The organism is Spongiivirga citrea (genome assembly GCF_010671565.1).
GTDB classification, from domain to species: Bacteria; Bacteroidota; Bacteroidia; order Flavobacteriales; family Flavobacteriaceae; genus Spongiivirga; species Spongiivirga citrea.
Map to the genome: position 1 here is coordinate 519,042 of NZ_JAABOQ010000004.1, position 80,833 is coordinate 599,874.

An 80,833-nucleotide genomic window follows, 5' to 3' on the forward strand; every position below is an offset into this window, starting at 1 on the left:
TCTCTGGAATCCGTTAATCTTAAAATTATACCCCAATTGTATATTTCTAAGTCTTAGATAAGATGCATCCTCAATAAAAAGATCCGAAGGTCTCAAGTAATTTCCATTAGGGTCAAGTTCTGTCAATCTTGGGAAGCTTGCTCCTGTATTATCTGGGGACCATACTGTATTTACTGCTCCCCGTGCAACATTTACATTTTGTATTCCAGAGTATAAAAATGTAGAAGGATAATTAAATACATCATTCCCATAGGTGCCATACCATTGCATGGATAAATCTATATTCTTGTACTGAAAATTTGCTGTAAGTCCACCATAGAAATCTGCAAAGGGATCACCAATTGTTTGAAGGTCGTCGTCGTTGATCACACCATCTCCATTAAGGTCTTCATATCGTAAATCTCCAACTTGGGCGTTTGGTTGAATTATAGTACCATCATCTGATGTATGCGAATTTAATTCTGTTTGGCTTTGGAAAATACCATCGGTCTTAAACCCATAAAAAAGGCCTACTCTACCACCTTCTTCAGTTATTTTTATAAACCTATTACCTAAGTCTTCTCTTTTCTGTCCGAACAACTGCTCGTTACCCACGGCTAAATCCTTGGCTTTACTTTCATTGGTTGAAAGATTTAAATTGAGTCCAATGGAGAAATCACCTACTTGTTTATTATATCCTAATTGAAAATCTATTCCTTTGGATTCAAAACTGCCCACATTTTGTGCAACAAGACCTGGTATACCAGTATAATTAGGTAATTCCACATTAAACAATAGATCTTCTGAGGTTTTATTATAATACTCCACAGAAAAGGTAAGTGCATTATCAAAAATCGCAGCTTCAAGACCTATGTTGGTATCCTTTACTGTCTCCCATTTAAGTCGAGGATTCCCAAATTGAGACAAAAAATTGGTTACTACTCTTGTACCGTCAAACACATAATTACCTGAACCTACCGAAAAAAACTGGCCATTTCTATTAATATTTTGATTTCCCACCTGTCCAACACCAACCTTTAAACGAAGATTACTGATTAGACTACTATTAAAAAAATCTTCTGAATCGATATCCCATGCAAACGAGGTACTTGGAAAGATTCCAGTTCTATTGTCTTCCGGGAATCGTGAAGATTGATCTACTCTTACGGTACTGGTTAAAAAATATTTGTTGTCATAACTATAAATCGCCCTGAATATTCCTGAAAAAATATTGTCCTCGGCTTCATTACCCGCTACTTGTATATTATCTCCAACTGCTGCATCCAGATATCTTAAGTCAGGATTATCGTTACTTGGTACTCCATCTCTAAATGCTTGTACATAATTAAAGTTTTGGGAATCATATAAAACTCCTACTAACAGATTTACATAATGCTTTTCGTGAAAGGTATTTCTATAATTAAGAGTATTGTTTAAAACGTAATCTAAACTTTGTCTCGACCTCCGAAAAATATCATTGATTTCTCTTTGTTGATTGGGGGTTGTGAAATATTGTGGCCTAAATATATCTGTTCTGTCATTTGTTATATTAAGCCCAATCTGCGAGCTAAAGGTAAGTTGGGGGGTTATTTTAAAATCTAACTGCGTATTAGAGAAAAAACCAAAAAAAGTAGTTTCATTAAACAATCTAGCTATACCGCCAACAGGATTAGGCACATTGTTGTTACTAGGTGCAAATATGCTAAACTGATTTCGCCCCTCACGCTCATTTTGAGGTAGATAAACATCCGTTAGAGGGTCTATTCTCAATATACTAAAAAGCGAACCTGGTGTATTTTCAAAGCGCTCTATTCTTGGGCTTAAATCCTGTTTCAGGCTAACCTTATCAGATATTTTAAAATCTACATTAAACCTACCGGTAATCTTTTGATACCAACCTTTGGTATAATTTGATTGTTGATCAAAGAAGCTTACACTACCTGCATATTTTATGTTTTCAGATCCACCAGATGCTCTAACGTTTGCATTGGCTATGGGTGCATAATTTTCAATAGTTTCGTCCCACCAATCGGTATCTGCTGTAAAATCTAAGGGATCGAATAGCGGTTGGTTACCATCATTAGTTCTTCTTAAATTCATTACTTGAATATATTCATCAGCCCCAGCCATTTCAATTTTCTCCAGCTGCTGAACTCCGTAGGATAAATCAACATCTATTGTAGTTTTCCCTTCTTTACCTCTTTTAGTTGTTATAAGGACAACCCCATTTGAGGCTCGAGAACCATAAATTGCCGATGCTGACGCATCTTTTAATATCTGAAAGTTTTCAATATCCATTGGATTCAAAAAATTGAGGGATGTACCATTGGGTAATAAAACACCATCGATTACAATTAGGGGTTGACTATTGTTATTAGTGGTAATACCCCGAATAAGAATTTGGGGTGAAGCACCAGGGTTTCCTCCAGAAGAAAGTACTTGTACACCAGCTGCTCTGCCCTGAAGAGCTTCGGCTGGGTTACTGGCCACAATTTTAGCAAGTTCAGCGCCCTCTACTGTAGAAATGGAACTGGATATTTTATCTTTTTCTACTGTACCGTATCCAATAACAACAACCTCGTCTAATTGTTGATTAGATGCTAGTAAAGTAATGTCTATCTTACTGCTACCGTTTACAACAACTTCTTGCGTAACATAACCAATATAACTAAAGACTAATGTGGCATTTTCATTAACTGTTATAGTATAATTACCATCAAAATCTGATACTGCACCATTAAGTGTACCTTTTTCCAGAATATTGGCTCCAAGGATTGGTTCACCATTTTCGCTAGATATATTCCCGGAGACTGTAACTTGGCCAAATACCGAGAAACTAAGCAGCATAAACCCTATTAAAATTGAATTTTTCATATAAATGATTAAATATTGGGATGTTTTTTGATTAACGCGGTAGTGCTGCTATACGATTTAAATGAGTATCGAACACAAATCTATATTCCTTATCTAAGGCTGAATCGGGAAAAACATAATTTACCCCACCACCAGGAACAGTTGCTTCTGGATCATTGGGATTATCAATCCTCCAAAATGGAGACCACCCATTAGGATTGGCATTTAGAATAAATCCATTTGCCCCGTTGTTTAGAGGCTCATCTTTAAGAGATACATCTATAGTCCACAGGTAGGGGTTATTTCCATCTTTCTGAAAAGGCTTTCCAGATGCAAAATTCCAACATTGCAAGCTGCCATCTGTGTTATTGGTGCAAGTAGACTCCGTTTCATTAATATAAATACCAGTTCCAATAATATATACCTGTTCAAAAGTATCATCAGAAGGTGTATACGGAGTTATTGAGTAGGTCAAATCACGTAGGTCCATTTTAATTTCATAATACCCGACTTCTGATAATACAATTGGAGCCACATCCGAGCTTGAACCAATTGCAAGTCTTCCAGAATCGGCCCCTGCACCAAAGGCATAAGGTGAAAATGATCCTTTCTGTGCTAAAAAGCGTACCTCAAAATTTGGTGTTGGGGCGTAATATCTAGCAGTAAAAACGTATCCCGTTTCATTAGTTTCGCTACTCGCGGATGTTTTGTATGGTACTCCAAAAATATCCGAAACCAATTCAGTATCCGAGGTCATATCTGTAACATACATATTGGTAAACTCAAGCTCATCAACAACATTTACCGCGAACGTTTCGGTAGAAACATTGCCCGAGACATCAGTCGCCGTAATGGTAAAAAAATACTTGTCTGGAATCGCTACATCCAAACTGTTTGTATAATTATAACTTGTTCCTGAAATTGGAAGAACCTCATTGAGAAGGTCACTTTCTATTTTTAACTCTGCCAATTCTGCATCCGTAACCGTTACATCAAAACTAATTTCATCTCCATCTCCAATTGGTAATGTCGCTTCATTGATCGGTTGCGCTATCTGTATCTGTGGACCATCAATATCCTGATCAAGCGTCACAGTAACTTCTTCAACAGAACTTTTACCGCCAATATTGGTAATTGTCAAAGGAATAACGTGAACACTGTTTTCTATAGCATCATCGGGTACTTTAAACTTGTATGATAACTCATAGGTTTCCGTAATTGAATCCCTAATTATAGTTTTATTTAAAAACCAAGGCTCGTATTTAAGATTTACCGATCTTACTCCAGCTTCGTCGGATACTACTCCTTCAAATAAGAAAGTTTGACCTGGTAATGAGGAAACAGTGCTAACTAAAGATGTGAATTCTGGAGTTGAATCAACATTTAAAGATTCATCATCATTACAGCTCTGAATCAAAGAACATAAAAGAAGAAAAATAGTGGTCAAGGTTAATGCTTTTTTAATCACGATATAGACATTTAAAGATTATTTTTATCTTTTGTAGACTTTTAGTAAATTGACAATTAACACATGAAATAATATGATTTAACTAATTATTTACATTATAAATAGTCAAAATATCAATTTTATATATAAATCATTGCAATATAATCACATGAATAATGAAAAAATATAGATAAAATTTTATTAAACATGGACTATTCTATTTAAAAATAGTCTTTACAAAAAATGCAAGGAAAATTTAACACAAGACATCGAAAAACAATACATGAATTAACCGCTAGTCCTTTTACAAATTGACACCCTAGGTGATACATATCTAACCTAAAGAGCACTTAAAAGAACGCAACGGTAGTTAAAAGCAGGTAAAAAATTGACTAATTAGTCTTTTGTGATTTCACTGCCCCACCAATCTTCATTGGGTGAAAAATTTGGAGCTAAGAATTCTTTTCTTTCAGTTTCTAAAGTGGGTAACAATACTTCTATTTTTTGCTGATGCATTTTTGCTGCGAGTTCATCATCAAACTCCAAGTCGGGTTTAGGGAATTTGGCATCAACATTTTCGAGAAAGGCCATTAATTTTTGCAGAAGTTTTGAGCTAATATTGCTGTATTCCAAAGAAACATCTTTTTGCTCACCAGCGTCTGTTGTTAAATTGTAAAGTTCACCATGGCCATCTTCCCAATAATGAATAAACTTCCAATCTCCTTCGCGGACTATAGAAACTGGCTCACCACCTTGATTCCCATAATGTGGGTAGTGCCAATATAATGGTCTTTCAACTAATGTGTTTCCTTCCAGAAGAGGTTTTAGACTTAGTCCATCAACATGTTGATTTGGCAATTTTTCAGCACCAATCAAATCTAAAATGGTAGGAAAAAAATCACTTCCAGTAGCTGGATAATCTATTTTTAAGCCATTATGGTTCAACCACGGCACCTTTATAAAATAGGGCTCTCTAATCCCACCTTCCCATTGATAACCTTTTCCTCCACGAAGAGGTAGATTTGTTGTAGAAAAAGCATCTCCAGATGCAACGCCGCCATTATCAGATGTAAAAATGACAATAGTATTTTCGTCCAGCCCCATGGCCTTCAGGTTTCCCAAAACATACCCCACTGCATCATCCATGCTTTCCACAAGACCAGCATAGATAGGGTTATCCTGCACTGTCCTTATCGGCAAGACTCGTTCCATTTCATAGCCATTTTTGACCAGTCCTATGCTATCTGCCTTATCCCTATATTTCCTCCATTTTTCTTTAGTAGTTTGTATGGGTCCGTGCACGGCATAAAAAGAAAGAAATGCGAAAAATGGCTGATCCTTATTTTTCCTTATAAAATTGCTAGTCTCTTTCGCCAAGCGCATAGATAGATTCTCGCCGCTAATTTGGTTACTTAAATAAGGGTTTTTCCAAGGAGCGTAATACCCTCCCTTGGGACTACCAACCTCCCAGCCTCCTTTATTGATTTCAAAACCATGATCTTCAGGATATGACCCCTTATCACCCAAATGCCATTTTCCAGCAAAAAAAGTTTTATAACCTATAACCTTCATGGCTTCTGCCAATGTAATATTAGATTTTGGTATAGCACGAACATATGCTGCTGGAAGTAACTTATTGTTCCTCTTCTTTTCTCGCCAGTCTTCGCCTGACGCAGCTCCTATCCAATCCGTAATTCCATGACGCGCAGTGAATTGACCTAGCATAATACTCGCCCTAGACGGACTGCAAACTTGAGCTGCTGCATAACCGTTTGTAAACACTGCTCCAGATTCTGCAATAGCATCAATATTAGGTGTTTCATAAAAATTGCTTCCAGTATAACTCAAGTCATAGACACCAAGATCATCAGCAAGTATAAAGATTACATTGGGCCTTTTTGGAGGCTGAGATGAAGATGTGCTTCTATCTTGACATGACATTAAACATATTACCAGTATCAATAAGCACTTCAACGGTGATGCAAAAGATGTATTTGAAAACATACAAATAATTTTACTCTTAAAATGACATGTTTACTAGTTAAATAACAATTCACAACATGGACAAAAAAACTTAATCTCACTAATCATAAGCAGTAAGGCTTTTCTAAAAAAATCATGTTTTTCAATCTGAAAACGGAGTTATTATATAACTTAACTACCAAATTAAGAACAAAATACTATTTTTTGACCCTTAAAAACATAGATTCTAATTCTATAAATATGGATAATTTAACTTTAAAGGAGGGTTTCGTCGGACAAAAGATGATAGTTCTGCCTAATGATATTAAAAAAAGGTTAAAAGAAAATCATGTTACCTCGGCCTTTTATATAACTGACATCGGTTTTTACCCAATGGCAAGTCATCATCACAGGACCAGAAAAAAGGGCGCTAAAGAATATATTTTTATATACTGTACTGAAGGCGAAGGAACTTTGAAAGTTAGATCAGAAATAAAAAAGATAAAACCAAATAACTTTTTTATTGTTCCTAAAAAGACACCTCACGAATACTGGGCAAATGAACAGAATCCATGGAGTATTTATTGGATTCATTTTGATGGTAGTTCTTCAAAACACATATTTAAGAGATATTCTCAGTTTATGCATGAATCTTCCATCATTCCATTTGAAAACGATAGAATAAAAACTTTTAATCAAATATTTAATATTTTTTTAAGCGACTATGTTGAACCAAGACTAGAATATGCAAATGTATTAGGGCTTAATTTCATATCTTCTTTTGTTTATTATAAAGTTGAAAGATCTTTTGAATTGGATACTAAGAATATCTTGGTTGAAAAAATAATTGAATTCTTGAATCAAAATTTACACAGATCTATCAAGTCAGAAGAAATTGCGAAAGAATTCAATCGTTCACCTTCGCATATTTTTAATTTATTCAAAAAGAAGACTGGGTATTCATTAATACATTTCTTCAATTTAAAGAAAATGCAAAAAGCATGTGAATACATTAATTATACTGATTTTACGGCTAAGGAAATAAGCTACAGAGTAGGCTTTCAGGACCCCTTATATTTTTCAAGAATGTTTAAAAAGTATATGGGCGTTTCACCAAGACTATATAAGAAAGAGCAGAAAAACTAGTTGATATGAGCTCAATTAAATTATAGAAATTGAAAAGATTATAGGAAGATGGACATTAGTAGTACCTAGCCTTTAAATTTTTAAAAATACATCAGCTATTATTAGAACAAGAATGAATAAATACAATCAAGAATGCCAATTCATTCCTTCTGCCTGTTTTTCAAAGACTCTTGTGATTATAACACCTTCTGTTAATGAGGTTACAACAATATAATTGCAGTTGATATATGCTTGAGAATCTAGACTATTATCGTTTGGCCCAATGCGGGCAAAAACCCCGAAATCACGTTCAACAATATCCATGGTATGAATAGTAAGATTATAGAAAGTTTCAAAACCATTGACTGGAGTAATTGAGAAATCTCCGATCGCAATTAACCCAACCTGAGAAAATGAATAACCCGGTCTTTCTATGCAAAAATCGGAATTATCGTAGTTAAAATTATTGATTGAACGTTCCAGTTGATATATGTATTCATCTTCAAATAATTTGATGAATTCTTCATCTGTCAAACTATAATCATTGTCAACTATAACCCTCGCATTAGGTGTTCTACCCAAGCAGGGAACAGATGTGGGATTATCATCAACTGTGCAACACCCTAGCACTTCGTAACTAATGCCTGTTCGCGGATAACCAGGAGCATCTTCAAATTCTCCTCCAACAGTTGTATAAATCCAAAAATAAGGCGTAGCCATCTTTGGAGCACATGAACCAACATCAGTTCCATCAGGACCTGCTCCTACATTTTCATCAAAAGGAGGGTCTATATGAATTGGGAGTTCAAACTCATCAATTACATCTCCATTGGGATCTATAGGTGATATCGTTATATCGCCATCATGTGGCAAATCCAACCCTTCCGGGTCTAAGTCGACATAAAAAATAGAAATAGAATCTATACTCTCTTCTTCATTAAGAGTTAATTCGTGATAACCCGCTGCGCCAGTAATTTGTACCAATACCCCATTTAGCGGAACCTCATCTCGATTAAGTATTCTAATACGTCCTTTTATACCTGGCCATAAATTAATGGTATCCTTATCAATTTTTAGGTCCGATAGGTTTTTGTTAGTAGGAGTACTATCGCTTTTAAATTGGCTATTGGTAAATAACAAGGCTTGGTTAATATCATCAGGTTTGTTATTTGGTTGCTCTTCTTCCGGATTAGTCGAATCCTCAAACGGCAAGTCATTATTAGTCTCGTTCTTTTCGCAGCTTAAGATTGCCAATAACATAATACAGCTTAAAAAAAGGCAAAATCTAGAATTCAATAAATTTTTCATCGCAAATTCTTTTAGATTGTTTCTTAACTAAAACTAGCTAGAATTCATTCCAAAAATTAACCAGATTAAGCAAGTGGTGGATACTGTTTAGTAGGTGGTATGTATACTTCTGTAATTGCGAATAGCCGGAAAATGGTGAGATCGTTAAAAAACAAAAGCAAGCTAAATGAATAGCTTGCTTTTGTTTCATTCGTGACCTCGGCAGGATTCAAACCTGCAACCTTCTGAGCCGTAATCAGATGCGCTATTCAGTTGCGCCACGAGGCCATTATATTTCGCATTAATATTTCTACTTTTGCGGGTGCAAATATACTATTTTAATAAAACACTTTCCAAACAAAACTCAAACAATTATAAAGCTTAATTTTATAGCATGATCAAAGAAGCGTCCATAACAGGATTTGAAGGTATTTTTGAACCAGCCTTACTAGCAGAGATTCAAGAAGTAGGTGTCGAAAAATCATTCGAAAAGAATGACATAATCATCGATTTTGGTGAACGTATGACCAATATACCATTGGTTATAAAAGGTTCGATTAAAATAGTAAGAGAGGATGATAACGGTAATGAATTATTACTCTATTTCCTTGAAAAAGGAGACAGTTGTGCGATGTCATTAACATGTTGTTTTGGTGATTCGAAAAGTAAAATTAGAGCTACTGCAGAAACCGATACCACGATAATTACGATTCCAAAAGATAAAATGGAGTGGTTTATGAGCAAGTACGACAGCTGGCGGTTTTATATCCTCAGAAGTTATCAAGACCGTTTTGATGAAATGCTGGAAACGATAGACACCCTTGCCTTTATGAATATGGAAGAGCGTTTGTATCGTTATCTATCTGATAAAACCATAATTGCGGATAGTAATGAGATAATTATAAAACATCATGAGATTGCAGAGGACCTAAACACTTCTCGAACGGTAATTTCTAGGCTTCTCAAAAAACTTGAAATAGAAGGAAAAATTAAACTCGGAAGAAATAAGATTGTTGTTTTGAAAAGTTAAGTGACTTTTATCACACACGTCTATATTGTCTCACATTAAATTTGCATAAAAAATTATATGGAAATACTATTATCTCCTTGGCCATGGTATGTATCAGGTCCTCTTATTGCGCTAGTAATGGCACTCCTAATATACTTCAGCAAAACTTTTGGAATGTCGTCAAACCTACGTACACTTTGTGCTATTGGTGGGGCGGGCAAAAAAGTGCCTTTTTTCAAATTTGATTGGAGATCACAATGGTGGAATTTAATCGTGGTCACCGGTGCTGTTATTGGTGGGTACATAGCCCACTTTTTACTTTCAAATCCTACTGATATTGATTTAAGCACTAGTACAGCCGTAGCGCTTAACGAAATGGGATTCCAAGATATTGGTAAATCACTTTTACCCAATGAAATCTACGGATGGGATGCAGTTTTAAGTGTAAAAGGACTTTCCATTTTAATTATAGGTGGCTTTCTAGTAGGTTTTGGAACGCGTTACGGAGGAGGTTGCACTTCTGGACATGCCATAACAGGTTTAAGTAGTCTACAAAGACCATCTTTAATCGCTGTAATTGGATTTTTCATTGGTGGACTAATCATGACACATTTCATTTTACCTCTAATTTTTTAATTCCCCATACAGATGAAATACATTAAATTTTTAGCAGTCGGAATCTTTTTCGGAATCGTGTTAGTAAAATCAGAAGCTGTTTCTTGGTATCGCATTTTTGAAATGTTCCGTTTTGAATCATTCCATATGTATGGTATTATAGGAACCGCTGTTTTAAGTGGAATTCTATTCTTGCAAATTGGAAAGAAAATGGGATTGAAAAACACAGAGGGCTCCATAATTTCTGTTCCCAAAAAGGAACGAAGTTTAATCCGCTATATTTTAGGTGGAATCATTTTTGGTCTAGGTTGGGCTTTAGCTGGGGCTTGTCCAGGGCCTATGTATATTTTAGTCGGAACCGGTGTATTTTCAATGTTAATTGTTATAGCTGCGGCGATATTTGGCACTTATATATATGGTGTCCTAAAAGATAAACTACCTCATTAATGGAAACTGTTGAAATAATTGGATATATCGCAGCACTTCTAATAGGTGTTATTTTGGGCTTATTAGGTGGTGGTGGATCTATTCTTACGGTACCTCTATTGGTATATGTAATGGGGTATAACCCTGTAATCGCTACGGCCTATTCCTTATTTGTGGTTGGAACTTCGTCCATTGCCGGAGTAGCACAAAAACTTCGTATGGGTCTGGTTGATCTAAAAACAGGTTTTTCATTTGTCTTTCCATCCTTCATTGCCGTTTACCTATCTAGAAGATACTTAGTTCCGGCATTGCCTGAAACTTTTTTTACCATTGGAGATTTTGAGTTTACTCAGAGCATGGGCTTAATGCTATTTTTTGCATTTGTTATGCTATACTCAGCTTTTGCCATGATCCGATCTAAAAATAGTGATAAAGAAACCTCTAAAAAAATACCTTACTATATGATATTCATTCAAGGTATTGCCATTGGTTTTATAACAGGAATGATTGGCGCCGGGGGTGGATTTTTATACGTTCCAGCTTTGGTACTTTGGTCGGGTTTACCAATGAAAAAAGCCGTTGGCACCTCATTGGTTATCATCGCGGTAAACTCACTTATCGGTTTTAGTGGAGATTTACAGAATCTTGAAATTGAATGGGTCTTTTTGCTAATATTCTCTCTCTTAACCCTAATTGGTGTACTTATTGGAGGAAAACTCTCTAAATACGTACCTAATAAGAAACTAAAGAAGAGCTTTGGTTACTTTATTTTAGTGATGAGCTTTTATATAATTTATAAGGAGTTGTTATGAGAAAATGTGATGATTGTCACATATAAAAAATCAATTCTTAATACCTTTGAAAAAAATTAATGAAGATGAAGATCGAACAAATTTATACAGGTTGTTTAGCACAAGGTGCTTATTATATAGAATCGAATGGCGAAGCTGCAATTATAGACCCACTTCGTGAAACACAACAATATATCGACAAGGCAAAGGCAGAAAATGCAACGATCAAATATGTATTTGAAACGCACTTTCACGCCGATTTTGTTTCTGGTCACGTAGATCTTGCAAAGAAAACAGGCGCTACCATTGTTTATGGCCCTTATGCAAGTACAGAATATGATATTCACTCAGCTAAAGATGGAGAGATTTTTAACATCGGAGCTATCAAAATTAAAGTACTTCATACTCCAGGTCACACACCTGAGTCGTCAACCTATTTGTTGATTGATGAAAATGGGAAAGAACATGCTATCTTTTCCGGGGACACCCTGTTTCTTGGTGATGTAGGTCGACCTGATCTCGCTATTAAAAGTGATGTTACAAAAGAAGATCTCGCTGCCATGCTATATGATTCTTTACGAGAAAAAATCATGACTTTGCCAGATGATGTTATTGTATATCCTGCTCATGGCGCAGGTTCAGCCTGTGGTAAAAACTTAAGCAAAGAAACAGTTGGTTTATTAGGTGATCAAAAGAAGACAAATTATGCACTTCGTGCCGATATGACCAAAGAAGAGTTTGTAAAAGAAGTGCTAGATGGAATTCCACCACCGCCGCAGTATTTTTCTAAAAATGCGATGCTAAATAAAACTGGATATTCAGAATTTGAAGAAGTTTTGAAAAAAGGAGATTCGCCACTTGATGCTGAAACTTTTGAGGCAATGGCAAATCATGAAGGCGCTTTAGTTTTAGATGTTAGAACGGAACAAGATTTTGTAAAGGCACATATACCAAATTCCATTTTTATTGGGCTTAACGGAAGCTTTGCTCCCTGGGTTGGCGCTTTAATAAGTGATTTGCGTCAGCCAATCTTATTAGTCGTTCCTGAAGGCAAATCTGCTGAAGCGGTAACGCGACTTTCCCGAGTTGGTTATGATAATACTCTAGGGTATTTAGAAGGCGGGCTTGACACATGGAAAGCAGCAGGAAAAGATATTGAAACACTGAAATCTATTAAAGCAGAAGAGTTTTCTAAAGACTTCAAAAACAAAGAGATTAATGTGTTAGACGTTCGAAAAGATGGTGAGTTTAATGCAGCCCATATTGAAAATGTACAGCATTTTGCACTGGACTTTATTAATGAACATATGAGTGAAGTCGATCGGGATAAAGAATATTATGTTCACTGTGCTGGAGGTTATCGATCGGTAATAGCAGCGTCTATTTTAAAAGCAAGAGGATTTAATAAGTTGATTGACGTTGCCGGTGGATTCGGTGCAATAAAACAGACAGATTTGCCGATTGTAGAAACGGCTTGTTCTTCTGGGATGTAGCTTTACAAATAATATAATCGCTTTGAAAACGAGGGAACTATTTTTCTTTGTTCTTCAAACCATAAATAGTGGTGTGCATTCCAGCAATTTTCCATTGAGAATCTATCTTTTCCATCAAGCGTGTTTCTCGTTTTAATCCGCGAATAGGATCTTCTTGTTCGTAGGTTACCCAAGCACCATTACCATATAACCTGACCTCAATATCTTTTAATGGTTTAGGTAGTGGATCTGGTTCAGGATGTTCTTCAAAATAAGCCTTTACAAATTCATTTATTTCCTTCCACCCTAAAGTTTCTGTAATTATACTGTCAGGGAATTGCATATACGTTTTGGTAACAAAATCTTCATGCACCCAATTATCCTTCCAAGATTCATAATTACGGCTAAATGCGGTCTTGGTTTCATTATTCAACACCGCTAATATGGCAGTCTTTTCTTGATTGAAGTTTTCTATCTCTACATCTTCCTTTTGCACTTTTTCCTTCTTGCAACTAATAGCGCACAAGAAAACTGTAGTAAGAATAACTAACTTTTTCATTTTCATCAATATTTTGAGAATTAAGGGTTCTTTTGAAAATTGAAGAACTCTTTTAAAAATTAAACTATCTCGGCACTAAGCCCAGCTTGAAGTAATTTTGAGCAACGCGGCTTGAGATCATCATAACTCCCAGTTTTTACAGTACATTTACCTTTGTAATGAACAATAATTGAACATTGTTCAGCCTGCTCGGGAGTATGTTCGCAAGCTTGCATAAGCATTTCGATAACATGATCGAACGTATTGACGTCATCATTGTACAAAACGATCTCATTTTGCTTGATGACCTCTTCATCTAGTAAGACTTTTTCTAATATTTCCGTTTGCCCACTCATTTCAAAAGCAATTTAGTGAATGTCAGTCAATTCAAAAAATATTCAATATTAAGTTTTGTTAATGAATAGGCAGGCTACCCACTCATTCTTCTCTAAATTTTTAACGAACTCTAGTCCAAGCGACTCACATTTTTTTCGAACTTCTGGAATATCATCATGATAAAAACCACTTAGAAAAAGTAACCCATCTTTATCCAATACCTGGGTATATTTCGGCAAATCGACCAATAATATATTGCGATTAATATTGGCAATTACTCTTTGATAGGATTGGTTGTCTAACAAACTTGCATCTCCTAAAAAGGCTTTGATATTAGGACAGTTATTCCGACCTATATTTTCAACAGTATTTTCATAACACCACTCATCTATGTCGATCGCATCTATTGACTTAGCTTTCATTTTTGAAGCTAAAATTGCCAAAACACCAGTCCCACATCCCATATCGAGTACATGATCATTTTCGAAACTTTGTTCCATCATTAAAGCCAACATCATATGAGTGGTTTCATGATGGCCCGTACCAAATGACATTTTTGGTTCGATAATGATATCAAATTCCGTATTTGGAATATCGTGAAAAGGTGCTCGAACGGTACACTTTCGATTGACTACAATAGGATCGAAATTGCGTTCCCATTCTGCATTCCAATTTACCTGCTCGATCTTTTCTGAAGTATAAATAATCTCAAATTCATTTGAACTCAAGACAAAAATGTCTTCAAGCATAGTTTCATCGAAATCACCCTCTTGAATATAGGCGGTAACTCCGGTCTCGGATTCGACAAAACTCTCAAAACCGGCTGCACCTAATTCTGCAATAAGAATTTCAGTAGCCGGCTTTAATGGTTTTATTGTAAAATGATATGCTATATAGTTTGACATCCGTGAGTTTCAGAAACCTCTCGACTGGGCTCGAGGAGACATTAAGATTAATCGCTTTACATGGCATCAATGATTGCAAAGAAATCATCTGCCTTAAGTGATGCTCCGCCAATTAGGCCACCATCAACATCAGGTTTTGAAAAGATTTCTTTCGCATTTGCTGGCTTAACACTACCACCATAAAGAATGGAAACCTCATCTGCTACCTCAGCGCTGTAAGCTTCAGCAATAGTCTTTCTGATAAATTCATGCATTTCCTGAGCTTGCTCTGGAGATGCAGTCTCACCTGTCCCGATTGCCCAAACAGGTTCGTAGGCCAGAACAATATCATCCCAGGCACTCGCAGGCAATTGGAATAATGCATTTTTAAGCTGACTTTCTACTACATCAAAATGCTTGTTCGACTTTCTATCTTCTAGTTCTTCACCAAAACAGAAAATAACTTGCATATTATGCTCGAGAGCAACTTCTACTTTTTCAGCAAGAAGCGCATCGGTTTCGCCAAAATAGGCTCTTCTTTCTGAGTGACCTAATATCACATTAGGTACACCTATGGTTTGCAACATATTTGCCGCTATTTCGCCTGTAAAAGCTCCGCTTGAAGCCTGATGCATATTTTGTGCTGCTACTTCAATCATAGCATTGCGATCGTCACAAGCAACCACAGGAACTAAATTCACAAATGTGGGAGCAACGATTATTCGCTTCCCGTTGTTATTGAAATTTTCTAGCTTTTCACTAAGTACTGCTACTAGATCTTCTGATTGTACGCTGGTAAGATTCATCTTCCAATTTCCTGCTACAATTTTCTTTCTCATTTTTAAGTTTTTGGTTGTTTATTTGGCTTTATTGCCTAATGACTTTGGGGTCTAGCCATCCATAAATTAAGTCAACAAAAATATTGATTAAAACGAACATAGTTGCTATAACTAACACAGAACCTGTTACAACAGGTAAATCTTTGAAATTCAAGGCCTCAACTAATTGTTTGCCGAGTCCGTTCCAACCAAAAATATACTCAACGAAAACCGCTCCCGCTAACATAGAGGCAAACCATCCTGAAATTGCTGTTACAACGGGGTTTAATGCATTTTTAAGTGCATGTCTCCAAATAACTTGAAAGCCGCTAAGTCCTTTTGCCCGTGCAGTACGAATATATTCTTGTTGTAGTACCTCTAGTAAAGAATTGCGCATTAATTGAATTACAACAGCTAAAGGTCGAATACCTAAAACAACGGCCGGTAATATCAAGTTTTTCCATTGAATGAAAGTACCTTCTCCAAAATCATCAACCTCATACAAGCTTCCGGTCATATTAAGATTGGTATATTTTCTAAGCACAAAGCCAAATAGCCAAGCAAATAAAATTGCACTAAAAAAAGAGGGCACACTCATACCGAGAGTACTAAATACTTGAATGGTTTTGTCAAGCCATTGGTCCTTATACAATGCCGATACAATGCCCAGTAAAATGCCAATTATGATGGCAATAATAACTGCCGCAACCGCCAAAATAAATGTGTTAGGTAAGGTTTCTGCTATGATCTCAGTCACCTTTTTATCCGTTTTTTGATAAGATTCTCTTAGGTAAGGCCATTTTAAAACTAGTGTATTGTTACCGACATCAAACAATATGGTTGCGCTGTATTTCCCTTTTTTCAAATAGGTGAAATCATCAGGTTTTTTTGAGTGTCCCGAAATAAAAGAAAGATCATTTAAGAAATACCCGTATTGAGCAAATAGTGATTTATCAAGTCCGTATTTAGCACGAACAGCGGCTATCTGATCTTCACTTTCTGCTTGCCCTAAGATCATTTGGGCAGCATCACCGGGTAGTTTATTGAGTAATAGAAATATCACGGTTATAACTCCAAAAAGGGTTATAACTGCATAGAGAAGTTTATTTAAAAAGTATCTAATCAATTGCTATTATTTCTAGCTTGATTTTGCAAACGTTTTGCGTCTTCTAAAGTCAATTCCATATATACAAATGCATCTCCATATAGCGCAAGGGCATATTCTTCGATAGTAGTATCAAATCCCATTTCCTTTCTTCTCTCATTTACATTTTTAGGATCCTTGATCGGCCAAATAAACTCCTGACCCGGACTATATGACATTCCTTGAGTACCGTATATTTGTGGCTCGCCATTATGCATTAATAGTCTATCTTCCATCGTAGCAACCAGAGTTTTTTCAATTTCTCCAGCTGCTCCTGCTTTTTTTATAACTTCAATATACTCGCCTATCTTATCCATATTATGTTGAATGACATACCATATTGCGTTATTGGTAGGTTCACCAACCATTGATTTTCCAGGATATCCATATTCCGTTAAAATCTTTTCTGCGAAAATGAGATTGGTGGAATCAATTTTCCTATAAAGATCAAAATACTTTGGCGTTTCGGCTTGAACAGGAATTCCATATACTGTGGCAACAGAATCCTTATCTTTCTTTTCTTGTTGCATTAATACAAATCGAATACCTTGATCGAGATTGCTAATACTATCAAGCTGTTTTTTCAATTTCAAATTTAAACCAATAAGTTTAGGCCCTACCTTTTCCAGCTCCAACTCATCAATATCATTATAGTGTAGTTTTTGAAGAATGGTGCCTTTAGATAACTTCATAACAGCAGGATTCGATCGAATCATGGTCTTCAACGTAGTCTCGTCACAGAAATAAAAATCAAAATTAAAACCAAATTCTTGTTTAAGTTCATCGATTTCTGAAGCCGATGAAGCGGTCATTCCTATTACTTTGTATCCAGAATCAATAGCTTCTTCAATCTTACTTTTGACGGCTTCAAAACCTTTTTTATCAGATCGTCTTAAGCTAAATGCATGTAGAATAATCAGGTTTTCTTCTTGCATTAACTGTTCTGTATAATCCACACCGTCCAATTCCATGATATAGTCATGAATTGGAGCTTCGTAACCCGGCGTTACCATTTTTGTATCAACAGAGACGAATGTACCTTCAGAAGAAGGATACTCGCCAGTAGTTTTAATGATTTCCTCTTTTCCGTTTACATCAAACTTCCAATAATAGTCGAAAACAGCTTTAGGAGCGTCTTCGGGTACCGTCATATTTTCAATGATGTTGGCATTTATCTTATAAGGTCTAAAATCGATCGCTGGTAAATGATTAAACATATACATTGTGTAAACCGTACTGGCTACTAATGCTAAAACAGACCCAATAGTCGCGATTCGTTTTGTAAATAATGGTTTTATCTTATTTCGATTAAAGAAAATAATGAGAATAAGGACTAGTAACACCAGATCTTTTATAAATGATTGTACCGGAGTCAGTTTCATTGCATCACCAAAACAACCGCAATCAGTTACTTTTCCAGTTATAGCCGAATATCCGGTAAGTCCTGTAAAGAAAACTATAAGCAAAAGTAAACTCCATGATGTAAACTTAGGTTTATCTCCCAAAATCAGCATTACACCTAAAATGCACTCAAAAATCACAATACTCATTGCGATGGTTAGCGCATGTGGTGCTAGGAAATCTAAGCCTAGTACTTCTGGACTAAAATATTCTTCTAATTTATAGGAGAAGCCTAAAGGATCTGTCAGTTTTACAAAACCAGAAATGATAAATAAAACACCGACGATCATTCGGCATACTTGGGTGATTATATTCATTTTTTATAATTCTGAATTCTGAATCTAAAATTCAGAATTGGTTTTTATCTAGCTCAAATGCTGTTTCAAATGTATCATAGCAAACACGGCATAATTAATCATATCCTGATAATTCGCATCGATTCCTTCAGATACCAAGGTCTTTCCTTTATTGTCTTCAATTTGCTTTACACGTAATAATTTTTGCAGTATTAAGTCAGTCAGCGAAGCAACACGCATATCACGCCAAGCCTCGCCGTAGTCATGGTTTTTATCTAACATTAATTGCTTGGTTATACCTATGTGCTTGTCGTATAATTCGGTTGCTTTTTTAAGATCGATATCTGGTTGTTCGGCAATACCCATTTCAATTTGAACAAGTGCCATAATGGAATAGTTGATGATACCAATAAACTCAGAAACCTCCCCTTCAGCTACCTTTTGTGTTTCATTTTCCTGCAAACTACGAATACGCTGTGCCTTGATGAAAATTTGATCGGTTAAGGAAGGTAATCTTAGAATTCGCCAAGCACTACCGTAGTCTTTCATCTTTTTTGTAAAAAGATCTCTACACTTTTTTATTACGGCATCATACTGTTCAGAGGTTTGCTGCATGTGATCGTTGTAAATTTGCGTAAATTTCGCTTAAATATTTTAATTAACATAGAAATCAATATAAAGTAAAGGGTGTCAGTTCGAGTGGCCCGATATTTCATCGGGGTGTATCGAGAACAACCATTTACGGCTTATAATTATCGCTTCTCGATACATTCTCCTATCGTCGAATACTCGAAGTGACAATTATTAAAACCACAGGCTCTTAAACTATGACCATAAACTGCAAAGGCACACTCATCGATCTATCATTACCCAGAGTGATGGGTATTCTGAATATGACACCCGACTCATTTCATGACGGCGGGGCCTATAAAAATGAGAAAGAGGTGCTAGCCAAAGTCGAGAGTATGCTTGAAGAAGGTGCTACTTTTATTGATATTGGTGGTTACAGCTCTAGGCCAGGAGCAGATCATGTTTCTGAAGATGAAGAATTGAAAAGAGTTCTCCCTGTTGTTGAATTATTGATAAAACAATTTCCAGATATTCTTATTTCCATCGATACTTTTAGAAGTAATGTTGCATCAAAATGCATACAAGCTGAAGCTGCAATAATCAACGATATATCAGCTGGAAACTTAGATGCTGAAATGTTTAAGGTGATTGCCGCGCATCAAGTTCCATATATAATGATGCATATGCAAGGTAGACCGAAGGATATGCAGCATAATCCAAGTTATGATGATGTCATTAAAGAAATGGTCCTCTTTTTTTCTGAAAAAATCAAACAGACAAGAGATCATAAAATAAATGATTTGATTATAGATCCAGGATTCGGTTTCGGGAAAACTATTGATCATAATTATGAGATATTGAATAGCCTTGAGTTTTTCAAACATCTAGACATGCCCATTTTAGTTGGTGTTTCCAGAAAATCGATGATTTATAAGCTGCTGGACACTACCCCTGAACATGCTCTTAACGGAACAACCGCACTACACAGTATCTCGCTCATAAAAGGAGCTAATATTCTAAGAGTTCATGACGTAAAGGAAGCGGTAGAATGCGTGAGACTATTTAACACTATGGACAAGTTCAATTGAATTTATCAATCAAGAGATGTAACTGACTTCATATTACCGTATGAAAAATGTTAACTACCCTGTTAAGTCATATTTTAAATAGGCTCAGGCTATCACACTTATTTTGCTATTTTTACAGTAACACTGACTTTGGGCAAGCCAAAGAGGTTTAGGTTGGAAAACAATTTTGATTGCGTTGTCAACCTTGAAGTAATTAAATCTCGATTATCGAGCAAACACTAATCATTGGGCAATTTCAAATTTCTTGATTTTGGTATTATCGATGTCATTGACATCATTCTAGTTGCGCTGCTACTCTATTATGTGTATAAATTAGTAAAAGGTACTGTAGCAATCAATATTTTTATCGGGATTGTAATTGTCACTTTAATTTGGCAATTGACCAAAGCGCTAGATATGCTGTTGCTAAGTAATATTCTAGGCGCTTTTATTAGTGTTGGGGTTATTGCCCTAATTGTAGTTTTCCAGCAAGAAATCAGAAAATTCTTATTGATGATTGGTTCTACAAACTTTGCCTCTCGTGGCGGCGGCATTGCAAAACGGCTTCGTTTTTTAAAGGAAAATCAACTAGTCACAGAAACTGATGTAGATGCCATAGTAAACGCATGTGCAAAAATGGCGAAAACGAGAACAGGGGTTTTACTTGTTATCGAGCGAAACAATAAGCTTGACTTTCTCAGAAACACGGGGGATATGATGAATGCTGAAGTCAATCAACCCATTTTAGAAAGTATCTTCTTTAAAAATAGCCCACTTCATGACGGCGCTGCACTTATTGCGGGAAACTATGTGGTCGCAACTCGAGTTATTTTACCTGTTTCTAATTCTAGAACAATTCCTTCCCGTTTTGGATTACGACATCGTGCCGCAGTTGGCATTTCAGAAAAGACTGACGCCCTAGTACTTGTGGTTTCCGAAGAAACAGGACAAGTTAGTTACGTAAAAGATGGTGAATTCATGTTGTTTAGCGATATGGAAGAACTAGCATTAACGCTTAAAAAAGATTTAGCTTAATGTATTGTAAAAATTGCGAAGAGTATTTGAGATATGACAATGATTTTTGTGGAGGTTGTGGGGCAAAAATTATTAGAAATAGACTTACAGTAAAGGGTGTTTTTGCTGAAGTCAAAGAAGAGTATTTAGTTTCTGACAACAAGTTATTTCTCACCTTTTGGCATTTGCTTGTAAAACCAGAAGCTGTAATTCAAGGATACATTGATGGCCGTAGAAAAAGATATTTGAATGTTATAGCCTATGTTGCCTTGTCACTTACTGTCTTGGGTATTTACCTTTTTTTATTAAGAAATTTTTTTCCAGATGATCCATTTGCAGCCGAATTCAATAGAAATCTGTTAGATGGAAGAAAACTAGCAGATTTAACCCCCGAACAACAAGAAAAATTTTTAGAATCTAGTAAGAAGTTTTCTAACTTTATGAATAGTTTTTCGGATTTACTCGGCCTGATAATCATTATAACCACCCCGATCAATGCACTCGCTAGTTATATTATTTTTATTACCAAGCGAAAACACAATTACGCAGAACATATTGTGCTAAACTACTATATGGCGGCTCAAACTTCTATTCTATCCTCAGTTATTTCTATTGGCGCTCTACCTTTTGTTGGTAATTCGGTAACTACAGCTCTTATAATTACTCTTATAAGCTTAATTTATATTGGATATGTCTTTAAACGTATTTATGGGATCTCTGTTTTTGAAAGCTTTTATAAGACCATTCTGTTTTATATTTTACAAACAACTATTGTATTTTTCTTGATGATTTTTTTGGGAGGTATAGGTGCTGGCATTTATTTCTGGCTTTTTAAATAAGTAAACTATGAACTGCAAAAACTGTGAAGAACAACTTAATGAAAATGCCACTTACTGCTTAAATTGTGGTGCTCGAGTTATTAAGAATAGGTTGACAATTAAAAATTTATTTGGGCATGCCTTGGAGCAGTATTTTAATGTGGATAATAGGTTTTTAATGACTTTTTTACATCTATTAATAAAACCGCATATTGTAATCGATAGTTATATTCAAGGAATGCGTAAGCGATATGTGAATCCATTAAGCTATATAGCTATAGCGTTAACATTGTCGGGCGTCATAGTTTTTCTTTTAAAAAAATTCAATACCATGGATTTGATCTTTGATGTTATTCCGCAGCAAGCGGGGCAACAGCTTTTTCAACAAAAGGTAAATGAGTTTACTTTAGAATATAGCAGTCTCTTGTTTATATTTTACATACCTGCTTTGGCAATTCCATCTTTAATTATATTTCTGGACAAGAGATATAATCTAACTGAGCATTTAGTGGCATATGTTTATATTTTCGCTCAATATAGTTTATTCACTTTCCCGTTTAGTCTATTAATTATCCTATTCGCTCCTAAATGGTATATCTGGTTTGGCTTGGTGGTTTTGATATTCATTCCTTTTTACTCCATGATAATTTTCAAAAAAATCTTTAAAATATCATTGTCCAACTTAATACCGCGTTTCCTAGGATTCTGTTTTTTAGGCCTGATTGCATATTTTGCAATCAGCTTAATACCAATCATATTTCTATTTGCTACAGGTGAAATTAGCATTCAGGATTTAGTACCTAAGGTCCCTAAATAAGATAATTTAAGCCACTTCCTCATTCATAAACTGCACTTCGTATAGATTTCGGTAGTAACCGTTTTCGATAGTGAGCAATTCGTCATGCGTGCCTTCCTCAACAATATGACCTTTATCCATGACAATGATCTTATCGGCTTTTTTAATAGTCGCTAATCGGTGAGCGATGACGATGGATGTCCGGCCTTCGGTTATTTTATCAGTCGCATCTTGTATAAGTTGTTCTGAATTAGAATCGATCGAAGACGTTGCTTCGTCTAGTATCAATACACTCGGATTACTTACATAGGCACGTAGAAAAGACAATAACTGACGCTGACCTGAAGATAACATAACACCACGCTCTTTTACATTGTATTGATATCCTCCAGGTAAAGAAGCAATAAAATCGTGAATACCAATTTGTTTTGCAGCTGCTATGACCTGCTCTTCGGTAATATTTCCGTCTTTTAAAGTGATGTTGTTTAAAATAGTATCTGCAAACAAGAAAACATCTTGCAATACCACCGCAATCTGATCTCTGAGTGCTGCAAGCTTGATATCTTTCACATCGATACCATCAACCAATATACGTCCATTATCGATCTCGTAAAATCGACTTAGTAAGTTAATAATAGTCGACTTACCAGCTCCGGTAGAACCAACGATCGCAATAGTCTGACCGGCTTTTACATCTAAAGATATACCATGTAGTACTTCTTCGTCTGGGATATATGAGAAATGGACCTTGTCAAAGACAATATCACCTTTTAAGTCTATATTTTCAATGGTTCCAGTATCCTCAATTTGAGAATCAGTATCCAGTATTTTAAACACTCGTTTGGCTGATACCATTCCCATTTGCAACGTATTAAACTTATCAGCTAATTGGCGTAATGGCCTAAATAACATTGGAATGTACATGATAAAAGCGAATAACTCTCCTGAAGTAGATTGCGTTTCTAATACAACCATTAATCCGCCATACCAAGCGACTAAACCAATCGCAATCGACGAGGATAATTCTGCTATTGGAAAAAAGATCGAGTTATACCAAATCGTTTTTAACCAACCTTGTTTGTGGCGCTCATTAATCGCCTTAAACTTTTCGAATTCCCGATCTTCACGTGTAAACAACTGTAATATTTTCATACCTGTTACACGTTCCTGAACAAAGGTATTTAGGTTGGTAATTTCTGTTCGCACTTCTTCAAAAGCCTTCTTCATATTACGTTGAAAAACCCTCGTCGCATATACGATAAATGGCAAAACCGTGAATACGGTTAATGCCAGTTTCCAATTCATATACAGCATAAAGCCTGCAACCACGGTCATTTTAAGTAAATCACTAAAAATAGTAAACAGGCCTTGTCCAAAAATATCTGCAATACGTTCCATATCGGTAACGGCACGCGTGACCAACATTCCTACAGGACTGTTGTCGTAATACTTCTTTTTAAAACCGAGCATTCTGGAAAACAACTTGATTCTTACATCACGCACGACCGACTGCCCTAACCAACTTGCATAAAAAATAAATAGTAGTTGAAATAATACCTCGGCCAGCAGTAATCCGCCCATTAGCAGTATGTAAAACAAGAAACCATTTTCATCCTTTACAGCCACATTTTCATCAATAGCATACTTAAGGACTCCCGGTCGCAATGCACTTGAGGCTGACAAGAAGATAGCAGAAAATAGCACGATAGTAAATATCAAACGGTAGGGTCTCGCAAAACCAAATAAGCGTTTGAATAATTTAAAATCGAATGAGTTGTCCTTTTTAACTGGCATTAATAATTCTATTTTTTAATCGTTTCAGGATATTCAATTTTTGACAAATAGAGTGCATGTCCTGGCACTGAAGCCCCCGCTTGTTGGCGATCTCTGCTTTCGATTACAGAAACCAAACTAGACACATCTTTCTCAACTAGACCAATAGGTAACAAGGTCCCAACAATTGCTCTAACCATGTTGCGCAAAAAACGATCGGCTGTAATGGTAAAGATCAGCATATTATCTCGTTTCTGCCAACTAGCTTGTGTTATTTTACAGTTATAGGTTTTTACATCAGTATTCGATCTAGAAAAGCATTTAAAATCAGTATGCTCTAGTAAAATTGCCGAAGCTTTATTTAATAAATCGACATCCAATACTCGGTTTATTTGGTAAGCGGTATCCGATAAAAAAGGATTTTTATTTAAAGTTATCCAATATTCATACGTCCGACTTGTTGCGTGAAATCGAGCGTGCGCATCATCCTTGACTTGAAAGAGATTATAAATTGCCACATCATGTGGCAAGAAAGAATTTAGCTTACGAATCAAACTAAGTTCATCTATAGGCGACTCTAAATCAAAATGTAGAAAGTATTGTTTGGCATGAACACCAGTATCTGTCCTACCACAACCAACCACTTTTATAGCCTCTCTAAGCAAGGTAGAAAGTGCTTTTTCAATTACTTCTTGTACAGTTATTGCATTAGGCTGTAATTGCCAGCCATGATAGTTTTTTCCGTTATAAGCGAGTTCTAGAAAGTACCTCAATGAAATGGCTTTGATTCAAACAACAAATATACCTCTATTATGAATATTTAATTTGATGTATTAACTTTTGATTGTGATATTCGCATTTCAAAATTGATCTTATATTGAAAAAGATACTGCTGCTCTCCGATACGCATAGTTATATCGACGATCAAATACTAAAATATGTCGATCAGGCCGATGAAGTGTGGCATGCGGGCGATATTGGGCATTTAAAGGTTACTGACGCGATTCAAAAAAAGAAGCCCCTTATTGCAGTGCATGGAAATATTGACGACGCAAAAATAAGACAAGAATTCCCTGAACATCAGCGATTTTTTTGTGAAGGTGTTGATGTTTGGATTACCCATATTGGAGGTTATCCACCCAAGTACAATATTCGAGTAAAAGATGAAATAAAGGTAAATCCTCCTAAATTATTTATTTGCGGTCATAGCCATATTTTAAAAGTAATGCCCGACAAAAAATTGGGTGTTTTACATATGAATCCTGGCGCGATAGGCAAACATGGATTCCATACAGTTCGCACCATGTTGCGATTTACAATTGACGGAAATGACATTAAGGATTTGGAAGTTGTGGAGATGAAAAGGTAACTTAAGTATTCAGTTGGCAGTTAGCAGTTCTGCCGACTGAATACTGAACACTAAATACTAGATTCACCAGCCTTCTCGTTGGATCAAATTAGCAATATGTGCGTAGTGATGTCGACTGTGCCAAGCGTAAATTCCGGTTTGTTTTTTAAGATTGACCTCAACATCTCCTTCAGGATGAATGTAACTTCTGTTTAGCTGATCATTCGATAAGCTTTTAATTGTCGCAACTAGTTTAGCATGGATAGCTTTTAGATAATCTAACGAAATTTGAATCGGTAGGTTTCTGGCATCTTCTAACTCAGCCCAATCTTGCTCAAAATATGCCTTTATCCTTGGCTTATCTTCTGTTAATGTCCATTTAAAACGTGTATAGCTATGGTGATGACTATCCGCTAAATGATGAACTGTTTGACGTACCGTCCAACCACCAGGTCGATAAGGTGTATTTAATTGTTTGTCTGACAAATCAGCTACTAATGCAGTTAGTTTTTCTGGAAACGCTTCTAAAACTTGAACCCAAGTATCTATTTGCTCCTGAGTGTATCGTTCTGGTGCCTCAAATTGCCCTATTGGATATCGCAGTTTATCGAGTTGGTTGGTCATTATTTATGGTTTAATTCGAGCTTAAAAATACTTTATTTTTCATGTACATATGCCATCCTTTTAAACAATAACAAAACCATAACACAATATTCTATTAAATAAGTAGATTAATCGATAATTTTGTAAAATAACTCATAAAAATAAAACCATGTCTACATTAAGATTAGGAGATATAGCTCCAGATTTTACAGCAGAAAGCTCAGAAGGAACTATTAGCTTTCATGAATACTTAGGAGATAGTTGGGGAGTACTTTTTTCGCATCCAGCTGATTACACTCCAGTATGCACAACCGAATTAGGGACTGTTTCAAAATACAAATCTGAATTTTTGAAAAGAAATACGAAGGTCATTGCATTAAGTGTTGACGGATTAGAATCGCATAAAGGTTGGATTCAAGATATCAATGAAACTCAAAATACGACAGTTAACTTTCCGATTATTGCAGACGAAGATCGAAACGTTTCTGAACTGTATGATATGATCCATCCAAATGCAGATAGCAAGCTTACCGTACGATCGGTATTTGTGATTGCACCGGACAAAACCATTAAATTGATTATCACCTATCCAGCATCTACTGGACGAAATTTTGATGAATTACTGCGCGTTATTGATTCTTTACAACTAACAGCTTATCATAAAGTAGCAACACCAGCGAATTGGGAACATGGTCAAGAGGTAGTGATTAGTCCCTCAGTGAGCAACGAAGAAGCAGCTGAGCTATTTCCAAAAGGATTTAAAGAAGTAAAGCCGTATTTAAGATTGACGGAGCAGCCGAATTTGAATTAAGGTAACAATATAAACGAGTGCAGTTGAATCGAAAAAATAGGTTTCGACTGCGCTCAACCTGACATTACTAAATGTTCGTTATTTAAAAAATGAATCGACGAATTCGTATTTATTAAATACCTGAAGATCTTCCATACCCTCTCCTACGCCGATATACTTTACAGGAATTTGAAACTGATCAGAAATCCCGATCACAACACCACCTTTTGCGGTACCATCTAATTTTGTAACAGCTAGGCTAGTCACTTCGGTAGCTGCAGTAAATTGTTTTGCTTGTTCAAATGCGTTTTGACCTGTTGAACCATCTAGTACTAATAATACATCATGTGGAGCATCACCTACTACTTTCTGCATTACGCGCTTTACTTTAGTAAGCTCGTTCATTAAGTTGACCTTATTATGAAGTCGGCCAGCTGTATCAATAATAATCACATCAGCATCTTGAGCAACACCAGATTGTAAAGTGTCAAAGGCTACGGAGGCAGGATCACTTCCCATATCTTGTTTTACGATAGGTACTCCTACCCGATCTGCCCATACTTGTAATTGATCGATCGCTGCAGCACGAAACGTATCTGCTGCGCCAAGCACGACCTTAAGTCCCTTGGCATTAAATTGATGTGCTAACTTTCCAATAGTTGTGGTTTTACCAACTCCATTTACGCCAACAACCATTAATACATACGGTTTTTTATCGGTTGGAATAGAAAATTCTGTTTCCTCTCCTACATTGGTTTCTGATAACAAACCAGCTATTTCTTCACGTAGTATTACGTTAAGCTCATCGGTACCTAGATACTTGTCATTTGAGACACGTTCCTCGATACGTTCAATAATTTTTAAAGTAGTGTTTACCCCAACATCAGATGTTACCAGAATTTCTTCTAGATTATCTAATACGTCATCATCTACCTTCGATTTTCCAGCGACAGCCTTACTAAGCTTGTTAAAGAAACTGGTTTTTGATTTCTCAAGTCCCTTATCTAAGGTTTCCTTTTTATCAGAAGAGAATATTTTTTTGAAAAAACTCATGTGCTGAGCTGTGGTTTTAGTTATTGGTTGTGCTTTAAAACCTGGTTCTTACAATACGGTTTTATCAGGAAAAGCATCAAAAATTTAAGTTGCCAAATATACAAAAAGAAAAAGCTACCTGTAGACTACAGATAGCTTTGTATTATTATGAAAAATAATGTCTTACTTTTTCAAAAAGTCGTTTACCAATTCAGGAGACATTACTGCCTCTACAAATGTGTAAGCTCCAGTTTTTGGGGATTTTACCATTTTGATAGCTTTTGTAAGTCTTTTTGAACCTGTCTGTAACGTTGCTACTGATTTCTTTGCCATGGCTTATATGCTTTTGGATTTTTCTTAGAAGAAAATTCCCTAATTATTTAATCTCTTTATGAACAGTCATCTTCTTCAAGATAGGATTGAATTTTTTGATCTCAATTCTATCTGGAGTATTTTTCTTATTCTTAGTAGTAATGTAACGAGAAGTTCCTGGCTTACCAGATCCTTTGTGCTCAGTACACTCTAATATAACTTGAATTCTATTTCCTTTCTTTGCCATTGTACTCCTACTTTATTATTTGATAAAGCCTTTGGCTTTAGCTTCTTTTAAAACTGCTGAAATTCCTTTTCTATTAATATTCTTCAAAGCTGAAGCAGAAACTTTCAACGTGATCCATTTATCTTCTTCAGGAATGTAAAAACGCTTTTTCATTAAGTTCGCATGGAACTTTCTTTTCGTCTTGTTCATTGCGTGCGAAACGTTGTTTCCAACCATCGCTTTTTTTCCTGTAAGTTCACAAACTCTAGACATTATTCTTAACTTTTAAATAGTTATCTTAAAACAGGGTGCAAAATAACGAATAATTAATGGTTCTGACAAATAAAAAAATCTAGTTTTTTGAAATTTCTCGAAGCAACATTTCCATTGCTTTATTCACCGCTTTTTGTGTCACCCGAACGCGGTGATTTCCTAGATTAAATTTTTCAGAATATACTCCTTCCGGAGTTGCTAAACCAATAAAAACAGTTCCAATTTCAGCATCAGAATCTCCTTTGGTTGGCCCTGCATTTCCAGTAGTGGCAATAGCGTAGTCTGCATTCATCACTTTTTGAACTCCTAGTGCCATTTGTTCAGCAACCTCTGCACTTACAACAGAATGCTGATTGATTACAGTTTCATCAACACCTAACATTTCCGTTTTAGATTGGGTTGCATAAGTCACTACTCCTCCCTTAAAATATTTTGAAGCTCCAGGAACAGAAGTCAAATGTTCGGCTAGTTTTCCGCCAGTACAGCTTTCTGCCAAGGCTAAAGTGACTTGTTTTTCTATTAATTTTCTACCAACAACAACCTCGATGGCATCGGTCTCTTCTAAACCAACTATGATGTCTCCTATTAATGGGTATAGTTTTTCAATAAACCCATCTATCTGCTTATCTAAAACCTCCTTATCCCATCCTTTGGTAGATAAACGAAGTCGTACGCGCCCTAAATTTGGTAAGTATGCCAACTTTATATGTACAGGCAAACTATCTTCCCATGCTTCTATTTTTTCTGCGATAGCACTTTCCCCAAGCCCATATGTCATTACTGTTTTGTGCAGAATAAATGGCAGTTTGAATTCTTTTTGAATACGCGGAAGCACTTCCAACTGCATTAATTGCTGCATTTCAAAAGGAACTCCAGGCATAGATATGACAACTTTCCCGTTACGCTCAATCCACATTCCAGGGGCTGTGCCATAGTTGTTGTTTAAAACAGTAGCCGATGTTAAGACTAACGCTTGCTGCCTGTTAAGATCAGATATCGGAGTCGTTATATACTTTCGGAAAATAGCTTCAATGTGCTCTAATACAGCATCATCTTGAACTAAGGTGTCATCGAAATATTCGCAAAGTGTGTGTTTGGTAACATCGTCCTTGGTAGGACCTAAACCACCCGTTATGATAAGAATGTCAGCGCGCTCTTCTGCCTCCTTTAAGGCCGTTAAAATATGCTGACGAGAATCGGAAATAGAACTAATTTGCGCGACCTCAACACCTATTTTATTGAGTTCTTTACTAATAAATGCAGAATTAGTATCTACAATTTGACCGATGAGTATTTCATCACCAATCGTAATAATTTCGGCTTTCATTACAAGTCAAAGTCCGACTTTAATTCAGCTATAGCACTATCAATCACAGCAACAACCTTTTCGAAAATAGAATCGATATTATCAGGGTCTTTACCTCCATACTTACCCCAGTCTTGTACTACGATTAAGTCCTCGAGAATACCAACCTTAAACATATCAATAGTCGACTTCATTTTGTGCGCAGTTTGATGAGTTTGAGTATAATTCTTGCTTGCTACGGCTTCTTTTAAAACCTCAAGATCAGCTGGCATTTCTTCGACAAAGCTTTGCGCTACCGCTTTTACGAATCCTTCATCACCGCCAGCAATTTCATGTATGTTGTCTAGCTTATAATTTACTTCCATTGTTATTTTACTTTGATTGAAAAAAGTTGCTGGCCTTCTATTGAGCCCACCAATTGATCGTTTATTGACACCCTACCTACCCCGGCCGGTGTTCCTGTAAATATAATATCTCCTATCTTTAATGTAAAATATTTTGAGACATATTCAATTAACTCATCTATTTTCCACAGCATATGACTCGTATTACCTATTTGAACCTTTTCACCATTTTGCTCTAGTTCGAAATTGATATCATCAACATTCTTAAAGTTAGATTTTGGTAGCCATTCACCAATAACAGCTGAACCATCAAAACCTTTGGCCTTTTCCCATGGCAAACCCTTTGCTTTCAATTTTGATTGCAAATCTCGAGCCGTAAAATCAATTCCTAAGCCAATTTCATCGTAATATTTGTGGGCGAATTTTTTATCTATGTGTTTTCCCAATTTATTAATTCGTACCAAGATTTCAACTTCATAATGAATATCATCAGAAAAATCAGGAATAAAAAAGGGTTGTTTTTTAATTAAAATGGCAGTGTCAGGCTTTAAGAAGACTACCGGATCGGTAGGCCTTTCATTCGCTAACTCCTTTATATGTTCAGTATAGTTTCTGCCAATACAAATAATTTTCACTAGGCTGGTACTATATTAATTTATTTTATTGATTACAAGATAGTTAATTTTCACTTTGTCAAATCCACAAGAATTAATTAACTATTATGATAGTTTATTATTCAATCGTCGCAACTTAATCGCCGTTAATACTTTTTTGGTATATAAAGGAAAATCTGCATTTAGCAACCAACCAAAATAACCAGGTTCTTTGTCCATAACCTCTGTTACTAGTTTCCCTTTATGCTTACCAAATGAAAAACATTCTTCATTATCTTCATTATATACGATAAAACCGGCAAAATCGACGCTATTTTTTCTAGTTGTGAATTCGCTTAACTTTTTTACATCATTTTCCAAGTCTTCATATCGATCTAGCTGAGATTTTAAAACTGCATAGGTAGCATTTGTATCGGCAGCCGCACTATGAGCATCTTTTAAGTCCTCATCGCAATAAAACTTATAGGCCGCTTCTAGTGTGCGCTTTTCCATTTTATGAAAAATAGTTTGCACATCGACAGATACGCGATTTTTCATATCAAAATCAATATCTGCTCGCAATAGTTCTTCTGCTAATAAAGGAATGTCAAAACGATCAGAATTAAATCCAGCTAAATCTGAATCTTTGATCATGTTGTATACTTCTTTAGAAAGCTCCTTAAAGGTCGGTTCATTCGCCACCTTATCATCGCTAATACCATGTATAGCTGTAGATTGAGAGGGAATTGGCATTTCTGGATTGACCAGCCATGTTTTACTTTCTTTATTTCCGTTGGGATGAACTTTTAAAATGGCGATCTCGACAATACGATCTTTGGTAATGTCAATACCCGTTGTTTCTAGGTCAAAAAAACAGATGGGCTTGTTTAATTTTAATTCCATTAGGTTATTGGCTATTCGCGCTGGTTTTTATTGTGCCCGAATGTGTATAATTCATTGTTATTAATGTAAAGATACGTATTGAAAGCTGAAGTTATTTGATATTTATTATCATTGTTCAATACAATATGATAACCCTCTCATTCAGGGAATGCTAGGTTCTAATCTCAATTGTCAATTGGGGATAAAATCATATTAAAGCACGATTATTAGGCTTTCTTCTCTTTTGAAAAACCCATTTTTAATACCTTGCGAACAAACAAGCTATAAAAACATGCTAAAACAAATTGCTTTTTTAACCCTATTCTGCGTTTTTCAATTACAAGCACAAGAGGAACCGATTGAAATCAAAGAGGAGAAATCTGCAAACCGAATTTCATTCTACGCAATCAACAAAAATCGACAGGATTTTGACGTTCTTTTTAAAGTGATTGGCACTGATTTTAGGCAAAGTAAAGCAAGAGCCAGATGGGTGCGTCTTCCAGCGACCTCAAAAGTACAGTTGCACAACATTATCGTTTTACGAGGAAAAACACCAAAATATACTCATAATCTTGAAGTTCGTGATAGTTTATCTAGAAGAGCTTTAAAAAGGCCAGCTACCAAGATCGTGGTTCCGCCTAAAAAGATAAAACCTAGCAAATACATTATTGTATATAAGACAAAAAATTGTATTAACTGTGATGATATTGTCAATGAACTAGAAAGCAATAATTACGACTACAGAACAGTTGATCTAGCTGAAAAACCTAGTTTGCAAGAACAGCTTTCAAAATCATTTGGTTCTGCTACGCAATTAGATTCTATATCAACACCAATTATAAATTTAGGCGGTAAATTATACAGCTGGATTGATAGTTATGATCAGCTAATTGACGAACTGAATCCCGACGCTAAAAAATCAAATAAAAATGGCATGGAAACAACTACTGCAGTATTGGAGAGTTTTCAAGTAATTGGAATTAAAGTTCGAACCATTAATAAAGATGGGCAGTCAGGAAAAGATATTAAGGCATTATGGGATCGTTTTTTTACAGATAGCATACTCCAAAAAATCCCAAATAAGCTTGGTGGCGAACTTTATAATATTTATACCAATTATGAAAGCGATTATTTGGGTGACTATGATTGCATACTCGGCTGCAAAGTCTCTTCTTTAGATGAAATTCCTGAAGGTATGACCGGAATAACGATAAGAAAAGATACCTACGAAACCTTTACTTCTAAAGGCGAATTACCAAAATCGGTACTAGATACATGGCAATATATCTGGAAAAACAAGACGAACAGAAGTTATGGCGCAGATTTTGATGTTTATGGACCAGATGCATTTAATAGTACTAATGCAACTGTAAAAACATATGTATCGATTAAGTAAAATGCGAGTAGTTTTTTTTATTTTTTGTTTGTCACTATTTACGTTGGCAAAAGCTCAGGATACGACCAAGGTTAAGATCATTGAAGAGAAAACTAAAAAGCGTATTATGTTGTCTGCTGAGAATGTTACAGACAAATCTCACGATGTCTTTTTCATGGTTAATGCCACAGGCTTTAGACGAAGTGCTTCGCGACCCATGATTAAAACCATTCCTGCAAAAACTAAAATACATCTGATCACACTTATTCCATTAGCAAATGTTGAAAGTAAGTACGACTACCGGCTAATTGTTCAAGACAAAACCACTAATATCGGGATTCGGAAAGATCATAATCCTATTAAATTAAAACTCCCTGAGGAGCTATTGGTTTTTACTAGAAAAAATCATATTCCATCTCAAGAACTGATTGCCCAGTTAAAGGTTGAAAAAATCACTTATGAAGAAGTGGACTTTGACGAGACCAGCGTTCATAGAGAATTACTAAACAATCATTTTATTGCAAAAAACATCAATAAGGATAGTGTTAAGCTACCTATTGTCAGTTTTAAAAAGGATATTCATTTAGAGGTGAAAACTATTGATGCTGTGCGAAAGCTATTGAATTAACATATCATTTTTTCCGCTTAGAAAACAACCAATCCATAAAATCAGGTTCGGCGAATGCGCTAGTCCAACTATCATGACCGTCTTCCGGGTAAATTGTCAATTTCACATTGGCTCCGGCATTTTTCAAAGCGGTATTCATTGCCTGAGATAATTCAACAGGAACTACCTGGTCTTTTGCTCCATGAAAGATCCACCAATCGGTATTAGTTAGTTTGGGCGCCGTTTCAACATTAGCACCACCACAAATTGCGAAAGCAGCTGCAAAGGTATTTGGTATTCGTCTTACCAGCTCAAAAGTTCCCATTCCGCCCATTGAAAGTCCACCCACATACACCTGATCCTTTTTAATAGGGTAATTTTTCAAGGTCTGCTCTATTAATCCAATAACCATATGCAGCGCATCGGTTGGAGGGCCTTCTTTTTTAAACTGAAAATCGCGTTTACCAGCTTGATCTGTTACTACATTAACATTGGACCAATAATCTGTCGCCGGACACTGAGGTAAAACTACAATTGCCGGATACTTGGTATGAATTTCTTTTTTAATGAATAATGAAGCACCATGAACTAATTGTGATTCGTTATTATTTCCTCGTTCTCCAGCGCCATGTAAAAAGAACAAAATGGGATATTCTTTTGTTGCATCGAAATTATCAGGAAAGAAAATACGGTAAGGCAATATACCTTTATCCGATTTGAATTCGTTTCGTTGATACACACCGAAATCTTGAGCAAAGCAAGAACCAATAATTAAGAATATTGCTGCGAATGATAATACTTTTTTCATTGAGAAAATGGGATTTTGATCCTACTCAAAGGTAGCAATAATGAATAAGATGCACCAAGTCCCTAAAATGAGAACTTAAATGTTCGTCTGTAGTTTAAATCTCCCTATTTACATTCCAGTTCTCAAGGTAATCAGCTACATATTTAACGAACATACCACCTAAAGCTCCATTTACCACTCGATGGTCATAACTGTGAGACAGGAACATTTTATAACGTATACCAATAAAATCACCTTCAGGTGTTTCGATAACTGCAGGAACTTTTCTAATTGCTCCTAAAGCCAGTATTCCTACTTGTGGTTGATTGATAATAGGTGTTCCCATGATACTACCAAAGGTCCCCACGTTGGTTACGGTATATGTGCCTCCTTGAATATCGTCTGGTTTTAGTTTGTTATTTCTTGCTCGATCTGCAAGATCATTTACTTGCTTAGCCATACCTACAAGATTTAATTGGTCGGCATTTTTAATTACGGGTACTATTAAATTACCATCGGGTAAAGCAGCCGCCATACCAAGATTGATATTTTTCTTTTTGATGATCTTATCGCCATCAACCGAAATATTTATAAGAGGATATTCCTTCAATGCCTTGGCAACAGCCTCCATAAAAATTGGAGTGAAGGTTAACTTCTCTCCTTCGCGCTGCTCAAATGCTGTTTTATTCTTTTTTCTCCAGTTCCAGATATTGGTTACATCCGCCTCACAAAAACTTTGAACATGGGCAGAAGTTTGAACACTCTCAACCATATGATGCGCAACAAGTTTGCCCATTCTGGTCATTTCAATAATTTCATCTTCACCGCTTACAACAACAGGAGTTGCTGGTTTCACTTGAGCTACTTTTTCTTGCTTCGGAGCTTCCTTAACAGCTTGAACGGGCGGAGTAACCGCACCATTACTTCCGCGACTGTCTACATATGCTAAGATGTCAGTTTTAGTAACACGTCCATCTTTTCCGGTACCAGTTAGGTTTTCAAGTTCAGAGATAGAAACACCTTCTTGTTTGGCGATATTTTTAACCAGTGGAGAATAGAAACGGTCTGAAGATGAAAAATCAGCTTCAGCCATAACGGGTTTAGTAACCTCAACGGCCCTTTCAACACTTGCTTCTACTGCGGCAACAGCGGCGGCTGGTGCACTTGTTTGTTCAGTAGCAGTATCTCCAGAATCATCTCCTTCACCTTCGATTTCTATTACAGCTAGTACCTGTCCCACTTGAACGACATCATCAACTTCAAAAAACTTCTCCACCAAAACTCCTTCAACCTCACTAGGCACTTCTGAATCAACCTTATCAGTAGCAATCTCGACAATAGCTTCATCCATTTCAATCGTATCGCCAACATCCTTTAGCCATGCGGTTATGGTTGCTTCTGCAACACTTTCACCCATTTTTGGAAGTTTCAATTCGAATTTACCCATCTTGTTGATCGTGTTTTATTGTTTTGGTTTTGCAAAAATAACAAATAAAATACCCTTTTATTGCGTTTATCTTAATAAAAATAGAATAAATAGCTCTATTTTAAGAATTCAATAACTATTATTCGGTATTTATAAAAATTCAATAACCAATTAAGAGGTCTTCAATGAGTTTTCAAATGGAACTCGATTGATAATACTTCTTCCCAAAGTTACCTCATCAGCATATTCCAACTCATCGCCTACAGCAATTCCTCTTGCAATAGTCGATGTTTTCACATCAGTTCCTTCTAATTGTTTATAGATGTAAAAGTTGGTTGTATCTCCTTCAATGGTAGAACTTAAGGCAAAAATCAATTCTTTTACCTCCCCTTCTTTCACTTTTCTTACCAAACTTTCTATGGTCAAGTCATGAGGCCCAATACCGTCCATAGGTGATATTTTTCCCCCTAATACATGATATAAACCTCTAAACTGTGCCGTGCTTTCTATTGCCATTACGTCGCGAACGTCTTCTACAACACAAATGATTGTTCCATCTCGATTGGTATTCGCGCAAATCTCGCACAAGGCAACGTCTGATATATTATGACAACTTTGACACAATTTTATCTCATTTCGAAATTTCATCAAAGCTTCAGCCAACTGCTCTGTTTGCGTATCCGGTTGTCGTAATAAATGCAACACTAATCTGAGTGCGGTCCGCTTTCCAATACCAGGCAGCATCGACACCTCATTAACGGCATTTTCTAATAGTTTTGATGAAAACTCCATTAGGTAAAATTACAAATTACCACGTTCGATTGCTCGTTTTTTATTCAGAAGATGTTAAGCGCTCAATCTTAAAAACCCTTTTTGCTATATTTGAACAGGTCGGAAACAATCTCAGACCATTCTACAGTATGCAACCAAGCTATATTATTGCCCTTATCGCTATTTACTTTGGCGTTTTGTTATTCATCTCATATTTAACAGGAAAAAACGATAGTAATACCGATTTTTTTAAAGCTGGAAAGCAATCCCCTTGGTTTGTTGTTGCCTTTGGTATGATTGGCGCTTCTTTGAGTGGTGTGACCTTTATATCTGTTCCTGGCTGGGTTGATGCATCTCAGTTTAGCTATATGCAGGTGGTGTTTGGATACCTAGCTGGTTATTTCGTGATTGCCTATGTCCTTATGCCGATATATTATCGGATGAATGTTACATCGATTTACCAATATTTAGAAGATCGATTTGGAACCGTTAGCCACAAGACGGGAGCATTTTTCTTTTTTATATCCAGAGTACTAGGGGCATCATTTCGATTGTTTTTAGTTGCTATTGTCCTACAGAAATTTGTTTTTGACGCTTGGAATGTCCCATTTCCATTAACTGTAACGCTTTCTATTTTACTAATATGGATCTATACTTTCAGGGGCGGAATCAAAACCATTGTTTGGACGGATACACTTCAAACATTATTCATGCTCATCGCTGTTGGAATGGCTATATATTATATAAATGATAAACTTGACTGGACATTTAGTGAATTCTTAGCTTCGTCTGAATTGGCAGAATACAATAAAATGATCTTTACTGATAGTATTCTCAATAAGACTCATTTTCTAAAATCGTTTATTGGAGGAATGTTTGTTACCATCTGTATGACGGGGCTTGACCAGGATATGATGCAGAAAAACCTTACTTGCAAAAACACCAAAGAAGCCCAAAAGAATATGATTTCGTTTAGCATCGTATTGGTTGTAATCAACTTTATATTTCTTTTGCTAGGCGCACTTCTATTTATTTATGCCGACAGATTTGATATCGCAACACCAATGATGGATGGAAAAACGAGAACAGACTTATTATTCCCTGAAATTGCTTTAAATACTGGACTGGGACTACCAATTGCAATTTTCTTTATGCTCGGTTTAATCGCTGCCGCCTACTCTAGTGCCGATAGTGCGTTGACATCACTCACCACCTCTTTTTCAGTAGACTTTTTAAATATTGAAAAACAGGAGGAATCAAAACAAAAATCGATTCGGAAAAAGGTACACCTAGGTATGAGTGCGTTTTTGGTGGTCGTGATTATTGCATTTAAATACCTGCTAGACACTAATGTTATTGATGGACTTTTAAAAGCAGCTGGATACACCTACGGGCCTTTGTTAGGTTTATTTGCTTTTGGAATCTTTACCAAACAACAGGTTAAAGATCAATGGGTTGCTTTGGTAGCGTTAGTCTCGGTAGTATTGACTTTTATTATTGGAAGTTTACCACCAGAAAAGTTAGGTGGTTATGTATTTGGCTATGAATTATTGCTTGTAAATGGTCTATTTACATTTATTGGTTTAATACTGATTCGTAGAAAGTAACACCAAGGTACAAGCCACCTCAAAATCGATATTATTTTCTTTTAAAAACTGATACAATTCTGGGTTTTCTGTTCCTGGATTGAAAATGATCCGTTTTGGTTTTAACCCAATAAAATGATCATAATACTCCTCTTGTCTCTTTGGACTTAGATATAAAGTGATAGTATCTAGATCATCGTATTGAATCAGTTCTGTATCTATATCTACACCGGCAATAACACCTTTTCTCACCCCATATGCTACTACCGGTTGTCCGGCATTTACCAATCGGTTTACCGCTATATTAGAGTATCGTATTGGTTTTAACGATACTCCGAAAACTAAGGTTTTTTTCATGAAGTGTTGAGTCGTTATAATTGGAGAATCCTGACAGGATTTACTCTTGACGGTATTGTTACACAAAAATGAACGTCGGAGTTCGTTTTAATTTGGGTACTTGTCTTCTTAAAAGAAAATATTGCGAACAATATGCTACTTAACTTTCACCTCTTTTTAGCGGTTTATCACCTAATAAACCCATTATGAATAGACCTATACCAACAAATATCCCAATACTCCCATAAGTAAGGTCAAAAAACATTCCTACGATTCCTATGATAATGATTCCACCAGAAGCAATCATTAAGCCTATATCTTTCTTTGGTCTGTTATTTACGGCCATTCTTTAAAACTAAATTGAATTTACAAGTTAGCTAGCCCTACCACTTAATAATAGCACTTCCCCATGTAAATCCGCTGCCGAAAGCGGCAAGAACTACTGTATCACCTTCTTTGATCTTCCCTTTCTCCCAAGCTTCAGTTAGCGCTATAGGAATAGAAGCAGCTGTAGTATTACCATATTTCATGATATTATTGTAGACTTGATCATCACTAAGTCCAAATTTCTTCTGTACAAATTGAGAAATACGAAGGTTTGCTTGATGAGGAATTAACATATCTATATCATCTGGACCCAGACCGTTTGTTTGTAGACCTTCCATAATCACTTCACTGAAACGAACTACAGCATTCTTAAATACGAATTGTCCGTTCATATAAGGGAAATACGAAGTATCATCTTTATCATCATCCTCCAAAATATCGGTCACCCATCGTTTACCCATTCCAGGTGCAATTACAGAAAGTTCCTCAGCATGCTGTCCTTCACTATGCATATGCGTTGACAAAATTCCTTTGGTATTATCTTCTTCCCGACTAATAATTGCTGCACCAGCACCATCACCAAAAATAACAGAAACACCTCGACCTCGAGTGGTCATATCCAATCCACGCGAGTGTACTTCTGAACCAATTACCAAAACGTTTTTATACATACCAGTTTTCACATACTGATCAGCAATTGAGATAGCGTATACAAAACCAGAACACTGATTTCTGATATCTAAAGCCCCGATTGTAGGCAACCCTAGATCACGTTGTACAAGAACGCCTGGGCCAGGGAAATAATAATCTGGACTTAAAGTGGCGAAAATTAAAAAGTCGACTTCGTTTTTATGAATTCCAGCTCGTTCAATTGCAATTTTTGCAGCTTCCACTCCCATACTTGAAGTGGTATCAGTTCCATTTTTTGCTACATGGCGACGTTCCTTTATTCCAGTTCTTTCTTGAATCCACTCATCAGAAGTGTCAATAATCTTAGATAGATCATCGTTTGTTACCACATTTTCAGGTACATAATATCCCAGCCCTGCAATTTTCGAATTATACATATACTAAATCAATTTTTGTATGACGGGCAATTTAGGTAATCTGAGTTTTCTTATAAAATAAATGCCACCCTTATTGTATGCATGCATAGTAGTTTAGTCAGTAGTATTCAGTTTGCAATACGGCAGTTTTGGGTTTGATTAATTATTGGAAAACTGGCGTTGTTATCTATAAGATTTACTCCCAGTTCCAAGAACATGAAGAAATAGCGTTTTAACTTAAAAACTGAGTAGATCATTCCCTATAAGTCGTGAGGAAATTAACCTGCTGCAGACTGAGGGCTGAATACTGCTAACTGAAATCACTCTTCCTCTTCAACGATTTGCTCAATAGCGACCATTAAATCCAAATCTTTCTGTGTCACTCCACCGGCATCGTGAGTAGTAAGGGTAATAGAGAGTTTATTGTAAGAATTCGACCAATCGGGGTGATGGTTATGCGCTTCACACTCAAATGCGATTCGAGTCATTGCGCCAAAAGCATCTTTAAAATTTTCAAACTCGAATAAGGTGGTTAAACAATCGTCTCTATATTCCCAGTCTGGGTATCCTAGCAATTGTTTTTCAATAGCATCGAAACTAAGCTTTTTCATAGTTAGTGGTTTTAGTTATTTAAAAATACAAAAAAATCACTATCATTTATAGATCTACCACATACAACATCGCTACTTAACTAAAACAGAATCAATTACTTGCTGATTATTTATTTGCAGATTCTTGGGTAATAAGTTATCTTTTGGTAGTACTGCTAAATAACGTTCATTATTTGTGGTATACACCCGTTTAAATATTGGATGATGATTTCCCAGCTTTTTAATTATTTCAGCTATCAATTCATCATGATGCATCAGATCAGTACTTCCTAAATGAAAAATTCCTGATTTATTTCTATTTACGATATAATGAACTTGTTGGGTAAGCTTATCATCAGTAGTCGTGTTCAAAACCAGATTAGGAAAAACTTCAATCGGTTCTTTTAAATGTAACTGCTGTCTTATCTTTTTTATGCGAGGTGACTGACCTCCAAATACCATTGGTACCCTTAATATAGCCATTTTGCTTTTTGGCATTCGCATAAGCATGTTCTCTATCTTAATTTTTAAACGGCCGTAAACACTTTCGGATAAGGTTTTATCTAATTCATAAGAAGGATACTGGCTATAGGCATCAAATACATTAGCTGATGATAGAAAAATAAGCTTACAACGATGTTGCATCACATAATCAGCCAAATGCATATGAGCAGTTATTAGTCCTGCAAAGCTGCCTCTAAGGCAAGAAATAATGACATCAGGTTTTACTTGAGATACAATCTCTATAACATCATCCTCCGCTAGATCATAATGGAAAAACTGCTTGTTATTCTCAAAGCTTTTTCTAGCCGAGAAATAAGTAGCGTAGGTATCAAAGTAGTTACACAACTCCTTATAGATAGCATTTCCTAAAAAGCCACTGCCCCCTAAAATGAGAATTTTCTTTTTTTGAGCTGGTTGCCGTTTTCTTGTTGCCAAATACTACTTTTTATAAAATGGAAGTTTTACCACGGTCGCAGGAACTGCATTTTTTCTTATTTGAATATGAATTTGTGATCCGACATCGGTAAAGACAGATGGCACATAACCAAGACCAATTCCGGTTCCCATCGAAGGGCTCATTGTACCTGATGTTACGTTTCCAATTTTTCTGCCTTGACTATCGACAATATCATATCCTTGACGCGGAATTCCACGATCATTTAATTCAAAAGCAACTAGTTTTCTTTCAGTACCGCGCTCCTTTTGCTTTAAAATCTCTTCGTCATTAATAAAGGATTTTGTGCTTTTGGTAATCCAACCTAATCCGGCCTCTATAGGTGAGGTCGTATCGTCAATATCATTACCGTATAAACAATATCCCATTTCTAAGCGCAATGTATCTCTAGCTGCAAGTCCGATTGGTTTGATTCCAAAGTCAGCACCTGCTTCAAAAACCTTGTCCCATACTTGCTGTACTTCGCTATTCTTACAATAAATTTCAAAACCGCCACTACCTGTATATCCCGTTGCCGAAATAATTACATGATCGATTCCCGCAAAATCTGCCACCTCAAACGAATAGAATTTTATAGCTGAAAGATCTACTGATGTTAGCGAATGCATTGCCTCAACGGCTTTAGGGCCTTGTATTGCCAATAAAGAATAATCCTCCGATAAATCTTTCATTGTAGCTCCCATTGTATTGTGCTGAGATATCCAATTCCAATCTTTTTCAATATTTGACGCATTCACTACTAACAAATAGGTTTCCTCTTTAACTCTATATACAATCAAATCGTCAACAATGCCACCTTTATCGTTTGGCAGGCAGCTATATTGTGCTTTGCCTACTGTTAGCTTAGATGCATCATTTGTCGTCACTTTTTGAATTAGATTCAACGCTTCAGGGCCTTCAATTAAAAACTCGCCCATATGAGAGACATCAAACACTCCAACACCATTGCGAACTGTTTCATGCTCGACATTGACACCTTCGTATGAAACAGGCATATTGAACCCTGCGAAAGGAACCATCTTGGCGTTTAATTTAACATGCGTATCGTTTAATGCAATATTCTTCATTTGTACCTTGGTTGTGTGATTAGAATTTGACGCAAAAATATTGAAATTTAATGTGCTTCTTTTTTTATTCTACACCACATTTTAATAATTATATGTTAACCCTTTATTAAAGTACTACCATAATTGTATTTTTGGATATCAACTTAATAAATAAATTACTTTACTAATGCGCACCATTTTAAGCATCTTTTGTCTAATTCTAACCTTTAATCTAGGCACAGCTCAGGACAAATTACCAACCGACTATCTAAAAAAGGAATTTCACAAAGAAAGACGTGAAGCCTTTAGAAAATTAATGCCCAAAAATAGTGTTGCTGTTGTTTTTGCTAATGCTGTACGTAACCGGTCTAACGATGTGGACTATGTTTATCATCAAGATCCTAATTTTTTCTATCTAACGGGATATAACGAACCGCATTCTGTTTTACTAATTTTTTCTGAAGACCAAGAAACAGAAAATGGGACCGTAAACGAAATGATTTTCGCTCGTGAACGCAATGCTGCAAGAGAGCAATGGGATGGCAGACGTTTAGGTGTCGACGGAGTTAAAAATAAGTTAGGTTTTGATAATGTGGCGAGCGGTAGTTCGTTTAAAAATTTACCAGTTGACCTCACGAAATTTGATAAAATCTTAATGCCCACTCTTCAAAATGACGTTCGAGATGCACGCGGTAGTGCGGATCTTTTTGACTTGATTACACAGTTTAAGGAGCAGTCGGGGTATTCAAGTGCTAATCAAATGAGTTCAATGAGTAAGCGTATTTATAGCACCATAGACGCTACACCTATTGAAAATAGTTCAAACCTAGTTCCTAGACTAAAAGCTGCAATGGAACAAATGGCAGAACTAAAGGACGATCAATTATTAGTCGATTTTACAAACGCAAAAGACGATGCAGCAAGAAAAGAGCTTCAACAAAAAATGAAGTTACAACTTGCTTCTGACAAGTTCGATACAGATACCTTCAATAGTATTGCTGGCCAACTTCGTGAAGTGAAAACTCCGGAAGAAATGGTATTGCTTAAAAAAGCAATCGAAATTTCTGCAGTAGGACAAATAGAAATTATGAAAGCCATGCACCCGAATATGAGTGAAACAGAAATTCAGGGTGTTCACGAATTCATTTACAAAAAATACGGCGCGGAATATGAGGGCTATCCTTCTATTGTAGGTGGAGGTAATAATGGCTGTATTTTACATTATATCGAAAATAACAAAACCGAAGTGGGGCAAGATCTAGTACTCATGGACCTTGGCGCAGAATATCACGGTTATACAGCCGATGTTACGAGAACAATTCCGGCAAATGGAAAGTTTACTGAAGAACAGAAAGCCATTTACGATCTTGTTTATGATGCGCAAGAAGCAGGTATCAAGGTAAGTGTTGTAGGTGGTTCATTCAGCGCTCCAGGTAAAGTTGCTCGAGACGTTATAAACGAAGGATTGGCCAAATTAGGTATCATAGCTTCTGCCGATGCAAAACACCGTTATTTTCCTCATGGCACTTCACATTATCTTGGCTTAGATGTACACGATCCCGGAACATATGGAGCATTCAAGGCAAATACCGTTATTACAGTAGAACCAGGAATTTATATTCCCGATGGTAGTCCTTGTGATAAAAAATGGTGGGGCATTGCAGTACGTATTGAAGATGATATTTTGATTACTGACAACGGACCAGTCAACCTATCAGCAATGGCGCCTAGAAAGTCGGAGGAGATTGAGAAATTAATGAAGCAAAAAAGTGTACTTAGTAAGTTGGAGTTACCGAGTTTGGATTAAGCTGGTAATAAAATTGCAATTTTCGAAATTCCAAATTCCAAAAAAATAAAAGAAATTCCTTCCCTTCTCAAAGGAAGGTGCCTGTAGGGCGGAAGGGTTCAAGCCAGCTTATTCATTCCAAAAACACCTTCAACCGATCTCGCTTGTATAGTGGTAATGCATCATTTTCGATAGCAATCTTAATCAATTCTTGATCTTTGGGAGCTTTAAAAAGCAAACTAAAAAACTGTCTTGTGGTAATTGGGTGTTTTGAGCGTTCTACTAATGTCATTTCGTCGTTTGGTTTTACTTCGCCTTCTTCTAAAACCCGCACATAGGTCCCTGGATAACCGTGATCGACAAATTCTTGTAGCACCTTTTGGTCCCCAAACTTAATTCCGAACTTATAGCAAGGTTCACGAGGTTGTGTTATTTGTACAAGTGCATCTCCTATTTTGTATATATCACCGATTAAAATTTCATTTTCGTCAAGACCTTCAATAGTAAGATTCTCACCAAACATGCCCCACTCCCAATCTAAATCACGGTAACGTTCTTTCCAGTATTGATAATGTTTAGACGAGAACAAATAGCAGGCTTTGAACTCACCACCGTGCACCTTTCTATTGCTTATCTCATCTCCTTTGACTGCTTCCTTTTCTAAGAAAATAGAGGATACAGGCTTTTTATAAATCCCCGTTTTTTCTTGTTTTCCACGCCAAGAAATAAGCGTTGGTTTGGCAATATTGGTTGAGATGACTTTCATATTTTAAAAATACGAAAATCAGTTGCTAACCGGGATAATACCAGAATGGGATTGCGGTTAGGTTTTTATTTATGATACTATCTTTACTTCTAACTTCTGGGTCTGTGCGCTTTTCTTTTGGTATTCTGACTATTTTAATCGCCTTACGTGATACTCTTAAAACATGTTTGCCCCTAGACAGACTTTGTAGATCTAGCACAGTTTCAAAACCGAGCTGTTTCTTTTTGTTTTTTGAAATAACAAACTCCGGCTTGTATCGCACACTATCAATCTCAATTTTATAAAACTCCTGCAGTTTTTCTAGATACATTGGCAATTTCGATTTCGTAATACTATCAGCTGATTGGCCTATAGAAACCAAACCTTCAAATGCAATTCCACGGATATCGTTTTCTAGTTCGAGTTCAGTAAAAACCTTTACTAAATCATCTTCTACTTCTTCCTTAAACAAAATAAACAAAGGCATTGCATTTTCCTTTATCTGTTTCGAAGGTATAGATACATTTCTGACCAATTCATCCTCTTCAAGGAGTTGATCTTCATAATTATGGGTAGTCGCAAAAAAAGCTGATCTCATGCTGACATTATCCTCATCAATGGTATTGAAATATCTAGACCCTTGGTAATCGATAGATGAAAGAAACATCAAAATAATATAAACTGGTAATAGCATTCTGAAAATTCGTCTGCTGAACTTGCTATCCAAAAAATTATAAACTAAAGCGCGATATAAAAAAGAAAATGAAATAACACTATACAACCTATACATTGGGTAATACCAAACAGCGATCCATTTTTTGCGTTTAAAGAAACCCAGCGTTAGGAAATCAAGAAATGTAAAAAACATCGAAAGACCAATAATCCACATAACCCCAATACCTGTCCACTCGATCCATTCTGGAAAGTCGTTCTTTCCAATAGCCGTTCCTACTATGAACATTAGCGCAAGAACGAAAAAGAAGGAAATCACAAAAAATATGGATAAAAATGCAACCGCAAACATTATACTACAATAGTCTTCAAGTCGGCTTATAAAATGATCAAACGATCTGATTTTTTTTCTCAAGAATCGATCAAACCATTTGTGGTAGTTTAATTCATCGAACTCTATATCTCCCGAAACATAGCGCAAACCTAAAGCTCCGACCCATAGACCTCTTAAAATTACATGAATACATAAATTGATAATGCAAATCCATATTGCAGAAAATACGCCACCAATTAAAAATATTAGGAACATCTTATCTTCACTCGCTGCTAAGGCTCCGGTTTTTGAAACCGGATCTATAAGCTGAAAAAGACCAAAAATGGAAAAACCAGAAATTAGAAGCTCTAACTGCCAGCTTTCCTGCTGTAGTAAATCAAGCCATTTTTTAAAAGCATTACTAGAAGGTTCTTTAGATGTCATAGTTAGTTATAAAGGGCTGCAATATAAGTATTGCGTCGAAAAGTTTTGCTACAAAAAAAACCGTTTCAGATTAAATTCTAAAACGGTTTTTATATTCTAGTACTAGCGAAAATGATAAAACAGTTGACTATTTTATCATCTCATAGCTACGTTTTACAAATTCAGTAAGCTCTTCTCCTTTCAATAAACCTTGACTTAAACGTGCCAAGTCTAGGGACTGCTTTACCAATCGCTCTTGCTTTTTCTTGGTTTTGGTGTTTAGTATTTCGCCTACTAATACATGATTACTGTTCACGACCAAGTTATACATTTCTGGCATATTTCCCATACCAAACATACCACCGCCACCAGTTTGTTGCATTTCTTTCATACGACGCATAAACTCTGGCTGGGTGATAATAAATGGTGCTGCTTCGCTATCCATTGCCTCGACTTGCACAGTGTAAGTTTCTTTTGCGACTACCTCTTCAACAAGTCCTTTTACCTTATCTTTTTCTTCATCAGAAAGCTTGGAGATGACAGTTTCATCTTTCTTAATTAAGTTGTCAACATGGTCGGCGTCTACACGAGCAAATGAGATATTCTCCTTACTAGTTTCCAGTTTTTGAAGCAGGTGACTTACAATCGGTGAATCTAACAACAATACTTCGTATCCTTTTGCTTTTGCAGCTTCAATATATTGGTGTTGTTCATCTTTGTTAGATGCATATAAAATAACGGTTTTACCGTCTTTGTCAGTCTGCGCATCTTTAATTTTTTCTTGTAATTCTTCAAAAGTGAAATAATTACCATCTACTGTTGGATACAATGCAAACTTGTCAGCTTTTTCGAAGAATTTTTCTTCAGATAGCATTCCATATTCAATTACAACCTTAATGTCATTCCATTTTTGTTCGAAATCCTCACGATTGTTTTTGAATAGTGAATTCAATTTGTCAGCCACTTTTCGTGTGATGTAGCTTGATATTTTCTTTACCGCACCATCAGCTTGTAAATATGATCTTGAAACATTCAAAGGAATGTCGGGAGAATCGATAACTCCGCGAAGCATTGTCAAGAACTCGGGAACAATACCTTCTACATTATCAGTCACGAACACTTGGTTTTGATACAACTGAATACGATCTTTTTGAATATTCATATCGTTACCCAACTTCGGGAAGTATAAAATACCCGTTAGATTAAACGGATAATCGACATTTAAATGAATATTAAAAAGCGGCTCTTCAAATTGCATCGGATACAACTCGCGGTAAAACGATTTGTAATCCTCCTCTTTTAGATCTGCTGGTTGCTTTGTCCATGCAGGATTCGGGTTATTGATAATATTATCAACCTCCTGAGTAGGTGCCGGATCTTCTTCTTTAGCGTCTTCTGGCTTTGGTAGTGTTTCCGTCTTCATCCCAAATTTAATTGGGATTGGCATAAACTTGTTGTACTTATTTAGTAGGGTAGTAATTCGAGCATCTTCTAAAAACTCAGTAGAATCTTCAGCAATATGCAAGATAATTTCTGTACCTCTATCTTTTTTATCTGTTGTTTCTAAAGTGTACTGTGGCGAACCATCACAGGTCCAATGTGCAGCTGGTTCATCTTTAAACGATTTGGTGATGATTTCTACTTTTTCTGCCACCATAAAAGCAGAGTAAAAACCAAGGCCAAAATGACCTATGATACCTGCATCATCAACTTTATCCTTATACTTATCCAAAAACTCTTCGGCTCCTGAAAATGCAACTTCATTGATGTACTTCTGCACTTCGTCTTCGGTCATTCCTAAACCTTGATCAATAATGTGAAGTTTTTTACCTTCTTTATCTACTTTGATCTCTATGTAAGGGTTGCCGTATTCAACCTTCGCCTCACCCATATTTGTAAGGTGTTTAAGCTTCAAAGTTGCGTCAGTTGCATTGGATATTAATTCACGTAAAAATATCTCGTGATCACTGTATAAAAACTTCTTTATTAACGGAAAAATGTTTTCAACCGCTACATTAATATTTCCTGTTGCCATGGATGTAATTTTCTTTTTTAACTTGATTTATGTCTTCCAATAGTCAAAAAAAGTACCATTCTGTTTAATGTGACAAACTGACATCTTTTTTGTCAATTTCAAAAAACCTCTAAAAAGCCTGTCGATAAAGGGTTTTAGTCAGATCAATTTAGGTCTATAAACTTTAACATATTATTTGTTTAAACATTTACTGAAAAACTTAAACAATTTGCTAACTTTGAGTGAAACCGTTATTTATGGCCACAAGGAAAGCAAATAAGACTAACACAGAAGATAACATCATAACGATGTACATGGAGTTTGTTTTGGAGAATGAACATGCTCCAAAATCCATTTATAAATTTTGCAAAGAGCAGAAGATAAATGAAGCCGATTTTTATAAAAAATTTGGGTCATTTGAGTCTTTAAAAAGTAGAATATGGGAGCGTTTTTATGATGTGACTTTAGATTTAGCTCACAAGGATTCGAACTACGAGAGTATGAGCAATAAAGATAAAATGCTCACATTCTATTATACCTTCTTTGAGATGTTGACTGCCAATAGGAGTTATGTTCTTTTTGAGCTTTCCCCAATTAAGGAAATGCTCAAAAATGCTAAGCAATTAAGTACTCTTCGAAAAAAGGTAAAAGAATTCGCTGGCGAATTGATCGAAAGTGCAAATGATGAGAAGCAATTACGCATAACAAAACAACCGGTTAGTTTGTTTTCCGAAGGCGCTTGGGTTCAATTATTATTCTTATTACAGTTTTGGATAAATGATAGTTCAGCAGGTTTCGAAAAAACGGATGCGGCTATTGAAAAATCTGTTAGAACGGTTTTTGATCTTTTTGATACCAGTACAATCGATTCAGTTATTGATCTCGGAAAGTTTTTGTGGAAAGAACGCATGATCTAATAGTTACAAATGAAAACAATAGATAAAATACCTACTTCTAAAATTGGTCGTACTACTGAGCTAGTAAAGACGGGAATAAAAGTGGGCGGTAACTATTTGAAATATTACGGAAATAAGGTTGTAAAGCCTTCCCTAGATAAGGAACAATTAAATCAGGACAATGCTGAGGACATTTACAATGGTTTAAAAAACCTAAAAGGTAGTGCACTTAAAGTAGCGCAAATGTTGAGTATGGAAAAAAACATACTTCCGGAAGCATATGTTGAGCGCTTTTCGCTTTCCCAATTTTCTGTACCACCTTTATCTGCACCCTTAGTGCGTAAGACATTTAAAAAATATTTCGGTGATTACCCGGAAAACTTATACGATACTTTTGCCACTCAATCTATTAATGCTGCTAGCATCGGACAGGTGCACCAAGCATTTAAGAATGGGAAAAAACTTGCTGTGAAAATTCAATATCCCGGAGTGGCACAAAGTATCAGTTCTGATCTGGCAATGGTAAAACCTGTTGCCAAAAAGATGTTTAATATCAAGGGAAAGGAATCGGATAAATACTTCGGTGAAGTCGAACAAAAGCTTTTAGAAGAAACTGACTATGTTTTGGAGCTAAGGCAGAGTCAACAAATGGCAGAAGATTGTTCGATTATAGATAATATTAAATTTCCATCTTACTATCCTGAATTAAGTAACCACAGAATCTTAACAATGGATTGGATGAATGGCGAACACTTATCAGAGTTCTGTTCAAAAAACGAGGACCAAGAAGCTGCGAACAAAATTGGCCAGACACTATGGGACTATTATATGTTTCAAATGCATGGCTTGAAGGCCGTAAATGCCGATCCGCACCCAGGAAACTTTTTGGTGAACGATACTCATGAATTAATAGCAATTGATTTTGGTTGTATTAAACAGATACCAGAAGATTTTTATGAGCCCTACTTTGAGTTATCATCACCCGAAAATATTAATAACAAGGAGTTGTTTAACAAAAACATGTTCAAGTTGGAGATCCTCCGGAAAGAAGACACGTCCGCAGAATTAGCTTTCTTTTCGGAGATTTTCAACGAAATGATTAGCTTATTCACCTCCCCATTTGCTCATGAAACCTTCGACTTTGGAGATGAAACATTTTGGAATCGAATTGCAAGTTTAAGTGACAAGTTTCAAAACGATGCTAAGTTGAGAAAAATGGATGCTGGACGAGGTTCTAAGCACTTTTTGTATATGAATAGAACGTTTTTTGGTTTATTCAATTTACTGCATGACTTGAAGGCAGAAGTACAAGTAAACGATTTTAGAAAATATTTAAAAAATACGCCTAAGGCTAAAGTAGCCTAGGAAGAAGAGTACCTTAATTGGTTTGTTTATTTATTGGTTAGGTTGTAGAGCGCATCGTGGTTGGTGCGCTCTCTTTTTGCTCATAATAAAAAGCTATCCTCTGCTTAGAAAATGGCTTTTACTATAATGCTTATTCGCTACTTTTCTTTAGTAGGTTTCATCTCCAATTCATTCTTTAGTTTACCAGCATTTTTAACGTATTTCTCCAACCACTGATCTTGCTCCCAAAGCATATGAAGTATACTCTCTTTAGCACGATACCCATGGCTTTCTTTAGGCAACATTACTAACCTCGCTGTCGCTCCTAATCCTTTTAATGCGTTAAAATAGCGCTCACTTTGCAGTGGATAAGTCCCAGAATTATTATCGGCTTGACCATGAATTAACAGTAGCGGGGTTTTCATCTTATCGGCATGCATAAAAGGGGACATCGTATTATAAACATCAGGTGCCTCCCAATAACTGCGCTCTTCACTTTGGAATCCAAATGGAGTTAGCGTACGATTATAGGCCCCACTTCGTGCAATTCCCGCAGCATAATCATTAGAATGTGATAATAAATTTGCCACCATAAATGCGCCATAGCTATGGCCGCCGACCCCTACTTTATTCCTGTCGATATATCCTAAGGCTTCAACTGCGTCAATTGCTGCACGGCCATTTGCAACCAACTGCTTTCTAAAGGTATCGTTAGGCTGTTCATCACCTTCACCGATAATTGGAAATGCGGCATCATCTAATACCACATAGCCTTTTGTCAACCAGTATAAAGGCGATCCCCAGTATGGATATGTAAATTCATTTGGGTTTTGAGTAGTCTGCGAAGCACTGCTCTTGTCTTTGTATTCCCGAGGATATGCCCATAAAATCATTGGCATTTTCTCTTTTTTACCCTTATCATATCCCACAGGTAAATATAATGTGCCAGTTAGTTCAAGTCCATCATCCCTTTTATAAGTGATAACTTCTTTATGCACATTCTGCATGCTTTTAAAGGGATTCTCAAAATCCGTTATTTGCTTTAGTTTTTTCTTTTTTACATCTCTGAAAAAGTAGTTCGGATATTCATTTTTTGACTCTATCCGAACTAATAATCGGTTCTTATCTACATCATAATTATTAATATTTTCAATCTTATCGGTATATGTAGATTGATAAAGTCTTTTGGTTTTATTGGTAGTTAAATCCATTTGATCTACAAACGGGAATTGTCCCTTATCGGAATAGCCATCGCCCAAAAGAAAAGCTGAATTACCTTTTAGTGCTAGAGAGTATGAACCGTATTTGTTTTTCTTTGAAACAAAATTTCCAGGATTGCTATAAACATCTTGGTAATTTCTATCCGAAATAATCTTGGCTTTCTTTGAAGCATCAGAAGGGTTGAAAACATAGGTTTTTGTATTTCTTGTGTTCCACCAATAATCATAGGCTACAGCCACTTGATCATTTCCCCATTGAATTCCGCTAAATCGACCAACTGTTTTTAAAAGACTCTTTGGGTTTCCATTAAAAGGTGCGTCTAATTGAAATACCTCATCGCGAAACGGCACTTCATTTTTAGGGTCTCCACCATCCAAAACTTCTGCAAAAACAAGCGAAGCCGGTTTATCCGATCGCCATGATAAATTACGTCTACCTTTTCTACTTGCCATAAAGCCTTTAGGAAGATCTTCAATTAAAGGAACTTCTGAAACCGTTTGTATCTTATCTCCTTTACTTGAATAAATGGTTGTCTCTGATGGAAACCGGCGATAAGGAACGAGATATGAAAACGGTTTTTTAACCATAGAAATCATTACATAATTTCCGTCTGGTGAAAAACTGATGTTCCCATACATATTACTCCCCATCCATTTTTTTGCATTTCCATTTAAATCAACTTTATAGAGTTCTGACAATGCTAACTGTTCGAAGTTATGCTCATCATTTGGGTTTTTTAATAGATCTTGATAGGTTCTATTCTGTGCTTTTTTTCCATCATTTACTGATATAGTCGGCCCAGAGGGAATAGTTTGTGCTGTATTGATTAATGCTTTTCGTTCTGAAGACAACATTTTTACAAGAACCGCTTGGCTATCATCAAACCAGTTAATCACATCACGTAAATTCGCATTTACTTTAGCTTCCGTTAACTTCTTTACAGAGGCAGTTTTAATATCTAATACCCAAACTTCAACTCCGTAAGAAGTAGTGTTCGTAAGTGCAATTTTCGTTTCATCAGGGGACCAGCTAAAATTGGCCAATCTCGGATTTTGAGGTAAACCCGTTATTTGAATGGCGTTTTTTGCATTCACAGGTTTTACCTTAACATTATTTGAATAGGTGGTCCTGCTGCCGATATTTGTTGTAGGGTTAATTCGCAATCCACCTAAGCGCATTTCGGTTTCAGAAAGTTCATCAATACTTTTATAGGCATCTCGATACAACAATATCATATTCTCACTCTTGGTATCGAGTAAAACACGGGGTGCCAAAGGAGAATCAACAAGGTCTAAGATTTCTTTGGAAGGTTTTTGATAGTTCAGGTTTTCTTGGCCGAAAACAAAAGAAATGAATCCTAAGAACAGGATAAATAAGATGGTTTTTTTCATGGTATTTTAGGTTGATTAATTAATTGCCCAGATACATTTTAGCAATATTTGGTTAACTAACTTGCTACTAGGAACGTACCTACTCAAAGAAAGTGAAAATTCACCTAAAAGACTGTGAACATACTGTTAAACGCAGCCAACATTAACATTGATTGCTTCTGGTATTCGTTTTAATATCAATTTGTCAAATACCAACGGATTTCTATTTTTGTAGATAGTTGAAATTACTTGATTATGGGAAGAGCATTTGAATTTAGAAAAGCACGTAAAATGAAACGTTGGTCTGCAATGTCCAAAGCCTTTACTCGTATCGGCAAGGATATTGTGATCGCAGTAAAAGAAGGAGGACCTGATCCTGATTCTAATTCTCGTTTACGCGCTGTAATTCAAAATGCCAAGTCAGTAAATATGCCTAAAGATAATATCGAACGTGCTATTAAACGTGCGAGCGATAAAAGTCAGGGTGATTTTAAAGAAGTGGTTTTTGAAGGCTATGCACCACATGGTATTGCTGTATTGGTAGAGACTGCTACCGATAATAACACAAGAACTGTAGCCAATGTTAGAAGTTATTTTAATAAGTGTAATGGTAGTTTAGGTACATCAGGATCAGTAGAATTTATGTTCGATCGTACATGCAACTTCCGTATTAACGCTGAAGGTCTTGATGCAGAGGAAGTAGAATTAGAGTTTATTGATTTTGGTGCCGAAGAAGTTTTTGAAGATGAAGACGGAATTCTAATCTACGGATCATTCGAAAGCTTTGGTGCAATTCAAAAAGAATTAGAATCTAGAGAGATTGAAATTCTATCTTCTGGATTTGAGCGTATTCCCCAAGTCACTAAAAAACTTACTGAAGAGCAAAAGGAAGATGTTGAAAAACTGCTAGAAAAGATTGAAGAAGATGATGATGTGCAGAATGTATATCATACGATGGAGGAACTTTAATTCAGTAATCAGTTGACAATAGCAGTCGGTAGTCTAACCTTTCCAAAATAAGATTACATCTTAAAGCGGCCCCTTCACCTGAAGATTAAAAAATAACTACGTCCCTGTTTGTTTTACTACCTTACTGCGACTTATAGCTAAAACAAACAATTATGGCTCGTAGCGTTTTTTCTTTTCTATTTCTATTTGTAACCGTTTTTGCATCTGCACAAATGGATAATACCAAACTCGATATTATTCTGAAACGAGAATCTGATAGTTTACAATCCAATGGTAATCAATGGCAAATGCTTTACAAAGATCGTTTGCTAATTTGCGTAACTGATGAAAACGCAAACAGAATGCGAATCATCTCCCCGATTGCGGAAATAGGAAAACTGGAGGAAACGGAACTTAAAAACGCCCTTGTTGCCAATTATCATACTGCACTTGATGTAAAATATGCGATTTCTGATGAATATATGTGGTCGGTTTTTATTCATCCTTTAAAAGAACTCACTGAAGAACAAGTGGTGGATGCACTTAGCCAAGTATACTATGCCAACTTAACTTTCGGTGGATCTTACAGTAGTACAACCTTAGTCTTTCCTGGTAATACCAAGAAGAAAGAGGATCCGGAAACGAAGGTGAAAAAAATCTGATTAACACACTATTACATATATCCAGCGATCTTATCTTCGGTAGGAAAATAAGCGTACATAATAACCAATATAAATCCGGTAAGTATCAATAAAAATTGACTGTTTGTCATCATACAAACTACGACAGAGAAGAGTGCCGGACCTTCTAAAAATGCCATTCGTATTATATGGGCAGTCATAAAACGTTCAAAAAAAACATCGATATCTGTTGTTCTTTCCATAGTTGAAAGCGCTTTATTGAATAGGGTGACTCCCATAAAATAGCCGACAACCGCCAAAAACACAGCAACCCAATTGAAGGGTTCATGCAAATCAAAATCAAATGTAAATTCCTCAGAAGTGTAGATTACGAAACCAGTAAAAAGCACTACCCCAGCCATTAAAGAGACATGTATGAGCTGCAAAACTTTTAGCTTATTGGGGTCTAGTTTTTTACGCATAGCGTCTGATTATTAGTTTCATTACTAATTTAAAACAAAAATCACACATATACCTTCTAATCAATTTAATAACATTACTTTTGCGCCTTGAAATAATAGCCGCTGGTATAGCATGTGCTAAAAAGGACTCCCTTCTGAAATTGTTTTACGTGGTCCTACAGGCACTCTTATTTGCGTAAAGCATTTTTTATGATAACATTTAAAGAGCTTGGCCTTAATAATGATTTATTAAGAGCCATTGATGACATGGGATTTATTAATCCCTCAGAAGTACAAGAAAAAGCAATTCCCGTTTTACTGGAAAAAGATACCGATATGGTCGCCCTTGCCCAGACAGGTACTGGTAAAACCGCGGCATTTGGTTTCCCTATGCTTCACCGAATTGATGTAGATAGTCGAACTACGCAAGGTTTGATACTTTCTCCTACAAGAGAACTATGTTTACAGATTACCCAAGAAATGAAGACTTATGGTCAACACCTAAAAGGCCTAAACGTGACTGCTGTTTATGGTGGTGCAAGCATTACTGATCAAGCAAGATCAGCTAAAAAAGGAGCACAAATTATTGTGGCAACTCCAGGCCGTATGAAAGATATGATCAGTCGTCGTTTAGTTGATATTTCTAAAATTGAATATTGCGTTTTAGACGAGGCAGATGAGATGCTGAATATGGGGTTTTATGAAGATATTACTTCTATCCTATCGCATACACCTGATGATAAAAGCACTTGGTTGTTTTCTGCAACAATGCCAAAAGAGGTTTCTACTATTGCCAAAAAGTTCATGTATGATCCTTTTGAAATTACAGTAGGAACTAAAAACGAAGGAAGCAAAAACGTATCTCACGAGTATTACTTGGTGAATTCAAGAGATCGATATTCTGCCTTAAAAAGATTAGCGGATGGAAATCCCGATATATTTTCAGTAATATTTTGTCGTACAAAGCGTGATACACAAAAAGTTGCCGAAAAATTAATTGAAGACGGATACAACGCTGGTGCTTTACATGGTGATTTAAGTCAAAATCAGCGTGATATCGTGATGAAGTCATTCCGTACTAGACAAATACAAATGCTAGTAGCAACCGATGTTGCCGCTCGTGGTATCGATGTTGACGACATTACACACGTAATTAACTACCAACTGCCTGATGAAATAGAAACCTACACCCATCGAAGTGGCCGTACCGGTCGTGCTGGTAAAAACGGTGTATCGATGGTGATCGTTTCTAAAAGTGAATTAAGAAAGATTAAAACGGTAGAACGAATTATCCAGAAGAAGTTTACCGCTCAGGAAATCCCTACTGCAGAGAAGATTTGCGAGGTACAGTTATTCCACCTTGCAAACAAAATAAAGAATACAGAGGTTAATCACGATGTTGATCCTTATCTACCGGCAATACACGAGGTGTTAGAAGGTCTTGATCGCGATGAATTAATTAAAAAATTGGTTTCTGTTGAGTTTACACGATTCATTAGCTACTACAAAAACTCGAAAAACCTCAACTTAAATGCCAAAGCAGATGCAATGGAGGAAAGCGGAGAATCTACACGCTACTTCATTAATATAGGTACGAAGGATGGTTACAACTGGATGAGCTTAAAAGATTTCTTAAAAGAAAAACTTGGGCTAGGAAAAGATGCTGTTTACAAGGTTGATGTAAAAGAGAAATTTTCATTTTTTAATACGGATACCGAGCATAAAGACAAAGTACTTGCTGAATTCAATGACTTTAAAGTAGATGGCCGTTTTGTAAATGTTGAAGTTTCAAGTTCTGGCGGCGGCGGAAGACGTAGAGACCGAGATCGAAGTCGGTCTAAAGGTCGAAGAGATGGAGATTTTAAAGGTAAAAAAGATTTTAGAGGTAAACGTAGATCATCAAGTAGTAACAAAGGTGGATTTAAAGGAAGGTCTCGTCGTTAGTTTTTCTAAATAAACTCTTAAATACCCAATAAACTCGCTACCTTTACCTATTGTTTGTTATTTTTAGCAACAAATAGCCGTGAAGAGTAAAAGTTTTCTTCCGGTTTACGACTAAGTTGACAAATGAAGCAATTTTTACTCTTTTTTAGCTGTTTTTTGATAAGTATTGTAAGCTTCGCTCAAGAAGGCGATGTAAAAGCAAATATTATCAATGCAGAGGATGATTCTCCTTTGCAAAACGTGCACGTACTAAATCTAAATCGTGTTATTGGTACTATTACTAATGATAAAGGAGATTTTAGTATTCCGGCAGCTGTTAATGACACTTTGTTTTTCTCTTATCTTGGTTTTAAATCGATTAAAATTCGGGTGACAAATGATCTACTTAAAAATCCTGGCACTAAAATTCAACTTACTGAACTTGCTTATACACTAGAAGAAGTTATCCTTCAGCCTTTTGAATTAACAGGGTATCTAGAAATTGACAATAAATATGTTCCGGTAGAGCGCAATTATCGATATAGTATTTCTGGTTTACCTACAGGATACGAAGCTGGCAGTTATTCGCCAGGAGCTATTACACGAGTCCTTGGTGCAATTTTTAATCCGGCGGATTTACTTCATAATATGTTTGGTAAAAAACCCAAGCAATTACGAAAACTTCGTAAAATGCAAGAGGAGGATCAAATACGGAATCTCCTTACAACCAAATTTGATCGTGAAGTTTTGTTAGAGATCTTAGAGCTCGAACGCAATGATCTTGATGAGATTTTACAACATTGCAACTATTCAAAATCATTCATCTCCACTGCAAACGATTTACAAATATTGGATGCCTTGTCGGAATGTTATGAAGAGTTCAAAGTATTGAACAGAAAGTAAATTTCTAGAATAATTCGCCCAGTTTTTTCGTTCTAACTCACAACTGTTTTTCAATTTAACCTACCCTGATTCACCATCTCAAACGTTGTAGTACTAGGGTCGCCTTTCCTTTTATTTCATTTAAAACAAAGTGCTTGAATATGCTGCGCTTTTTCTAACTTTAAAGCTCATATTCAAACAACTCAAGACATGTTTAAAAAACCTCTGGTAATTCTGGCCTCAGCACTGCTATTAATGGCTTGCGATCAAAAAAAATCAACTGCAAAAAACGAAACCATTACTGTTAAAGATATGACGGGTAAGTCTGTCAATCCGATTCCAGATTTTTGGAAAGGCGCCAATATTTACTTCCTTTTAACGGATCGTTTTAACAATGGAAATACTAAAAATGACATCAATTTTGATCGAACGAAAGAAACAGCCACCCTACGCGGATTTATGGGAGGTGACATTGTTGGGATCACAAAAAAAATCGAAGAAGGTTATTTTAATGATCTTGGCATTAATGCCATTTGGTTTACACCTGTTGTAGAGCAGGTACATAGTTCTGTTGATGAAGGAACAGGCAACACCTATGGCTTTCATGGATATTGGACTAAAGATTGGACAAAATTAGACCCTAATTTTGGAACTGATGAAGAGTTACATCAATTGGTTGAAACGGCCCATGCAAACGGAATTCGCATTTTAATGGATGCAGTTATTAACCATACAGGACCAGCTACCACTATTGATCCTGCATGGTCTGAAGCTTGGGTTCGCACCAATGAAAAATGTGGTTTTACCACCTATGAAAACACCATTACATGTCAACTAGTAGACAATTTACCTGATATCAAAACCGAAAGTAATGAAGCAGTAGAACTGCCTCCACAATTAGTGGCAAAATGGAAAAAAGAAGGTCGTTATGATTCCGAAGTTGCCGAATTAGATGCATTTTTTGAGCGCACAGGTTACCCTAGAGCGGCACGTTTTTACATTATGAAATGGTTGGCAGATTTTGTTACCGATCACGGCATTGATGGTTATCGGGTAGATACCGTAAAACATACTGAAGAATATGTTTGGAGCGAATTTAGAGAAGTATGCGATGCTAGTTTTGCGCAGTGGAAAAAAGACAATCCATCAAAAGTGCTAGACGATATGCCATTTTATATGGTAGGAGAAGTATATAATTACGGAGCTAGTGCGGGAAGGGCTTTCGATTTTGGGGACAAAAAAGTTGACTTTTTTGCAAACGGATTCAATAGCCTGATCAATTTTGAATTTAAGTACGATGCACAAAATGATTACGAAACCATTTTTTCAAAATATGATACAATGTTAAAAGGCACTCTTAATCAGTTTGGTGTACTACACTATTTAACAAGTCATGATGATGGACAACCCTATGATGCGGATAGAAGTAGAACATTTGAAGCGGCAACTAAACTCCTATTAAGTCCCGGTGCAAGTCAAGTATATTACGGTGATGAATCGGCCAGAACCTTAATTGTTGAAGGTGCGCAAGGCGATGCAACCCTACGTTCGTTTATGAATTGGGAAGATATCGAAAGTAATTCCGATACGAAAAAACTATTAACGCACTACCAAAAATTAGGGCAATTCAGAAGAAAGCATATTGCTATTGGTGCTGGAGATCATAGCATGATTAGCCAAGCTCCATATACCTTTAAGCGAATACTAAAAAAAGACGGATTTGAAGACAAAGTAGTGATTAGCTTAGACAATAAAGCATCTCAAAAAACCATTGATCTCGGCGGCGTTTTTGAAGATGGAACTGTTTTAAAAGATCATTATTCAGGTGCGGATGTTACTGTAGCAAATGGTAAAGCAAGCTTCAAAAGCCCATTTGAGGTTGTACTTTTGGAGGCTAAAGAATAAAAAGATATTGTCGGTTCGAGCGCAGTAGAGAACACTTGAAAAAGGTCTCAACCTTGTTTGACGGGATAGTCTTAATACAAAAAAACGCAATCGTCTAAGATTGCGTTTTTTATTTAGCACAGGAAATAAGATTTCAATTACTTATCTCTTAACCATGTATTGAAAAGACGCATTAGGTCTTCCAACATAGCCTACTCCATTAAACTTGTACTTTTTAATAATACAAAGTGCTTCTTCTGCTTCTTTCTTACTTTTTCCGAAATCAAAAATGTAGTGATTCCCTTCAACAATTTTCCAACGGTTTCTCACAAACGAAACTTTTACTTTAGAAGGGTCGAATGCGATAATATCTTCGCTTTTAAGAGGTTTTACATTCGATGCTCTTTTGTTACAGAGTTGATATGTAAAACTAGGATCAGGTCGACCAACAAAACCACTGCTATTAAAACCATAGCGTCTTACAATTTTAATAATCTGATTAGCTTCCTTTACATTTGGAGCTGAGAATAGATATCTACTTCCTTGCACTACAGAATAGGTTCCTTTTGAGTTCTTTTTCACCTTTAAACTTCCTTTTGGGTTCAGGCTTAAAAGATCTTCCTTTGCACAAGTAGTAATTGTAGGACTTGGCAATTTAATTCGAGGAGCTTTTTTAAACTTTTCAGTTGTTGCATAATTAGACCTTCTATCTCCATTCTTAAAAGTAGTAAAAGTTGTAACAACCATTGTAGAACCGGACATCTTAACTAATACCTTACGATTAGCAAAACCTTGAGAAAAATCGGCAGAAAGATACTCTGAGTTGCTCCGAACATTGCCGTTTACTGAATTTGAATAAGCAGTTGATTTTTTCCTTCCCCAATCACAATCTTTTGGACTACAACTACCAAATATCTGTAAATAAGGCGAAGCGCCATTACCAGAGATAATTACTTTAGTAATTCCTCTAGTGCGAGCATTCACATTTTTCCATGTTCCATTAAAATTGTTTAATGGAGTTCCTGCAGTGGCAAATAAAAAGCCAAAAACCATTAAAGCAATTGATAAAAATTTAGTTTTCATAATATGTATGTTTTTATGTTATACTCTTTAATGGTTCACTTTTTAAGAAGGTTAACAGAAATTCTCACCTATTTTATAGATAGGGGAAAAATACCCCTAGAAACCAATTCGTTCAATTAGAAAAGATCCAATTCAAACTTTTTGATTCGTTGTCAACAACTCTTTTTATTTCGTACTTTTAAATCAATAACCAAAAACCAACAAATGAAACTTAAAAGTATTCTAGCAGTTTGTTTATTGATAAGTGTGTGCACTACCACTTTCGCACAAAAATGGACAAAGAATAAAAAAGCGATCAAGCAATCGGTTGAAAACCATAAAGCTGAGTTAATCTCAATAAGTGATCAAATTTGGGAGGCTGCAGAAATCGCATTTCAAGAAGATAAATCATCTAAATTACTAGCTGATTTTGCAGAAAAAAACGGATTTACGGTCGAACGAGGTGTCGCTGAAATGCCTACTGCATTTGTGGCGACCTATGGCAGCGGCAGTCCTGTCATTGGTATTTTAGGGGAATTTGATGCCCTACCAGGAATTTCTCAAAAAGCGAAACCAACCAAAGATCCACTAGTCAAGGGCGGAAATGGTCACGGTTGCGGTCATAACTTATTTGGAACGGGAAGTCTTGGTGCAGCAATTGCTGTAAAAGAATTGATCGAACAAGGAAAATTAAAAGGAACCGTCAAGTTTTATGGCACTCCAGCTGAAGAAAAATTCTTTGGAAAAATATGGATGGTAAAAGCGGGACTTTTTGATGGCGTAGATGCTGTTATGGATTGGCATCCATCAGCTACTACAAAAGCTGATGTGCAAAGTACGCTGGCACTTGTTGATTTTGTAGTAGAATTCAACGGACAGGCTGCACATGCCTCTGCCGATCCTTGGAATGGTCGCAGTGCGTCGGATGCCTTAGAACTATACACTACAGGAATTAACTACTATCGCGAGCATATTAAACCAACAGTTCGTATTCATTATCACATTCAAGATGGTGGGCAAGTAGTTAATGTTGTACCGGATTATTCAAAAATTTGGGTTCGAGTACGAGATACAAAAAGAGAAGGAATGATGCCGGTGTATGAACGTGTGCAAAAAATGGCCGAAGGTGCTGCAATTATGGCAAATACAGATTATAAAATTTCATTGGTATCTGGTATTTATGAGATTTTAGTGAATCGTTCAGGTGGCGAGGCCATGCAAAAAAACCTTGAAATGCTAGGCGCCATTAGCTATACACCAGAAGAAGAAGCCTTCGGAAAGAAAATTCAAGAAATGACCGGTAAAAAACAAGTAGGTATGGACAGTGCTATCAATCCGCTAGAAGAAACCTTAGAAAACCCAGGTGGAGGGTCTACGGATGTAGGCGATGTTAGCTGGGTTGTTCCAGTAGTACGAATGGGAGCCACTGTCGCCCCTAAAGATACACCTTGGCATAGTTGGGCGGTTGTAGCATGTGGTGGAATGTCAATTGGACATAAAGGCATGGTGCAAGCAAGTAATGCACTAGGAATGACAATGGTCGATTTGTTTGAAAATCCTAAACTCCTAAAACGAGTGAAAGATGAATTCAAAAAAAGAAAAGGAAATACTGTTTATAAAAGCATCATTCCTGAAGGACCACCACCAGTTGGTTCCAACTAATTTTGGAGCGTTATCTCGATGTGATTTTTAAAAAAGCACTAAGGCAGCTAAAAATTGTATCGAGATATTATTTATAAAGGCTACTATTATTGAGATCGGGCGTTTTAAACTAAATAGACTTAAAATCTCATTAATTCACAAGCCTTAGGGCCTAAAACACTGCTGATAAAAGCAATAACATATCTGTTAGACGATTATTTTTTGTGGTATTTCTAGTTGATAAGTACTTGTAGTACCCTTAAATCTAATGCCTATGAAAAAAGAAGCCAGTAATACCCCTGGTAAAGCCGAGCCTATCGACAAATTCTTTTATTTAAAGGAAACAGCAGAACTTACCAAAACAGGTTCTTGGTACATTGATACGCAAAAGTTTGAGGCTTTTTGGAATAATATTACCTATGAAATTCTTGAAGCTCCACTCGATTTTATCCCTGCTGTGGAAAGTGGACTTTCTCATTATGCTGAGGAGCATCGCGACTATGCCGCCAAACTGTTTTTTGATTGCTACAAAAAAGGAAAAGAGTTTGATGTCGAGATTAAAATGGTCACCTTCAAAGGCACCGAGTTTTGGGCAAGAGCCATTGGAAAACCAGTTTTAAATGGAGATAATGAACAAATTGGAGTACAGGGCGTGTTTCAAAATATTGATGACGTCAAGCAAAAAGAGTTTGCCCTTCAAAATTCTGTAGAAACAATAACGTCTCAAAACAGTAGACTGCTAAACTTTGCCTACATCGTATCGCATAATCTTCGCAGTCAAACGAGCAATTTACAGCTAATTACGCATTTATTGGACAGCCTAAATACGGTGGAGGAGAAAATGGAAATGTTAAGCAACATTAAGGGGGTTTCCGACAGTCTTAATAAAACGATTGAACATTTAAACGAAGTAGCTACCATTCAAACCAACAGCAAACAGGAAAAAAGAGTAGTTCGTTTTGAAGACACATATCTGCTAGTTGTAACCTCAATACAACAAATAATTGCCAACCAAAAAGCAGAAATCATTACCGACTTTTCTGGTTTAGATAGCATTAATTATGTACCCGCCTATATGGAGAGTATTATGCTAAATTTGTTGACGAATGCAGTGAAATATAAACATCCAGACAGAAAACCCGAGGTACACATTAAAACATTTACCCAAAACGAACAATCCTTTATGGTTGTAAAAGATAACGGTATGGGTATCGATCTGTCTAGGTATGGGGATCAAATTTTCGGGATGTACAAAACCTTCCACTATAACGATGATGCGGAAGGTGTAGGATTATTTATTACCAAAAATCAAATTGAATCATTAGGAGGTAGTATCGCCGTTGACAGTACTGTTGATGAAGGCACTACGTTCACCATAATTTTTTAACACTTTATGAATTCCCCAGTCAAAATTGGTTGCATCATTGATGATGACAATACTTATGTAAACTTAATGAGTACGCTCATTAAAATGAAAAAACTTTCTGAAAAGCTGCTTGTTTTTAACAACGGTCAGGAGGCTATTGACTACTTTGAAGATACTTTGCAAAGAGGAGCAAAAGATGAATTACCTCAAGTCATATTCTTAGATCTTAATATGCCAATAATGAACGGCTGGCAATTTTTAGAACAATTTGATAGTGAAAGTTGCAGTGGGTGTTCACTTTATGTGGTCAGTTCTTCAATAAATCCATCTGATATTGATAGAGCAAAACGTTATCCTACAGTCACGGATTATATTACCAAGCCAATGGAAATAACAACTTTAGAAGAAGTATTTGCCTCAGCTTCGTAGCAGTCCAACAAAACTTTGTTAAAGTAAGTCCATCCGATTTTTAATGCTATTAAATATGATATTTTTATATCATATTCGAATTAATCGTATTTAATGTACTTTAAAATTAAGTTCCTCGCAGCATTATTCTGTACTTGTACTTCAATACCGCTTATTAGTCAAAATCAAATTGAAAAAGATAGTGTCACCACCATCGACCTTAAAGGTGTGACTGTTGAAGCTGCTCGCATTAGCATTTCTAAAAAGAAGCTTCCCTATGCCCTTTCTATCATCAATACTTCGGAAATCGATGCCATAAAAAATCAACTATCAATTCAGGAATATCTCAATACTATTCCCGGAATATATATTCAAAATAGTAGCAATTTTGCTCAAGATGCCCGTATTTCGATACGAGGTGCAGGCTCCAGATCGGCTTTTGGTATTCGAGGTATTAAGCTCATTGTAGATGGTATTCCTGAAACAACTCCGGATGGTCAGGGTCAGCTAGATAATATTAATCTAGATATTATTGAGAATATCGAATTAGTCCGCAGCGGGGCTTCTGCCCTATACGGAAATGCCTCTGGAGGTATCATTAACATAAAAACTAAAACGGATTTTGAATCGCCATTCGCTAAATTCAAAACAACTTTTGGTAGTTATAACCGGCAATTGTATAACGCTACTGCGGGTATAGGAAAAGGGAATTCAAAAGCGGTATTTCACTTAGGATATCAAACCTATGACGGATACAGAGATCATAGTAGTTTTAAGCAGTGGAATTTTAACGGGAATTTTTTACATCGATTCAATGATAAACTAAAGATAAACCTACTTGTAAATTATGCCGACAGTCCAGAAGCCCAAGATGCTGGAGGTCTGACTAGGGAGCAATTTGAAGAAAACCCCAGACAGGCACGTCAAGCAAATATCGACTTTAACGCAGGCGAAGCCATTTCACAATATAAAATTGGAGCTCGTTTAGAATGGGATATATCACAAAACTCAGTTTTTAACAGTTATGCATTTATTAGCGGAAGGGATTTTGATGGGCGACTTCCGTTTTCATTTGGCGGGATTGTGGACTTAAATAGAAACTATGGTGGGCACGGAAGTGCTATCAACTTTAAAACAAAAACAAACGATATAAAATTAGGGTACGATCTGGCTTTTCAAAAAGATGAGCGTAAGCGATTCATGAATGAAAATGGGATTAGTGGAAGTATGACCTTGGATCAAAATGAGAAATTTAATTCACTAGGTATTTACCTTCTCGATCATTTAAACTTCAAAAAATGGGATTTTTACGGTGGTATGCGTTTCGATATTAACGTATTAGAAGTAGAAGATTCGTTTTTAAGTAATGGTAACGATTCAAGCGATATTTCACTCAATTCTTTTAATCCGACTCTTGGGATAAATTATCAATATACCCCTAAGCATTCAATATTTGGAAATATTACAACTGCTTTCGAAACACCTACCTTATCCGAATTATCTGCGAATCCGACTGGAGAACAAGGCTTCAATCAGTCTTTAGAACCACAAAAATCCACCACTTTTGAAATCGGATTAAAAGGAAATTTAAAAGAGTTGAACTATCAAGTGACTTATTTTAATCTCCGTACAAAAAATGACCTAGTCCCATTTGAACTTGAGGCTTTTCCCGACAGGAACTTTTTTAGAAATGCTGGATCGACTGCTAGAAATGGGATTGAAACACAACTCGAATTTGATATCAATCAACAGTGGCAATTGACATCGGCTTATACCTATTCCTATTTTATATTTGACGACTATATTGTGAATGGAAATGATCGTTCAGGAAATGAGCTTCCAGGAATACCAAAACATTTTGGCTCATTAGCTGTTAAATATAAAAGAGCTAGTGGCTTTTTTGGTCAACTACAACTTAATGTTGTTGACGCCATCTGGGTAAATGATACTAATGCTGAAAAAGCACCTGGCTATACTCTAGCCAATCTTAATATGGGGTATAAAAGAAAATGGGGCGATACCGAAATCACACCATTTTTAGGTATTAGCAATCTACTGGACAAAAATTATGTAGATAATGTACGCATCAATGCCTTTGGATCTCGATTTTACGAACCAGCTCCCGGTTTTCAGGTATTTGGCGGTATAAGTATATCGTTGTAAGTAAGACCTACCCGTCTTTATTGCCTCCAAACACCTGTCCAGTTTGGGTATCTAAAACCCAAGTGTTATCATTTGAGAATTCATTCCATCCATTATTAGAATTTTGATACAGTAAAAAGATAACTTCCGCGCCAAGAATTATGAAGGCTATTTTAAATATTCCAAACCATACACTTTTTCAACATAAAACTCCTGTTTATCGAATAAAAAAGTAGTTCATCTGTTTGTCAAAAAAAGAGGGTAGGGTTTTTAATTAACAAATTGTTCCACCTGTGTAACGCAAAAACAATAAACATGGACAAGAAGTATTTTTACAGAGCTACTAGCATTGCAATCGCTTTGGTTTTATTGGTAACTTATTTTGTTCTAAATCCTGTTGGATAATGATCAAACTACTTACTAATACACTTTAAGTCCCCACCAAATTACCTCCCCCATGTATCCAACCAAATCCTATAAGCAAAATGCTTTATGGGAAAAAGACACTTATTCCGAATCATTGGTATTGGCTTTACCTTGCTACTAATTGTAGTATATTTTATGCTAAACCCTGCCAAAGACACCTCAACAATAGACGATAACAAACAGGTTTTAGACAGTATAAACCTCATAAATTCTAGTGACACGCCAGAATATGTCGATCTCGACACATTACAAATTATTCATTTAAAATATAAATAAACAAACTGTGCGTGTTCCTATGCCAAGGAGGTCAAACCAATGCTAAACCATGAATCTACCCTGACAAAGGTGTTTATGCCTACCCACACAGCAAAAAATCCGCTGATAGATTAACCTATTGTATTAAACAACTTCTACTCCTAATTGCCATATTCATATTTTTCAACTCTTATAAAAGTGTGAACCTTACTTCGTTTTGGATTGCAAATAATACCCGAGTGAGATTGAATTAGCATCATCGGTGATATTGTAGATGAGTTCGGTGGACAGAAATACTACCCAGGTCTTTAATGAAACCGCTCCTCTTCTTCACAGTAAGAGAAGCGGTATTCTTTTGTTTAAAAAATAAGTAGACTAGTTCTATTGCCTAAATGTTTCAATATTAGAAGTGAAAATTATTAGCCATAAGACGCTTTACTTTAACACTATGGCATAATAAATATCGATAAAAAGCATTTTATATCGATAAAATTATTATTTTAGCCTCGCAGCTTTTCCAAACTAAAAAACCTTGTACCTAAAACTACCTAATACTCTAACCTATGTTTATGGAAAAACATCTACTCCTTACATTTTTATTAGCGTTACTTTGCTCTTGCGGAAGCTCAAATTCGGCTTCTTTTTGGATCGCTAATAATAGTAATACCTCAGTTGAATTACAATCTACAGTTATCTCTCCAACCAGTTTGGGAGGTCCTAAAGTAATTTCGAAACCACTATTGGCCAAACCTGGTGATATTATTGAACTAGGTGCCGCGTCATTTGATAAAAATGGCCCCATTACAGATCTCTTTAACTACAAAATCGCTGGCAACAATGGCAGCCTAAAGGATCCTATGGATATTAATAACTGGCAAAAGATTACCGACAAAAAAGGGAAAATAAAATATGTTTTGTATCTGGTGAGTAACTAGTACTTTTCAGGTAAAAATGAGCACAGCAGAATGGTTTTTAAAAACATACTACTGTGCTTCGAAAAATCTTTATGTTAGCAATGATGGCTTAAAGTCCACTAATATAACTTCCATAAATATCCTTAAACCGGATACCTTGAGTAAATCGGAATTTACTTAGTTTATCATGTGACACCAACGCCCATAAGACAAACTCCTTCAAAAAATAAACATCTTCTGGTTTAATATCTGGTTGATGTTTTTTAATCAAACTTTCTAGAGGTGTAATAGCATCAAGACGCTGTTTATATTCGGTATCGGTATGATCGTCTAATAATTCGAAACCATTCTCTTCAAAAAACCAATCAATTAGTGGTTGGTACGGACTTTCAATATCTTCTCTTTCTAACTTTTTGATCTGCGGAAAACGACCAGTAAACATTGTTTTAACCGATTCTTCAATAAGATTCATCGCCACACCATCGGCACCTTCTTGTTCACCTTCATATACCAATTCTACTTTACCAGTGATAGATGGTATCACTCCCATAAAATCACCTAAACGAATGGTAGTTTTTGTATCGCCTGAAAGGAGCAACCTACGCTCAGCTGCACTTAGTAAATTCTCATAAGCTGTTATACTAAGCCTAGCACTTACACCACTTTTTGCATCTATATACTCACTATCTCTTGCTTGAAAGCTTATTTGTTCTAATAAATCCTTTGCGATTTCTGGAACATAAATGCTATCTTCTTGTTCAGCATTCATTTTAGCCTCTTGCTGGGTAATGACTTTCGCTGTCGCAACATCTTCTGGATAATGTGTTAAAATCTGCGAACCTATTCGGTCTTTTAGTGGCGTTACGATACTACCTCGATTGGTATAATCCTCTGGATTTGCCGTAAATACAAATTGCATATCTAAGGACATTCGTAGTTTAAATCCTCGTATTTGAATATCACCTTCCTGTAAAATATTGAATAAGGCTACCTGAATACGTGCTTGTAAATCAGGTAATTCGTTAATGACAAAAATGCATCGATTTGCCCTTGGAATCATCCCAAAATGAATCACACGATCATCCGCATAAGACAACTTAAGGTTTGCCGCTTTAATCGGATCAACATCTCCTATTAAATCCGCTACCGTAACATCAGGTGTTGCTAATTTTTCAAAGAAACGATCATCTCTATGCAACCAGGCAATCGGCGTATCATCGCCTTTTTCTGCAATGGTAGTTTTTGCAAATCGCGAAATAGGGCTTAATGGATCGTCATTGATTTCTGAACCTTCCACAAATGGGATGTATTCATTCAGCAAGCCGACCATTAAACGTGCTAATCGTGTTTTTGCCTGCCCCCGTAATCCTAACAAATTGATGTTGTGTTTTGATAAGATAGCACGTTCCAACTCTGGAATTACACTATTCTCATAACCATGAACACCAGTAAAAGTAGTCTCCTTATTTTTAATTTTGGAAATCAAGTTTGAACGCAGTTCCTCCTTTATGCTTTTTGATTGATATCCTGCAGCTTTAAGCTGACCTAATGTTTTTATGTCTTTTGTATTCATTCTTTTTCTTGAAATATTTAGAGCGTTTAAGCTCCTCTAACTCTTTTTTTGCGGTTGGTTTCGTAATCCTCGAAAATCATTTCTCCAAGTCCGCGAAGTCCTGTATAAAATGCTTTACCTTGATTTGCTCTGGTAAACTCCTGTACAAATTGCATGAGATAAGGATCCTGTGCAATCATAAAGGTTGTAATGGGAATGTGCAGCTTCCTAGCCTGAGCCGCCATATTGTAGCATTTGTCAACTACAAAACGATCAAGGCCCGCGCTATTCTTATAATAGGTCCCATCTGGCATACGCAAACAACTGGGCTTGCCGTCCGTAATCATGAATATTTGTTTGTTGGTATTTCGTTTGCGCCGTAACATATCCATTCCTAATTGCAAGCCTGCAACGGTGTTTGTATGATAAGGTCCAACTTGTAAGTATGGTAAATCCTTAATTTTTATAGGCCAGGCATCATTACCGAAAACCAGAATATCTAAGGTGTCTTTAGGATAGCGCGTTGTAATTAATTCGGCGAGTGCCATTGCCACTTTTTTTGCCGGTGTAATCCGATCTTCACCATATAATATCATACTATGACTAATATCAATCATCAGTACAGTACTCATTTGTGCTTTAAAATGAGTGTCCTCAATAACCAGATCATCTTCTGTAAGTCTAAACTCATCCGTACCATTATTTATTTGAGCATTGCGCAGACTTTCAGTCATTGAAATACGTTCGATGGAATCTCCATACCGGTATTCTCGATAGTCCCCTGTATGTTCATCACCTTGCCCAGAATGTGATGTTCGATGATTCCCTGAACCACTTTTCTTCAACTTTCCAAAAATCTTATCTAGCGCTTGCTTTCGAATTGCTCTTTCCGTTTTGGCGGTAATTGCCATTCCGTCGGAACCATCTGGTTTTATTTCTTCGCGGATGTAACCTTTTTCTTTTAACTCCTCAATAAAATCATCGATAGTATAGTCTTCGTTAGTCAGCTTGTATTCCTTGTCTAATTCGCGCAACCAATCGAGTGCCTCATCAAGATCTCCTGATGTATGCGTAATTAATTCATTAAAGATTTCTAAGAGTTTGTCAAAAGGAGATTGGTCCGGTGCTGTATATGACTGGAACCGAAATCCTTTTCTCTGTGTCTTTTTGTTCATAGCAGTATAAAAGTACTACTTTTTTGAGGAAGGGTGTGGGCTTGATATTGCTAAATTGGTGTGAAAAGTGATGGCTTTGGATAATACACTTATCTATTGTTAATAACGTTAAAACTAGAGACAACAAAACAGCAAAAACTAAGGCAAATTCGAAGAAGTTTGCCTTTAGCTCCTAAAGATCAATATAATTGCCCTTACACTTTGTTGCCAGTATTAGGCTAGCCTTTCAAAGTCCTGGCCATTTTTTTTTCCCATCGATATAATCAACGGCAACTAAGTACCATTTCTTTTTTTTCTTAACTAATCTATACTCATATTCAATTATGAAATCATGCATTTTAGTTATTCTTGTCAGGACTGTTGCTTCATTCTTGGAAATATCTTCAGAAATAATTATCTCTTTTTTCGGATTATGAGCTGAATCATCACCAAAAGAAATAGGCTGTCCTTTAAATCCTTTAAAACAATATTTTAACAAAATGTTTCTTGAGTAATCTTTCTTAGCCTTACTAATTATTTTTTCAGTGTTTTGATTTTCTTTATTCATTTTTATAGCAGCCTGATTCCATTCATAATAATCCTTAATAAATTCAACCACAATTTCCTTTGGGGAATCCAAATTTTGGGAATAAGAACTTATTGAAAATATAAAAACTACTATTAAAGCTATTTTTTTGAACATTACTTTGTTAAGCATGTTTAATTACTGGTAATTAGCAAGTAAGACTACCCCTCCAAAATCCCCTTCAACTTCGCAAGTCCTTTTTCAAAGTCTCCACCAACGGCTTTATCCATACTACCCATAAACATCATAAAAATGCTAGCTACGGGTTTGTGTTTACCACTAAACCCCCAAGTAAGGTCGGTGCTTTTATGATCTCCTTTAAAATCAAAATAGCAATCAGATTCCGCCTTAAACGGTTTAAAAAAACGAAGTTCCGCTTCTATTCGTTCTCCTCTGACAATTTTGGTTAGCTCTTGCTCGCCCTCACCTACTTCTTTATTGCCATTCCAATAGGAAACTGATCCCACTTCACCGTCGGTTCCAGTGAATTTCTTATCCATATTAGGGTCTTTTTCATCCCAGGGCGACCAATTGGCCATTTTTTCGAGCGATCGAACGTATTGAAATACCTCATCCTTTGGTTTGTTGATACTAATACTTCTAGAAACGTCGTATTTTTTTGGAGCAATGATCATTAATAATAGTATAAGCGCAACGATGCCTCCTACTATATATAGTGCTGTCATCATAATTAAAATGGTTTAGGTTGATGCTGTTAAATGTAATAAATTTTAAGGAAAGGCACGAAGTTTGAAGGAACGGTACGAAGTTCTTTCCGACTTTACCCTTTCAGGGATAAAGCCACCTTCCCTTAAAAAGGGAAGGAATTTTAAGATTGTCAAGTTATTTGCTGTCTTGAATCTTGGTTCTTTTCTCTTACTTCTCCTTCTCGTATTTCTCCAATATCTGATCAATGCTTTTAATCGACTTTTGTACCCATTGCATGCGTTGCTCTAAAATTTCTTCTTCAGATAGCTGCCAATTCATATCACTTTTTCGCAAACGCTCCGTTAGATGTTGTAAGGTTATTGCTGCAGAAACCGATATATTGAGACTCTCAGTAAAACCAACCATTGGAATATGCAAAAATCCGTCTGCCGCTGATAAAACTTCTTCGGATAGACCCTCTGTCTCACGACCAAAAAATAAAGCAGACTTCTTGGTGATATCAAAATCAGATAAGGTCGATGATTTTTCATGTGGTGAGGTAGCGATAATTTGGTAGCCTTCATTTTTAAGATGATTAATGCACTCCGATGAATGATTATATCGTTTTACATCAACCCATTTTTGTGCTCCCATAGCAATTTCGCGATCCATTTTTTTGCTGTTATGCTCTTCTATTACATGACAATCTTGAATCCCGAATACATCACAACTCCGCAAAACGGCGCTTGTATTATGTAATTGATAGACATCTTCTACAGCTACGGTAAAATGTCGGGTTCGATTGGCAAGTACTTTGGTAAAAAGCCCTCGTCTACGCTCCGTCAAAAAACCTTCGAGATACTGTAATAACTTAATATCAACCATTTACAAAAATCTATTAAATACAATGGCTAATGTACTATAATACCAGAATATATGGATTATTCATTAGACAGCCTCTTAACCCTTCTAGATTGATATTTTGAATAAAAAATATGTTATTTCATCGCTTAATAATGTATCTTTTCAATGTTATTGAAATGGAATTACATGAAGAAAATCGTTGTATTAACGGGTGCAGGTATTAGTGCGGAAAGTGGTATCAAAACATTTAGAGATGCTGATGGATTGTGGGAAGGTCACGATGTTATGGAAGTTGCGTCGCCTCAAGGTTTTGAGCGAAACCCCGAGTTGGTTTTAGATTTTTATAATCAACGTCGCAGACAATTACTTGAAGTCAAACCAAATAAAGCACATGTTCAATTAGCTGAACTGGAAACAACATATAGTATTGAAATTGTTACCCAAAATGTTGACGATTTACATGAACGTGCTGGTAGTACAAAAGTCACTCATTTACATGGCGAGCTACGCAAAGTAAGAAGTACTTTTGATGAACAATTGGTGATGGATTGGGATCAAGATCTTAACCTTGGGGATATGTGTGAACACAATCATCAACTGCGCCCTCATATTGTTTGGTTTGGTGAAATGGTACCGATGTTAGATCGTGCAATTGAAATCACGCAAACTGCTGATATTCTCGTCATCATAGGAACATCGATGCAAGTATACCCTGCTGCTAGTTTGGTAAATTTTGTCAATCACGAAACCCCAATCTTTTTTATAGACCCAAAGCCAAACGTTACTAAAAGTCAATTTTCAAACTTGACGATTATTGAAGACAAAGCAACTACCGGAGTCGAAACATTCATTAATACATTGAGTACTTTATATAGTTGAAACGGAGTATGACATTTGAATCGTTTTACAAGGAATTAGATGCCATAAACGCCCTGCGCACAAACAGAATGCGTATGGCAAAGATGGTTTTAAACGATTACTCGCTATACGATCATCTATTCAAAATCGCATTTCAAGTAGATGATCCGGTTTCGAGCAAAGCCTGCTGGGTTTTAGAGTTTGTATATCTTGATGAACCAGAATTCATTATTCCGTATTTAGATCGATTTACTGCTGACTTAAAAAATTTGAAACTAGATTCATCCATACGACCCTTAGCCAAAATATCGCAGTTAATGGTTGAAGCGTATTTCAAAAAAAAGACTTCAAAAATTCAATCAGCTCTTACCGATCAACATTTAGAATTAATTACCGAAGCCTGTTTCGATTGGCTGATTCAAGATGAAAAGGTTGCAGCTAAAGTGTATTCAATGTACTCTCTATTTCATTTAGGAAAAAAATACGATTGGATTCATGACGAACTTAGATTGGTTATTCAAAAAGATGTGAGTAATGAAAGTGCTGGCTATAAGGCGGCGACCCGGAAAGTACTTGAATGGATTCGTTCTTAGAGTTATGAGTTATGAGTTATGAGTTATGAGTTATGAGTTATGAGTTATGAGTTATGAGTTATGAGTTATGAGTTATGAGTTATGAGTTATGAAAGTTGAAAAAATTGGAATTTGGAATTTCATTTCTTGTAATTTTTCTAAGAGACTTTTTGGCTTTTCAGCTTTCCCCTTTTAAACTATAACCTATCTTTGCAGCTTTAAAAATGTAACCACTTAGCAGCATGTCGCTCACACCTTTAAATGCCATTTCACCAATCGATGGTCGTTACGGAAGTAAAACTAAAGCACTTAGTCAATTTTTCTCTGAAGAAGCCTTGATAAAATACCGCGTGCTGGTGGAAATCGAGTATTTTATCTCATTGGCACTGCTTCCTTTGCCTCAACTAAAAAGTTTTGATGTATCGTTAATTGATGATCTTAGAAATATCTATAAAGATTTTAGTGCCGCTGATGCGCAGGCGATAAAAGATATTGAAAAAGTCACCAATCATGATGTAAAGGCCGTTGAGTACTTTATAAAAGAGAAATTTGATGCATTAGGATTACAAGCGTACAAAGAATTCATCCATTTCGGGTTGACTTCTCAAGATATTAATAACACCGCAATTCCGCTTTCGATTAAAGAAGCAATTCAACAAGTGTATCGCCCCGAATTGGTTTCTGTGCTTAACCGGTTAAAAGAATTAGCGGAAGAGTGGTCGGATATTTCTATGCTGGCACGCACTCATGGTCAGCCGGCTTCACCAACACGGTTAGGTAAAGAAATTCAAGTATTTATTACTCGAATTCAAGAACAAATTAAACTGATTCATGAAATACCGCAAGCTGCAAAGTTTGGTGGCGCTACCGGAAACTTCAATGCGCATAAAGTTGCATATCCGGAAATAGACTGGAAGGCATTTGGAACTAAGTTTGTTGAAGAAACATTAGGCTTACATCACTCCTTCCCTACTACGCAGATTGAACACTACGATCATATGGCAGGAATTTTTGATGGTTTGAAAAGAATCAATACCATCTTAATCGATTTAGACAGGGATATCTGGACATATATCTCAATGGATTATTTTAAACAAAAAATTAAAAAAGGAGAAGTCGGTTCATCCGCAATGCCACATAAAGTAAATCCGATTGATTTTGAGAATTCTGAAGGGAATTTAGGTCTTGCAAATGCCATCTTCGAGCATTTATCTGCAAAATTGCCACTATCAAGACTACAGCGTGACCTTACAGATAGTACCGTCTTACGTAATGTTGGTGTGCCTTTTGGCCATACCGTTATCGGATTTCAATCGACTTTAAAAGGATTAAACAAGTTATTGCTGAATAAAGAAAAGTTTGAAGCTGACCTAGAAAATAATTGGGCAGTAGTTGCTGAGGCAATTCAAACAATACTAAGACGCGAAGGCTATCCAAACCCGTATGAAGCACTGAAAGGACTCACCAGAACGAATGAGAAGATCAATCAAAAATCAATCGCTTCGTTTATTGATACGCTAGATGTTAGTGATGCGATTAAAGATGAATTAAAGCAGATTTCTCCTAGTAATTATACAGGGATATAACCACCTACAAGGTTTTCAAAACCTCTCGGGTAGACTGCAACTCATAGAAAAAGCCTCGACAATTAAATTGTCGAGGCTTTTGTATTAACACTAACTTGGAAAATTATGAATTAACTCTTCTTTAAAAAGTTCTCTAATTCTTTTAGCTGGCCGTTGCCGTCAAAATCAGCATTTTCCATTGCTTTCATAAGCTGTACCATATTCGCTGGATTCATATTATCACCTAGTACACGTACTAAGGCAAATCCCATTTCATCATCCTTTCCGAAAATGACAACTTCATCAATCGAATCATCATCACCTAAATATTTTACTACAGCTCCTTTACCACCAGTACCCATTCTCATTAACTCATTGTAATTCGGGTTCTTTAAAATGGCATTTACTTTCTCCTGCTCGATACCGTACTCCATTTTATTGGATTCATTCAATTTAAATGCTAATACATTTAATTTGCGTACCGATTCGTATGCTTCCTTTTCACTTGCCGAAAATTTACCTGTATCAACTCCTAATGTACTTACTGGAATATCTAGAGATAGAAAATCAGCATTTTCAGTATTCTCTACATAATACTGCTGTAAACTTGGGTCGTTATCGCAGCTGCTCATGGTAACTAGTACCATGAATGCAGCAGCGATGATTTTGATTGATTTTTTCATCTTATTTCTTATTTATTTTTGCCTGCTTTCTTAAGCTGTTTACCGCCAGGTAAATCCATTTGATCTGTTAATTTACCTACTTGACGTAAGTCAATGTCTCCGCTAAGTGATAATAATACTGTTTCAAGTTTCTTACCATTAATATTAACGTTTGCTTGCTCGAAACCCGTAACGAACATTACCAATTCTTTTACATGGTTATCGTCCTTACCTTCTTTTACATAGAATTTTACATTACTATCGCCATCACGTACGCGCATTAACTCTTCAAGATCAGAACTTCTAACATGCTTACTAACCCATGAAGTGATATCCTTCGAAATCGCGCCATTATCTGTAGTAATTACTTTGAAGTTTGTGATGCTATTTACAAGGCTAATAAATTCTTTCGCCTCAGGATCATCTGTTTCGATACCGATGCTGCCAAGCATTTTAAACATTTTCGGACTTACCGAAATAAATGCTACATCGGGGTTACTTTCATACTTATCAAAAATAGATTGGGCATACGTACCAACTGAGATAAGTGCTATTGATATTGTTAAAACTAATTTTTTCATCTTGTTTTTTGTTTTATTCTTTTAAAACTTATTCGTTTCGTAATAATTTATTTGTTTGTTGTTCAAAATGATCGATGTGATTTATTTGACTCACACCATCAGAAAATGTGTTTAAATGGCCAATTGATTGTGTACCCTTATTAAAGTTGTTTGATAACATTGCCAAGACCATTTTTGCTTCATCAATTTCTTCCTGAGTATAATCAGGTGTGGCTTGATACTGCCAATACATACCAAAAGAGAATATTAATACCGCTGCTACGGAAGCCCATTTAATAAAATTGTTTCTAGTTTTTAATGGGACCTGCTTGGTAAATTGTTCGTCTTTGGCGCCCGAAAAGTAGGCAAACATTGCTTGGTATTCTTCGAGATGCGGAGCGACCTCCTTTCCCGAAAAATAATTTTGCAATTCTTTTTCTTCAGCAACCGTAGTTGTTGCCTCTAAATATTTTTCTAATAATTGTTCTACTCTAACTAACTCCATAGTTATGTTTTTTGATCAATTCTTCTCTAACTGTTTTTCGAGCCCGAGATAATGCAACTCTAATTGCTGTCGGGTTCATATCCATTACTTTTGCAATCTCATCAAAATCATATTGTTCGACATCTCGCAATTGTAAGATCATTCGTTGTTGTTCAGGTAATTTTTGAACTATTTTATTAACCCAGTTCAAACTGTCATTAAGTTCTACCTGCTTTTGCAACGATGTTTGTTCGTCTTTATAATTACTGTGTACTAACTTTAAGTTTGAGGCTTGCTTAGACTTTAACTTGTCAAGGCAATAGTTTTTGGTCATTGTCATTGCAAACGCTTCAATACTCTTGTATGTACTTAAATTTTTACGTCCTTTCCACAACTTTAACAAAACCTCCTGAGTTGCATCCTCAGCTTCCTCAACCGATGTGAGTAGGCGCTTAGATAAACGAAATAGTTTATCCTTAAAAGGCATTACCAAGTTTAAAAACTCCGATTGTTTCATTATTTCTGGTGTGGTTAGCACGTTCTAATTTTTCAGTTATATAAGGAAGACGAGTATCCTTCCATTTTGTTACAAAGCGTTTCAAAAAATTTAAAATTCACTTTGTTAAAGCAAGCTTAAACCCATTCGGTGCATCAATAAATAGAGATTAGAACCGTTATATCTCAAACAAGATAGCCAAACTTTTAATTTGTAAGTAATTTGGGTATTTTGCAGACAAATAAAGAAAAGCGCAATGATGAGAAGATTAAGAACACTCCCATTATACCTTATGGTATTATCACTATTTGTTATTAGTTGTGAGGATAATGATGATAATAACAGTACACCAGCCATCCCTGGTGGCTCAGGTTCAGTTGAACTTGTACAAACTCAAAATGAATTTGTTTGGAGAGGATTGAACTTGTACTATTTCTGGCAACAGGATACTCCCAATCTAGCCGATAGTCGATTTAACACTTTAGATGAGTTTTACACTTTTTTGAATACGTATGACGATCCCGAAACTATGTTTAACGAGGCTCCCTTGAGAAATCAGGATGATCGTTTCACATTTTTCAATGAAGACTATCGCGTATTGGCCAATGCCCAGCAGGGCGTTTTTAAAACCAACGGACTTAGTTTCGTACTTACTAGGGTTACATCGGGCTCTAGTGAAATTGTGGGGGTAGTTCGCTACGTAAACAATAATACTGACGCTTCTTCAAAGGATGTAGCTCGAGGTGATATTTTCTCTGCTGTAAACGGAACTCCGCTATTTTTTAATAGTAGTGAGGACAATAACTTAGACCTTTTAGATCCGGATACCTATACTCTAAATTTTGCAACGATAGAAAATGGAAGCGCAGTATCAAATGGTAAGAATATTGAATTTACAAAAGTTGAGCAAGATATTAACCCAATTTTAATTACTAAGACATTCGATATTGGCGGAAAAAGTATCGGATACTTAATGTATAATAGATTCACCTCTAACTTTGATGATGAGTTGAATACAGCTTTCGCAAGCCTCGCAGGAGTTGATGAACTAATACTAGATATGCGCTACAACCCGGGTGGCAGCGTTCGTAGTTCTGTTAGATTAGCTAGTATGATTACTGGGCAATTTACTGGGCAATTAATGCTAAGACAGCGCTATAACGACAAATTGCAAGAAGCATTTTCTGAAGCTCAAGTGACTGATAATTTTGTAGATAATATTTCAGGAACGTCCTTAAATAGTCTTGGCCTTGAAAAAGTTTATGTTATAGCAACTGACGATACTGCCTCAGCCAGTGAGTTAGTAATTAACGGACTTAGAGCTTATATTGATGTTATTCACGTAGGAACAACAACAGTTGGTAAAAATGAGTTTTCCATCACTTTAGTTGATGATGTTGACAATCAATACATATTTGATCGCACCAATACCAGTGGAATTGCGGAGGGAAATTTATGGGCAATTCAACCGCTTTTAGGACGTAATGAAAATGCAGATGGTTTTTCTGATTATACTGGAGGTTTTTCTCCAAATGTGACTTCCGAAGAAGCTTTAACCAACCTTGGTATACTAGGTGATGAAAATGAGCCTTTATTGGCAACAGCTTTGGCCCAAATTACAGGAGCCACTATAAAAGGAATACGATTTGTAAAAGACCCAATAAAGCCGATAATGTCTTCAGACCACATGACTATTTTAAAGGATGATATGTATATCGACGGAGATAAAATAAAAGATGCAATGCTAGAAATAAAAGAGAATTAATATGTAGCTGTTATAAGCAAATTAAATTTCACTTAGAAAATCTATGTTAAATGCTGTTCTTCAGGGAACAGCATTTTTTTTAAGATTATTTTCATATCTTCGAAACTCCTACCAACGACTTCTTGAAATTATAAAATTGTTGTATGAAGTCCCTCTTACAAAACAAACTAGCCCGCTTTGTCTTTTTGTTATTGGCTATTGCTTGTACCAAGGAAGTGACTGATGATCTACTGATCACCTTCAAGGTCACCGCTCCGACAGAGACACTGAATTGTTTTGTGAACATCGCGCGCCCTTTTGATGTCACTATTCGTGGGGTGAATGCCAATACTGCTGGGAATTATCAGTTTAAATATGCCATTGAAT

General features: G+C 36.2%; 80 protein-coding genes and 1 tRNA gene (1 of these 81 running past the window's edge). 34 read left to right on the forward strand and 47 right to left on the reverse strand.

Annotation, left to right across the window (positions count from 1 at the left end):
* From GWK10_RS11640 to GWK10_RS11650, 3 genes are all read right to left on the reverse strand, one after another.
* Positions 1 to 2,853: the 5' portion of a SusC/RagA family TonB-linked outer membrane protein gene (locus GWK10_RS11640; RefSeq protein ID WP_164032538.1), read on the reverse strand. 168 nt of this gene lie to the left of the window's left edge; the window shows 2,853 of its 3,021 coding nt (coding positions 1-2,853); the start codon lies at positions 2,851 to 2,853; its stop codon lies off the left edge, out of view.
* 31 nt (positions 2,854 to 2,884) lie between these two features.
* Entirely contained in the window at positions 2,885 to 4,300 is a 1,416-nt protein-coding gene (locus GWK10_RS11645; protein WP_164032539.1) for a cadherin repeat domain-containing protein, read from the reverse strand.
* A gap of 375 nt (positions 4,301 to 4,675) precedes the next feature.
* Positions 4,676 to 6,220, reverse strand: coding sequence for a sulfatase (locus tag GWK10_RS11650; RefSeq protein WP_164032540.1), 1,545 nt, complete (start codon positions 6,218 to 6,220; stop codon positions 4,676 to 4,678).
* Positions 6,221 to 6,502: 282 nt separating this feature from the next.
* Here GWK10_RS11650 and GWK10_RS11655 point away from each other — a divergent pair, with 282 nt between their 5' ends.
* Positions 6,503 to 7,387 carry an AraC family transcriptional regulator gene (locus tag GWK10_RS11655; RefSeq protein ID WP_164032541.1) on the forward strand — a complete coding sequence of 295 codons (885 nt, stop codon included), beginning with the start codon at positions 6,503 to 6,505 and terminating at the stop codon, positions 7,385 to 7,387.
* A 126-nt stretch (positions 7,388 to 7,513) separates the two neighbouring features.
* Here the strand turns inward: GWK10_RS11655 and GWK10_RS11660 are convergent, their stop codons facing one another.
* Together GWK10_RS11660 and GWK10_RS11665 are read right to left on the reverse strand one after the other, a co-directional pair.
* Positions 7,514 to 8,674 (reverse strand): hypothetical protein, encoded by a 1,161-nt coding sequence (locus GWK10_RS11660; RefSeq protein WP_164032542.1) that lies wholly within the window; start codon positions 8,672 to 8,674, stop codon positions 7,514 to 7,516.
* Between the two features lie 193 nt (positions 8,675 to 8,867).
* A tRNA-Arg gene (locus tag GWK10_RS11665) sits at positions 8,868 to 8,941 on the reverse strand.
* 106 nt (positions 8,942 to 9,047) lie between these two features.
* On the opposite strand from GWK10_RS11665, the gene GWK10_RS11670 reads away from it, so the two are divergent.
* The 5 genes from GWK10_RS11670 (at position 9,048) to GWK10_RS11690 (ending at position 12,987) form a co-directional block, all read left to right on the forward strand.
* Positions 9,048 to 9,683: a Crp/Fnr family transcriptional regulator gene (locus GWK10_RS11670; protein WP_164032543.1), complete on the forward strand. Its 636-nt coding sequence runs from the start codon at positions 9,048 to 9,050 to the stop codon at positions 9,681 to 9,683.
* Between the two features lie 57 nt (positions 9,684 to 9,740).
* Positions 9,741 to 10,298: a YeeE/YedE family protein gene (locus GWK10_RS11675; protein WP_164032544.1), complete on the forward strand. Its 558-nt coding sequence runs from the start codon at positions 9,741 to 9,743 to the stop codon at positions 10,296 to 10,298.
* Positions 10,299 to 10,310: 12 nt separating this feature from the next.
* On the forward strand, positions 10,311 to 10,724 hold the full coding sequence (locus GWK10_RS11680; protein WP_164032545.1) for a DUF6691 family protein: 414 nt from the start codon (positions 10,311 to 10,313) through the stop codon (positions 10,722 to 10,724).
* Positions 10,724 to 11,515: a sulfite exporter TauE/SafE family protein gene (locus GWK10_RS11685; RefSeq protein WP_164032546.1), complete on the forward strand. Its 792-nt coding sequence runs from the start codon at positions 10,724 to 10,726 to the stop codon at positions 11,513 to 11,515. Before GWK10_RS11680 ends, GWK10_RS11685 begins: the two co-directional genes overlap by 1 nt.
* Positions 11,516 to 11,580: 65 nt before the next feature.
* Positions 11,581 to 12,987, forward strand: coding sequence for an MBL fold metallo-hydrolase (locus GWK10_RS11690; RefSeq protein ID WP_164032547.1), 1,407 nt, complete (start codon positions 11,581 to 11,583; stop codon positions 12,985 to 12,987).
* Between the two features lie 37 nt (positions 12,988 to 13,024).
* Here the strand turns inward: GWK10_RS11690 and GWK10_RS11695 are convergent, their stop codons facing one another.
* The 7 genes from GWK10_RS11695 to GWK10_RS11725 are packed head-to-tail and all read right to left on the reverse strand — an operon-like array spanning position 13,025 to position 18,998.
* On the reverse strand, positions 13,025 to 13,525 hold the full coding sequence (locus GWK10_RS11695) for a nuclear transport factor 2 family protein (protein ID WP_164032548.1): 501 nt from the start codon (positions 13,523 to 13,525) through the stop codon (positions 13,025 to 13,027).
* A 59-nt stretch (positions 13,526 to 13,584) separates the two neighbouring features.
* On the reverse strand, positions 13,585 to 13,860 hold the full coding sequence (locus GWK10_RS11700) for an ATP-dependent Clp protease adaptor ClpS (RefSeq protein WP_164032549.1): 276 nt from the start codon (positions 13,858 to 13,860) through the stop codon (positions 13,585 to 13,587).
* 48 nt (positions 13,861 to 13,908) lie between these two features.
* A complete protein-coding gene (gene prmA, locus GWK10_RS11705; protein ID WP_164032550.1) occupies positions 13,909 to 14,745 on the reverse strand; it encodes a 50S ribosomal protein L11 methyltransferase in 837 nt (278 codons plus the stop codon).
* Between the two features lie 56 nt (positions 14,746 to 14,801).
* The gene (gene tpiA / locus GWK10_RS11710; protein WP_164032551.1) at positions 14,802 to 15,563 is read right to left on the reverse strand and encodes a triose-phosphate isomerase; all 762 of its coding nucleotides are present in this window, start codon (positions 15,561 to 15,563) and stop codon (positions 14,802 to 14,804) included.
* Positions 15,564 to 15,591: 28 nt separating this feature from the next.
* Entirely contained in the window at positions 15,592 to 16,668 is a 1,077-nt protein-coding gene (locus tag GWK10_RS11715) for an ABC transporter permease (RefSeq protein ID WP_164032552.1), read from the reverse strand.
* On the reverse strand, positions 16,665 to 18,404 hold the full coding sequence (locus GWK10_RS11720) for a BT_3928 family protein (RefSeq protein ID WP_164032553.1): 1,740 nt from the start codon (positions 18,402 to 18,404) through the stop codon (positions 16,665 to 16,667). The genes GWK10_RS11715 and GWK10_RS11720 overlap by 4 nt, the downstream gene beginning before the upstream one ends.
* Positions 18,405 to 18,452: 48 nt before the next feature.
* Positions 18,453 to 18,998, reverse strand: a complete 546-nt coding sequence (locus GWK10_RS11725) for a DUF1599 domain-containing protein (RefSeq protein ID WP_164032554.1) — start codon at positions 18,996 to 18,998, stop codon at positions 18,453 to 18,455.
* 212 nt (positions 18,999 to 19,210) lie between these two features.
* Between GWK10_RS11725 and folP the strand changes: the two genes are divergently transcribed.
* The 4 genes from folP to GWK10_RS11745 all read left to right on the forward strand — a co-directional run bounded on the left by folP (position 19,211) and on the right by GWK10_RS11745 (position 22,669).
* The gene (gene folP / locus GWK10_RS11730; RefSeq protein ID WP_164032555.1) at positions 19,211 to 20,041 is read left to right on the forward strand and encodes a dihydropteroate synthase; all 831 of its coding nucleotides are present in this window, start codon (positions 19,211 to 19,213) and stop codon (positions 20,039 to 20,041) included.
* Positions 20,042 to 20,266: 225 nt separating this feature from the next.
* Positions 20,267 to 21,055: a diadenylate cyclase CdaA gene (gene cdaA, locus GWK10_RS11735; RefSeq protein WP_164032556.1), complete on the forward strand. Its 789-nt coding sequence runs from the start codon at positions 20,267 to 20,269 to the stop codon at positions 21,053 to 21,055.
* A complete protein-coding gene (locus tag GWK10_RS11740) occupies positions 21,055 to 21,873 on the forward strand; it encodes a DUF3667 domain-containing protein (protein WP_164032557.1) in 819 nt (272 codons plus the stop codon). Before cdaA ends, GWK10_RS11740 begins: the two co-directional genes overlap by 1 nt.
* A 7-nt stretch (positions 21,874 to 21,880) precedes the next feature.
* Positions 21,881 to 22,669, forward strand: a complete 789-nt coding sequence (locus tag GWK10_RS11745; RefSeq protein WP_164032558.1) for a DUF3667 domain-containing protein — start codon at positions 21,881 to 21,883, stop codon at positions 22,667 to 22,669.
* A 6-nt stretch (positions 22,670 to 22,675) separates the two neighbouring features.
* Here the strand turns inward: GWK10_RS11745 and GWK10_RS11750 are convergent, their stop codons facing one another.
* Positions 22,676 to 24,442 carry an ABC transporter ATP-binding protein gene (locus GWK10_RS11750; protein WP_164032559.1) on the reverse strand — a complete coding sequence of 589 codons (1,767 nt, stop codon included), beginning with the start codon at positions 24,440 to 24,442 and terminating at the stop codon, positions 22,676 to 22,678.
* A gap of 8 nt (positions 24,443 to 24,450) precedes the next feature.
* Complete coding sequence (gene truA, locus GWK10_RS11755; protein ID WP_164032560.1) at positions 24,451 to 25,194, reverse strand: tRNA pseudouridine(38-40) synthase TruA; 744 nt, start codon at positions 25,192 to 25,194, stop codon at positions 24,451 to 24,453.
* 104 nt (positions 25,195 to 25,298) lie between these two features.
* Here truA and GWK10_RS11760 point away from each other — a divergent pair, with 104 nt between their 5' ends.
* Positions 25,299 to 25,790, forward strand: a complete 492-nt coding sequence (locus GWK10_RS11760; RefSeq protein ID WP_164032561.1) for a metallophosphoesterase family protein — start codon at positions 25,299 to 25,301, stop codon at positions 25,788 to 25,790.
* Positions 25,791 to 25,853: 63 nt separating this feature from the next.
* On the opposite strand, the gene GWK10_RS11765 is transcribed toward GWK10_RS11760, so the two are convergent.
* Positions 25,854 to 26,393, reverse strand: a complete 540-nt coding sequence (locus GWK10_RS11765) for a YfiT family bacillithiol transferase (RefSeq protein WP_164032562.1) — start codon at positions 26,391 to 26,393, stop codon at positions 25,854 to 25,856.
* Between the two features lie 148 nt (positions 26,394 to 26,541).
* Here GWK10_RS11765 and GWK10_RS11770 point away from each other — a divergent pair, with 148 nt between their 5' ends.
* Entirely contained in the window at positions 26,542 to 27,183 is a 642-nt protein-coding gene (locus GWK10_RS11770) for a peroxiredoxin (RefSeq protein ID WP_164032563.1), read from the forward strand.
* 78 nt (positions 27,184 to 27,261) lie between these two features.
* On the opposite strand, the gene ftsY is transcribed toward GWK10_RS11770, so the two are convergent.
* From ftsY to GWK10_RS11810, 8 genes are all read right to left on the reverse strand, one after another.
* Complete coding sequence (gene ftsY / locus GWK10_RS11775) at positions 27,262 to 28,215, reverse strand: signal recognition particle-docking protein FtsY (RefSeq protein ID WP_164032564.1); 954 nt, start codon at positions 28,213 to 28,215, stop codon at positions 27,262 to 27,264.
* Between the two features lie 162 nt (positions 28,216 to 28,377).
* A complete protein-coding gene (locus tag GWK10_RS11780; RefSeq protein WP_164032565.1) occupies positions 28,378 to 28,527 on the reverse strand; it encodes a DUF4295 domain-containing protein in 150 nt (49 codons plus the stop codon).
* Positions 28,528 to 28,570: 43 nt separating this feature from the next.
* Positions 28,571 to 28,753, reverse strand: coding sequence for a 50S ribosomal protein L33 (gene rpmG / locus GWK10_RS11785; protein WP_164032566.1), 183 nt, complete (start codon positions 28,751 to 28,753; stop codon positions 28,571 to 28,573).
* 15 nt (positions 28,754 to 28,768) lie between these two features.
* Positions 28,769 to 29,005, reverse strand: coding sequence for a 50S ribosomal protein L28 (rpmB, locus tag GWK10_RS11790; protein WP_164032567.1), 237 nt, complete (start codon positions 29,003 to 29,005; stop codon positions 28,769 to 28,771).
* Positions 29,006 to 29,084: 79 nt separating this feature from the next.
* Positions 29,085 to 30,332 (reverse strand): competence/damage-inducible protein A, encoded by a 1,248-nt coding sequence (locus GWK10_RS11795; RefSeq protein WP_164032568.1) that lies wholly within the window; start codon positions 30,330 to 30,332, stop codon positions 29,085 to 29,087.
* A complete protein-coding gene (locus GWK10_RS11800; RefSeq protein WP_164032569.1) occupies positions 30,332 to 30,676 on the reverse strand; it encodes an Hpt domain-containing protein in 345 nt (114 codons plus the stop codon). The genes GWK10_RS11795 and GWK10_RS11800 overlap by 1 nt, the downstream gene beginning before the upstream one ends.
* Positions 30,677 to 30,678: 2 nt before the next feature.
* A complete protein-coding gene (locus GWK10_RS11805) occupies positions 30,679 to 31,290 on the reverse strand; it encodes a fumarylacetoacetate hydrolase family protein (RefSeq protein WP_164032570.1) in 612 nt (203 codons plus the stop codon).
* Between the two features lie 84 nt (positions 31,291 to 31,374).
* A complete protein-coding gene (locus GWK10_RS11810) occupies positions 31,375 to 32,151 on the reverse strand; it encodes a 3'-5' exonuclease (protein ID WP_164032571.1) in 777 nt (258 codons plus the stop codon).
* 271 nt (positions 32,152 to 32,422) lie between these two features.
* Here GWK10_RS11810 and GWK10_RS18470 point away from each other — a divergent pair, with 271 nt between their 5' ends.
* Both GWK10_RS18470 and GWK10_RS11820 read left to right on the forward strand, forming a co-directional pair.
* Complete coding sequence (locus tag GWK10_RS18470; RefSeq protein WP_239540749.1) at positions 32,423 to 33,526, forward strand: effector binding domain-containing protein; 1,104 nt, start codon at positions 32,423 to 32,425, stop codon at positions 33,524 to 33,526.
* A gap of 1 nt (position 33,527) precedes the next feature.
* Positions 33,528 to 34,133, forward strand: coding sequence for a hypothetical protein (locus tag GWK10_RS11820; RefSeq protein ID WP_164032572.1), 606 nt, complete (start codon positions 33,528 to 33,530; stop codon positions 34,131 to 34,133).
* A 4-nt stretch (positions 34,134 to 34,137) separates the two neighbouring features.
* Here GWK10_RS11820 and GWK10_RS11825 read toward each other — a convergent pair whose 3' ends face one another.
* From GWK10_RS11825 to recR, 3 genes are all read right to left on the reverse strand, one after another.
* Entirely contained in the window at positions 34,138 to 34,920 is a 783-nt protein-coding gene (locus GWK10_RS11825; RefSeq protein WP_164032573.1) for a carboxylesterase family protein, read from the reverse strand.
* A gap of 94 nt (positions 34,921 to 35,014) precedes the next feature.
* Positions 35,015 to 36,346 carry a dihydrolipoamide acetyltransferase family protein gene (locus GWK10_RS11830; protein WP_164032574.1) on the reverse strand — a complete coding sequence of 444 codons (1,332 nt, stop codon included), beginning with the start codon at positions 36,344 to 36,346 and terminating at the stop codon, positions 35,015 to 35,017.
* A gap of 150 nt (positions 36,347 to 36,496) precedes the next feature.
* Positions 36,497 to 37,117 carry a recombination mediator RecR gene (recR, locus tag GWK10_RS11835; protein ID WP_164032575.1) on the reverse strand — a complete coding sequence of 207 codons (621 nt, stop codon included), beginning with the start codon at positions 37,115 to 37,117 and terminating at the stop codon, positions 36,497 to 36,499.
* Between the two features lie 128 nt (positions 37,118 to 37,245).
* On the opposite strand from recR, the gene GWK10_RS11840 reads away from it, so the two are divergent.
* The gene (locus GWK10_RS11840; RefSeq protein ID WP_164032635.1) at positions 37,246 to 38,703 is read left to right on the forward strand and encodes a sodium:solute symporter; all 1,458 of its coding nucleotides are present in this window, start codon (positions 37,246 to 37,248) and stop codon (positions 38,701 to 38,703) included.
* Here the strand turns inward: GWK10_RS11840 and GWK10_RS11845 are convergent.
* The 6 genes from GWK10_RS11845 to gcvT all read right to left on the reverse strand — a co-directional run bounded on the left by GWK10_RS11845 (position 38,680) and on the right by gcvT (position 43,006).
* Positions 38,680 to 39,039, reverse strand: a complete 360-nt coding sequence (locus GWK10_RS11845) for a CoA-binding protein (RefSeq protein WP_164032576.1) — start codon at positions 39,037 to 39,039, stop codon at positions 38,680 to 38,682. The two genes, GWK10_RS11840 and GWK10_RS11845, sit on opposite strands and share 24 nt — an antisense overlap.
* Positions 39,040 to 39,178: 139 nt before the next feature.
* Complete coding sequence (locus GWK10_RS11850; RefSeq protein WP_164032577.1) at positions 39,179 to 39,364, reverse strand: hypothetical protein; 186 nt, start codon at positions 39,362 to 39,364, stop codon at positions 39,179 to 39,181.
* 37 nt (positions 39,365 to 39,401) lie between these two features.
* Complete coding sequence (locus tag GWK10_RS11855) at positions 39,402 to 40,412, reverse strand: 3-oxoacyl-ACP synthase III family protein (protein WP_164032578.1); 1,011 nt, start codon at positions 40,410 to 40,412, stop codon at positions 39,402 to 39,404.
* Between the two features lie 299 nt (positions 40,413 to 40,711).
* Positions 40,712 to 41,002 carry a 4a-hydroxytetrahydrobiopterin dehydratase gene (locus tag GWK10_RS11860; RefSeq protein ID WP_164032579.1) on the reverse strand — a complete coding sequence of 97 codons (291 nt, stop codon included), beginning with the start codon at positions 41,000 to 41,002 and terminating at the stop codon, positions 40,712 to 40,714.
* Between the two features lie 72 nt (positions 41,003 to 41,074).
* On the reverse strand, positions 41,075 to 41,920 hold the full coding sequence (locus GWK10_RS11865) for a sugar nucleotide-binding protein (protein WP_164032580.1): 846 nt from the start codon (positions 41,918 to 41,920) through the stop codon (positions 41,075 to 41,077).
* A gap of 3 nt (positions 41,921 to 41,923) precedes the next feature.
* Entirely contained in the window at positions 41,924 to 43,006 is a 1,083-nt protein-coding gene (gcvT, locus tag GWK10_RS11870; RefSeq protein ID WP_164032581.1) for a glycine cleavage system aminomethyltransferase GcvT, read from the reverse strand.
* A 166-nt stretch (positions 43,007 to 43,172) separates the two neighbouring features.
* Here gcvT and GWK10_RS11875 point away from each other — a divergent pair, with 166 nt between their 5' ends.
* The gene (locus GWK10_RS11875) at positions 43,173 to 44,792 is read left to right on the forward strand and encodes an aminopeptidase P N-terminal domain-containing protein (protein WP_164032582.1); all 1,620 of its coding nucleotides are present in this window, start codon (positions 43,173 to 43,175) and stop codon (positions 44,790 to 44,792) included.
* 112 nt (positions 44,793 to 44,904) lie between these two features.
* On the opposite strand, the gene GWK10_RS11880 is transcribed toward GWK10_RS11875, so the two are convergent.
* From GWK10_RS11880 to htpG, 3 genes are all read right to left on the reverse strand, one after another.
* Positions 44,905 to 45,537, reverse strand: coding sequence for an MOSC domain-containing protein (locus GWK10_RS11880; protein WP_164032583.1), 633 nt, complete (start codon positions 45,535 to 45,537; stop codon positions 44,905 to 44,907).
* Positions 45,538 to 45,562: 25 nt separating this feature from the next.
* On the reverse strand, positions 45,563 to 46,945 hold the full coding sequence (locus GWK10_RS11885) for a hypothetical protein (protein ID WP_164032584.1): 1,383 nt from the start codon (positions 46,943 to 46,945) through the stop codon (positions 45,563 to 45,565).
* Positions 46,946 to 47,072: 127 nt separating this feature from the next.
* On the reverse strand, positions 47,073 to 48,959 hold the full coding sequence (gene htpG / locus GWK10_RS11890) for a molecular chaperone HtpG (protein ID WP_164032585.1): 1,887 nt from the start codon (positions 48,957 to 48,959) through the stop codon (positions 47,073 to 47,075).
* Between the two features lie 236 nt (positions 48,960 to 49,195).
* Between htpG and GWK10_RS11895 the strand changes: the two genes are divergently transcribed.
* Positions 49,196 to 49,855, forward strand: a complete 660-nt coding sequence (locus GWK10_RS11895; protein WP_164032586.1) for a TetR family transcriptional regulator C-terminal domain-containing protein — start codon at positions 49,196 to 49,198, stop codon at positions 49,853 to 49,855.
* 9 nt (positions 49,856 to 49,864) lie between these two features.
* Positions 49,865 to 51,199, forward strand: coding sequence for an ABC1 kinase family protein (locus GWK10_RS11900; protein WP_164032587.1), 1,335 nt, complete (start codon positions 49,865 to 49,867; stop codon positions 51,197 to 51,199).
* Positions 51,200 to 51,336: 137 nt separating this feature from the next.
* On the opposite strand, the gene GWK10_RS11905 is transcribed toward GWK10_RS11900, so the two are convergent.
* Complete coding sequence (locus GWK10_RS11905; protein WP_164032588.1) at positions 51,337 to 53,790, reverse strand: S9 family peptidase; 2,454 nt, start codon at positions 53,788 to 53,790, stop codon at positions 51,337 to 51,339.
* Between the two features lie 234 nt (positions 53,791 to 54,024).
* Here GWK10_RS11905 and GWK10_RS11910 point away from each other — a divergent pair, with 234 nt between their 5' ends.
* Entirely contained in the window at positions 54,025 to 54,738 is a 714-nt protein-coding gene (locus tag GWK10_RS11910) for a YebC/PmpR family DNA-binding transcriptional regulator (protein WP_164032589.1), read from the forward strand.
* Positions 54,739 to 54,890: 152 nt separating this feature from the next.
* The gene (locus GWK10_RS11915; RefSeq protein ID WP_164032590.1) at positions 54,891 to 55,379 is read left to right on the forward strand and encodes a hypothetical protein; all 489 of its coding nucleotides are present in this window, start codon (positions 54,891 to 54,893) and stop codon (positions 55,377 to 55,379) included.
* An 11-nt stretch (positions 55,380 to 55,390) separates the two neighbouring features.
* On the opposite strand, the gene GWK10_RS11920 is transcribed toward GWK10_RS11915, so the two are convergent.
* Positions 55,391 to 55,819 (reverse strand): hypothetical protein, encoded by a 429-nt coding sequence (locus tag GWK10_RS11920; RefSeq protein ID WP_164032591.1) that lies wholly within the window; start codon positions 55,817 to 55,819, stop codon positions 55,391 to 55,393.
* Positions 55,820 to 56,008: 189 nt separating this feature from the next.
* On the opposite strand from GWK10_RS11920, the gene GWK10_RS11925 reads away from it, so the two are divergent.
* From GWK10_RS11925 to GWK10_RS11935, 3 genes are all read left to right on the forward strand, one after another.
* Entirely contained in the window at positions 56,009 to 57,742 is a 1,734-nt protein-coding gene (locus GWK10_RS11925; RefSeq protein ID WP_164032592.1) for a DEAD/DEAH box helicase, read from the forward strand.
* Positions 57,743 to 57,865: 123 nt separating this feature from the next.
* The gene (locus GWK10_RS11930; protein WP_164032593.1) at positions 57,866 to 58,624 is read left to right on the forward strand and encodes a carboxypeptidase-like regulatory domain-containing protein; all 759 of its coding nucleotides are present in this window, start codon (positions 57,866 to 57,868) and stop codon (positions 58,622 to 58,624) included.
* A 189-nt stretch (positions 58,625 to 58,813) separates the two neighbouring features.
* Positions 58,814 to 60,508 carry an alpha-amylase family glycosyl hydrolase gene (locus tag GWK10_RS11935; RefSeq protein ID WP_164032594.1) on the forward strand — a complete coding sequence of 565 codons (1,695 nt, stop codon included), beginning with the start codon at positions 58,814 to 58,816 and terminating at the stop codon, positions 60,506 to 60,508.
* Positions 60,509 to 60,649: 141 nt separating this feature from the next.
* Here GWK10_RS11935 and GWK10_RS11940 read toward each other — a convergent pair whose 3' ends face one another.
* Positions 60,650 to 61,570 carry a hypothetical protein gene (locus tag GWK10_RS11940; protein WP_164032595.1) on the reverse strand — a complete coding sequence of 307 codons (921 nt, stop codon included), beginning with the start codon at positions 61,568 to 61,570 and terminating at the stop codon, positions 60,650 to 60,652.
* A 204-nt stretch (positions 61,571 to 61,774) separates the two neighbouring features.
* Here GWK10_RS11940 and GWK10_RS11945 point away from each other — a divergent pair, with 204 nt between their 5' ends.
* The 6 genes from GWK10_RS11945 to GWK10_RS11970 all read left to right on the forward strand — a co-directional run bounded on the left by GWK10_RS11945 (position 61,775) and on the right by GWK10_RS11970 (position 68,722).
* The gene (locus GWK10_RS11945) at positions 61,775 to 63,211 is read left to right on the forward strand and encodes an amidohydrolase (RefSeq protein ID WP_164032596.1); all 1,437 of its coding nucleotides are present in this window, start codon (positions 61,775 to 61,777) and stop codon (positions 63,209 to 63,211) included.
* A 253-nt stretch (positions 63,212 to 63,464) separates the two neighbouring features.
* Entirely contained in the window at positions 63,465 to 64,577 is a 1,113-nt protein-coding gene (locus GWK10_RS18640) for a sensor histidine kinase (RefSeq protein WP_164032597.1), read from the forward strand.
* Between the two features lie 6 nt (positions 64,578 to 64,583).
* Positions 64,584 to 64,985, forward strand: coding sequence for a response regulator (locus GWK10_RS11955; RefSeq protein WP_164032598.1), 402 nt, complete (start codon positions 64,584 to 64,586; stop codon positions 64,983 to 64,985).
* Positions 64,986 to 65,078: 93 nt separating this feature from the next.
* Positions 65,079 to 67,127, forward strand: coding sequence for a TonB-dependent receptor family protein (locus GWK10_RS11960; RefSeq protein ID WP_164032599.1), 2,049 nt, complete (start codon positions 65,079 to 65,081; stop codon positions 67,125 to 67,127).
* Between the two features lie 471 nt (positions 67,128 to 67,598).
* Positions 67,599 to 67,808 (forward strand): hypothetical protein, encoded by a 210-nt coding sequence (locus tag GWK10_RS11965; RefSeq protein ID WP_164032600.1) that lies wholly within the window; start codon positions 67,599 to 67,601, stop codon positions 67,806 to 67,808.
* A 548-nt stretch (positions 67,809 to 68,356) separates the two neighbouring features.
* Positions 68,357 to 68,722: a hypothetical protein gene (locus GWK10_RS11970; protein WP_164032601.1), complete on the forward strand. Its 366-nt coding sequence runs from the start codon at positions 68,357 to 68,359 to the stop codon at positions 68,720 to 68,722.
* A gap of 88 nt (positions 68,723 to 68,810) precedes the next feature.
* Here the strand turns inward: GWK10_RS11970 and GWK10_RS11975 are convergent, their stop codons facing one another.
* From GWK10_RS11975 to GWK10_RS11995, 5 genes are all read right to left on the reverse strand, one after another.
* Complete coding sequence (locus GWK10_RS11975; RefSeq protein WP_164032602.1) at positions 68,811 to 70,274, reverse strand: AAA family ATPase; 1,464 nt, start codon at positions 70,272 to 70,274, stop codon at positions 68,811 to 68,813.
* Positions 70,275 to 70,300: 26 nt separating this feature from the next.
* Positions 70,301 to 71,428 carry a vWA domain-containing protein gene (locus GWK10_RS11980; protein ID WP_164032603.1) on the reverse strand — a complete coding sequence of 376 codons (1,128 nt, stop codon included), beginning with the start codon at positions 71,426 to 71,428 and terminating at the stop codon, positions 70,301 to 70,303.
* 226 nt (positions 71,429 to 71,654) lie between these two features.
* On the reverse strand, positions 71,655 to 72,125 hold the full coding sequence (locus GWK10_RS11985; protein ID WP_164032604.1) for an NTF2 fold immunity protein: 471 nt from the start codon (positions 72,123 to 72,125) through the stop codon (positions 71,655 to 71,657).
* Between the two features lie 29 nt (positions 72,126 to 72,154).
* Positions 72,155 to 72,682 carry an SRPBCC family protein gene (locus tag GWK10_RS11990; RefSeq protein ID WP_317164685.1) on the reverse strand — a complete coding sequence of 176 codons (528 nt, stop codon included), beginning with the start codon at positions 72,680 to 72,682 and terminating at the stop codon, positions 72,155 to 72,157.
* A gap of 187 nt (positions 72,683 to 72,869) precedes the next feature.
* Positions 72,870 to 73,526, reverse strand: coding sequence for a TrmH family RNA methyltransferase (locus GWK10_RS11995; protein ID WP_164032605.1), 657 nt, complete (start codon positions 73,524 to 73,526; stop codon positions 72,870 to 72,872).
* 165 nt (positions 73,527 to 73,691) lie between these two features.
* Here GWK10_RS11995 and GWK10_RS12000 point away from each other — a divergent pair, with 165 nt between their 5' ends.
* The 3 genes from GWK10_RS12000 (at position 73,692) to purB (ending at position 76,521) form a co-directional block, all read left to right on the forward strand.
* On the forward strand, positions 73,692 to 74,384 hold the full coding sequence (locus GWK10_RS12000) for an SIR2 family NAD-dependent protein deacylase (RefSeq protein ID WP_164032606.1): 693 nt from the start codon (positions 73,692 to 73,694) through the stop codon (positions 74,382 to 74,384).
* 8 nt (positions 74,385 to 74,392) lie between these two features.
* Positions 74,393 to 74,956 carry an adenylosuccinate lyase gene (locus GWK10_RS12005; RefSeq protein ID WP_164032607.1) on the forward strand — a complete coding sequence of 188 codons (564 nt, stop codon included), beginning with the start codon at positions 74,393 to 74,395 and terminating at the stop codon, positions 74,954 to 74,956.
* Positions 74,957 to 75,177: 221 nt separating this feature from the next.
* Positions 75,178 to 76,521 (forward strand): adenylosuccinate lyase, encoded by a 1,344-nt coding sequence (purB, locus tag GWK10_RS12010; RefSeq protein ID WP_164032608.1) that lies wholly within the window; start codon positions 75,178 to 75,180, stop codon positions 76,519 to 76,521.
* A gap of 110 nt (positions 76,522 to 76,631) precedes the next feature.
* On the opposite strand, the gene GWK10_RS12015 is transcribed toward purB, so the two are convergent.
* The 4 genes from GWK10_RS12015 to GWK10_RS12030 are packed head-to-tail and all read right to left on the reverse strand — an operon-like array spanning position 76,632 to position 78,723.
* Complete coding sequence (locus tag GWK10_RS12015; protein WP_164032609.1) at positions 76,632 to 77,183, reverse strand: DUF4252 domain-containing protein; 552 nt, start codon at positions 77,181 to 77,183, stop codon at positions 76,632 to 76,634.
* Between the two features lie 8 nt (positions 77,184 to 77,191).
* Positions 77,192 to 77,743 carry a DUF4252 domain-containing protein gene (locus GWK10_RS12020; protein ID WP_164032610.1) on the reverse strand — a complete coding sequence of 184 codons (552 nt, stop codon included), beginning with the start codon at positions 77,741 to 77,743 and terminating at the stop codon, positions 77,192 to 77,194.
* A 28-nt stretch (positions 77,744 to 77,771) separates the two neighbouring features.
* Complete coding sequence (locus GWK10_RS12025) at positions 77,772 to 78,227, reverse strand: hypothetical protein (RefSeq protein WP_164032611.1); 456 nt, start codon at positions 78,225 to 78,227, stop codon at positions 77,772 to 77,774.
* A complete protein-coding gene (locus tag GWK10_RS12030; protein WP_164032612.1) occupies positions 78,214 to 78,723 on the reverse strand; it encodes an RNA polymerase sigma factor in 510 nt (169 codons plus the stop codon). Before GWK10_RS12030 ends, GWK10_RS12025 begins: the two co-directional genes overlap by 14 nt.
* A 235-nt stretch (positions 78,724 to 78,958) precedes the next feature.
* On the opposite strand from GWK10_RS12030, the gene GWK10_RS12035 reads away from it, so the two are divergent.
* Positions 78,959 to 80,467 carry a S41 family peptidase gene (locus tag GWK10_RS12035; RefSeq protein WP_239540750.1) on the forward strand — a complete coding sequence of 503 codons (1,509 nt, stop codon included), beginning with the start codon at positions 78,959 to 78,961 and terminating at the stop codon, positions 80,465 to 80,467.
* Positions 80,468 to 80,610: 143 nt separating this feature from the next.
* On the forward strand, positions 80,611 to 80,833 hold a 223-nt coding region (locus GWK10_RS12040), incomplete at its 3' end, for a hypothetical protein (protein ID WP_164032613.1).

Bases quoted from the DNA above. Each gene is read 5' to 3' on its own strand.
- GWK10_RS11650 (WP_164032540.1), bottom strand. From the start codon at position 6,220: ATGTCATGTCAAGATAGAAGCACATCTTCATCTCAGCCTCCAAAAAGG.
- GWK10_RS11655 (WP_164032541.1), top strand. From the start codon at position 6,503: ATGGATAATTTAACTTTAAAGGAGGGTTTCGTCGGACAAAAGATGATA.
- GWK10_RS11660 (WP_164032542.1), bottom strand. From the start codon at position 8,674: ATGAAAAATTTATTGAATTCTAGATTTTGCCTTTTTTTAAGCTGTATT.
- GWK10_RS11670 (WP_164032543.1), top strand. From the start codon at position 9,048: ATGATCAAAGAAGCGTCCATAACAGGATTTGAAGGTATTTTTGAACCA.
- GWK10_RS11675 (WP_164032544.1), top strand. From the start codon at position 9,741: ATGGAAATACTATTATCTCCTTGGCCATGGTATGTATCAGGTCCTCTT.
- GWK10_RS11680 (WP_164032545.1), top strand. From the start codon at position 10,311: ATGAAATACATTAAATTTTTAGCAGTCGGAATCTTTTTCGGAATCGTG.
- GWK10_RS11685 (WP_164032546.1), top strand. From the start codon at position 10,724: ATGGAAACTGTTGAAATAATTGGATATATCGCAGCACTTCTAATAGGT.
- GWK10_RS11690 (WP_164032547.1), top strand. From the start codon at position 11,581: ATGAAGATCGAACAAATTTATACAGGTTGTTTAGCACAAGGTGCTTAT.
- GWK10_RS11695 (WP_164032548.1), bottom strand. From the start codon at position 13,525: ATGAAAAAGTTAGTTATTCTTACTACAGTTTTCTTGTGCGCTATTAGT.
- GWK10_RS11700 (WP_164032549.1), bottom strand. From the start codon at position 13,860: ATGAGTGGGCAAACGGAAATATTAGAAAAAGTCTTACTAGATGAAGAG.
- prmA (WP_164032550.1), bottom strand. From the start codon at position 14,745: ATGTCAAACTATATAGCATATCATTTTACAATAAAACCATTAAAGCCG.
- tpiA (WP_164032551.1), bottom strand. From the start codon at position 15,563: ATGAGAAAGAAAATTGTAGCAGGAAATTGGAAGATGAATCTTACCAGC.
- GWK10_RS11720 (WP_164032553.1), bottom strand. From the start codon at position 18,404: ATGAATATAATCACCCAAGTATGCCGAATGATCGTCGGTGTTTTATTT.
- GWK10_RS11725 (WP_164032554.1), bottom strand. From the start codon at position 18,998: ATGCAGCAAACCTCTGAACAGTATGATGCCGTAATAAAAAAGTGTAGA.
- folP (WP_164032555.1), top strand. From the start codon at position 19,211: ATGACCATAAACTGCAAAGGCACACTCATCGATCTATCATTACCCAGA.
- GWK10_RS11740 (WP_164032557.1), top strand. From the start codon at position 21,055: ATGTATTGTAAAAATTGCGAAGAGTATTTGAGATATGACAATGATTTT.
- GWK10_RS11745 (WP_164032558.1), top strand. From the start codon at position 21,881: ATGAACTGCAAAAACTGTGAAGAACAACTTAATGAAAATGCCACTTAC.
- GWK10_RS11750 (WP_164032559.1), bottom strand. From the start codon at position 24,442: ATGCCAGTTAAAAAGGACAACTCATTCGATTTTAAATTATTCAAACGC.
- GWK10_RS11765 (WP_164032562.1), bottom strand. From the start codon at position 26,393: ATGACCAACCAACTCGATAAACTGCGATATCCAATAGGGCAATTTGAG.
- GWK10_RS11770 (WP_164032563.1), top strand. From the start codon at position 26,542: ATGTCTACATTAAGATTAGGAGATATAGCTCCAGATTTTACAGCAGAA.
- ftsY (WP_164032564.1), bottom strand. From the start codon at position 28,215: ATGAGTTTTTTCAAAAAAATATTCTCTTCTGATAAAAAGGAAACCTTA.
- GWK10_RS11780 (WP_164032565.1), bottom strand. From the start codon at position 28,527: ATGGCAAAGAAATCAGTAGCAACGTTACAGACAGGTTCAAAAAGACTT.
- rpmG (WP_164032566.1), bottom strand. From the start codon at position 28,753: ATGGCAAAGAAAGGAAATAGAATTCAAGTTATATTAGAGTGTACTGAG.
- rpmB (WP_164032567.1), bottom strand. From the start codon at position 29,005: ATGTCTAGAGTTTGTGAACTTACAGGAAAAAAAGCGATGGTTGGAAAC.
- GWK10_RS11795 (WP_164032568.1), bottom strand. From the start codon at position 30,332: ATGAAAGCCGAAATTATTACGATTGGTGATGAAATACTCATCGGTCAA.
- GWK10_RS11800 (WP_164032569.1), bottom strand. From the start codon at position 30,676: ATGGAAGTAAATTATAAGCTAGACAACATACATGAAATTGCTGGCGGT.
- GWK10_RS11810 (WP_164032571.1), bottom strand. From the start codon at position 32,151: ATGGAATTAAAATTAAACAAGCCCATCTGTTTTTTTGACCTAGAAACA.
- GWK10_RS18470 (WP_239540749.1), top strand. From the start codon at position 32,423: ATGCTAAAACAAATTGCTTTTTTAACCCTATTCTGCGTTTTTCAATTA.
- GWK10_RS11820 (WP_164032572.1), top strand. From the start codon at position 33,528: ATGCGAGTAGTTTTTTTTATTTTTTGTTTGTCACTATTTACGTTGGCA.
- GWK10_RS11825 (WP_164032573.1), bottom strand. From the start codon at position 34,920: ATGAAAAAAGTATTATCATTCGCAGCAATATTCTTAATTATTGGTTCT.
- GWK10_RS11830 (WP_164032574.1), bottom strand. From the start codon at position 36,346: ATGGGTAAATTCGAATTGAAACTTCCAAAAATGGGTGAAAGTGTTGCA.
- recR (WP_164032575.1), bottom strand. From the start codon at position 37,117: ATGGAGTTTTCATCAAAACTATTAGAAAATGCCGTTAATGAGGTGTCG.
- GWK10_RS11840 (WP_164032635.1), top strand. From the start codon at position 37,246: ATGCAACCAAGCTATATTATTGCCCTTATCGCTATTTACTTTGGCGTT.
- GWK10_RS11845 (WP_164032576.1), bottom strand. From the start codon at position 39,039: ATGAAAAAAACCTTAGTTTTCGGAGTATCGTTAAAACCAATACGATAC.
- GWK10_RS11850 (WP_164032577.1), bottom strand. From the start codon at position 39,364: ATGGCCGTAAATAACAGACCAAAGAAAGATATAGGCTTAATGATTGCT.
- GWK10_RS11855 (WP_164032578.1), bottom strand. From the start codon at position 40,412: ATGTATAATTCGAAAATTGCAGGGCTGGGATATTATGTACCTGAAAAT.
- GWK10_RS11860 (WP_164032579.1), bottom strand. From the start codon at position 41,002: ATGAAAAAGCTTAGTTTCGATGCTATTGAAAAACAATTGCTAGGATAC.
- gcvT (WP_164032581.1), bottom strand. From the start codon at position 43,006: ATGAAGAATATTGCATTAAACGATACGCATGTTAAATTAAACGCCAAG.
- GWK10_RS11875 (WP_164032582.1), top strand. From the start codon at position 43,173: ATGCGCACCATTTTAAGCATCTTTTGTCTAATTCTAACCTTTAATCTA.
- GWK10_RS11880 (WP_164032583.1), bottom strand. From the start codon at position 45,537: ATGAAAGTCATCTCAACCAATATTGCCAAACCAACGCTTATTTCTTGG.
- GWK10_RS11885 (WP_164032584.1), bottom strand. From the start codon at position 46,945: ATGACATCTAAAGAACCTTCTAGTAATGCTTTTAAAAAATGGCTTGAT.
- htpG (WP_164032585.1), bottom strand. From the start codon at position 48,959: ATGGCAACAGGAAATATTAATGTAGCGGTTGAAAACATTTTTCCGTTA.
- GWK10_RS11895 (WP_164032586.1), top strand. From the start codon at position 49,196: ATGGCCACAAGGAAAGCAAATAAGACTAACACAGAAGATAACATCATA.
- GWK10_RS11900 (WP_164032587.1), top strand. From the start codon at position 49,865: ATGAAAACAATAGATAAAATACCTACTTCTAAAATTGGTCGTACTACT.
- GWK10_RS11905 (WP_164032588.1), bottom strand. From the start codon at position 53,790: ATGAAAAAAACCATCTTATTTATCCTGTTCTTAGGATTCATTTCTTTT.
- GWK10_RS11910 (WP_164032589.1), top strand. From the start codon at position 54,025: ATGGGAAGAGCATTTGAATTTAGAAAAGCACGTAAAATGAAACGTTGG.
- GWK10_RS11915 (WP_164032590.1), top strand. From the start codon at position 54,891: ATGGCTCGTAGCGTTTTTTCTTTTCTATTTCTATTTGTAACCGTTTTT.
- GWK10_RS11920 (WP_164032591.1), bottom strand. From the start codon at position 55,819: ATGCGTAAAAAACTAGACCCCAATAAGCTAAAAGTTTTGCAGCTCATA.
- GWK10_RS11925 (WP_164032592.1), top strand. From the start codon at position 56,009: ATGATAACATTTAAAGAGCTTGGCCTTAATAATGATTTATTAAGAGCC.
- GWK10_RS11930 (WP_164032593.1), top strand. From the start codon at position 57,866: ATGAAGCAATTTTTACTCTTTTTTAGCTGTTTTTTGATAAGTATTGTA.
- GWK10_RS11935 (WP_164032594.1), top strand. From the start codon at position 58,814: ATGTTTAAAAAACCTCTGGTAATTCTGGCCTCAGCACTGCTATTAATG.
- GWK10_RS11940 (WP_164032595.1), bottom strand. From the start codon at position 61,570: ATGAAAACTAAATTTTTATCAATTGCTTTAATGGTTTTTGGCTTTTTA.
- GWK10_RS11945 (WP_164032596.1), top strand. From the start codon at position 61,775: ATGAAACTTAAAAGTATTCTAGCAGTTTGTTTATTGATAAGTGTGTGC.
- GWK10_RS18640 (WP_164032597.1), top strand. From the start codon at position 63,465: ATGAAAAAAGAAGCCAGTAATACCCCTGGTAAAGCCGAGCCTATCGAC.
- GWK10_RS11955 (WP_164032598.1), top strand. From the start codon at position 64,584: ATGAATTCCCCAGTCAAAATTGGTTGCATCATTGATGATGACAATACT.
- GWK10_RS11960 (WP_164032599.1), top strand. From the start codon at position 65,079: ATGTACTTTAAAATTAAGTTCCTCGCAGCATTATTCTGTACTTGTACT.
- GWK10_RS11965 (WP_164032600.1), top strand. From the start codon at position 67,599: ATGGGAAAAAGACACTTATTCCGAATCATTGGTATTGGCTTTACCTTG.
- GWK10_RS11970 (WP_164032601.1), top strand. From the start codon at position 68,357: ATGGAAAAACATCTACTCCTTACATTTTTATTAGCGTTACTTTGCTCT.
- GWK10_RS11975 (WP_164032602.1), bottom strand. From the start codon at position 70,274: ATGAATACAAAAGACATAAAAACATTAGGTCAGCTTAAAGCTGCAGGA.
- GWK10_RS11980 (WP_164032603.1), bottom strand. From the start codon at position 71,428: ATGAACAAAAAGACACAGAGAAAAGGATTTCGGTTCCAGTCATATACA.
- GWK10_RS11985 (WP_164032604.1), bottom strand. From the start codon at position 72,125: ATGCTTAACAAAGTAATGTTCAAAAAAATAGCTTTAATAGTAGTTTTT.
- GWK10_RS11990 (WP_317164685.1), bottom strand. From the start codon at position 72,682: ATGATGACAGCACTATATATAGTAGGAGGCATCGTTGCGCTTATACTA.
- GWK10_RS11995 (WP_164032605.1), bottom strand. From the start codon at position 73,526: ATGGTTGATATTAAGTTATTACAGTATCTCGAAGGTTTTTTGACGGAG.
- GWK10_RS12000 (WP_164032606.1), top strand. From the start codon at position 73,692: ATGAAGAAAATCGTTGTATTAACGGGTGCAGGTATTAGTGCGGAAAGT.
- GWK10_RS12005 (WP_164032607.1), top strand. From the start codon at position 74,393: ATGACATTTGAATCGTTTTACAAGGAATTAGATGCCATAAACGCCCTG.
- purB (WP_164032608.1), top strand. From the start codon at position 75,178: ATGTCGCTCACACCTTTAAATGCCATTTCACCAATCGATGGTCGTTAC.
- GWK10_RS12015 (WP_164032609.1), bottom strand. From the start codon at position 77,183: ATGAAAAAATCAATCAAAATCATCGCTGCTGCATTCATGGTACTAGTT.
- GWK10_RS12020 (WP_164032610.1), bottom strand. From the start codon at position 77,743: ATGAAAAAATTAGTTTTAACAATATCAATAGCACTTATCTCAGTTGGT.
- GWK10_RS12025 (WP_164032611.1), bottom strand. From the start codon at position 78,227: ATGGAGTTAGTTAGAGTAGAACAATTATTAGAAAAATATTTAGAGGCA.
- GWK10_RS12030 (WP_164032612.1), bottom strand. From the start codon at position 78,723: ATGAAACAATCGGAGTTTTTAAACTTGGTAATGCCTTTTAAGGATAAA.
- GWK10_RS12035 (WP_239540750.1), top strand. From the start codon at position 78,959: ATGATGAGAAGATTAAGAACACTCCCATTATACCTTATGGTATTATCA.